This is a genomic window from Pseudomonas sp. REST10 (genome assembly GCF_029542605.1).
GTDB classification, from domain to species: Bacteria; Pseudomonadota; Gammaproteobacteria; order Pseudomonadales; family Pseudomonadaceae; genus Aquipseudomonas; species Aquipseudomonas khazarica.
In genome coordinates this window covers 4,256,899-4,366,926 of record NZ_CP035677.1, presented here as the reverse complement: position 1 = coordinate 4,366,926, position 110,028 = coordinate 4,256,899, and the positions used below count along the sequence as shown (strand labels likewise).

At 65.6% G+C, this 110,028-nt stretch carries 109 protein-coding genes (1 of these 109 only partly in view); 47 read left to right on the top strand and 62 right to left on the bottom strand.

What is annotated here, in order from left to right:
* Positions 1-85: 85 nt before the first annotated feature.
* The 3 genes from tolQ to EWH21_RS20575 are packed head-to-tail and all read left to right on the top strand — an operon-like array spanning position 86 to position 2,058.
* Entirely contained in the window at positions 86-802 is a 717-nt protein-coding gene (gene tolQ, locus EWH21_RS20585) for a protein TolQ (RefSeq protein WP_037051699.1), read from the top strand.
* A gap of 13 nt (positions 803-815) precedes the next feature.
* Positions 816-1,259, top strand: coding sequence for a protein TolR (gene tolR / locus EWH21_RS20580; RefSeq protein ID WP_047591128.1), 444 nt, complete (start codon positions 816-818; stop codon positions 1,257-1,259).
* Position 1,260: 1 nt separating this feature from the next.
* Entirely contained in the window at positions 1,261-2,058 is a 798-nt protein-coding gene (locus tag EWH21_RS20575) for an energy transducer TonB (RefSeq protein WP_277699206.1), read from the top strand.
* A 12-nt stretch (positions 2,059-2,070) separates the two neighbouring features.
* Here the strand turns inward: EWH21_RS20575 and EWH21_RS20570 are convergent, their stop codons facing one another.
* Both EWH21_RS20570 and EWH21_RS20565 read right to left on the bottom strand, forming a co-directional pair.
* Positions 2,071-2,805, bottom strand: coding sequence for a transporter substrate-binding domain-containing protein (locus EWH21_RS20570; protein WP_277699205.1), 735 nt, complete (start codon positions 2,803-2,805; stop codon positions 2,071-2,073).
* Positions 2,806-2,899: 94 nt separating this feature from the next.
* On the bottom strand, positions 2,900-3,988 hold the full coding sequence (locus tag EWH21_RS20565) for an endonuclease/exonuclease/phosphatase family protein (protein WP_152489602.1): 1,089 nt from the start codon (positions 3,986-3,988) through the stop codon (positions 2,900-2,902).
* A gap of 223 nt (positions 3,989-4,211) precedes the next feature.
* Between EWH21_RS20565 and EWH21_RS20560 the strand changes: the two genes are divergently transcribed.
* Both EWH21_RS20560 and EWH21_RS20555 read left to right on the top strand, forming a co-directional pair.
* A complete protein-coding gene (locus EWH21_RS20560) occupies positions 4,212-5,045 on the top strand; it encodes an SDR family oxidoreductase (RefSeq protein WP_037051716.1) in 834 nt (277 codons plus the stop codon).
* 10 nt (positions 5,046-5,055) lie between these two features.
* On the top strand, positions 5,056-5,802 hold the full coding sequence (locus tag EWH21_RS20555) for a transporter substrate-binding domain-containing protein (protein ID WP_152489601.1): 747 nt from the start codon (positions 5,056-5,058) through the stop codon (positions 5,800-5,802).
* Positions 5,803-5,814: 12 nt separating this feature from the next.
* On the opposite strand, the gene EWH21_RS20550 is transcribed toward EWH21_RS20555, so the two are convergent.
* The 3 genes from EWH21_RS20550 to EWH21_RS20540 form a co-directional block, all read right to left on the bottom strand.
* The gene (locus tag EWH21_RS20550; protein ID WP_150606577.1) at positions 5,815-6,249 is read right to left on the bottom strand and encodes a VOC family protein; all 435 of its coding nucleotides are present in this window, start codon (positions 6,247-6,249) and stop codon (positions 5,815-5,817) included.
* A gap of 30 nt (positions 6,250-6,279) precedes the next feature.
* Positions 6,280-6,948, bottom strand: coding sequence for a YciC family protein (locus EWH21_RS20545; RefSeq protein ID WP_277699204.1), 669 nt, complete (start codon positions 6,946-6,948; stop codon positions 6,280-6,282).
* A gap of 87 nt (positions 6,949-7,035) precedes the next feature.
* A complete protein-coding gene (locus EWH21_RS20540; RefSeq protein ID WP_277699203.1) occupies positions 7,036-7,521 on the bottom strand; it encodes a YbaK/EbsC family protein in 486 nt (161 codons plus the stop codon).
* 103 nt (positions 7,522-7,624) lie between these two features.
* On the opposite strand from EWH21_RS20540, the gene EWH21_RS20535 reads away from it, so the two are divergent.
* The 3 genes from EWH21_RS20535 (at position 7,625) to EWH21_RS20525 (ending at position 10,379) form a co-directional block, all read left to right on the top strand.
* On the top strand, positions 7,625-8,104 hold the full coding sequence (locus EWH21_RS20535; protein WP_037051733.1) for an NYN domain-containing protein: 480 nt from the start codon (positions 7,625-7,627) through the stop codon (positions 8,102-8,104).
* A gap of 9 nt (positions 8,105-8,113) precedes the next feature.
* Positions 8,114-8,716: a 3'-5' exonuclease gene (locus EWH21_RS20530; RefSeq protein WP_037051736.1), complete on the top strand. Its 603-nt coding sequence runs from the start codon at positions 8,114-8,116 to the stop codon at positions 8,714-8,716.
* 310 nt (positions 8,717-9,026) lie between these two features.
* Positions 9,027-10,379 carry a DEAD/DEAH box helicase gene (locus EWH21_RS20525; protein ID WP_277699202.1) on the top strand — a complete coding sequence of 451 codons (1,353 nt, stop codon included), beginning with the start codon at positions 9,027-9,029 and terminating at the stop codon, positions 10,377-10,379.
* A gap of 60 nt (positions 10,380-10,439) precedes the next feature.
* Here EWH21_RS20525 and EWH21_RS20520 read toward each other — a convergent pair whose 3' ends face one another.
* The 4 genes from EWH21_RS20520 to EWH21_RS20505 form a co-directional block, all read right to left on the bottom strand.
* A complete protein-coding gene (locus EWH21_RS20520) occupies positions 10,440-10,802 on the bottom strand; it encodes a VOC family protein (protein WP_277699201.1) in 363 nt (120 codons plus the stop codon).
* 76 nt (positions 10,803-10,878) lie between these two features.
* The gene (locus tag EWH21_RS20515; protein WP_037051742.1) at positions 10,879-11,328 is read right to left on the bottom strand and encodes a PAS domain-containing protein; all 450 of its coding nucleotides are present in this window, start codon (positions 11,326-11,328) and stop codon (positions 10,879-10,881) included.
* Positions 11,329-11,332: 4 nt separating this feature from the next.
* Positions 11,333-12,334, bottom strand: a complete 1,002-nt coding sequence (locus tag EWH21_RS20510) for a response regulator (protein ID WP_277699200.1) — start codon at positions 12,332-12,334, stop codon at positions 11,333-11,335.
* A 155-nt stretch (positions 12,335-12,489) separates the two neighbouring features.
* Positions 12,490-13,725, bottom strand: coding sequence for a TIGR03862 family flavoprotein (locus EWH21_RS20505; RefSeq protein WP_277699199.1), 1,236 nt, complete (start codon positions 13,723-13,725; stop codon positions 12,490-12,492).
* Between the two features lie 113 nt (positions 13,726-13,838).
* Here EWH21_RS20505 and EWH21_RS20500 point away from each other — a divergent pair, with 113 nt between their 5' ends.
* Positions 13,839-14,972 (top strand): aminotransferase class V-fold PLP-dependent enzyme, encoded by a 1,134-nt coding sequence (locus EWH21_RS20500; RefSeq protein ID WP_277699198.1) that lies wholly within the window; start codon positions 13,839-13,841, stop codon positions 14,970-14,972.
* 22 nt (positions 14,973-14,994) lie between these two features.
* Here EWH21_RS20500 and EWH21_RS20495 read toward each other — a convergent pair whose 3' ends face one another.
* From EWH21_RS20495 to EWH21_RS20485, 3 genes are all read right to left on the bottom strand, one after another.
* A complete protein-coding gene (locus tag EWH21_RS20495) occupies positions 14,995-15,819 on the bottom strand; it encodes a class I SAM-dependent methyltransferase (protein WP_277699197.1) in 825 nt (274 codons plus the stop codon).
* Between the two features lie 29 nt (positions 15,820-15,848).
* Positions 15,849-16,817 (bottom strand): histone deacetylase, encoded by a 969-nt coding sequence (locus EWH21_RS20490; protein ID WP_277700637.1) that lies wholly within the window; start codon positions 16,815-16,817, stop codon positions 15,849-15,851.
* Positions 16,818-16,937: 120 nt separating this feature from the next.
* Positions 16,938-18,020, bottom strand: coding sequence for an L-dopachrome tautomerase-related protein (locus EWH21_RS20485; protein WP_277699196.1), 1,083 nt, complete (start codon positions 18,018-18,020; stop codon positions 16,938-16,940).
* A 418-nt stretch (positions 18,021-18,438) separates the two neighbouring features.
* Here EWH21_RS20485 and EWH21_RS20480 point away from each other — a divergent pair, with 418 nt between their 5' ends.
* From EWH21_RS20480 to EWH21_RS20465, 4 genes are all read left to right on the top strand, one after another.
* Positions 18,439-18,999 carry a GNAT family N-acetyltransferase gene (locus tag EWH21_RS20480; protein ID WP_277699195.1) on the top strand — a complete coding sequence of 187 codons (561 nt, stop codon included), beginning with the start codon at positions 18,439-18,441 and terminating at the stop codon, positions 18,997-18,999.
* Positions 18,996-20,585: a SagB/ThcOx family dehydrogenase gene (locus tag EWH21_RS20475; protein ID WP_277699194.1), complete on the top strand. Its 1,590-nt coding sequence runs from the start codon at positions 18,996-18,998 to the stop codon at positions 20,583-20,585. The genes EWH21_RS20480 and EWH21_RS20475 overlap by 4 nt, the downstream gene beginning before the upstream one ends.
* Before the next feature lie 146 nt (positions 20,586-20,731).
* Entirely contained in the window at positions 20,732-21,601 is an 870-nt protein-coding gene (gene tesB, locus EWH21_RS20470) for an acyl-CoA thioesterase II (protein ID WP_047591382.1), read from the top strand.
* A gap of 16 nt (positions 21,602-21,617) precedes the next feature.
* Positions 21,618-22,211: an HAD family hydrolase gene (locus tag EWH21_RS20465; protein ID WP_037051763.1), complete on the top strand. Its 594-nt coding sequence runs from the start codon at positions 21,618-21,620 to the stop codon at positions 22,209-22,211.
* Between the two features lie 90 nt (positions 22,212-22,301).
* On the opposite strand, the gene adeC is transcribed toward EWH21_RS20465, so the two are convergent.
* From adeC to EWH21_RS20450, 3 genes are read right to left on the bottom strand one after another with little or no spacing between them, the layout of a single operon-like run.
* A complete protein-coding gene (adeC, locus tag EWH21_RS20460; RefSeq protein WP_037051767.1) occupies positions 22,302-23,723 on the bottom strand; it encodes an AdeC/AdeK/OprM family multidrug efflux complex outer membrane factor in 1,422 nt (473 codons plus the stop codon).
* Positions 23,720-26,860 carry an efflux RND transporter permease subunit gene (locus EWH21_RS20455; protein ID WP_152489592.1) on the bottom strand — a complete coding sequence of 1,047 codons (3,141 nt, stop codon included), beginning with the start codon at positions 26,858-26,860 and terminating at the stop codon, positions 23,720-23,722. Before EWH21_RS20455 ends, adeC begins: the two co-directional genes overlap by 4 nt.
* A gap of 15 nt (positions 26,861-26,875) precedes the next feature.
* A complete protein-coding gene (locus EWH21_RS20450) occupies positions 26,876-28,024 on the bottom strand; it encodes an efflux RND transporter periplasmic adaptor subunit (RefSeq protein ID WP_277699193.1) in 1,149 nt (382 codons plus the stop codon).
* 180 nt (positions 28,025-28,204) lie between these two features.
* Between EWH21_RS20450 and EWH21_RS20445 the strand changes: the two genes are divergently transcribed.
* A complete protein-coding gene (locus EWH21_RS20445) occupies positions 28,205-28,834 on the top strand; it encodes a TetR family transcriptional regulator (RefSeq protein WP_037051049.1) in 630 nt (209 codons plus the stop codon).
* A gap of 3 nt (positions 28,835-28,837) precedes the next feature.
* On the opposite strand, the gene EWH21_RS20440 is transcribed toward EWH21_RS20445, so the two are convergent.
* From EWH21_RS20440 to EWH21_RS20430, 3 genes are all read right to left on the bottom strand, one after another.
* The gene (locus tag EWH21_RS20440; RefSeq protein ID WP_037051060.1) at positions 28,838-29,020 is read right to left on the bottom strand and encodes a hypothetical protein; all 183 of its coding nucleotides are present in this window, start codon (positions 29,018-29,020) and stop codon (positions 28,838-28,840) included.
* Between the two features lie 155 nt (positions 29,021-29,175).
* The gene (locus tag EWH21_RS20435) at positions 29,176-30,192 is read right to left on the bottom strand and encodes a zinc-binding alcohol dehydrogenase family protein (RefSeq protein ID WP_152489590.1); all 1,017 of its coding nucleotides are present in this window, start codon (positions 30,190-30,192) and stop codon (positions 29,176-29,178) included.
* Positions 30,193-30,210: 18 nt separating this feature from the next.
* Positions 30,211-30,504 carry a putative quinol monooxygenase gene (locus EWH21_RS20430; protein WP_047591812.1) on the bottom strand — a complete coding sequence of 98 codons (294 nt, stop codon included), beginning with the start codon at positions 30,502-30,504 and terminating at the stop codon, positions 30,211-30,213.
* A 107-nt stretch (positions 30,505-30,611) separates the two neighbouring features.
* Here EWH21_RS20430 and EWH21_RS20425 point away from each other — a divergent pair, with 107 nt between their 5' ends.
* From EWH21_RS20425 to EWH21_RS20385, 9 genes are all read left to right on the top strand, one after another.
* Complete coding sequence (locus EWH21_RS20425) at positions 30,612-31,532, top strand: LysR family transcriptional regulator (RefSeq protein ID WP_277699192.1); 921 nt, start codon at positions 30,612-30,614, stop codon at positions 31,530-31,532.
* A gap of 106 nt (positions 31,533-31,638) precedes the next feature.
* A complete protein-coding gene (locus tag EWH21_RS20420; protein WP_277699191.1) occupies positions 31,639-32,022 on the top strand; it encodes a DUF2946 domain-containing protein in 384 nt (127 codons plus the stop codon).
* 81 nt (positions 32,023-32,103) lie between these two features.
* Complete coding sequence (locus EWH21_RS20415; protein ID WP_277699190.1) at positions 32,104-34,263, top strand: TonB-dependent receptor; 2,160 nt, start codon at positions 32,104-32,106, stop codon at positions 34,261-34,263.
* Between the two features lie 11 nt (positions 34,264-34,274).
* Positions 34,275-35,801 carry a PepSY domain-containing protein gene (locus tag EWH21_RS20410; RefSeq protein WP_277699189.1) on the top strand — a complete coding sequence of 509 codons (1,527 nt, stop codon included), beginning with the start codon at positions 34,275-34,277 and terminating at the stop codon, positions 35,799-35,801.
* Between the two features lie 34 nt (positions 35,802-35,835).
* Positions 35,836-36,330, top strand: coding sequence for a copper chaperone PCu(A)C (locus EWH21_RS20405; RefSeq protein WP_037051032.1), 495 nt, complete (start codon positions 35,836-35,838; stop codon positions 36,328-36,330).
* The gene (locus EWH21_RS20400; RefSeq protein WP_152489586.1) at positions 36,330-36,704 is read left to right on the top strand and encodes a DUF2946 domain-containing protein; all 375 of its coding nucleotides are present in this window, start codon (positions 36,330-36,332) and stop codon (positions 36,702-36,704) included. The genes EWH21_RS20405 and EWH21_RS20400 overlap by 1 nt, the downstream gene beginning before the upstream one ends.
* A gap of 64 nt (positions 36,705-36,768) precedes the next feature.
* On the top strand, positions 36,769-38,853 hold the full coding sequence (locus tag EWH21_RS20395) for a TonB-dependent copper receptor (RefSeq protein WP_277699188.1): 2,085 nt from the start codon (positions 36,769-36,771) through the stop codon (positions 38,851-38,853).
* Positions 38,854-38,940: 87 nt separating this feature from the next.
* Positions 38,941-39,870 carry a LysR substrate-binding domain-containing protein gene (locus tag EWH21_RS20390; RefSeq protein ID WP_277699187.1) on the top strand — a complete coding sequence of 310 codons (930 nt, stop codon included), beginning with the start codon at positions 38,941-38,943 and terminating at the stop codon, positions 39,868-39,870.
* A gap of 87 nt (positions 39,871-39,957) precedes the next feature.
* Positions 39,958-40,836: an alpha/beta hydrolase gene (locus EWH21_RS20385; RefSeq protein ID WP_152489584.1), complete on the top strand. Its 879-nt coding sequence runs from the start codon at positions 39,958-39,960 to the stop codon at positions 40,834-40,836.
* Positions 40,837-40,886: 50 nt separating this feature from the next.
* Here EWH21_RS20385 and leuD read toward each other — a convergent pair whose 3' ends face one another.
* Positions 40,887-41,495 carry a 3-isopropylmalate dehydratase small subunit gene (gene leuD / locus EWH21_RS20380; RefSeq protein ID WP_277699186.1) on the bottom strand — a complete coding sequence of 203 codons (609 nt, stop codon included), beginning with the start codon at positions 41,493-41,495 and terminating at the stop codon, positions 40,887-40,889.
* A gap of 14 nt (positions 41,496-41,509) precedes the next feature.
* Positions 41,510-42,919: a 3-isopropylmalate dehydratase large subunit gene (gene leuC, locus EWH21_RS20375; protein ID WP_047589377.1), complete on the bottom strand. Its 1,410-nt coding sequence runs from the start codon at positions 42,917-42,919 to the stop codon at positions 41,510-41,512.
* A gap of 203 nt (positions 42,920-43,122) precedes the next feature.
* On the opposite strand from leuC, the gene EWH21_RS20370 reads away from it, so the two are divergent.
* Together EWH21_RS20370 and EWH21_RS20365 are read left to right on the top strand one after the other, a co-directional pair.
* Positions 43,123-43,389: a PepSY domain-containing protein gene (locus tag EWH21_RS20370; RefSeq protein ID WP_037051020.1), complete on the top strand. Its 267-nt coding sequence runs from the start codon at positions 43,123-43,125 to the stop codon at positions 43,387-43,389.
* Entirely contained in the window at positions 43,389-43,925 is a 537-nt protein-coding gene (locus EWH21_RS20365; protein ID WP_152489582.1) for a cytochrome b/b6 domain-containing protein, read from the top strand. Before EWH21_RS20370 ends, EWH21_RS20365 begins: the two co-directional genes overlap by 1 nt.
* 65 nt (positions 43,926-43,990) lie before the next feature.
* On the opposite strand, the gene EWH21_RS20360 is transcribed toward EWH21_RS20365, so the two are convergent.
* The 5 genes from EWH21_RS20360 to EWH21_RS20340 form a co-directional block, all read right to left on the bottom strand.
* On the bottom strand, positions 43,991-44,938 hold the full coding sequence (locus EWH21_RS20360) for an adenosine deaminase (RefSeq protein WP_152489581.1): 948 nt from the start codon (positions 44,936-44,938) through the stop codon (positions 43,991-43,993).
* Between the two features lie 420 nt (positions 44,939-45,358).
* Positions 45,359-46,318, bottom strand: a complete 960-nt coding sequence (locus EWH21_RS20355; protein WP_152489580.1) for a 2-oxoglutarate and iron-dependent oxygenase domain-containing protein — start codon at positions 46,316-46,318, stop codon at positions 45,359-45,361.
* A 191-nt stretch (positions 46,319-46,509) separates the two neighbouring features.
* Positions 46,510-47,592, bottom strand: a complete 1,083-nt coding sequence (locus EWH21_RS20350) for a BMP family ABC transporter substrate-binding protein (RefSeq protein WP_047584278.1) — start codon at positions 47,590-47,592, stop codon at positions 46,510-46,512.
* A gap of 341 nt (positions 47,593-47,933) precedes the next feature.
* Positions 47,934-49,289, bottom strand: coding sequence for an 8-oxoguanine deaminase (locus tag EWH21_RS20345; RefSeq protein WP_047584279.1), 1,356 nt, complete (start codon positions 49,287-49,289; stop codon positions 47,934-47,936).
* A 133-nt stretch (positions 49,290-49,422) separates the two neighbouring features.
* Positions 49,423-49,773, bottom strand: a complete 351-nt coding sequence (locus EWH21_RS20340; protein WP_037051010.1) for a MerR family transcriptional regulator — start codon at positions 49,771-49,773, stop codon at positions 49,423-49,425.
* Between the two features lie 82 nt (positions 49,774-49,855).
* Between EWH21_RS20340 and EWH21_RS20335 the strand changes: the two genes are divergently transcribed.
* Positions 49,856-50,260 carry a hypothetical protein gene (locus EWH21_RS20335; protein WP_175252648.1) on the top strand — a complete coding sequence of 135 codons (405 nt, stop codon included), beginning with the start codon at positions 49,856-49,858 and terminating at the stop codon, positions 50,258-50,260.
* Positions 50,261-50,316: 56 nt separating this feature from the next.
* On the opposite strand, the gene EWH21_RS20330 is transcribed toward EWH21_RS20335, so the two are convergent.
* From EWH21_RS20330 to EWH21_RS20265, 14 genes are all read right to left on the bottom strand, one after another.
* Positions 50,317-50,766: a transposase gene (locus EWH21_RS20330; protein WP_277699185.1), complete on the bottom strand. Its 450-nt coding sequence runs from the start codon at positions 50,764-50,766 to the stop codon at positions 50,317-50,319.
* Positions 50,767-50,901: 135 nt separating this feature from the next.
* On the bottom strand, positions 50,902-51,828 hold the full coding sequence (locus EWH21_RS20325; RefSeq protein WP_037051002.1) for an ABC transporter permease: 927 nt from the start codon (positions 51,826-51,828) through the stop codon (positions 50,902-50,904).
* A gap of 108 nt (positions 51,829-51,936) precedes the next feature.
* Positions 51,937-53,040, bottom strand: a complete 1,104-nt coding sequence (locus EWH21_RS20320) for an ABC transporter permease (protein ID WP_152489577.1) — start codon at positions 53,038-53,040, stop codon at positions 51,937-51,939.
* A 10-nt stretch (positions 53,041-53,050) separates the two neighbouring features.
* A complete protein-coding gene (locus EWH21_RS20315) occupies positions 53,051-54,598 on the bottom strand; it encodes an ABC transporter ATP-binding protein (protein WP_277699184.1) in 1,548 nt (515 codons plus the stop codon).
* A 458-nt stretch (positions 54,599-55,056) separates the two neighbouring features.
* The gene (locus EWH21_RS20310) at positions 55,057-55,617 is read right to left on the bottom strand and encodes an MFS transporter permease (RefSeq protein ID WP_277699183.1); all 561 of its coding nucleotides are present in this window, start codon (positions 55,615-55,617) and stop codon (positions 55,057-55,059) included.
* Between the two features lie 179 nt (positions 55,618-55,796).
* Positions 55,797-56,483 carry an SDR family oxidoreductase gene (locus EWH21_RS20305; RefSeq protein ID WP_277699182.1) on the bottom strand — a complete coding sequence of 229 codons (687 nt, stop codon included), beginning with the start codon at positions 56,481-56,483 and terminating at the stop codon, positions 55,797-55,799.
* A gap of 45 nt (positions 56,484-56,528) precedes the next feature.
* On the bottom strand, positions 56,529-57,089 hold the full coding sequence (locus tag EWH21_RS20300; RefSeq protein ID WP_277699181.1) for a DUF922 domain-containing Zn-dependent protease: 561 nt from the start codon (positions 57,087-57,089) through the stop codon (positions 56,529-56,531).
* The gene (locus EWH21_RS20295) at positions 57,086-57,670 is read right to left on the bottom strand and encodes a YigZ family protein (RefSeq protein WP_277699180.1); all 585 of its coding nucleotides are present in this window, start codon (positions 57,668-57,670) and stop codon (positions 57,086-57,088) included. Before EWH21_RS20295 ends, EWH21_RS20300 begins: the two co-directional genes overlap by 4 nt.
* A gap of 71 nt (positions 57,671-57,741) precedes the next feature.
* Positions 57,742-59,625: a PhoX family phosphatase gene (locus tag EWH21_RS20290; RefSeq protein WP_277699179.1), complete on the bottom strand. Its 1,884-nt coding sequence runs from the start codon at positions 59,623-59,625 to the stop codon at positions 57,742-57,744.
* 60 nt (positions 59,626-59,685) lie between these two features.
* Positions 59,686-60,345: a TetR/AcrR family transcriptional regulator gene (locus tag EWH21_RS20285; RefSeq protein WP_037050989.1), complete on the bottom strand. Its 660-nt coding sequence runs from the start codon at positions 60,343-60,345 to the stop codon at positions 59,686-59,688.
* A gap of 174 nt (positions 60,346-60,519) precedes the next feature.
* A complete protein-coding gene (locus EWH21_RS20280) occupies positions 60,520-62,517 on the bottom strand; it encodes a methyl-accepting chemotaxis protein (RefSeq protein ID WP_277699178.1) in 1,998 nt (665 codons plus the stop codon).
* 168 nt (positions 62,518-62,685) lie between these two features.
* Positions 62,686-64,041 carry a nucleobase:cation symporter-2 family protein gene (locus EWH21_RS20275; protein WP_277699177.1) on the bottom strand — a complete coding sequence of 452 codons (1,356 nt, stop codon included), beginning with the start codon at positions 64,039-64,041 and terminating at the stop codon, positions 62,686-62,688.
* A gap of 68 nt (positions 64,042-64,109) precedes the next feature.
* The gene (locus EWH21_RS20270) at positions 64,110-64,892 is read right to left on the bottom strand and encodes an outer membrane protein OmpK (RefSeq protein WP_277700636.1); all 783 of its coding nucleotides are present in this window, start codon (positions 64,890-64,892) and stop codon (positions 64,110-64,112) included.
* A 266-nt stretch (positions 64,893-65,158) separates the two neighbouring features.
* Entirely contained in the window at positions 65,159-66,076 is a 918-nt protein-coding gene (locus EWH21_RS20265; RefSeq protein ID WP_037050983.1) for a LysR family transcriptional regulator, read from the bottom strand.
* A gap of 163 nt (positions 66,077-66,239) precedes the next feature.
* On the opposite strand from EWH21_RS20265, the gene EWH21_RS20260 reads away from it, so the two are divergent.
* Complete coding sequence (locus tag EWH21_RS20260; RefSeq protein WP_179554885.1) at positions 66,240-67,586, top strand: aspartate aminotransferase family protein; 1,347 nt, start codon at positions 66,240-66,242, stop codon at positions 67,584-67,586.
* A gap of 119 nt (positions 67,587-67,705) precedes the next feature.
* Positions 67,706-69,202 (top strand): CoA-acylating methylmalonate-semialdehyde dehydrogenase, encoded by a 1,497-nt coding sequence (locus tag EWH21_RS20255; protein ID WP_037050981.1) that lies wholly within the window; start codon positions 67,706-67,708, stop codon positions 69,200-69,202.
* 95 nt (positions 69,203-69,297) lie between these two features.
* Here EWH21_RS20255 and EWH21_RS20250 read toward each other — a convergent pair whose 3' ends face one another.
* From EWH21_RS20250 to EWH21_RS20205, 10 genes are all read right to left on the bottom strand, one after another.
* Positions 69,298-69,501 (bottom strand): hypothetical protein, encoded by a 204-nt coding sequence (locus EWH21_RS20250; RefSeq protein WP_172979181.1) that lies wholly within the window; start codon positions 69,499-69,501, stop codon positions 69,298-69,300.
* A gap of 366 nt (positions 69,502-69,867) precedes the next feature.
* Positions 69,868-71,379, bottom strand: a complete 1,512-nt coding sequence (locus tag EWH21_RS20245) for a SulP family inorganic anion transporter (protein ID WP_277699176.1) — start codon at positions 71,377-71,379, stop codon at positions 69,868-69,870.
* A 237-nt stretch (positions 71,380-71,616) separates the two neighbouring features.
* Complete coding sequence (locus EWH21_RS20240; RefSeq protein ID WP_277699175.1) at positions 71,617-72,183, bottom strand: YiiX/YebB-like N1pC/P60 family cysteine hydrolase; 567 nt, start codon at positions 72,181-72,183, stop codon at positions 71,617-71,619.
* Between the two features lie 50 nt (positions 72,184-72,233).
* Positions 72,234-72,635 carry a DUF4878 domain-containing protein gene (locus tag EWH21_RS20235; RefSeq protein ID WP_167494321.1) on the bottom strand — a complete coding sequence of 134 codons (402 nt, stop codon included), beginning with the start codon at positions 72,633-72,635 and terminating at the stop codon, positions 72,234-72,236.
* A gap of 126 nt (positions 72,636-72,761) precedes the next feature.
* Positions 72,762-72,998, bottom strand: coding sequence for a hypothetical protein (locus EWH21_RS20230; protein WP_277700635.1), 237 nt, complete (start codon positions 72,996-72,998; stop codon positions 72,762-72,764).
* Between the two features lie 358 nt (positions 72,999-73,356).
* Positions 73,357-74,061 (bottom strand): lipopolysaccharide kinase InaA family protein, encoded by a 705-nt coding sequence (locus EWH21_RS20225; protein WP_277699174.1) that lies wholly within the window; start codon positions 74,059-74,061, stop codon positions 73,357-73,359.
* Positions 74,062-74,281: 220 nt separating this feature from the next.
* Complete coding sequence (gene groL, locus EWH21_RS20220; RefSeq protein WP_037050971.1) at positions 74,282-75,928, bottom strand: chaperonin GroEL; 1,647 nt, start codon at positions 75,926-75,928, stop codon at positions 74,282-74,284.
* Positions 75,929-75,976: 48 nt separating this feature from the next.
* Complete coding sequence (locus EWH21_RS20215) at positions 75,977-76,270, bottom strand: co-chaperone GroES (protein WP_037050970.1); 294 nt, start codon at positions 76,268-76,270, stop codon at positions 75,977-75,979.
* A 324-nt stretch (positions 76,271-76,594) separates the two neighbouring features.
* Positions 76,595-77,044 carry an FxsA family protein gene (locus EWH21_RS20210; RefSeq protein WP_037050969.1) on the bottom strand — a complete coding sequence of 150 codons (450 nt, stop codon included), beginning with the start codon at positions 77,042-77,044 and terminating at the stop codon, positions 76,595-76,597.
* Between the two features lie 71 nt (positions 77,045-77,115).
* On the bottom strand, positions 77,116-77,844 hold the full coding sequence (locus EWH21_RS20205) for a DUF2470 domain-containing protein (RefSeq protein WP_179554879.1): 729 nt from the start codon (positions 77,842-77,844) through the stop codon (positions 77,116-77,118).
* A gap of 108 nt (positions 77,845-77,952) precedes the next feature.
* Here EWH21_RS20205 and EWH21_RS20200 point away from each other — a divergent pair, with 108 nt between their 5' ends.
* Positions 77,953-78,711 (top strand): SDR family oxidoreductase, encoded by a 759-nt coding sequence (locus EWH21_RS20200; RefSeq protein WP_037050966.1) that lies wholly within the window; start codon positions 77,953-77,955, stop codon positions 78,709-78,711.
* Between the two features lie 161 nt (positions 78,712-78,872).
* Here EWH21_RS20200 and EWH21_RS20195 read toward each other — a convergent pair whose 3' ends face one another.
* The gene (locus EWH21_RS20195) at positions 78,873-79,841 is read right to left on the bottom strand and encodes a polyprenyl synthetase family protein (protein ID WP_277699173.1); all 969 of its coding nucleotides are present in this window, start codon (positions 79,839-79,841) and stop codon (positions 78,873-78,875) included.
* A gap of 246 nt (positions 79,842-80,087) precedes the next feature.
* On the opposite strand from EWH21_RS20195, the gene rplU reads away from it, so the two are divergent.
* The 5 genes from rplU to EWH21_RS20170 all read left to right on the top strand — a co-directional run bounded on the left by rplU (position 80,088) and on the right by EWH21_RS20170 (position 83,735).
* Positions 80,088-80,399, top strand: a complete 312-nt coding sequence (gene rplU / locus EWH21_RS20190; RefSeq protein WP_037050963.1) for a 50S ribosomal protein L21 — start codon at positions 80,088-80,090, stop codon at positions 80,397-80,399.
* 37 nt (positions 80,400-80,436) lie between these two features.
* Positions 80,437-80,694 carry a 50S ribosomal protein L27 gene (gene rpmA / locus EWH21_RS20185; protein WP_031303584.1) on the top strand — a complete coding sequence of 86 codons (258 nt, stop codon included), beginning with the start codon at positions 80,437-80,439 and terminating at the stop codon, positions 80,692-80,694.
* Between the two features lie 140 nt (positions 80,695-80,834).
* Complete coding sequence (gene cgtA / locus EWH21_RS20180; RefSeq protein WP_037050962.1) at positions 80,835-82,055, top strand: Obg family GTPase CgtA; 1,221 nt, start codon at positions 80,835-80,837, stop codon at positions 82,053-82,055.
* Positions 82,056-82,136: 81 nt separating this feature from the next.
* On the top strand, positions 82,137-83,255 hold the full coding sequence (proB, locus tag EWH21_RS20175) for a glutamate 5-kinase (protein ID WP_037050961.1): 1,119 nt from the start codon (positions 82,137-82,139) through the stop codon (positions 83,253-83,255).
* 18 nt (positions 83,256-83,273) lie between these two features.
* Complete coding sequence (locus EWH21_RS20170) at positions 83,274-83,735, top strand: CreA family protein (RefSeq protein ID WP_277699172.1); 462 nt, start codon at positions 83,274-83,276, stop codon at positions 83,733-83,735.
* Between the two features lie 82 nt (positions 83,736-83,817).
* On the opposite strand, the gene mqo is transcribed toward EWH21_RS20170, so the two are convergent.
* Entirely contained in the window at positions 83,818-85,317 is a 1,500-nt protein-coding gene (gene mqo, locus EWH21_RS20165; protein WP_152489559.1) for a malate dehydrogenase (quinone), read from the bottom strand.
* A gap of 464 nt (positions 85,318-85,781) precedes the next feature.
* A complete protein-coding gene (locus EWH21_RS20160; protein WP_047587724.1) occupies positions 85,782-86,012 on the bottom strand; it encodes a hypothetical protein in 231 nt (76 codons plus the stop codon).
* A gap of 159 nt (positions 86,013-86,171) precedes the next feature.
* On the opposite strand from EWH21_RS20160, the gene EWH21_RS20155 reads away from it, so the two are divergent.
* On the top strand, positions 86,172-86,756 hold the full coding sequence (locus EWH21_RS20155) for a YajG family lipoprotein (RefSeq protein WP_037050950.1): 585 nt from the start codon (positions 86,172-86,174) through the stop codon (positions 86,754-86,756).
* A 60-nt stretch (positions 86,757-86,816) separates the two neighbouring features.
* Here the strand turns inward: EWH21_RS20155 and EWH21_RS20150 are convergent, their stop codons facing one another.
* Positions 86,817-87,023 carry a hypothetical protein gene (locus EWH21_RS20150; protein ID WP_037050948.1) on the bottom strand — a complete coding sequence of 69 codons (207 nt, stop codon included), beginning with the start codon at positions 87,021-87,023 and terminating at the stop codon, positions 86,817-86,819.
* Positions 87,024-87,295: 272 nt separating this feature from the next.
* Between EWH21_RS20150 and EWH21_RS20145 the strand changes: the two genes are divergently transcribed.
* On the top strand, positions 87,296-87,568 hold the full coding sequence (locus EWH21_RS20145) for a hypothetical protein (protein ID WP_277699171.1): 273 nt from the start codon (positions 87,296-87,298) through the stop codon (positions 87,566-87,568).
* A gap of 58 nt (positions 87,569-87,626) precedes the next feature.
* Here the strand turns inward: EWH21_RS20145 and EWH21_RS20140 are convergent, their stop codons facing one another.
* A complete protein-coding gene (locus EWH21_RS20140) occupies positions 87,627-88,790 on the bottom strand; it encodes a 1-acyl-sn-glycerol-3-phosphate acyltransferase (protein ID WP_277699170.1) in 1,164 nt (387 codons plus the stop codon).
* Between the two features lie 100 nt (positions 88,791-88,890).
* Here EWH21_RS20140 and EWH21_RS20135 point away from each other — a divergent pair, with 100 nt between their 5' ends.
* From EWH21_RS20135 to EWH21_RS20125, 3 genes are read left to right on the top strand one after another with little or no spacing between them, the layout of a single operon-like run.
* Positions 88,891-89,073 carry a CPXCG motif-containing cysteine-rich protein gene (locus EWH21_RS20135; protein ID WP_037050941.1) on the top strand — a complete coding sequence of 61 codons (183 nt, stop codon included), beginning with the start codon at positions 88,891-88,893 and terminating at the stop codon, positions 89,071-89,073.
* Positions 89,073-89,333, top strand: a complete 261-nt coding sequence (locus EWH21_RS20130) for a DUF2007 domain-containing protein (protein ID WP_037050940.1) — start codon at positions 89,073-89,075, stop codon at positions 89,331-89,333. The genes EWH21_RS20135 and EWH21_RS20130 overlap by 1 nt, the downstream gene beginning before the upstream one ends.
* Positions 89,334-89,360: 27 nt before the next feature.
* Positions 89,361-89,978 carry an SOS response-associated peptidase gene (locus EWH21_RS20125; RefSeq protein WP_210389689.1) on the top strand — a complete coding sequence of 206 codons (618 nt, stop codon included), beginning with the start codon at positions 89,361-89,363 and terminating at the stop codon, positions 89,976-89,978.
* A 44-nt stretch (positions 89,979-90,022) separates the two neighbouring features.
* Here EWH21_RS20125 and EWH21_RS20120 read toward each other — a convergent pair whose 3' ends face one another.
* Entirely contained in the window at positions 90,023-92,173 is a 2,151-nt protein-coding gene (locus tag EWH21_RS20120; RefSeq protein WP_277699169.1) for a methyl-accepting chemotaxis protein, read from the bottom strand.
* A 195-nt stretch (positions 92,174-92,368) separates the two neighbouring features.
* Between EWH21_RS20120 and EWH21_RS20115 the strand changes: the two genes are divergently transcribed.
* Positions 92,369-93,190, top strand: coding sequence for a M48 family metallopeptidase (locus EWH21_RS20115; RefSeq protein WP_277699168.1), 822 nt, complete (start codon positions 92,369-92,371; stop codon positions 93,188-93,190).
* Between the two features lie 39 nt (positions 93,191-93,229).
* Here the strand turns inward: EWH21_RS20115 and EWH21_RS20110 are convergent, their stop codons facing one another.
* The 4 genes from EWH21_RS20110 to EWH21_RS20095 all read right to left on the bottom strand — a co-directional run bounded on the left by EWH21_RS20110 (position 93,230) and on the right by EWH21_RS20095 (position 96,940).
* Positions 93,230-93,673 (bottom strand): ketosteroid isomerase-related protein, encoded by a 444-nt coding sequence (locus EWH21_RS20110; RefSeq protein ID WP_037051056.1) that lies wholly within the window; start codon positions 93,671-93,673, stop codon positions 93,230-93,232.
* 197 nt (positions 93,674-93,870) lie between these two features.
* Positions 93,871-94,452 (bottom strand): TMEM165/GDT1 family protein, encoded by a 582-nt coding sequence (locus EWH21_RS20105; RefSeq protein WP_277700634.1) that lies wholly within the window; start codon positions 94,450-94,452, stop codon positions 93,871-93,873.
* A gap of 249 nt (positions 94,453-94,701) precedes the next feature.
* Positions 94,702-95,697 carry a class I SAM-dependent methyltransferase gene (locus EWH21_RS20100; RefSeq protein WP_277699167.1) on the bottom strand — a complete coding sequence of 332 codons (996 nt, stop codon included), beginning with the start codon at positions 95,695-95,697 and terminating at the stop codon, positions 94,702-94,704.
* Positions 95,698-95,974: 277 nt separating this feature from the next.
* Positions 95,975-96,940: a 2-hydroxyacid dehydrogenase gene (locus tag EWH21_RS20095; RefSeq protein WP_277699166.1), complete on the bottom strand. Its 966-nt coding sequence runs from the start codon at positions 96,938-96,940 to the stop codon at positions 95,975-95,977.
* Between the two features lie 79 nt (positions 96,941-97,019).
* Here EWH21_RS20095 and EWH21_RS20090 point away from each other — a divergent pair, with 79 nt between their 5' ends.
* Entirely contained in the window at positions 97,020-97,649 is a 630-nt protein-coding gene (locus EWH21_RS20090; protein ID WP_037050923.1) for a LysE family transporter, read from the top strand.
* A gap of 45 nt (positions 97,650-97,694) precedes the next feature.
* On the opposite strand, the gene EWH21_RS20085 is transcribed toward EWH21_RS20090, so the two are convergent.
* Positions 97,695-98,870 carry an acetyl-CoA C-acyltransferase gene (locus tag EWH21_RS20085; protein ID WP_047588054.1) on the bottom strand — a complete coding sequence of 392 codons (1,176 nt, stop codon included), beginning with the start codon at positions 98,868-98,870 and terminating at the stop codon, positions 97,695-97,697.
* A 190-nt stretch (positions 98,871-99,060) separates the two neighbouring features.
* On the opposite strand from EWH21_RS20085, the gene EWH21_RS20080 reads away from it, so the two are divergent.
* The 4 genes from EWH21_RS20080 (at position 99,061) to EWH21_RS20065 (ending at position 107,102) form a co-directional block, all read left to right on the top strand.
* Positions 99,061-100,743, top strand: coding sequence for a fatty acid--CoA ligase (locus EWH21_RS20080; RefSeq protein WP_277699165.1), 1,683 nt, complete (start codon positions 99,061-99,063; stop codon positions 100,741-100,743).
* A gap of 217 nt (positions 100,744-100,960) precedes the next feature.
* Positions 100,961-102,823: a DUF1302 domain-containing protein gene (locus EWH21_RS20075; protein ID WP_152489551.1), complete on the top strand. Its 1,863-nt coding sequence runs from the start codon at positions 100,961-100,963 to the stop codon at positions 102,821-102,823.
* Positions 102,824-102,849: 26 nt separating this feature from the next.
* On the top strand, positions 102,850-104,223 hold the full coding sequence (locus EWH21_RS20070) for a DUF1329 domain-containing protein (protein ID WP_152489550.1): 1,374 nt from the start codon (positions 102,850-102,852) through the stop codon (positions 104,221-104,223).
* 140 nt (positions 104,224-104,363) lie between these two features.
* The gene (locus EWH21_RS20065; protein ID WP_277699164.1) at positions 104,364-107,102 is read left to right on the top strand and encodes a LuxR C-terminal-related transcriptional regulator; all 2,739 of its coding nucleotides are present in this window, start codon (positions 104,364-104,366) and stop codon (positions 107,100-107,102) included.
* Here EWH21_RS20065 and EWH21_RS20060 read toward each other — a convergent pair.
* Positions 107,091-107,951 (bottom strand): hypothetical protein, encoded by an 861-nt coding sequence (locus EWH21_RS20060; protein WP_277699163.1) that lies wholly within the window; start codon positions 107,949-107,951, stop codon positions 107,091-107,093. The two genes, EWH21_RS20065 and EWH21_RS20060, sit on opposite strands and share 12 nt — an antisense overlap.
* Before the next feature lie 81 nt (positions 107,952-108,032).
* Between EWH21_RS20060 and EWH21_RS20055 the strand changes: the two genes are divergently transcribed.
* Positions 108,033-108,698: a TetR/AcrR family transcriptional regulator gene (locus tag EWH21_RS20055; RefSeq protein WP_037050912.1), complete on the top strand. Its 666-nt coding sequence runs from the start codon at positions 108,033-108,035 to the stop codon at positions 108,696-108,698.
* Between the two features lie 86 nt (positions 108,699-108,784).
* On the top strand, positions 108,785-109,726 hold the full coding sequence (locus EWH21_RS20050; protein ID WP_277699162.1) for an alpha/beta hydrolase: 942 nt from the start codon (positions 108,785-108,787) through the stop codon (positions 109,724-109,726).
* Positions 109,727-109,797: 71 nt separating this feature from the next.
* On the opposite strand, the gene EWH21_RS20045 is transcribed toward EWH21_RS20050, so the two are convergent.
* Positions 109,798-110,028: the 3' portion of a metal-dependent hydrolase gene (locus EWH21_RS20045; protein WP_277699161.1), read on the bottom strand. 615 nt of this gene lie beyond the right edge of the window; the window shows 231 of its 846 coding nt (coding positions 616-846); its start codon lies off the right edge, out of view — the gene reads right to left on this strand; its stop codon occupies positions 109,798-109,800.

The following is a 110,028-nucleotide window of genomic DNA, read 5'->3' as shown; positions in this document are numbered from 1 at the left end:
GGCTGGCGTCACGCCTGTCATCCCGGTGTAACGCCAGTGTCTTGAAATGTGAGCCATGGGGCTCGAGCCATTGAAGGAAAGCATGATGCAAAACCAAGCCCATCTCGAACACATGACCGTCTGGGGGCTGGTCAGCGAGGCCAGTCTCGTCGTGCAGGCGGTGATGCTCTGCCTGGTGCTGGCCTCGCTGATCAGCTGGTACCTGATCGTCCAGCGTGGCGGTGTGCTGCGCCGCACCGAGGCGCTGGCGAAAGACTTCCTCAAGCGCTTTCGCAGCGATGAAACAGGCGCCCTGTACCGCGCAGGCGTGCAGCAGGAGCTGCCCGCCGATGCCGCCCTGCAGCGTATCTTCCTGGCGGGTTATCAGAGCTTCAGCCAGTTGCAGGCGCATGCCGGCAACAGCACGGAGACCGTGCTCGATGGCGTCGAGCGCAGCCTGGCGGTGGCGATTGCCGAGCAGGAGGAACGCCTGGAGAAGGGCCTGCCGTTCCTCGCCACGGTGGGGTCGGTGAGCCCCTACATCGGTCTGTTCGGCACCGTGTGGGGGATCATGAATTCCTTCCTCGGCCTGTCCCAGGTGCAGCAGGCCACGCTGTCGACGGTGGCGCCGGGCATTGCCGAAGCGCTGATCGCCACGGCCATCGGCCTGTTTGCGGCGATTCCGGCGGTGATGGCCTACAACCGCTTCTCGGCGCGCAGCCAGACCCTGATCGCGCGTTACTACGCCTTCGCCAACGAGCTGCAGGGCCGTCTGCACCGTCGCCTCAATGGCGTTGGTGCGGGCATGGCCGCTGCCGCTTGAGGAGGATGACGCGATGCTGGTTCGACCGACGCACAAGCATGGCCTGAAGGCCGAAATGAACGTGGTGCCCTATATCGACGTGATGCTGGTGCTGCTGGTGATCTTCATGGTGACCGCACCGATGCTGGTGCAGGGCGTGCAGATCGAACTGCCCAAGGTGGCGGCCGAAGCGCTGCCGGCACCGGGCGAGCAGCGCATCGTCACCCTGTCGGTGAAGGACGACGGCAGCTTCTACTGGAACCTGGGCAGCGAAGTGGATATCGAGTCGCAGACCGACAGTGCGCCGAGCAAGGAGGCGATGCGCGAGAAGATTGCCGCCATCGTCGCCGCCAACCCGCAGACCCAGGTCTACGTGCGCGCCGACCAGCATGCCGACTATGCGTCGGTGATCGCCGGCATCGCCGAGTTGCAGCGTGGCGGTGTCAGCCGCCTGGGCCTGATCACCGAGGCGCCCTGACATGAGCAGCCTGACCCTGGAAATGCCCGCGCCGCGTCTGGCCTGGCCGGCCTGGCGCGAGCATGGCCTCGCCATCGGTGTCGCCATCGCCCTGCATGCCGGCCTGGCCTATGTGCTGCTGCACCTGGCCCACCAGGCGCCGCTGCCGACACCGCTTGCCACGGTTCTCACCACCGAGCTGATCAGCCTGCCGGCCCCTGTGGTTCAACCGCCGGCGCCCGTCATCGCCGAACCGGCAGTGGCGCCGCCGCCGGCGGAAGCGCCGGTCGAGGCGCCAGCACCCGAACAGGCGGACCTGGCCTTCAAGAGGGCCGAGCAGGCGCGTGAGGAACAGGCGCTGCGCTTGCAGCGTGAACGTCAGCAGCGGCGTGCCGAGGCGCAGCGCCAGGAGCGTCTGGCGCGCGAAGAGGCGGAGCGTCAGGCGCAGCTGGAAGCACAGCAGTTGGCCGAGGCCCGCCGCCTCGAAGCCGAGCGCGTGGCGGCGGCGAATGCCGCAGCCGCTGCGGCGCGCGCCGAGGCGCAGGCGGCCAGCCGCCAGTACCTGCCCATCGCCAAGCAGGCGCCGGACTATCCGGCCAAGGCGCTGGAACGCAAGATCGAGGGTGAATGCACGGTGGCCTATACGGTGAACGCTGCCGGGCGCGTGGAAGACCCGCAGGTAATCGGCAATTGCCATCCGTTCTTCGTCAAACCGTCACTGGCCGCGGCCAGGACCTTTCGCTACCAACCGCGCGTGGTCAACGGTCAGGCGGTGGCGGTGGCCAACGTGAAGAACACCTTCAGCTACCGCATCGAATAGGGGCCGGGCGACTCAGGGCAGTTGCAGGTCTTCGCCGCTGGCCTGAAGGCGCTGGTAGGCATGGTCGAGCGCGTCGCGCAGTTGTACGGCATTCGCCGCGTGGCGGGAGACGATCAGCTTGAGCTGCAGGCGCTGCACCTCGATGAACGGCAGGTCGCCGATGCCGAGGCTGCGCCGGGCCTGCTCCACCGGCATCTGGTAGTCGAGCAGGAGGTCACCACGTCGGCGCAGCAGCATCTCAAGTGCCGCGGTGTGCCGCGAGGTGCGATGCAGGGTGATGTGCCGCGCCGGGTCTTGCAGCCACTGGTTGATGCCCTGCCAGTAGCTGTAGCCGGTGATCAGGATCACGCCACGGCCCTGCAGGTCGTCGGGCAGCCTGGGCGGCGCGGTGCCCGGGCGGTAGTACAGGTTGAGGGCGATCTGCCCGAGCAGGTAACGGCTCTCCAGGGTGTGTTCGGCCAGTTCGGGCTTGCCCGGGGCGCCGAACCAGAGCGCGATGCTGCCGTCGATCAGGCCGTTGTACAGGCGTGCGCCGGGGTAGGAGCGGAACTCCGCCTGGTAGCCGGCCTCGTCGAGCAGGCGCGCGGTCAGTTCGAGGCCGACGCCACTGGGGTGGCCCTGGTCGTCGGTGTAGGAGTAGGGAGGGAATTCGTAGTAGCCGACATGAATGCGTCGCTCGCTGCCGGCCGCACAGGCGACCGGCAACCACAGCAGGGCGATGAGTATCAGGCAGAAGCGTCTTGGCATCGAGGTGTCGCGGCTGTTTGCCGTCTTGTCATTCTTGGGGCGGTGCCGGTCGAGCATGGACAACAGGCAGTGGCATTGTCCAGCCCTGTCGTGCCTATTCCTGGCTGGGGATGAAGAAACGTCCGATCACCGGCAGGTGGTCGGAGATGGCCAGCGTGTCGTCCTGGCGCACCTGGCTGGCCAGCGGCGTCAGGCGCGGGCTGTAGAACAGGTAGTCGAGGGTGCGATCCGGGCCGCTGGCGGCGGGGTCGTTGGGATAGTGGGTGTACCACTGCGCCTGGTCCGCGCCGCTGGCCTGCAGCAGGCTGGGGATCATCGGGTAGCGCCTGGCCAGGTCCTGCAGCTCGCTGTCGGCGGCATACCAGCTGCGCTGGTCGTCGGGCAGGTGCTCGAACTGACCTGGCGGCAGCAGGTTGAGGTCGCCACCCAGGACCCATGGCTGGCCGGCCTGCTGCAGTTGGCGCAACAGGCCATCGGTCATCTCGACCTGGCGTTGCATGGTGTCCTCGCCCTGGGCGAAGGCATCGAAATGGGTGTTGATCGCCGCCAGCTCGCCGCCACCGCGGATCGGCAGGTAGCTGACCAGCAGGGCGCGCTTGAGCTGGAAGGGGCGGCTCAGCAGGTTACTGGCGAGCATTGGCAGTTGCAGGCGTTCGGCGCGGGCGATCTGGAAGCGGCTGAGGGTGCCCAGCTTCATGCCGACGCTGCCGAGAATGCGCGGGTGCGGCACGAAGGCGGACTTCCAGTAGAACGCCTGGCTGCTGCACGGGTAGAGGTCTGCCAGACGCGCCTGCAGCAGGGCCAGCTGGTCCTGGTAGTCGGTGGCCTTGGCGTTGTCGTGCAGCTCCTGCAGCAGCACGACGTCCGGTTGCTCATCGCGCAGGATGCGCACCACCTCGTCCAGCGTCCGCACCAGGTCGGCGCTGCTCGGGCGCTCGTCCGGGCCGTCGCCGCCAGGCAGGTCGTACCAGAACACGTGGCGCTTGCCGGCCAGGTACTGCACGTTCCAGGTCATGACCTTCAGCGCCTGCCCTGGCTGCAGCTGTGCCACCTGGCCCGTGCAGGACACGTCCGCCTCCTCGCGCGCAGCGGGGTTCCAGGCCAGGACATGGACCAGGGCCAGCAGAATGACGGGCAGCAGGGCGACGAGCAACAGCAGGCGAAGCGGGCGGGGCAGAGACATGGCGGCATGAGCGACTATGCTGGAAGGAGGCGAGGATACCCGAGTGCACCGGATCGGCCCAGGCATTGCTGGGCGATTGTCGAGTATCTGCCGAGTTCGCACGGTCGTTCGGCCCCAGGGACAGATGGCATGAGCTGCAGTAGCATGCGAAAGACTGTTGTGTGGGTCGCCCTGGCGAAGGGCGGCAGTTGATATCGGTGAGCGTGGATTCCGGGAGCCGCACATGTATCGCAAGGTGTTCGCCAACAAGGTTTTCGACCGCAAGGTGGTGCTGATCACCGGCGGTTGCGCCGGCATCGGCCGCGCCCTGGCCGTGCGCCTGGCGCAGGCTGGCGCGCGCCTGGTGATTCTCGACCTGCATCAGGCGGCGCTGGATGGCCTGGTGCAGCACCTGGCCGACCATCACAACGCCGAGGCGCTGGGCCTGGTGTGTGACGTCGCCGATGCCGATGCGGTGCAGCGTGCCGTGGCCCTGGCCTGCGAGCGCTTCGGTGGCATCGACGTGCTGGTCAACAATGCTGGCATCACCCACCGCAGCACGTTCGCCGAGACCAGCCTGGACGTATTCCAGCGGGTCATGGCGGTGAACTACTTCGGCGCGTTGCACTGTACCCAGGCCGCGCTGCCCAGCCTGATCGCCCGGCGCGGGCAGATCATCGTGCTCAGTTCGCTGTCGGGCATCGCGCCGTTGCTCTATCGCAGTGCCTACAACGCCAGCAAGCATGCCCTGCACGGCCTGTTCGAGACCCTGCGCTTCGAACTCAAGGGTTCGGGCGTCAACGTCATGCTGGTATGCCCGGGCTTCACCGCGACCGACCTGCGCAAGAACGCGCTGGTCGGTGACGGCTCGGTGGCGGCGCAGCCACCGCTGGCAATGGGCAAGGTCGCTTCGCCGCAGGATGTCGCCGAGGCCATTTATCACGGTGCGCTCAAGCGCCGGCGGCTGTTGGTACTGTCCAACGTCGACTGGCGGGCGCGGGTGCTGGCGCGTTTCTTCCCGCGGCTGTTCGAGCGTGTGCTGTTGCCACGGCTTTCCGGCTTGAAGCCGCGAAGCTAGGAGGTGTCCGATGCGTGCCTGGCTGCTGCTCATCCTGCTGCTGGCCTCTGTGGTGTGCCGGGCCGAAGAGCCCCGTCCGCTGCAGGTGATGACCGATCTCTGGCCGCCGTTTCGCATGCTCAAGGAGGATGGGCAGCTGCAGGGGCTGGATATCGATCTGCTCGACGAACTCTCACGTCGCACCGGACTGCGCTTCGAGGTACATCGCGCGCCCTGGGCGAGGGGCCTGGCGGCGCTCGAACAGGGCACGGCGGACATGATGACCGGCCTGGCCAGAACGCCGGAGCGCGAACGCTACATCCAGTACCTGGATGCGCCTTACTACGCCTGCTCGCCGCGCTTCTACGCCAGCCCGGCGCTGGCCATGCGCCTCAGGGACTATGCGGCGCTGCACGAGCTGCGCATCGGCTACGTGCTGGAGTCGGTGTACTTTCAGCCATTCGACGATGACCAGGGGCTGAAGAAGGTCGGGGTCAGCAATGAAAGCCAGTTGCTGGGGATGCTGACCCGTGGCCGTATCGACGCATTGGTCGGTACCGACTGCCAGGTCGACTATGCGCTGCTCGACCCCAGGTTGGCCGGCCGCATCGTCAAGGCTGCCTATCAGCCCGAGGCGCGTACCGAACTCTACATCGGCTTCTCGCGCAAGCGCCTGGAGCGCATGCCGCAGCTGGCGGCTGCGCTCGAGAGCCTGTTGCGCGAGGGGTGGGTCGCCAATGCCGCCCTGCGCTATCAGCCGGTGGTCGCGCACCAGTAGCAGGGCATGCCGTCAGCCGTGCTCGTGCTGCGCGCCGCTCGCCAGCATCAGCGCCATGTCCCAGAAGGCCGCCTCGATCTTGTGGCCGTCGAGATCCCTGACGAAACAACCGTAGTACGGCTCGCCATAGTCCGGGCGTGGCCCGGGCTGGCCTTCGTCGCGACCACCGGCCTCCAGCGCCGCCTGATGAAAGGCGTGCACCGAGGCCTTGTCCGGGGCGACGAAGCCGAAGTGGCTGCCGTTGCCGAGCGTGGCCGGCTGGCCGTTGATCGGTGTCTGCACCCAGAACTCCGGGTATTCGCGCCCGAAGGCCACCGCCCCCGGATGGCGCATGATCTCGCGGCAGCCCAGGGTCGCCAGCACCTTGGCGTAGAAGGCGCTGGCGGCGTCGAAGTCGTTGGTACCGATGGAAATGTGGGACAGGATGCTCGGGTTGCTGTCGCTCATGGCGTGCTCCTCTTGGGCAAAGCAGCAAGCCTAGTCGTTGTTCTGCGATGCTGCCGGTTGCCTGGGTTCGAGCAGCATGAACAGGCGAAACAGCACCACGATGGCGAACAGCTGGAGGAAGCCGTTGCCTGCCTGGTGCAGCACCCAGAGCAGGGTGTCGGCCTGGCTCGGCTGCGTCCACCAGTCGAGCAGCCACAGCGGGAGCAGGACGTTGGCCAGGCAGGCGAATACCGGCCAGAAGCGCCCCTCGGTCATGCTGAAACTGCTCTGCAGGGCGCGCAATGGCGGCTCCTGGCGCAGCACCAGGATCAGCTCGGAGAAGGCCAGGCGCATCATGATCCAGATGCCCGGCACGATGAACAGCGACAGGCCGAGCATGATCGCCAGCGTGCTCAGGCCGGTCATCAGGGCGAAGCTCGGCCAGAGCTGCAGGCCGGCGGCGAACAGCTGGGCGTTGCCCGGCGTCTGCCCGTTGCTGCGTGCATGCAGGAAGAGGATCAGCGGCGCGGCATACAGCGGATAGAAGAGGATACCGAGCAGGACTCCGTAGGCCGGGTTGGCGTCTTCGCCGAGCTGCGCGGCCAGCACGGCCTGGGCGATGGCCTCGAGCACCAGCAGGGGCAGGGTCAGCCGGGCGATGGGCGCCAGGTTGTGGCTGGAGAAGAACCAGGCATCGCGGAGGACGGAAAGTGGATTCATCGGCAGGCTACCAGATGTAGGGGGCTGTTGAGGTTGCATCGCGAGCCGCGTTCGGCCGCGTCACGCCGGCGCTTGGCCGCAGAGGATTCAAGGGTACTCCAGTTGCGCATTGGGCAGCGCGGCGAGCAGACGCGGCAGCTCGCTGCCTGGCACCTCCAGGGTCAGCTCGGGCGGGCCGGGCGAGTACAGCAGAAAGTCGCAGGCGAGCACGGCGCGGTCGATCAGCAGGGTGATGCCGGCGTCGTGGCCGAACGGGCAGGCACACATCGGCACGCAGCCGGTGAGCGCGGTCAGTTCCTCGTCGCTGGCGATACGCGGGCGGCTGCCGAGCAGCGCCTTGAGCCGTGCCCAGTCGGCACGCGCCCCTTCGACGCTGACCAGCATGGCATGCCGCTGACTGGCGACGCGCAGGAACAGGCTCTTGCTCTCCACCCCGCGCAGCGCGAAACGCTGGCGCACGGCGTGGGCGGTGGGGTAGTCGAGAACGGCTTCGTGCTCGACCAGGCGATGAGCAATGTCCAGGCGTCGCAGCAGGTCGAGGTTGCGTTGGCAGAGGTTTTCTAGCGGTGTCATGCGTCAAGGATAGGGGCAGGAGCGGTGCTCCGGCCAGTCCCCGGCGCGTCGGGCGGTCGGCTCTGGCATACTGGCGCCTTCGTTGCCCGTACGAGGACTCCCGGTGAAGAAGATCGCCGTATTCGCCGATGTGCAGAACCTCTATTACACGGTGCGCCAGGTGTACGGCTGCCATTTCGACTACAGCGTGCTGTGGGCCGAGGTCAGCCGCCGTGGCGTGATCGTCGAGGCCTATGCCTATGCCATCGACCGTGGCGATGCCAAGCAGCAGCAGTTTCAGCAGATCCTGCGCAAGCTCGGTTTCACCGTGAAGCTCAAGCCCTACATCCAGCGCAGCGACGGCTCGGCCAAGGGCGACTGGGACGTGGGCATCACCATCGATGTGCTCGACGCCGCCTCGCGGGTCGACGAAGTGGTCCTGGCCTCGGGGGACGGCGACTTCGACCTGCTGCTCGAACGCGTGCGCAGCCAGGGCGTCGCTGCCATCGCCTTCGGTGTCCCGGGGCTGACCGCGCAATCGCTGATCCGAGCGGCCAGCCTGTACGTGCCCATCGAGGGCGATCTGTTGTTGCGCAATCACTGAGGTCTCACGTTGGAATCCATTGCTGTCATCGACTTCGAAACCACCGGGGTTTCACCTGCCCAGGCGCGTGCCACCGAGATCGGCGTGGCGATCATCGAGGACGGGCGCATCGTCGACCGCTATCAGAGCCTGATGTACAGCGGCGCCTGGGTGCCGCCCTTCATCGAGCAGCTCACCGGCATCAGCAATGCCATGCTGCGCCAGGCGCCGCCTTCCGAGCAGGTGATGAACGAGGTGGCCGACTTCATCGGCGAGCGGCCGCTGCTGGCGCACAACGCGGCCTTCGACCAGAAGTTCTGGGATGCCGAACTGGCCCGCGTGAGCCGGCGGCGCGCGCAGCCGTTCGCCTGTTCGCTGCTGCTCTCGCGGCGCCTGCTGCCGGAGGCGCCGAGCCACAAGCTGGGCAACCTCAACAGCTGGGCCGGCCTACCGGATACCGGACGTGCCCACCGGGCCCTGGCCGATGCCGAGATGGCCGCCAACCTGACCCTGCACCTGTTCGATCTGCTGCGTGACCGGCATGGCCGGCACCAGGCCGATCATGCCTTCCTCTGCCAGCTGCAGAGCCTGTCGGCAGCCAAGGTGCGCACGCTGCTGGCGACTGCCAGCTGAGCTTGCCTCGTATCTGCAGGAGGCCCTGGCTTCATTGCTGAGTGCTACGCCGAAGGCTGAAGCCGCCCTTGCGGGGTGGTAGCCCGGATGCAATCCGGGGCGACGGCGGCCATGCCGCGGATTTCATCCGGGCTACGTGAGGTCATACCCTCTGCATCCATGCGTGCCGTCACGGCGAGCGGACGCCCTTGCCACTGCCTGCGGCGCGGCTGGGCGCTGCAACGGCGAGCTTTTTCATGGCGGAGAGCGCTCCCCGGGTGGGGGACAGGGTAAACTGCGCGCCTGTTCCCATTGCCTCGCTGGTTGCCCCATGACCTTCGCCTCCCTCGGTTTGATCGAGCCGCTGCTGCGTACCCTCACCGAACTCGACTACCAGACCCCGACGCCGGTGCAGAGCCAGGCCATTCCCGCCGTGCTCAAGGGGCGCGACCTGATGGCGGCGGCGCAGACCGGCACCGGCAAGACCGCCGGCTTCGCCCTGCCGTTGCTGCAGCGCCTGACCCTGGAGGGCCCGCAGGTGGCCAGCAACTCGGTGCGCGCACTGGTGCTGACGCCGACCCGCGAGCTGGCCGAGCAGGTGCTGCAGAGCTTCCAGGCCTACGGCCAGCATCTGCCGCTGAGCAGCTATGCGGTGTACGGCGGGGTCAGCATCAACCCGCAGATGATGAAGCTGCGCAAGGGCGTCGATGTGCTGGTGGCCACGCCGGGTCGACTGCTCGACCTGTACCGGCAGAACGCGCTGAAATTCACCCAGTTGCAGACCCTGGTGCTGGATGAGGCCGACCGCATGCTCGACCTCGGCTTCGCCCGCGAGCTGGACGAGCTGTTCAGCGCGCTGCCGAGGAAGCGCCAGACCCTGCTGTTCTCCGCCACCTTCTCCGACGCCATCCGGCAGATGGCCGGCGAGCTGCTGCGCGACCCGCTGTCGGTGGAAGTCAGCCCGCGCAACGCGGCGGCCAAGAGCGTCAAGCAGTGGCTGATCCCGGTGGACAAGAAGCGCAAGAGCGAGCTGTTCCTGCACCTGCTCGAGCAGAAGCGCTGGGGCCAGGTGCTGGTGTTCGCCAAGACCCGCAAGGGGGTCGATCAGCTGGAGCAGGAGCTGCTGGCCATGGGCGTGGCGGCCGACTCGATCCATGGCGACAAGCCGCAACCGAGCCGCCTGCGCGCACTGGAGCGCTTCAAGGCCGGCGAGGTGCAGATTCTGGTGGCCACCGACGTGGCTGCACGGGGGCTGGATATCGATGACCTGCCGCTGGTGGTCAACCTCGACCTGCCGATCAACGCCGAGGATTACGTGCACCGCATCGGCCGTACCGGCCGCGCCGGCAGCAGCGGCGAAGCCATTTCCCTGGTCTGCGCCGACGAAGTGGAGCTGCTCGCCGCCATCGAACGGCTGATCCGCCAGGTGCTGCCGCGTCGCGAGGAGGCGGATTTCATCCCCGACCACCGGGTGCCGCAGACCACCATCGACGGCCAGGTGCTGAAGAAGCCGAAGAAGCCCAAGCAGAAGCTGGTCCCGGGTGCGGGCGGCGCGGCCAAGAGCGGCGGCAAGGGCAATATCCACCTCGGCCGCTGGTTCGAGGAGGAGGACGCCAAGCCGAAGGCCAAGGCCGTGCGCAAGGTGCCTAGCTTCGGCAGCAAGCCCAAAGGCGGCAAGAAGTAGCGCTCGACGTAGCCCGGACGAAATCCGCGAGACGCGCTCGCGGCCAAAGCGCAATGGTGCTCAGATGTTCTGGCCGATGCGCCAGAGTACGCCGCTGGGGTCGAAGAGCATGAACTCGCGGATGCCCCAGGGCTGGTCCTGCGGCGCAATCAGTCGCGTGTCGAAACACGTGTCCAGGCGCGCGGCCTGGATCTGCTGCCACCAGGCATCGACGTCCTCCACCAGCAGGTGCATGACGAAATTCTCCGCCTGCTCCTTCACGTAGAAGTTCTGCAGCAGGAAGGCACAGTGGTCGCCATGGCTGAAGTAGGCCATCTGCTCGTCCGACCAGGCCAGCCGAAAGCCCAGGGCCTGGTAGAAGTCCAGGCTGAGGGCGAAGTCCCGTGCCGGGACGAAGGTCTTCAGTTCGACGCTGCGTAGCATGCCAGTCTCTTCGCGTGGGTGAGGGGCGGGCGAGGCGAAGCCTGTGCGCCGCTGGCGGGCCAGGCCCGGCTGCATTCTACCCGGGCTGGGCAGGGCTGGCTTGCGCCTGGGCCGCTACGGCCGCTGCGGTCATGTCGTAGATCACCAGGCACACATGCTCCACCGGCTGTCCGGCCAACGGCAGCACCGTGACGTTCTGGTACATGAAGTCGGCCTGGCCGGTGATCGGCTGGTAGCTCTTGAAGCGCATCAGGTAGGGGCGTTGCTGCCACAGGCTGAAGGCGCGGGTGCCGAGCTGCACCACGCTTTCCACCTTGCGTTCCAGCCAGGCGCGGTCGATGTCGGGGAACAGCTCGAACAGCGAGCGCCCCTGCACCTGGTCCGGCCCCAGCCCGGAGTGGTTCTCCATGAAGGCGTTCCACACCTCCACATGGTACTGGCGGTCGAGCACCACCACGCCGACATCGATGCACTGCACGATGTCGAGCAGCCAGTGAACTTCCTTGATATCGATCTGCGCAGGCATCGCTTCACTCCATCAGGTAGCCGATCTTGCCGGTCAGGCGTTTGATCGAGTCTTCGGTGAACAACAGCAGCAGGTCGAAATGGATGGCATGGCCCTCCAGGCTGTAGCTGATTTCCACGGCCAGGGTCTTGCGCCAGCGCTGGCGGTTGATCTGGATGAGCTGGTCGAGGCTGGCGTGCTGGCCGAGCAGTTGCGGATGGCCCTGGGAGAAACGCAGGTCGAGCTGTTCGGCGATGCCGGCGAGGCAGGCACCGGTCAGGATGCTGGCCAGGTCCAGCAGCATCTCCGAGGTCTGCGCTTCGTTTTCCGGCTGCCAGCCGAGCAGGCGCGCCATGTCGTCCACTTCCGAATCATGGAACAGCAGCAGCGCCTCGCCGGCGATCGCTTCGCCGATGAAGCCCTGGCAGATGGCGCTGAAGCGTTCGCCGCGCTGGGCGTCGAGCAGGGTCATGTGCAGTTCGCTGACCTCGAAGATGTTCACCTGCGGCACCGGCAACTGCACGAACACCCCGAGCACCTTGGCCAGCAGGGCGGCGGCGCGGCCCATGGCGACGTTGCTCACTTCGCGCAGGGCGTCGCGGAAGCTGACTTTCAGCTCCGACAGGGCCGCCGCCTGGGCCTGCGCCGTCGCACTGCCCCGAGGGTCGAACAGGCCCAGCTCGATCAGCGTCTGGCGCAGGATCTCGGGGTCGGCGGGCTTCTTGATGAAGGCCAGGGCGCCCAGCTCGCGGACGCGGCGCAGGGCCTCTTCCTGCACATCGCCGGACACCACGATGACCTGGCTGGTCAGGCCTTCGGCCCGCAGCGCCGCCAGCGTCTGGTAGCCATCGAGCACGGGCATGGTCAGGTCGAGCAGCATGACCTGTCCCTGGCCCTGACGGATCAGCGCCAGGGCTTCCTCGCCATTGGCGGCCTGGCTGAGGGTGACCGGCCATTCCGCCGGCAGGGCGCGGATCAGCTGCTTGCGCGCCATGTTGGAGTCGTCGCAGACCAGCAAAGGGATCACGGCGGGGGATTACCTGTGTGGGGAGCGCTGACACTCAGCATAGACGCATGCCGTTGCGCATGCCCCGGCATTGCCAGCTTGACGGGCGAATTCGTTCGCCGGCGTGCGTAGGGCGGGTGCAACCCGCCGCCCGGCAGGGCAGGCTTGCACCTGCCCTAGGGTTTCAGCCAGTTCAGCAGGCCGTGCGCGGCCACCCGGCCGCTGGCGAAGCAGGCGGTGAGCAGGTAGCCGCCGGTGGGGGCTTCCCAGTCGAGCATTTCACCGGCGCAGAACACGCCAGGCAGGGCCTTGAGCATCAGACCGGCGTCCAGTGCCTCGAACGGCACGCCACCGGCGCTGCTGATCGCCTCGTCCAGCGGCCGGGTGCGCAGCAGGGTGATCGGCAACGCCTTGATCCAGGGCGCCAGCGCAGCGGGCTCCGCGAAGGCTGCGGCGGGCGCCAGCTCACGCAGCAGCGCGGCCTTGACGCCATCCAGCCCGGCCTGGCGGTGCAGGTGCTTGGCCATGGAATGCTTGCCGCGGGGCTTGCCCAGCGCCTGTTGCAGCCTGGCCAGGGGCATCTGCGGCAGCAGGTCGAGGTGGACCACGGCCTGGCCGTCGGTTTCGATGGCGCGGCGGATCGCGGCGGAGAAGGCATACACCAGGCTGCCCTCGATGCCACCATCGGTGAGCACGAACTCACCGATGCGCGCGTCTTCGCCAGTCAGGCCGAGGGCAACATTCTTCAGTGGCGCGCCGGCGAAGCGGGTCCGCAGGTGCTCGCTCCAGGCCGCGACCTCGAAACCGCAATTGCTCGGCTTGAGTGCCGCCACCTCGATGCCGCGCGCCTGCAGCAGGTGGGCCCAGGCGCCGTCGGAACCCAGGCGTGCCCAGCTGCCGCCGCCGAGGGCGAGCAGGCAGGCAGCGGCGGCCAGCGCGCGCTCGCCATCCGCTCCGGCTATGCGCAGGCTGCCATCATCGTTCCAGCCCAGCCAGCGGCTGCGCGTATGGATGCTCACGCCCAGCTCGCGCAGGCGACGCAGCCAGGCGCGCAGCAGCGGCGCCGCCTTCATGTCGCTGGGGAATACGCGGCCGGAGGTGCCGACGAAGGTGTCGATGCCCAGGCCGTGAATCCACTCGCGCAGGGCGTCGGCGTCGAAGTCGGCGAGCAGCGTCGCGACCTCGGCCTGGCGCTCGCCGTAACGGTCGATGAAGGCGTCCCTGGGCTCGGAATGGGTGATGTTCATTCCACCGACGCCGGCCAGGAGGAACTTGCGCCCCACCGAGGGCATGGCGTCGAACAGCTCCACGCGTACGCCGCCCTGGGCCAGCACTTCGGCGGCCATCAGCCCGGCAGGGCCGCCGCCGATGATGGCGACGTGGTGAGCGGTGGGGGCAATGGCGGTGGTCATGGCACAAGGACGATCGGCAGGTGGCTGCGCATTCTACCCGAGAGCTCCCCGGCCTTGTCATTTGCCCGGGCTTAGGGCAGGTTCTGCTCGAACCTTTTCGGCTGGAGTCCGTTATGTCCCATATCTGCCCCGACATCGATCCCGATGGCCTGATCGAATATTCGGTGGTCTACACCGACCGCTCGCTGAATCACATGTCGCAGTCGTTCCAGGGCGTGATGCGCGACATCTCCAGCACCCTCAAGCAGGTCTACAACGCGCATGCGGTAGCGGTGGTGCCCGGCAGTGGCACCTTCGGCATGGAGGCCGTGGCGCGACAGCTGGCGACGGAGCAGAAGTGCCTGGTGCTGCGCAATGGCTGGTTCAGCTACCGCTGGACGCAGATCTTCGACATGGGCCGCATTCCCGCCGAGGCGCTGGTGCTCAAGGCGCGCCCGGTTACCGACGGCCCGCAGGCCGCCTTCGCCCCGGCGCCGCTGGACGAGGTGCTGGCGACCATCGCCGCGGAGAAACCGCAGGTGGTGTTCGCCCCGCACGTGGAAACCTCCTCGGGGATGATCCTGCCGGACGACTACCTGCGCGCGGTGAGTGACGCCGTGCACGCCGTCGGCGGCCTGTTCGTGCTCGACTGCATCGCCTCCGGCACCCTCTGGGTGGACATGCAGGCCTGTGGCATCGACGTGCTGATCAGCGCCCCGCAGAAGGGCTGGAGCGCGTCGCCGTGCTGCGCCCTGGTGATGCTCAGCGAGGCCGCCCAGGCGCGCGTCGAGGCCACCCAGAGCACGAGTTTCGCCTGCGACCTGAAGAAGTGGCTGCAGATCATGCAGGCCTACGAGCAGGGTGGCCACGCCTACCACGCCACCATGCCCAGCGACGCCCTGGCGCGTTTTCGTGATGCCATGCTGGAGGCCAAGGCCATCGGTTTCGCCAGCGTGCGCGAGCAGCAACAGGCACTCGGTGACCGCGTGCGCGCCATGCTCGCCGGGCGTGGTTTCAAGAGTGTCGCGGCCAAGGGCTTCGAGGCGCCCGGTGTGGTGGTCTGCTACACCGACGATGCGCAGATCAAGAACGGCGCCAAGTTCGCTGCCGTCGGCCTGCAGATCGCCGCGGGCGTGCCGCTGCAATGCGACGAGCCGGCGGACTTCCAGACCTTCCGCCTGGGCCTGTTCGGGCTGGACAAGCTGGGCAACGTCGAGCGCAGCGTGGCAACCCTGGAACAGGCGCTGGACAAGGTGCTGGCGCCCTGAAGCACGCGGGAGGACAGCGCGCTCAGGGGCGCTTCACCGCCTGCAGCGTGTAGCTCAGCGGCAGGCGCTCCGGCCGCGTCTGCAGGCGCCACTCACCGTCAGCGCCGCGCACCATCTGCCCTGGCAGCGCCTCCCAGGGCACACTGTCGTGCTCTTGCAGTGCGCTCAGCAGCATGCCGTGGCGCAGCAGGGCCGAGATGATCTCGCCCAGGCCGTGGTTCCACTCGTGGGTCACGGTCGCCGTCAGCGGCGCCGTGGTCTGCACATAGGTCTGCGCGTCGTCCCAGACCAGCGGTTCGCGGTGTTCGAAGTACGGATGGACGATGCGCAACTCACCTTCGCAGGTCTCGTCGAGGCTCAGCAGAACGGGGTGCGCCTCGCGCAGGAAGAGTCGCCCACCCGGCTTGAGCAGCGCGGCCACGTTGGCGGCCCAGTCGTCGATGCGTGGCAGCCAGTTGAGCGCGCCGATGCCCGTGTAGACCAGGTCGTAGCGCTGCTCGCCGAGCACCTGCGCAGCGTCGTAGACCGGGGCCTCGACGAAGCGGATAGGTTGGTTGCAGGCACTGGCCAGCTGCCGCGCCTGCGCCAGCGACGCATCGGAAAAGTCCAGGCCGGTAAGCTCGGCGCCCAGGCGCGCCAGTGACAGGGTGTCGGTGCCGATGTGGCATTGCAGGTGAACCGCCTGCAGCCCGCTGATATCGCCGAGGCGAGGACGGTCGAAGCGCACCACGTCGGACAGGTGCTCGGCCGTGTCGATGAACTGCTGCGCCTGGTACTCGGGGGAGGCCGCATGCAGGGCGGCGCGGTCGTTCCAGTTGGCCTTGTTCAGCGCGAATGAATCTTCCATGAGGTGTTCTCCTTGAGGGCAACGGCGGATTATGCCGATGCCATGGCCGAATCGATAGCGCTGTTCGCGTTTGTCGCTCCGCCCAGCCCGCGCGCGGCCCACACGCGCGCCGCGCTGTGGTGGAGGACGCCATGGCGGCGGGCGAGGGCGGGCAGGTCCTTCGAGTAGCCGCCGCCGATCACCCCCAGCACCGGGATGTCACGGCCCAGGCAATGATCCAGCACGGCTTCGTCACGGGCTGCCAGGCCGGCGTCGGTGAGTTGCAGGTAGCCCAGGGCGTCGTCCTTGTGCACGTCGACACCGGCGTCGTAGAGCACCAGGTCCGGCTGGTAGATCGGCAGCAGGTAGTTGAGCGTGTCGTCGACCACCTTGAGGTAGTCGGCGTCGCCCATGCCGCGTGGCAGGGGGATGTCCCAGTCGCTGCGTGCCTTGCGTGCCGGGAAGTTCTGCTCGCAGTGCAGGGACACGGTGATCGCCTCCGGCTCGTCTTCCAGCAGGCGCGCGGTGCCGTCGCCCTGATGCACGTCGCAGTCGAAGATCAGCACCCGCTGCACGCGTCCTGCCGCGAGCAGGTAGCGGGCGATCACCGCCAGGTCGTTGAAGATGCAGAAGCCCGAGGGGAAGTCGTAGTGCGCGTGGTGCGTGCCACCGGCCAGGTGGCAGGCCAGGCCATGCCGCAGTGCCAGTTCGGCGGTCAGCAGCGAGCCGCCCACGGCGCGCACGGTACGCCGCGCCAGGGCGTCGCTCCAGGGCAGGCCGAGGCGGCGCTGATCCTCCGGCGCCAGCTCGCCGGCCATGTAGCGGGCGATGTAGTCCGGGCAGTGCACCAGGGCCAGGATCTCCGCCGGGCACAGCTCGGGGCGCAGCAGCTCGGCATCCGTGGTCAGGCCGCTGGCGACCAGGTGATCGCGCAGCAGGCGGAATTTTTCCATGGGGAAGCGGTGCCCGGCCGGGAAGGGCGGGCTGTAGTCCTCGTGGTAGACCAGCGGCAGCGGCATACGCTCAGTGCTCATCGAATCGATGGCATATGGTCGCAGCCAATCGAGGTAATCGCCATGCTCCTGTTCGACAGCGGCTGCGGATGAGCGCTGCCAGGGCGTGGATGATTCGGCGGCGGCTTATTTCCCCGGCCACACGCGCATCACGCGATACGGCGGTTTGCCGCTATCGCTGCCCCCGGTGAAGGCCGGGGTTCTGTACAGCTGATTGACCGAGATGTACAGCCAGCCGTCGTGACCTACATGCACGCTGTCCGGCCAGTCCAGTCGCGCGTCGCGCACCAGTGGCTCGAGCGTGCCATCGCTATCGAGCAGGTCGATGCCATTGTCGTTGAGGTTGGTGAAGAAATGCTGGCCCTTGGCGTCGGTGGCGGCGCCATCGGAAACGGGCTTGGCTCCGACGCGCTGGATGGCCGCCGCGATCTGCTCGTCGCTGGCACCGTCACGCAGCAGCTCGCTGGGCAGCGAGTACCAGGTCTTGCCGTTCATGGCGCCGAAGTACAGGGTGGCGTGGTCGGCCGACAGGGTGATCGGGTTGACCGCCACGTTGGCGGGCTTGCCCTGGAACTGGATCGGCACGCCGCCGATGACCATCCTGGCGTCGGGCTCGGCCTGCAGCGCGGCATGGCCGCTGAAGCGCCGCGCCTTGCCGCTGCTGATTTCGACGGCGATCAGGCCGGGGTTGGCGATGTCCGCCAGGTAGATCCAGCCAGCGTCGTCGTCGACGGCCAGGTCCTGGATGAAGCTGCCTTTGGGGGCGACATCGGCGGGCAGTTCGATGCGATACAGCTCGCTGCCCGTGGCGACATCGAAGCCCCACAGACGTGTCTTGCCCAGGTTCAGGCCCATGTCCGTTATCCACAGGCGGTTCTTGCCATCGATGGCGATGCCCAGCGGCGTATCGATCTGCGCATCGTTGGCAGCGGCGGTGCCGCGTTGCAGCGTGCTGCTGGGCCAGGGCTTGTAGCTGTCGCGGCCGGTGATTTCGATCAGTTGAGCGGCAGCCGGCGCGCCCAGGGGATGGACCGTGGCAAACACCCGGTCGTCTGCGCTGGGGGCGACGTTGCCGGGGCGGATCGGCAGTTCGGCGACCACTTCCAGATCGCCGACCTGGGCGGCAAGGGCCGAGTTGACGAAGGCTATGGAAAGCGCCAGCAGGGAGGCGCTGGCGGCCCGGCGGATGGGGCGAGAAAGAGAGGTCATTACAGGTTTCCTGTTGTGCGCTGGGACTGGCGAATGCGCTACACGAGCGTTATCCGTCGTTGCGGCTGCCCCGCTGATCGATGGCGACGAATGTGCGCCCTGAAGCCGGCAGGCAGTGAGGCTCAGTCTGGCTTTATCGGCAAAGGCGAAAAAGACGGGGCGCGTTGAACCTCTTTCAATCTGCGCGAGAAAGTCGTCACGCCACGCAGAACCGCATCACCACGACATGCAGCACGTGCGGCGGCCGCAGGCGAGGGACTGCGCTGGAGACTGTCCGCGACGCTGCCGCCCGGCGATCGTGGCGGCGGCATTTCTTCATGGGCAGACAATGCCTGGCGCGAAGGGCGTGATCCAGGCGGCATACAATGAGAGTTCAGCGAGTCGACGCTATCTGCTCGCCGCCAATCGAGAAACTGTCATGCCCCTGATCGAAACCGCTACCGAACGCCTGTTGCTGCGCGCCTGGCGCGACAGTGACCTGCCGGCGCTGGCCGCGCTCAATGCCGATGCCGAGGTGATGCGCCATTTCCCTTCGCCGCTGGATGCCGAGCAGAGCGCCCAGATGCTGGTGCGCATGCGTGAGCACCTCGATGAGCATGGGTTCGGCTTCTGGGCGCTGCAGCGGCGTGACAGCGGGGAGCTGATCGGAGTCACCGGCCTGGCGCAGGTCAGCTTCGCCGCGCCGTTCGTGCCGGCCGTCGAGATCGGCTGGCGCCTGGCGCGGGTGCACTGGCGCCAGGGCTATGCCCGCGAGGCGGCCTGTGCCGCGCTGGCCGTGGCCTTCGAACAGCTCGGGCTGGACCAGGTGGTGAGCTTTACCGTACCGGCCAATCTGCCGTCGCAGGCGGTGATGCGCTCGATCGGCATGCGGCGTGACGAGGACGGGGACTTCCTCCATCCGAAGCTGCCGGATGGCCACCCGCTGCAGCCCCATGTGCTCTATCGCATCCGCCGTGCGCAGTGGGAGGCGCAGCGATGAACGATGTGCTCGCCTATCACCAGCTCAGCAAGCATGCCCCGGAGCGTTTCGCACCCGGTCCGGGACAGCTGGACTGGGCCAGCCAGCCGGCGCCGTTTCGCCGCTATGACGGTGCCCGGCTGATCGCGCTGTACCACCGTCCGCTGGAGGAGAGCCCGGCGTACGACCTGGCATTCGCCGGCGTACAGGCGCCGCCCGCGCCGCTGGATCGCGCCAGCGTCTCGCAGCTGCTGTACGACAGCCTGGCCATTTCCGCCTGGAAGGAGGCCGGCGGCAATCGCTGGGCGCTGCGGGTCAACCCCTCATCCGGCAACCTGCACCCGACCGAGGCCTACCTGCTGCTGCCGGCCGGTGCCGTCGAGGCGCACGCTGTGCTGGCACATTACGCGCCCGATCAGCACGCGCTGGAGGTGCGCAGCGAGCTGCCAGCGCCGGTTGCCGAGCAACTGGCCGGCAGCCTGCCGGCAGGCGGCTTGCTCCTCGGCCTGAGCAGCATCGCCTGGCGCGAGGCCTGGAAGTATGGCGAGCGCGCCTATCGCTACTGCCAGCATGATCTCGGCCATGCCCTGGCCGCGCTGGCCATCGCCGCCAGCGTGCAGGGCTGGCAGGTGCGCCTGCTGCATGGCGTGGCCGAAGCGCGCCTGGATGCGCTGCTGGGGCTGGATGACGAAGGCTTTCACGAGGCCGAGCACGGCGATTTCCTGCTGTGGATCGGCCCGGCGCAGACGCGGGAGTTCGTCCTGCCCGAGGCCTTGCTGAGCGCGCTGGCGCACCTGCAGCGTTGTGGCACGCCCAATCGCCTGTCACGCGACTACCGCCACTGGCCCGAATTGCAGCGGGTACAGGGACTCTGCCGGGCACCGGCGCGTCCGCGCGCCTCGTGGAGTTCGGCGCCGGCCAGTGTGCATGGCGAGAATCCGGGGTTGCCTCTGCGGCCGATCCTGCACCGTCGGCGCAGTGCGCAGAGCATGGATGGGCGCAGCGGCATCCAGGCCGGGTTGCTGCTGGTCTGGCTGCGCCGCCTGATGCCTGCGCAATCGCCGGTGCCGTTCGCCGTGACCGGCGAGCCGAGCGAGGTCGACCTGCTGCTGTTCGTTCATCGCGTGCAGGGGCTGGCTCCCGGTCTGTACTGGCTGGATCGCAGCGGCAGCGGGGTGCAGCCGCTGCGCGAGGACTACCTGTGGCAGCGGGTCGATGACGAACTGCCGCTGTACCGCCTGCTCGAAGGCGACGCCCGTGGCCTGGCGGGCTTTCTCAGTTGCGGCCAGGACATCGCAGCCGACGGCTGCGTGGCCTTGGCCATGCTGGCGCGGGTGGAGCGCGCCGTTGCCAATGGCAACTGGCGTTATCCCAGGCTCTACTGGGAATGTGGTCTGATCGGCCAGTTGCTCTATCTGGAGGCCGAGGCGGCGGGGCTTTCCGGGACGGGGATTGGCTGCTATTTCGACGACGCTCTTCGCGAATTGCTCGGAGATGCCGACAACGGCTGGCAAAGCCTTTACCATTTCACCCTCGGCCGCGCCGTGTGGGACGAACGCCTGACGTCCCTGCCGGCCTATTCTCAACCGCGACTAGCAGACCATTGAAGAACCTGGGCAAGACAAGGCAGAAACGGCTGAAAAGCGCAGTTTGGTTGGACTGAACGAGCATTTTCTGGGTGTTTTCAACGCCGTATTGCCAACGCAGGTAGTTTTGCAACGATCCGTAACCCCCCTGCATGAGGAGACACTCCATGACCCAGGTGCTCGACGATCTGGTCGCGCTGCTCAGCCTGGAGCAGATCGAGGAAAACCTGTTCCGTGGCCGCAGCCAGGACCTGGGATTCCGCCAGCTGTTCGGTGGCCAGGTGCTCGGCCAGTGCATTTCCGCTGCCAGCCAGACGGTCGAGGAAGCGCGCCACGTGCATTCCATGCACGGCTATTTCCTGCGCCCCGGGGATGCTAGCCTGCCGGTGGTCTACCAGGTCGAACGCACCCGTGACGGCGGCAGTTTCAGCACCCGGCGCGTGGTGGCGGTGCAGAAGGGCAAGCCGATCTTCTTCTGCAGTGCCTCCTTCCAGTACGACGAGGAAGGTTTTCACCACCAGAGCCAGATGCCCGATGTGCCGGGCCCGGAAGACCTGAAGTCGGAGACCGAACTGGCGCGCATGGTGGCCTCGATGATTCCCGAGCGCCTGCGTGAACGGGCGATCAGCGACAAGCCCATCGAGATTCGCCCGGTCACCCTGATCAACCCCTTTGCCCCGCAGCCCTGCGAACCGGTCAAGTACGTATGGTTCCGCGCCGCTGGCGAGTTGCCGGCCGACCCGCAGTTGCACAAGTACCTGCTGTCCTACGCCAGCGACTTCAACCTGCTCACCACGTCCATGCAGCCCCACGGCGTGTCGGTGTTCCAGAAGTTCATGCAGGTGGCCAGCCTCGACCATTCGCTGTGGTTCCATCGCGACCTGCGCATGGACGACTGGCTGCTGTACGCCATGGACAGCCCCTGGGCCGGCAATGCGCGCGGTTTCTCCCGCGCCAGCATCTACAACCGCCAGGGCGAGCTGGTGGCCTCGGCCGCGCAGGAAGGCCTGACCCGCGTGCGCGAGGACTGGAAATGAGCCAGGAGATCCGCTCGTGAAGGCGCTGCGCGAGGCCCGCTACTGGGTATTCGACATGGACGGCACCCTGACCCTGGCGGTGCATGATTTCCCGGCGATCAAGCGGGCGCTGGGCATTCCCGAGGAGGACGACATCCTCCATCACCTGGCGGCCCTGCCGGCGGACGAGGCGGCGGCCAAGCATGCCTGGCTGCTCGAGCACGAGCGTGAGCTGGCCGTGGCGTCACGACCGGCGCCGGGTGCCATCGAACTGGTGCGTGAGTTGAGCGAGCGGGGTTGCCAGCTGGGCATCCTCACCCGCAATGCCCATGAACTGGCCTTGCTGACGCTGCAGGCCATCGGTCTCGATGACTGCTTTGCCAGGGCGGACATTCTCGGCCGTGACGAAGCCCCGCCCAAGCCGCACCCGGGTGGCCTGCTGCACCTGGCGCAGCGCTGGGCCGTGGCCGCGCAGGAACTGGTGATGGTGGGGGATTACCGCTTCGACCTGGAGTGCGCCCAGGCTGCAGGTGCTCGCGGTGTGCTGGTCAACCTGCCGGACAACCCCTGGCCGGAGCTGACCGAGCTGCATGCGCAGGATTGCGCGCAGCTGCTGGCGCAGTTGCGCTGAGCCCCGAGCGCTTCGGCAAAAAAACGCCCCCGCAAAGACTGCGGGGGCGGCGCGTTGGATAAGGTCGTCCTTGATGCGGGTGACGCGCGATCAATCTTGTGCGGCGGGGCTCCAGCCACCACCCAGGGCCTTGTACAGCTCCACTTCGCTGCTCAGCTGGGCCAGGCGGTCACCGATCAGCTGCTGGCGCACGGCGAACAGCTGGCGCTGGGCGTCGAGCAGGGTCAGGTAGCTGTCCACACCGGTGCGGTAGCGACGTTCGGCCAGTTCGTAGTAGGTCTCGGTGGTTTCCAGCAAGGCACGCTGGGCGTCCAGTTGCTGGCGGTAGGTGGTCCGCGCCGCCAGGCGGTCGGCGACCTCCTGGAAGGCCACCTGGATGGCTTTCTCGTACTGCGCGACGCTGATGTCGCTCTGCAGCTCGGCGTAGTCGAGGTTGGCGCGCAGACGGCCGGCGTTGAAGATCGGCAGGCTGATCTGCGGCTGGAACAGCCAGGTGCCCGAACCACCGTCGAACAGGCCGGACAGCTGGCTGCTGGCCGTGCCGGCGTTGGCGGTCAGGCTGATGCTCGGGAAGAACGCAGCACGCGCCGCGCCGATGTTGGCGTTGGCGGCCTTGAGCTGGTACTCGGCCTGCAGCAGGTCGGGGCGACGCTGCAGCAGGTCGGCAGGCAGGCCCGCTGGCACCTGCTCCAGCAGATCGGCGTCCAGCGCCAGCCCTTGTGGCAGCTCTTCAGGCAGACCGGTGCCGAGCAACTGGGTCAGGGCGTTGCGGTCCTGGGCGACCAGGCGCTGGTACTGCGCCAGGCTGACGCGGGCGCTGTCCACCGCGCTGCGTGCCTGGCTCAGGGCCAGGGCGTCGGCGACACCGACGTCGAAGCTGCGCTGCGTCAGGCGGTAGCTGTCTTCGTAGGTCTTCAGGGTGTCCTGGGTCAGTTGCAGCAGGGCCTGGTCGGCCTGCCACTGCAGGTAGGCGGTGGCGACGCTGGCGACCAGGCTGATCTGCGTGCTGCGCGCGGCCTGCTCGGTGGCCAGGTACTGCTGCAGGGCCTGCTCGCTGAGGCTGCGGATACGCCCGAAGAAGTCCAGTTCCCAGGCATTGACGCCCAGTGTCGCGCTGTACTGCCCGGAGGTGCGGGCCTCGCCGGTCTGGCTCAGGTCACCCGGCAGGCGCTGGCGCGTGCCGCTGCCGTCGGCGGACACCGAGGGCAGCAGGTCGGCGCGCTGGATGCGATACAGCGCGCGGTAGGCTTCGACGTTCAGCGCCGCGACACGCAGGTCACGATTGTTCTCCAGTGCCAGTTGCACCAGCCGCTGCAGGGCCGGGTCACGGAAGAACTCGCGCCATTGCAGGTCGGCGGCGGCGCGGCTGCCTTCGCTGGCCGCGCTGCCGTAGGCCTCGCCCTGCGGCCAGTCGGCCGCGACCGGGGCGTCCGGGCGCTCATAGTCGGGAATCAGGCTGCAGCCACTGAGCAGGGCAGTGGCGACGGCCAGGGACAACAGGGACTGCCTCATTGCAGTACCTCCTTCTCGTTGTTATCGGCCGGCTGCTTTTTCTTCTCGAACAGCGAGCAGACCACGACGTAGAACAGCGGAATCCAGAAGATCGCCAGCACCAGGGCACTGATCATCCCGCCGATCACCCCGGTACCGATGGCGTGCTTGCTGCCGGCACCGGCGCCACTGGCGATGGCCAGCGGCAGACAGCCGAGGATGAACGCCAGCGAGGTCATCACGATCGGGCGCAGACGCATCCGGCAGGCTTCGATGGCCGCCTCGGCGAGGCCCATGCCCTGCTCGTACTGCGCCTTGGCGAACTCGACGATGAGGATCGCGTTACGCGCCGACAGACCGATGGTGGTGAGCAGGCCGACCTTGAAGAACACGTCGTTGGACAGGTCGCGCAGCTCGGTGAACAGCAGCGCACCGATGATCCCCAGCGGCACCACCAGCATCACCGAGAACGGGATCGACCAGCTCTCGTACAGCGCGGCCAGGCAGAGGAACACCACGATCGCCGAAATCACGAACAGCGCGGTGGTCTGCGAACCGGCCAGGCGCTCCTCGTAGGACAGGCCGGTCCAGGCGAAGCCGACACCCTCCGGCAGTTGCGAGGCGATTTCCTCGACCGCAGCCATGGCGTCACCGGTGCTGTAGCCGGGGGCCGGCGCACCGAGGATCTCCACTGCGGAAACACCGTTGTAGCGCGCCAGCTTGGGCGGGCCGTAGGTCCACTCGCCACTGGCGAATGCGCTGAACGGCACCATCTGTCCCTGATCGTTGCGCACGTACCACTTCTTCAGGTCTTCCGGGCTCATGCGCGACTCGGCGGTGCCCTGCAGGTACACCTTCTTCACGCGACCGCGGTCGATGAAGTCGTTGACGTAGCTGGCGCCCCAGGCAATCGACAGGGTGCTGTTGATGTCCGCCAGCGACAGACCCAGCGCGCTGGCGCGTTCGTCGTCGATCAGCAGCTGGTACTGCGGCTCGTCACGCAGGCCGTTGGCCCGCACGCTGCTGAGCACCGGATGCTTGCTGGCCAGCTGGATGAACTTGTCGCGGGCCTGGTTGAGCACTTCGTGACCGACGCCCGCCTGGTCCTGAAGGAACAGGTTGAAGCCGGTGGCGTTACCCATCTCCATCACCGCCGGAGGGGCGAAGGCGAACACCAGGGCATCGCGGAAGCTGAAGAAGTGCATCTGCGCGCGATGCGCCAGGGCGGCGACGCCATTCTCAGCACCGGGACGTTCGCCCCAGGGCTTGAGCATGATGAAGGCCATACCCGAGCTCTGGCCACGGCCAGCGAAGTTGAAGCCGGTCACGGTGAACACCGATTTGACCACGGCGTCTTCGTCCTCGAGCAGGTACTTGCGCATGTCATCGACCACCACCTGGGTGCGCTCGGCACTGGAACCGGCCGGGGTCTGCACCTGGGCGAACAGCACGCCCTGGTCTTCTTCCGGAAGGAAGGCGGTGGGGATGCGCGAGAACATCCACGCCATGATGGCGACGATCACCAGATACAGCAGCAGGTACGGCAGCTTGCGCTTGAGCATCGCCGCCACGCCGCGCTGGTAGGTCTCGGTGCCGCGCTCGAAGGTGCGGTTGAACCAGCCGAAGAAGCCGCCCTTGGCCTCGTGGTGATCACCGTCGATGGGCTTGAGCAGGGTGGCGCACAGCGCCGGGGTGAAGATCAGCGCCACCAGCACCGACAGGGTCATGGCCGAGACGATGGTGATGGAGAACTGACGGTAGATCACCCCGGTGGAGCCGCCGAAGAAGGCCATCGGCAGGAACACCGCCGACAGTACCAGGGCAATACCGACCAGCGCGCCCTGGATCTGCCCCATGGATTTGCGCGTGGCTTCCCTGGGGGACAGGCCGTCCTCGCGCATCACCCGCTCGACGTTTTCCACCACCACGATGGCGTCGTCCACCAGCAGGCCGATGGCCAGGACCATGGCGAACATGGTCAGGGTGTTGATCGAGAAGCCGAATGCCGCCAGCACGCCGAAGGTGCCCAGCAGGACCACCGGCACCGCCATGGTCGGGATGATCGTCGCCCGCAGGTTCTGCAGGAACAGGAACATCACCAGGAACACCAGCACGATGGCTTCGAACAGGGTCTGCACGACCCCCTCGATGGAGGCCGAGATCACCGGCGTGGTGTCGTAGGGGAACACCACTTCCATGCCGGCCGGGAAGAACGGCTTGAGGTTGTCGATGGTCTCGCGCACTGCCTTGGCGGTATCCAGGGCGTTGGCGCCGGTGGCCAGACGAATGGCCAGACCGGAGGCCGGCTTGCCGTTGAACTGGGCGTTGATGGCGTAGTTCTCGCCGCCCAGCTCGACCTTGGCCACGTCACCCAGGCGTACCTGGGAACCGTCGCGCTCGACCTTGAGAAGGATCTTGCGGAACTCGTCCGGGGTCTGCAGACGGGTCTTGCCGATGATGGTGGCGTTCAGCTGAGTTCCGGGAGCCGCTGGCAGGCCGCCGAGCTGGCCGGAGGAAATCTGCACGTTCTGCGCCTGGATGGCGCTGCGCACGTCGGTCGGTGTCAGCTGGAAGCTGTTGAGCTTGGCCGGGTCGAGCCAGATACGCATGGCGTACTGGGCACCGAACACCTGGAAGTCGCCGACGCCCTTGGTCCGCGAGATCGGGTCCTGCAGGTTGGAAACGATGTAGTTCGACAGGTCTTCGCGGGTCATGCTGTCGTTGTTCGAAACCACCCCGATGACCATCAGGAAGTTACGTACCGACTTGGTCACCCGGATACCTTGCTGCTGCACTTCCTGTGGCAGCATCGGCGTGGCCAGCTGCAGCTTGTTCTGCACCTGAACCTGGGCGATGTCCGGGTCGACCCCCTGTTCGAAGGTCACGATGATTTCCATGCTGCCGTCGGAGTTGCTCGACGAGCTGACATAGCGCAAACCATCCAGGCCGTTGAGCTGCTGCTCGATGACCTGCACCACGGTGTCCTGCACGGTCTGCGCCGAGGCACCCGGGTAGCTGACGGCGATCGACACCGCAGGCGGCGCGATGCTCGGGTACTGGTTGATCGGCAGCTTGAGGATGGACAGGCCACCGGCGAGCATGATCACCAGGGCGATCACCCAGGCGAAGATGGGCCGGTCGATGAAGAATTTGGACATTCAGTAGTTCTCCGTTCAGCCCTGGCCGTTGCCTGGCTTGGCATCGTCTGCCTTCTGTTCGGTCTTGACGTTGCCCGCCGGCACGGCCTTGACCTCGACGCCAGGCTGCACGAACTGCAGGCCCTCGGTGATCAGACGGTCGCCTTCGTCGAGGCCATCCTCGACCAACCAGGCGCTGCCGACGGTGCGGCTGGCCTTGAGTACGCGCTGCTCGACCTTGTTCTCGGCGTTGACCACCAGGGCGGTCGGTTCGCCGCGCTGGTTACGGGTGATGCCTTGCTGCGGAGCGAGAATCGCCTGCTGCTTGACGCCCGCCAGCAGTTCGGCGTGCACGAACATGCCCGGCAGCAGCAGATGGTCGGGGTTGGGGAACACCGCACGCAGGGTCACCGAGCCGGTGCCTTCGTCGACGGCCACTTCGGAAAACTCCAGGGTGCCTTCGTGGGCGTAGTGGCTGCCGTCTTCCAGCACCAGCTGCACCTTGGCCGAGTTGTCGCCGGCTTTCTGCAGGCGGCCCGCGGCGAGGTCGGCGCGCAGGGCGAGCAGGTCCTTGCTCGACTGGGTGACGTCGACGTAGATCGGGTCGAGTTGCTGGATGGTGGCCATGGCCATGGTCTGGCCGCTGGTGACCAGCGCGCCTTCGGTCACGCCGGAACGGCCGATGCGGCCGCTGATCGGTGCCAGTACCTTGGTGTAGCGCAGGTCGATGCGTGCCTGTTCCAGCGCGGCGTCGGCCTGCAGGCCGGCGGCGCGAGCCTCGTCATAGGCCTGCTGGCTGACGGCCTTGTCGGCGACCAGCAGCTTGTAGCGATCGGCCAGCGACTTGGCGGAAATCTGCGTGGCCTGGGCGCTCTTGTACGCGGCCTCGTACATGGCCGGGTCGATCTGGTACAGCTGCTGGCCGGCCTTGACTTCACTGCCTTCGGTGAACAGGCGTTTCTGGATGATGCCGTTGACCTGCGGGCGGACTTCGGCGATGCGATAGGCCGAGGTGCGGCCCGGCACTTCGGTGGTCAGCGCAAATGGTTGGGGTTGCAGGGTAACCACACCGACCTGAGGGGCTTGCTGAGCTTGTGGTGCGCTGTCTTCCTGACAGCCGGTGAGGCTGAGCAGAGCCAAAGCGACGGCGGAAACCAAGGCGGCGAAGGCTGGCTTCGTGTGCATCTGAAGAAACCTCGTTTTAATTGAAATCAGTACCCGGAGGGCAAAGAGGGGCGAAGGCAAGGGGGTAGGCCGAGAATATACTTACATACGTGAATGTTTGTAAATGCCTAAACCTGCCTGCATACTCTCGTTTGTCCTCCCTGAGTCGGGGGTAATGGCAACAGAAATGCAGGTAGACAGATGGCCAGAAGAACCAAAGAGGAAGCGCAGGCGACACGCGTCCAGATACTCGACGCGGCCGAGCGGGTGTTCCATGCCCAGGGCGTTTCCCGTGCGTCCCTGGCGGAGGTGGCCAAGGAGGCTGGAGTCAGTCGTGGCGCCATCTACTGGCACTTCGAGAACAAGATAGACCTGTTTCAGGCCATGCTCGAGCGCCTGCGTCTACCGCTCGAGGAATTGGCTCGCGCCACCGAGAGCGAGGACGAACCGGACCCCCTCGGATGCATGCGCGAACTGCTGATAAAGGCCCTTACCCGCCTGGCCGAGGATGAGCAGACACGCCGTGCCCATGACATCCTGCGTTACAAATGCGAGTACACCGGAGAGCTGGTCGACCTGCGCGAACGCCTGCAGGCGCTCAGCATCGAGTGCGACCAGCGCATCGCCAAGGCCCTGAGCAATGCCGTGAACAAGGGCCAGCTACCGGAAGACCTGGACTGCGAACGTGCGGCCGTTTGCCTGCATGCCTATATGGAAGGCATCGAGGCCAACTGGCTGCTGGTTCCCAACTTCGACTTGGTCGTGCAGGCCCCTGCGCTGATCGACACGCTGATGCACATGCTGCTCAGCCCGGCCCTGCGGCGCAGCTGAGGCTCAGCTCGCCTGGCGGTATGCGGGCAGGTCCGGCAATTTGTGCGGTGCGCGCAGCCGGGCTTCCAGCTTGGCGACGAACTGGCGTGCTTCCTCTTCACTGCGAAAACTCACGCAATGCTGGTCCAGGCGTACCTGCCAGAGGCAGGCGCCACCTTGAGCGTGCGGTTGAACGAGAATGTTCATGCTGACCATCTCCTGAGCTGAGGCTTGTGGCAGGAGAGGTCATGCTAGTCCCATCACATGACTGTTTGCTGACGTGGATCAAGGCTTGGCCGTGCCCGGCTGAATAACCGCTGCCCGGTCGCGCGAGGCGCACCGGGGCGGTTGTCTGGCGTCGCTCAGAAACCTTCGAGGACGATTTTGCCCCTGGCCTTGCCACTCTCCAGCAGGGCATGGGCGCGGCGCAGGTTGGCGGCGTCGATGCGGCCGAAGTGCTCGCCCAGGGTGGTGCGCAGCACGCCACTGTCGACCAGGCTGGACACGCGCTCCAGCAGGCGGTGCTGCTCGATCATGTCCTCGGTCTGGTACAGCGAGCGGGTGAACATCAGCTCCCAGTGCAGCGACAGGCTCTTGCGCTTGAGCTTCATCACGTCCAGCGGCTGCACGGGGTCGTCGATCAGCGCCAGGCGGCCCTGGGGCTCCAGCGCCTCGATCAGTTGCTCGTAGTGCTGCTCGGTCTGGGTCAGGCTGGCGACGTGGGTCACCTGGCCGACGCCGATGCGCGCCAGTTCCTCGCTCAGCGGCTTGCTGTGGTCGATCACGTGGTGGGCTCCCAGTTCGCGCACCCAGGCCTGGGTCTGCGCGCGCGATGCGGTGCCGATCACGGTCAGGCCGGTCAGGCGGCGAGCCAGCTGGGTGAGGATCGAGCCGACGCCTCCGGCGGCACCGACGATCAGCAGGGTCTGGTTCTGGTTGGCCGAGCCTTCGCTGATCTGCAGGCGTTCGAACAGCAGTTCCCAGGCGGTGATCGCGGTCAGCGGCAGGGCCGCCGCGTCGGCGAAGGACAGGCTGCTGGGCATATGACCGACGATGCGCTCGTCGACCACATGCAGCTCGCTGTTGGCGCCGGCCCGGTCGATGGCGCCAGCGTAGAACACCCGGTCGCCCGGCTGGAACAGGCTGACCTCGCTGCCCACGGCCTTGACCACGCCGCTGGCGTCCCAGCCGAGCACCCTGGCGGCGCCGTCCGCCGGCGTGACGCCCTGACGGATCTTGGTGTCGACCGGGTTGACCGAAATGGCGCGGACCTCGACCAGCAGGTCGCGCGGGCCGGGTACCGGCTCGGCCAGTTGCACGTCCTGCAGGGCTTCGGGGTGTTCGGCGGGGAGGGGTTGGTAGTAGGCGACGGCTTTCATGAGGGGCCTCTCGGTGGTTCAGGCAAGACGCTGCAGGGGCAGCAGCTCGATGCTGGCGAGCCGTGCAGCGAAGGTCTGGGTGAAATGCTGGAAGTGCGGCGCATTGCGGTGCAGCTCGAGGGCGGCGTCGTCGCGCCATTGTTCGAGCATCACGAACTGCTGCGGGTTGGCCGGGTTGGCGTGCAGCTCATAGCGTTGGCAGCCGGCTTCGGCGTTGCTGGCGACGACCAGTGCCTGCAGGCCGGCGGCTACGGCTTCGGCGTGGCCCGGCAGGCTGTTGATCGTGGCGATGAGGGTGACTGGGGTAGGCATCGGGGCGCTCCGTTGGCGGTACAGGTGCATGCTCGTTTATTGGTGTGGCGAGAAAAAGAAGCTGCTAGTAGAGTCTCTTTCATTATTTTTTTGAAAGTTGGGCTGCCATGCTGCGTCTCGATGATCTGCACCTGTTCGTTCGCACTGCCGAGACCGGCAGCCTGTCCGCCGCCGCCCGTGTGCTGGACGTATCGCCGGCGGTCGCCAGCGCCGCGCTGAAACGCCTGGAGCAGCAACTGCAGGTGCGCCTGCTGGCGCGCTCCACACGCAGCCTGCGCCTGACGCCCGAGGGCGAGCTGTACCTGGTGCATGCGCGCCTGGCGCTGCAGAGCCTGGAGGAGGGGCGCCAGCAACTGGCCGGCAGCCAGGAGGGCATTCGCGGTGTGCTGCAGCTGTCGGCGCCGTCCGACCTCGGGCGCAACACGTTGCTGCCCTGGCTCGACGAGTTCCAGGGCGAGCACCCGCAGCTGCAACTGCGTCTGCTGCTGGCCGACCGCGTCGCCGACCTGTTTCGCGAGCCCGTGGACATTGCACTGCGCTATGGTGCGCCGGAAGACTCCAGCCTGGTGGCGCTGCCCGTGGCCCCCGACAACCGCCGGGTGCTCTGCGCCTCACCGGCCTATCTGGCCTGTCACGGGGCGCCACGGACGGTGGAGGAGCTGCATCAGCACAACTGCCTGCTGTACATGCTGCACGGCCGTGTGCACGACCGCTGGCGCTTTCACGACGGCAAGCGCGAAAGCGTCCTGCACGTCAGCGGCGACCGGGTCTGCGACGATGCCGATGTCACCCGCCGCTGGGCCATTGCCGGGCAGGGCGTGGTGTACAAGTCCTGGCTGGACGTCGCCGAGGATGTGCGCGAGGGCCGGCTGCAGGTGTTGCTGCCAGGCTGGCTCGGCGAGGCGACGCCGCTGTATCTCGTGTGTGCCCATCGCGCACAGCTGAGCAAGGCCGTGCACCTGCTGCGCGAGTTCGTGCAGTTGCGTTGCCGGCGGTTGCTGGACGCGGCACCCTGGCAAGCGTGTTGAGAACGCGCGCGATAGTCGCGGCGGCCTCTGCTAGACTCCCGCAGCAAATGCCTGCGGCAACGCACCGCAGTGTCGTGCTGACATCCTCTGTTTAGAGTCGCGCCCCATGAAACTGGCTCGCAAAGACCGCTCACTGACCGCCTGGGTGCTGTACTTCAGCATTCTGTTCGGTGCGTTCGTCTGCGCGATCAGTCACGGTCAGATGGCCGGCATGCAGCTCAGTGGCCTGGATGGCCAGTATTGCTCCTTCGATGGCAACTTCGGTGCGGGCGCCGACCTCGACGGCTCCGGCATCGTCCCGCCGAACCCCGCGACCGGCACGGGCTGTGCACTGAGCAGCCTGTTCACGGCGATCATTCTCGCCGCCTTCTTCGGCTTGCTGGGGCTGCTCGCCAGCGACCGCGCAAGGCCGCTGCTGACACTGCACATCCCCCGCACCATCCGCTACCTCTGGCCATCGGCCAACCCCCGCGCCTCACCCCTTTCCTGATCCGCGCCACTCCTGCGTTGCATGCGCTGCGGCCTTGTCTGGCCGGCGCTGTCGTTCTGGTTTTCAGGAAAACAACAGGCTATGTCCAAGTCGTTCTCCCGCGCATCGAGCGCGGTATTGTTGTGCACGTGTTCCCCCATGCTGTGGGCCGAGCAGGCCGTCACGCTCCCCGACACCGAGGTCCGTGCCGCCGCCGCGCCCGCCTCGGCGCTTTCCCTCGACGTAACGGCCGAGAGTGCCTCGCGTCTCGGCCTCACACCGCGGGAGACGCCGGCTTCGGTCAGCGTGGTGACCCGCGAGCAGATCGAGCGGCGCGGCGCCGAGAACACGCAGCAGATGCTCATGGGCGTGCCGGGTGTGGTTGCTGCGGCTCCACCTGGCTTCGCGGGGGCGGTTTCCTGGCGTGGCTTCACCGGAAGCCAGGTGACGCAGATGTTCAATGGCATCACCGTGCAGTACGACGCGATTGCCGCGCGTCCCGTGGATGGCTGGATCTATGAGCGTGTCGAGGCCGTGGGTGGTGCGTCCGGCTTTCTCAATGGCGCTGGCGCGGTGGGTGGCTCGCTCAACTACGTGACCAAGCTGGCCAGCCGTGACGAAGCCTTCAGCGAGGGGCGAATCCGCTATGGCTCGTTCGACAGCAACGAGCTGGCCTACGGCTTCAATCAGCCGCTGGGCGACTACAACCACGTGCGTCTGGATGTCAGTCGCAGCGCCAGCAACGGCTACGTCGACCGGGAACAGCGCGAGGCCTGGACCAGTGCGTTCTCGCTGCTGACGGATTTCACCGAGCAGCTGTCTCACACCCTGGCGCTGGAATACCAGGAGGAGAAAGTCGACAGCCCGTACTGGGGCAGCCCGGTGCTGAAGGGGCGCACGGGCGATCTCAAGGTGGACGAGAGTCGGCGTTTCGAGAACTACAACGTGGAGGACGGGCGCTACGAGCAACGCGTGCGCTGGTTGCGCTCCATGACCGAGTACCGCTTCAGCGACGCGACCCGCGTGCTCAATACGCTGTACCACTACAACGCCCTGCGTGAGTACCGCAACCTCGAGACTTACGCCTATACCGATGCCAGCAACAGCCAGGTGCAGCGCAGCAATGCCCTGCTGCAACGTCATGATCAGGAGCTCAACGGCAACCGCCTGGAACTGCGCCATCAGCACGGGCTGTTCGGGCTGTCGAGCGAATGGGCGGTGGGTGTCGACTACAGCCACAATGTGCAGACGCGCTACCCCCGCTCGGTGTCCGGCCCCTTCGGCGTGGTCGATGCCGAGCACTTCACTCCGGGGAATTTCTTCGACCTGCCGGGGATGAGCCCCGGTTATGCCCGGCAGCGCACCAATCAGGTCGATACCTGGGCACTGTTCGTCGAGAACCGCCTGCAACTGACGGAGCGCCTGTCGCTGCTCACCGGGCTGCGTCACGACCGCATCGATCTGGAGGTCACCAACCACCAGGCCGCCACGGCGAGCAACCCGGCGTTCTTCTCCCGCGAATACGAGCCGACCACCGGGCGAGTGGGCTTGATCTACGCGCTCACCCCGGCGGCCAACGTCTACGTGCAATACAGCACGGCGGCCGACCCGCCCGCTGGCATCCTGACCACGGCGAGCCTCAGCCAGGTGCAGGATTTCGACCTGACCAAAGGGCGGCAGCTGGAGGTGGGCAGCAAGTTCGACTTTCTCGCCGGACGAGGGTCGGCAACGCTGGCGGCCTACCGGATCGAGCGGGAGAACCTGGCCACGCGCGACCCCGCGAACCCCGGGCAGACACTGGCCGTCGGCAAGCAGTCGACCCTCGGGCTGGAAATCGCCGCGGCGCTGCGGGTCACCCCGCGCCTGCTGGCCGAGGCCAACCTGGCCTGGCTCGATGCCCAGTACGACGCGTTCAACGAGAACGTCGCCGGCCAGTCGGTATCACGCAAGGGCAATACGCCGACCAACGTGCCGGACCAGGTGGCCAACCTGTGGCTGACCTATGACCTGGCGCCACGCTGGCAGGTCGGTGTCGACAGCCGCCACGTCGCCTCCGTGTATGCCGATGCAGCGAATCAGTTGAAGGCGCCTGCCTATACCTTGTACGGCGCCTTCGTCAGCTATCGGGTCGACGCCGACAGCCGCCTGACGCTGCGCGCGCGCAACCTCACCGATGAGGTGTACGCCAGCTGGGCCAGCAGCGACATGCTGTTCCTCGGGGCGCCGCGCTCGTTCGAGCTGGCCTTGCAGTCGCGGTTCTGACGAGAGCAGCTATGAAACGCTACCTCTACCTGTGGCATCGCTGGCTGGGTATCGGTCTGTGCCTGCTGATGGCGCTGTGGTTCGTCTCCGGGCTGGTGATGATGTACGTGGGCTATCCCAAGCTGACCCCGCGCGAGCACCTGGCGCAGCTGCCGGCGTTGTCCGCCGAGGACTGCTGCGTGCCCCTGGCACAGGTGCTGGCAGCCGCCGATGAACGGCAGGCACCGGCGGCCGTGCGCCTGACCACCGTCGCTGGCCAGCCCCGCTACCTGCTGCGCTATGGCCAGCGCGTGCTGGCTGTCGATGCGCGCAGCGGCCAGCGCCTGGCTGGCGTCGACGAACAGGCTGCACGGGCTGCGGCGCGGCAGTTCGCCCCCGGACGTGGCGCCTCCTACCAGGGGCTGGTGGACGAGGACGCCTGGACCCACTCCCGTGCGCTGGATGCGGACCGTCCATTGCATCGTGTCGAACTGGACGATGGCACGCTGCTCTACGTTTCCAGCCACAGCGGTGAGGTGGTGCGTGATGCGACGGCCAGCGAGCGCAGCTGGAATTGGCTGGGTGCCTGGCTGCACTGGCTGTATCCGCTGCGTGGCGGGACGCTGGATCGCTGGTGGGGCGACATCGTCATCTACCTGTCGCTGGCAGCCACGCTGATGACCCTGTTGGGCATCGTCGTGGGCCTGCTGCGCTGGCGTTTCGCCAAGCCCTATCGCAGTGGCGCACGCAGCCCCTATCGGGGGCTGGCCCGCTGGCACCATATCGGCGGCCTGGCGTTCGGCGCGCTGGTGCTGACCTGGATATTCAGTGGCCTGATGTCCATGAACCCCTGGCGCCTGTTCACGACGCCCACGCCGCTCGACATGGCCGCTTACCAGGGCGCGGAGCTGCGTGCCGAGGCGTTCCCGCTACCTGCGCAGCAGGCCATCGTGCGCCTGCGCGAGGCGGGGCTGAACGCACGTGAGCTGCACTTGCGTCTGGTCGGTGGGCGCGCCTATATGCAGGGTGTCGATGCCAGTGGCGCCACGGCGCTGCTGCCGGCGGATGGCGACGGCACGCTGCTGCACGGCCTGACGGACGCGGAACTGCTGCGCGCCGCGCAGGCGATCCGCCCGCAGGACCGGTTGCAGGTCGAGCGCCTGAACGCCTACGACTTCTACTACTACGCCCGCGCTGAGCACAGCATGCTCGGTCATCTGGAGCGACCGTTGCCGGTCCTGCGGATACGTTTCGACGACCCGGCACAGACCTGGCTGCACCTCGATCCGCGCACGGGGTCGGTAGTGGGCCGGCTCGACGCAGGTCAGCGCACGTCGCGCTGGTTGTTCGCCCTGTTGCACAGCTGGGACTGGTTGCCGCTGTTGCAGAACCGGCCGCTGTGGGATGGCTGGATGTGGCTGGCTAGCCTGGGCGGCCTGCTCATCTGTCTCAGCGGCACGCTGCTGGGCTGGCGTCGCCTGCGTCGTCTTCCGCGACCGTCGCCGAGCAGGGCTCGGCCTGCGCGCAGCGCTGGCCGCCGTGACACGTTGTACCCTTGACCCATGATTCGATTTCAAACCCGGAGGTAATACCATGACCCTGAAGAAAACCCTGCTCGGCCTGACGCTGTTGCTGCCGGCGCTGTTCGCTCAAGCTCACGAGTACGAGGTCGGCCAACTGCATATCGACCACCCCTGGTCGCGCGAAATGCCGCCGGTGGCACCGACCGCCGCGGCGTACTTCGTGGTGCACAACAAGGGCAGCGAAGCCGACCGCCTGATCCGCGTCAGCACCCCGGTCGCCGGCAAGGCCGAGCTGCATGAACACCTGCATGCCGATGGCGTGATGAAGATGCAGCAGGTGCAGGACGTGGCCATCCCCGCCGGTGGCGAGGTGAAGTTCGAGCCCATGGGCTACCACGTCATGCTGTTCAACCTGCAGCAGCAGGCCAAGGATGGTGAACGCTTCCCGCTGACCCTGACCTTCGAGAAGGCCGGCGATGTCGAAGTCGAAGTCGCGGTGCAGAAGGATGCACCGGCCGCCCATGACCACGCTGCGGGTCATGGCGAAGGCGAACACCAGCACTGATGCTGTTCACGGCACGCAGACGAAACCTCGCCGCCCGGCTCGGGCTGCTGGCGTTCGTCCTCATCGTTCTGGCGCCCGTGGCGTCGCAACTGCGTGCCGAGCCGGCCGACTGGCGCTGGCTGAACGAACTCGCCTGTCATGACGGAGCCGGCAGCGCGCCGGCGACCGTCGAGGCTCATCGGCCCGTCCTGCAGGCCGATGCCTGTGGCTACTGTTCGCTGTTCTCGCACTGCCCGGTGCTGGCCGATGGCGCCTGGCCGCTGCTCGGGCGATTGCCGCTGGCGCAACCGGCCACCGTCAAGTGGCCGGCTCCGCCACGGGCCAGTGCGCACTTCCCTGATGCGTTGTCACGCGCGCCGCCGATGCCGATCTGAGGTCATCCATTGGCTATCGAGACCCTTGCCGGGTCTCTTCGCAAACCGACTTTCAGGTATCCGCATGTCCGCTTCCTTCGTTCCGGGCGCCGCTTCCGTGCGCGTTCGTTTTCCCCTGTCCGCCCTGGCCATCGCCTGTGGCCTGTGTTCCATCGCTGCCGCTCATGCCGAGGAGGCTGTGCATGAACTGCCGCCCAGCGTGATCACGGCGATCCAGCAAAGCTCGCCTCTGACCGTGGTGGCCGATCCCAAGGACCCGCGCCAGCCGGTGCCGGCCAGCGATGCCGCCGACTATCTCAAGACCATTCCCGGTTTCTCCGCCATCCGCAGCGGCGGCAGCAACAGTGATCCGGTGCTGCGCGGGCTGTTCGGTTCGCGTCTGCTGCTGCTCACCGACGGTGGGCAGATGATCGGAGCCTGTCCGGGGCGGATGGATGCACCCAGTTCCTACATCGCGCCGGAAACCTTCGACCTGCTGACCGTGACCAAGGGCCCGCAGACCGTGATCTGGGGCCCCGGTGCATCGGCGGGCGTGGTGCGTTTCGACCGTGAACCGGAGCGTTTCGGCGAGCTGGGCGCGCGCCTGCATGCCAGCGTGCTGGCCGGCTCCAACGGTCGTTTCGACCAGGCGCTCGACGGCGCCGTCGGTGGCGCACAGGGCTACCTGCGGTTCACCGGCAACCGCTCGCATTCGGACGATTACGACAACGGCAATGGCGACACCATCCCCTCGCGCTGGGACAAGTGGAACGGCGATGTGGCACTGGGCTGGACGCCGGATGACGACAGCCTGATCGAACTCACTGCCGGGCGTGGCGATGGCGAGGCGCGCTACGCCGGGCGTGGCATGGATGGCACCCAGTTCAAGCGCGAAAGCCTCGGCCTGCGTATCGAACGCAGCAACCTCGGTGACGTGCTGGATAAGGTGGAGGCCAAGGTCTACTACAACTATGCCGACCACATCATGGACAACTTTCGCCTGCGCGTGCCGGACCCGAGCAGCATGATGGCCATGCCGATGGCCTCGCAGGTCGACCGCCGCACCCTCGGTGCGCGCCTGGCCGCCACCTGGCGCTGGGACGAGCTCGAGCTGATCACCGGTGTCGACGCCCAGCGCAGCGAGCACCGCGCGCGTCGTTCCAGCTACAGCATGATGAGCGGCTACACCGATGCCGATCGCTACCCGTGGAACAAGGATGCGCTGATGCACAACTACGGCGTGTTCGCGGAGGCCACCTGGAATCTGGCCGAGCGTGATCGGCTGATCTCCGGCGCCCGCCTCGACCGCGCCTCGGCGAAGGATTTCCGCCAGCGCTTCAGCAGCATGATGGGCATGAGCACGGCCAACCCGACGGCGGGGGAGACCCGGGCCGACACCCTGCCCAGCGGCTTCGTGCGGTACGAGCATGACCTGGCCGGTTCACCGACCACCGTCTATGCCGGCATCGGCCACGTGCAGCGGTTCCCCGATTACTGGGAACTGTTCTCCGCCGGGCTCAATGGTCCGGCCGGTGCGGACAACGCCTTCGATGGCATCAAGCCGGAGAAGACCACCCAGCTGGATGTCGGCATCCAGTACCAGAACGACGCGCTGCAAGCCTGGGCTTCGGCCTATGCCGGGCAGGTTCGCGACTACATCCTGTTCGACTACCGGGGCATGAACACCCGTGCCGACAATGTCGATGCACGCATCATGGGTGGCGAGCTGGGCGTGGCCTACAGCTTCGCGAGCAACTGGAAGGCTGACGCGACCCTGGCCTATGCCTGGGGCAAGAACAGCAGTGACGACGAGGCGCTGCCGCAGATGCCGCCGCTGGAGGCGCGCCTGGGACTGAGCTACCAGCGCGACGACTGGAGCGTCGGCGCACTGTGGCGCGTGGTCGATGGCCAGGGGCGCATCGCCGAGGGGCGGGGCAATGTGGTGGGGCAGGACCTCGACGAGAGCGCCGGCTTCGGCGTGTTCTCGCTCAACGGCGCCTATCGCCTGACCTCCGAGGTCAAGCTCAGTGCCGGCGTCGACAACCTGTTCGACAAGCGCTACGCCGAGCACCTCAACCTGGCTGGCAACGCCGGATTCGGCTTCCCCGGCGACACCCGTATCGACGAGCCGGGGCGTACCTTCTGGGCCAAGGTCGATTACGACTTCTGAGTTGCTCGTACGGCGGCGGCCGGATGGGGTTACCCTCGCTGCCTGGCCGCCGTATCCTGCCACTTTGTCCTGCCGTGGATAGGCTGCATGAGTGGCGCACGAGACGCTTTCCCTTTGCCGGAGGACCTGCGGGTCTTCCTCACCGTCATTCGCAAGAAGAGCTTCGCGGCTGCGGCCGAGGAGCTCGGCTTGTCGCCCGCATACGTCAGCAAGCGCATCCAGATCCTCGAAACCACCCTCGGCACCCGCCTGCTGCATCGCACCACCCGGCGCGTTGCGCTGACCGAGGATGGCGAGCGTACCCAGCGCTGGGCGCTGCGCATCCTCGCCGATGTGGACGAGTTGTTCGATGAGCTGTCCGTGGCCCGGCAGACGCCGCGAGGGCTGTTGCGCATCAGCAGCAGCCTCGGCTTTGGCCGCAGTCACCTGGCGCCGGCGCTGGCGCGACTGGTCGAGCTCTACCCCGAGTTGAACGTTCGCCTCGAACTGTTCGACCGGGTGGTGGACATCGTCGCCGAGGGCATCGACCTGGAGATCCTAGTCGGTGACGACCTGCCGGGGCAGTGCATTGGACGACGCCTGGCGGACAACGGCCGCATGTTGTGCGCCTCTCCGGCGTACCTGCAGCGCCGGGGCTGTCCGCAGGAACTGGAGGATCTGCAGTCCCACGACTGTCTGGTGATCAAGGAGCGCGACTATCCATTCGGCATCTGGCACCTGGAGCGGCATGGGCAGGCGCATTCGGTGCGGGTCGACGGGCCGCTGTCCTCCAACAGTGGTGAGGTGGTGCTGGCCTGGGCCCTGGCCGATCGCGGCATCATGCTGCGCTCGCAGTGGGAAGTGCAGCCGCTGCTGGCCAGTGGCGCACTGGTGCAGGTGTTGCCGGAGTACCGTCAGAGCGCCAATGTCTGGGCCGTGTATCCGACCCGCTTGGCCCATTCGGCCAGGTTGCGTGCCTGCGTGGAGTTTCTCGAGCAGTACCTGGCTGCGCTGCCGGTATTTGGCCACGATTCATGAAGGGCGCCGCCACGCTTTGCACCTTAGTGGCCCGAGCCGTGCGGCCTAGCATGTAGGCTCCCCAGTTCAGTTAAGGAGACTCGCCTCATGTTCGCGTCCTTCGAGACAGGCCAGTGCCAGGTCAATGGCATACGCATCCACTATCGCAAAGGGGGCAGCGGGCAGGCGTTGTTGCTGCTGCATGGTCATCCCCAGACTCACGCGATGTGGCACAAGGTAGCCGAACCGCTGGCCAGGCACTTCACGGTGGTGGCAGCGGACCTGCGTGGCTATGGCGACAGCGCGAAGCCGGCCGGTGGCGAACGGCACGAAGCCTACAGCAAGCGGCAGATGGCGCTGGACATGCTGGAGCTGATGAAGGCGCTCGGTTTCTCTCGCTTCGATGTCCTGGCACATGATCGCGGCGCACGCGTCGCTCATCGCCTGGCACAGGATCATCCCGAGGCGGTGAAGCATCTGATCACGCTGGATATCGCCCCGACGCTGGCGATGTACGAACAGACCAGCGAGGCGTTCGCGCGTGCCTACTGGCACTGGTTCTTCCTGATCCGCCCGGCGCCGTTGCCGGAAACCCTGATCGAAGCCAACCCGGAACTGTACCTGCGCAGCGTGATGGGCGCGCGTAGCGCCGGGATGAAACCCTTCACCGACGAGGCGCTGGCCGAGTATCTGCGTTGCCTGAGCCTGCCGGGGACTGCCCATGGTCTGTGCGAGGACTACCGCGCCAGTGCTGGCATCGACCTGGAACATGATCGCGCCGATGTGCAGGCCGGGCGCAAGCTGAGTGTGCCGCTGCTGGCCTTGTGGGGCGCGGAAGGCACCGTTGGCCGCTGCTTCGACCCGTTGCAGGAGTGGCGCCGGGTCGCGGCGGACGTCCATGGCAAGGCGCTGCCCTGCGGGCACTACATCGCCGAAGAAGTGCCGCAGGTGCTGCTCGAGGAAGTGCTGGCGTTTCTCTATTCCTGACCTGCCCCCCTACGACGCGAGCGTCGTAGGGTCCTGCCCCTGGCTTGCGCTCAGGCCAGCCAGGGATTTGCCTGCAGATGATCGCGTTCGAACTGACGAATCCGTTCGGCGCGCTGCAGGGTGCTGCCAATGGCGTCCAGGCCCAGCAGCAAGGCCTGCTTGCGCAGCGGGTCGATGTCGAACGCGAGGGCTCGGCCATCGCCGAGCGCGATGGTCTGGCTGGCCAGGTCGATGTCGAGGTGGTTGTGCTCGGCCTGGCTGACCCGGCGGCTCAGTTCGTTCACCTGCAGCACCGGCAGGCTGATGGTCAGCACGCCGTTGCGCTGGCAGTTGTCATGGAAGATGCCGGCGAAGCTGCTGCCGATCAGGGCGCGAATCCCCAGTTGCCTGAGCCCCCACACGGCATGCTCGCGGCTGGAGCCACAGCCGAAGTTCGGCCCCACGACCAGGAAGCAGGCGCCTTGCCACTGCGGATGGTTGAGGATGAATGCCGGATTGGGGTTGCCATCGGCAAGGAAACGCAGGTCGAAGAACAGACCGCGATCCAGGCCGCTGCGGTCGATGCCCTTGAGGAACTGCTTGGGCATGATCACGTCGGTGTCGATGTTGGCTGCTGGCAGCGCAGCGGCCTTGCCGCTGACGAGAGTGAAGGCTTGCATGCGAACCTCGCAGGTCAGAGTGAACGGATATCGGTCAGGTGTCCGGCAATCGCAGCAGCTGCGACCATGGCCGGACTCATCAGGTGGGTGCGGGCTCCCGCTCCCTGGCGTCCCTCGAAATTGCGGTTGGTGCTGGACGCACAGCGTGCGCCTGCTGGCAGCACGTCGTCGTTCATCGCCAGGCACATGGAGCAGCCGGACTGCCGCCACTCGAAGCCGGCTTCGATGAATTGCCTGGCCAGGCCTTCGGCTTCGGCCTGCTCGCGTACGGCGGTGGAGCCAGGAACGATCATCGCGCGTACATGGCTGGCGACCTGGCGCCTGCCGATCACCTCGGCGACCTGGCGGAGGTCCTCGATGCGCGCGTTGGTGCAGGAGCCGATGAACGCATGGTCGATGCGGATGCCCTGCAGCGCCTGCCCGGCTTGCAGTCCCATGTAATCGAGGGCGCGTTGCATGTCCTGGCGCAGGATGGGGTCCGTCTGCTCGCTTGGCGCCGGTATGCGGCCGTCGATGGCGAGTGCCTGATCCGGGCTGGTGCCCCAGGTGACCATGGGCTGTAGCTGCGATGCGTCGATGTGGACTTCACGGTCGAACTGCGCGCCAGGGTCGCTCTGCAACTGGCGCCAGTGGCTCAGTGCCTGTTGCCAGCGTTCGCCCTTGGGGGCCATCGGCCTGTTCGCCAGATAATCGAAGACCTTCTGGTCCGGTGCCATGAACGCGCCGCGCGCACCTGCTTCGACGGCCATGTTGCACACTGTCATGCGTGCCTCGACGCTCAGGGCATCGATGGCCTCGCCGCAGAACTCCACGGCATAGCCGGTGGCACCGGAGGCGCCGATTCGCGCGATCAGCGCCATGATGATGTCCTTGGAGACCACACCGGGTCGCAGTTTGCCGTCGACGCGGACGCGCATGCTCCGCAGGCGTTTGTAGACCAGGGTCTGCGAGGCCAGCAGATGTTCGATCTGCGACGTGCCGATGCCGAAGCCGAAAGCACCGAGGGCGCCGTAGGTGGTGGTGTGGCTGTCGCCGGCGGCGACCACCATGCCGGGCAGGATGAAGCCCTGCTCGGGGGCCACCACATGTTCGATGCCCTGGCGGCGGTCGAGAAGGTCGAACAGTTCGATGGCGAAGTCGCGGCAGTTCTCCGCCAGATAGGCAACCTGGCGCGCGCCACCGGCGTCGGCGATCTCGCTCGTGCGGCTGGCTGCGGTCGGGTTGACGTGATCGACCACGGCCAGGTGCGCGCCGGGGCGCCAGACGGGCCGGCCCGACTCGCGCAGCCCGCTGAATGCCTGCGGGCTGGTGTACTCGTTGAGCACCTGGCGGTCGATGTACAGCAGCACATGCCCGGCATCATCCAGGGTACAGACGGTGTGGGAGTCGATGTGTTTGTCGTACAGGGTTCTTGGCTGGCTCATGGTCACGGCTCGTGTTGTGGAAGAAGGGGCGAGCGCCCAGGCCAAGAATTGGCCGAGGGGCGTTCGTCATCAACCGCCTCGCCGTGGAGCCAGCCTCCACGAATCGTGTGCACAGCCCGCTGCGCGCTAATACAGCCTTAAGGTTCAGGCGTGATAGTGCCTCCCCGCAGCAAACAACTTTCCACTGCTTCGAGGACGACACGATGAACCAGATGTTTCTGCTTTCCCTGCTGCTGGCCGCCCCGGCAAGCTTCGCCGCCACGCAATGCACCAACGTTGACCAGGCGCAGTGGCAGGACCAGGACAAGTTCCAGAGCGAGCTGAAGGCCGAGGGCTACCAGATCAAGAAATTCAAGGTCACCAGCGGCAACTGCTACGAGATCTATGGCTTCGACAAGGCCGGCAAGAAGGTCGAAATCTACTTCGACCCGGTCAGCGGCAAGCCGGTCAAGAGCAACGTGGAAGGCTGATGAACCGCGCGACCGTACGCCTGTGGGACCCGGTGGTGCGCCTGTTCCACTGGTCCCTGGCCGGCGCGTTCCTGGCCAACTACTTCTTCACCGAGGAAGGCGAGAACTGGCACCGCTGGTTCGGTTACTACGCCGTGGCCTGGCTGGTGATCCGTCTGGTGTGGGGCTTCGTCGGTACGCCGGCGGCGCGCTGGGCGGATTTCTGGCCAACCCCTGCGCGTCTGGGCGAGCACCTGCGGGCGCTGCTGTCCGGGCGAGCGTATCACCGCCTGGGGCATTCGCCGCTGGGGGCGCTGGTGATGATCCTGATGATGGCGCTAATGCTCGGCCTGGGTGTGACCGGCTTTCTGATGGAGGAGGTCGACTACTTCTGGGGCGCCGACCTGCCGCTGGAAATCCACGAATTCTGTGCCAATGCCCTGATGGCACTGGTTGGATTGCATGTCGCCGCTGCGCTGTTCGAGAGCTACCGCTTGCGCGACAACCTGCCGTTGTCGATGGTGACCGGCAGGCGCCGCAAGCTGGACGAGCACTGAACCTATGGTCGCGGCTAAAGCCCCTCCCACGGTTGTGGGAAGGGCTTCAGCGGCGACGCTCTTGCTCAGGCCAGGCGCGCGTCGAGGCTGTTCTGCGCCAGGCGCCGGGCCTGCGCTTCGGTCATGCCCAGGTGTTCATGCAGGGCGGCGAAGTTCTCGCCGACATAGCCGCCGAAATAGGCGGGATCATCCGAGTTGACCGTCACCTTCACGCCGCGCTCGAGCATCTCCAGGATGTTGTGCTGGCTCATGTGCTCGAACACGCACAGCTTGATGTTGGACAGCGGGCAGACGGTCAGCGGGATCTGCTCGTCGATGATACGCTGCATCAGGCGTTCGTCCTCGATGGCGCGTACGCCGTGGTCGATTCGCTTGATCTTGAGCAGGTCCAGCGCCTCCCAGATGTACTCGGGCGGCCCTTCCTCGCCGGCATGTGCCACCGCATGCAGGCCCTCGCTGCGTGCCTTGGCGAACACCCGCTCGAACAGGCGCGGCGGGAAGCCTTTTTCCGAACTGTCGAGGCCGACGCCGATGAAGGCGTCGCGGAACGGCATCGCCTGTTCCAGGGTCTTGAACGCCTCGTCCTCGGGCAGGTGGCGCAGGAAACTGAGGATCAGGCCGTGGCTGATGCCCAGTTGCTGCTCGCCGTCGCGCAGCGCCTGCTGGATGCCGCGCAACACCACTTCGAAGGGAATGCCCCGGTCGGTGTGGGTCTGCGGATCGAAGAAGGGTTCGACGTGGATGACGTTCTGCGCCTTGCAGCGTTGCAGGTAGGCCCAGGTCAGGTCGTAGAAGTCCTGCTCGGTACGCAGGACGTTGGCGCCGGCGTAATACAGATCGAGAAACTCCTGCAGGTTGTTGAACGCGTAGGCCGCACGCAGGGCCTCGACATCGCTCCAGGGCAGGGCGATCTGGTTGCGTTCGGCCAGGGCGAACAGCAGTTCCGGCTCCAGCGAGCCCTCCAGGTGCAGGTGCAGTTCGGCCTTGGGCAGGGCATTGAGCCATTCGGGCATGGTCGGATCTCGTGGTCAGGCTTGAGGTAGTCGTAAAGTTTAACCGCAGGGACAGGAATTTGCTGCGTGGAGGGCCGGGCGGCGATCCGCTTTAGCCGCGACAGACCGACCGCCGGCTGTCGCGGCTAAAGCCCCTCCCACAGGCCATCCATACGCAGGGTGGGCATCGCTCAGCATGTCCACCGATGCGCAGGTTCCGCTGCCGAAGCGGTGGATGAGAAGAGCGTCATCCACCCTACGCAGCCATGCCGCCAGAGGATCTGTTCGCGGGCGCCGAGCCGGTAGCCATCGCGAATGAATTCGCTTTGCAGGTCATCCACTCGTAGGGTGGACATCGCTCTGCATGTCCACCGATGCGCAGGTTCCGCTGCCGCAGCGGTGGATGAGAAGAGCGTCATCCACCCAGCGAGGCAAGCAGCCCTATGCCTCTTCCCTCCGGTAGGCGTAGGTATCGGCGAAGCGCGACAGCAGGTATTCGGCGCTGGTCACCGGCGAATACCTGGGCGGGTTGTCCGCGCTGGAGCAGTTCGGCAGGCAGTCGATCAGTGTGTCGGGATGCGGTTCGGCGAAGAACGGCATGGAGTAGCGGTCCACTCCCAGCGGGCTGATCACGCGATGTGGCGTGGAGGTGTAACGGTCGTTGCTCCAGCGCGCCATCATGTCGCCGATGTTGACCACGAAGCTGCCGGCGATCGGCGGGGCGTCGATCCACTCGCCATCGCGTGCGCGGACCTGCAGGCCGCCGGCATCGTCCTGGTAGAGCAGGGTGATGCAGCCGTAGTCGGTGTGCGCGCCGGCACCTTGCTGATCGGCACTGGTGGCGGTGTGGCGCGGTGGGTAGTGGATCATGCGCAGTACGCTGATCGGCTCGTGGAAACGCGCATCGAAGAAGTCCCGGTCGATGTCCAGGGCCATGGCCATGGCGCGCAGCAGGGTTCTGGCCAGGTCCTGCATGTCCTCGTAGTGCTGTTCCAGCAGTGCGGCCCAGCCCGGCAGATCCGGGTGGCGGTTCGGCCCGCGCAGCGGTTTGCCGGCCAGCACCTCGGGGTGGTCGGCAGGCATGTGGAAGCCCATGTCGAAGGTTTCCTTCAGGTCGCTCGGCTGGTTCGGGTCGAGCTGTTCCGTGGCGATCGCGCCGTAGCCACGGTGATGAGCGGTCTGGGTGATGTCGATCCTGAGTTTCTCTTCGGCAGGCAGGGCAAAGAAGGTCTTCGCCGCGCTCAGCAGGGCGTCGATGCGCGCGCCGCCGATGGGGTGGCCGACGATGTAGAAGAAGCCCCGGTCGCGGCAGGCGCGGTCGATGGCCTCGGCCACGGCGGGCCAGGCGGAGGCGTCGTCGCTGTACAGGGGGGCGATATCGATGATGGGCAGGCTGTTCATAAAAGCTCCGGGGAGTTGCTGCGAGTCTTCTCGTACCCAGGGCAGCGAAAAAGGACCTCGTACGAGATCCCCTGGATGCGGTTCTGCCGAGGATCGGCAGGGACGGCATCGGTGGTGGTCGAGTCGTCGTGGCTGAGGTGTCTGCCTCGGCCGCGATGCCTGCGGCGGGTGCCGCAGGCCGTGGCGAGTGCTTACTTGGGCAGTTCGGCCTTCACGTTTTCCACGTAGTAGTTCATCGACGCCAGCTCGGCGTTGCTCGCACTCACGCCTTCGGCGATGCGCACCGCGCCGCTCTGGTCCTTGATCGGGCCGGTGAAGGGGTGGAACGCGCCGCTGCGGATGTCGGCGATGATCTGCTCGGCTTCGCTCTTCACGTCGGCCGGCACCAGGTCACTGATAGGAAGCTCGATGGTGTCCTCGGCCAGGCCGCCCCAGAAGTCCTGGGGCTGCCAGGTGCCGTCGATCACCGCCTGGGCGGATTTCACGTAGTGCGGGCCCCAGTCGTTGACGATGGAGGTGAGCACGGCCTTGGGTCCGAAGTGAGCCATGTCCGAGGCGTAGCCCACGGAGTAGACGCCACGGCGCTCGGCGGTCTGGATCGGCGCCGGGCTGTCGGTGTGCTGGAACAGCACGTCCACGCCCTGATCGATCAGCGCGTTGGCGGCATCGGATTCCTTGCCCGGATCGAACCAGGTGTTGACCCACACCACCTTGATCTCGGTGCCCGGGTTGTACTTGTCCAGGGCCAGCTGGATGGCGTTGATGTCGCGGATCACCTCGGGAATCGGGAAGGAGGCGATATAGCCGACCTTCTTGGTCTTGGTCATCTTCGCCGCGAGGAAGCCGCCGACGTAGCGGCCTTCATAGGAGCGCGACAGGTAGGTGCCGACGTTCTTGTCCTGCTTGTAGCCGGTGGCATGTTCGAAGGTCACCTTGGGGAATTGCTTGGCCACCTTGATCGTCGGGTTCATGTAGCCGAAGGAGGTGGTGAAGATCAGGTCGAAGCCACCCTTGGCCATGTTGCGAATCACGCGCTCGGCGTCGGCGCCTTCCGGTACGTTCTCGACGAAGCTGGTGGTGACCTTGTCGCCGAGTTCCTTGATCAGCATCTGCCGGCCCTGCTCGTGCTGATAGGTCCAGCCATGGTCGCCGATAGGGCCGATGTAGACGAAGCCGACCTTCAGTGGATCGGCGGCGGAGGCACTGAGCATGGCGCCAAAGCCGAGGGCGGCGACGAGGGTGCGCAGCAGCGGTTTCTTGCTCTTCTCGAACATGGTGGGTGGAGCTCCAGTCTTGGTATTGGGATGGCCGTTGGTTGGCTGATCCCATGACTGCAAAAAGCTGACCAACAGGACAAATAGCGGAGGTGGTGGCGTTTCCCCTGCGCGCCTGGCCCGACGCCGGAGCCGTATTGGTGCGTGGCAGGCGTGCATGTCGTGTTGTGGTGCGTCGCGCCAGCCTCGCATGGCGGACACGATGGTCGTGGCTAACGCCCCTCCCACAGGGTGGCGCTGTTCTTGTGGGAGGGGCCGCGTGGGAGGGGCTTCAGCCGCGACTGGCCCCATGGCCTGAGGGCCGGGTATCGCTGGCTGCGGCCCCGCCTGTGAAGACGACGTCAGCCGGCGATCAGCTCGCGCGCCGCCTGGCGGTGGTCGGCGATCAGTTGTGCCACGTCCAGGCCTTCGATCTGCCCGTCGACAACCCGCCAGGTGCCGCCGATCATCATCCGGTCGGCGCGGTCGGCGCCGCACAGCAGCAGGGCGGAGAGCGGGTCATGGCTGCCGGAGAAGCGCAGCTCGTCGAGCTTGAACAGCGCCAGGTCGGCCTGCTTGCCCACTGCCAGTTCGCCGATGTCGCTGCGTCCCAGCAGTTGCGCCGAACCCTTGCTGGCCCAGCCGAGCACGCGCTGCGGGGTGATCTGCTCGGCCCCGTAGCGCAGGCGCTGGATATACAGCGCCTGGCGCGCTTCGAGGATCATGTTCGAGGCATCGTTGGAGGCCGAGCCGTCGACGCCCAGGCCCAGCGGCGCGCCGGCGGCCTCCAGTTCCACGCTGGGGCAGATGCCCGAGGCCAGGCGCATGTTGGAGCTGGGGCAATGGCAGATACCGGTGCCGGCGGCGCCGAGGCGGGCGATCTCGTCCGGGTTGAAGTGGATGCCATGGGCCAGCCAGGTGCGCGGGCCGAGCCAGCCGACGCTGTCCAGGTAGTCCACGGTGCGCAGGCCGAAGCGCTGCAGGCAGAAGTCTTCCTCGTCGAGGGTTTCCGCCAGGTGGGTGTGCAGGCGCACGTCCAGCTCATCGGCGAGCTGGGCGCTCTGGCGCATGATGTCCTGGGTCACCGAGAAGGGCGAGCAGGGCGCCAGGGCGATCTGGATCTGCGCGCCATCGCCGCGCTCGTGGTACTGGCCGATCAGGCGCTGGCTGTCCGCCAGGATCACCTCGCCCTGCTGTACCGTCTGCTGCGGCGGCAGGCCGCCATCGGCCTCGCCCAGGCTCATCGAACCACGGGTGAGCATGGCGCGCATGCCCAGCTCGCGCACGGCTTCGACCTGCACGTCGATGGCGTTCTCCAGGCCACCGGGGAACAGGTAGTGGTGATCGGCCGCCGTGCTGCAGCCCGACAGCAGCAGTTCGGCCAGGGCCACCTTGCTGGCCAGGGCGAGCTTCTCCGGGGTGAGGCGTGCCCACACCGGGTAGAGCGTCTTCAGCCAGGGAAACAGCGGCTGGTTGACCACCGGCGCCCAGGCGCGGGTGAGGGTCTGGTAGAAGTGATGGTGGGTGTTGACCAGGCCGGGCAGCACGACGTGCTCGCGCGCATCGAACACCTGCTGGCAGGGTGCTGCGGGCTGCTGGCCGGCGCCGAGCAGTTCGACGATGCGACCGTTTTCGACCACCAGGCCGCCACTGGCGTCCAGGTCGTTGGCGGTGAAGATGGCGAGGGGAGTCTTGATCCAGATACGGGTAGCAGCCATTGAGTGGCTCCTCTGAGGTTGATTTCAGGTAAGCCAGCTCAGTGTTGACCCTGTCTGCTGATCCAGGTGCGTCGCGCGCGACGTGCGGCGACGATAGCTGACTTTCGGGTCAGCATGCAATGCGTCCCGCCTGTCAGCGGCGCAACGGGCAGGTGGTGGCCAGGCGCTGCTGGAGCTCGCCGCGCAGGTGCTGCAACTCCTCGATGCGCTGCTCGATCAGCGCCAGCTTGTCCTGCAGCAGCCGGGTGACGGCCTGGTCCGGGTCGCTGGCCTGCCACAGCTCGCCGATATGGCTGCCGATCTCGCCGAGGCTGAATCCCAGGCGCTGGGCAGTGCGGATATAGGTGACCAGCTGCGCCGTCTCGGCCGGGTAGTCGCGGTAACCGTTGTCATTGCGGCGTGCGGCGATCAGCCCGCGCTGTTCGTAGAAACGCAGCGTGTCACGGCTCACTTCACAGGCTGCGGCCAATTCTCCGATACGCATGCTCGGCACTCGGTGGGGGTTGACCTTGGAGCATACTCCAGGCTTTAGCCTGAGTGCTCCCTGAATGATTGGAGCATTACCCATGTGGACGCCCGAAAACTATCGCCGGCTGGTACGCGCCGGTGGCTGGTACGACCTGCTGGTGACCGCCGCCTTCGTCACGCCCTGGAGCTTCATGGCCCTGCACGGCCTGCTGCAGACCCTGCATCAGGGGCTTGGCCTGCCTGGCGCGCTGCCGCCGTTCGAGCCGATGCACCTGTTGCTGGCCAACCTCATGGGCTCGATCGTCTGCGTCTGGTCGGTGCTGCGTATCCGTGACCCGCAGGCGGTATTCGGCCGCTACGACGGGGCGGGGCGCGTGCTGTTCTCCACCTGGCAGATCTACGCGCTGGTGCACGGCGCTACACCACTGATCGCGATCTTCCTGTTCTTCGAGCTGGCCTGGGCGGTGGCACAGCTGTGGCCGGTCAGGTCGCAGCAGGCCTGATGCCACGGATTGGCACTGCTCTTGTGGGAGGGGCTTCAGCCGCGACCCTCCGAAGCTCAGAGCCACACCGAATCCCATAGCGGGTAGTCGCCCACTCGGTCGACCAGGCCTGCCCGCAATGGATTGGCGACGATGTAACGCGCGGCCGGCAGAATGTCTTCCTCACGGCGCAGCGCTCGATCATGGAAGCCATCCTGCCAAAGCTTTCCCTGTTGGCCGGACAGTGCATTGACGCGCTTGGCGCTGCGTCCCTTGATGCGGCGCATCAAATCGCTGAGTGAGCCCTGCTTCAACAGGATCAGCCAGTGCAGGTGATCGGGCATGAGGACCCAGGCCAGAGAGTCGGCGAGGCCATCTTGCTGAGCGGCTCTCAGCTCGGCAACGACGAGCCGACCAACAGTGAGGTCCGAGAATAGCGTCTTGCGGTTCTCGGTCGTGGCGGTGAGTAGATAGATGCGCTGGGTTTCCGAGACCCGGCCGTTGCGCAAACGGGCTGAGTGGGGCATTCCTTTGCCTCCTGTTCAGGGTGTGACAAAGGTATACCTGAAAACCTCTGGTCGCGGCTGAAGCCCCTCCCACGAAGCCGCTTCCAGACGTAACACTGATCGTGCAGGAGCGGCTTCAGCCGCGATTCATCGGTTTCAATGCCCCGGCTGCCAGGGCTGGCCCAGCGATACCGGTGCGTACAGCCGGGTCTTGATCGCATCGCGCGAGAGCAGCACCAGCACCACGATGGTGGCGACGTAGGGCAGCATGGCCAGCAGGTTGGAGGGGATCGACAGGCCGATGCCCTGTGCCACCAGGTGGAGGATGCTGGCCAGGCCGAACAGGTAGGCGCCGAGCAGTACGCGCAGTACCCGCCAGCTGGCGAACACCACCAGCGCCAGGGCGATCCAGCCACGGCCGGCGGTCATGTTCTCCGCCCACATCGGCGTGTAGGCCAACGACAGGTAGCCGCCCGCCAGGCCGGCCATGGCGCCGCCGAACAGTACCGCCAGGGTGCGCACGCGCAGCACCGGCAGGCCCATGGCACTGGCGGCGTCCGGGTTTTCGCCGACAGCCTGGATGATCAGGCCGATGCGGCTTTTCAGCAGCACCCAGGTGACCAGGGCGAAGAGGGCGAACGACAGGTAGATCAGCACGTCCTGGGCGAACAGCATGCGCCCGACCAGCGGAATGTCCGCCAGCAGCGGAATGACGATGGGCTCGAAACCGGACAGCGGCTTGCCGACCCAGGCGGCGCCGACGAAGGTGGACAGACCGACACCGAAGATGGTCAGCGCCAGGCCGGTGGCTACCTGGTTGGCGTTGAAGCCCAGCGCCACGGCGGCGAACAGCAGTGACAGCAGCATGCCGGCGGCGATCGCCAGCAGTACACCGAGCCACAGGCTGCCGGTGCTCAGCGCGACGATGAAACCGATCACCGCGCCGAACAGCATCATGCCTTCCTGGCCGAGGTTGAGCACGCCGCTCTTCTCGCACACCAGCTCGCCGAGGGCCACCAGCAGCAGCGGCGTGCCGGTGCGCACCATGGCGTAGAAGATATTGGTCAACAGATCGAGATCCATGGGGATTTCCTTTGCGTATAACTTTTGTCGGAGCGAGGGGGACGCCCAGTTCTTGCTCGCGATCAGTGTCGCCTGGGATCGCGAGCAAGCTCGCTCCTACAGGTATTGTCAGGCCATCGCCTCGGCGTTGTTTTTTGCGTCGCGCTTCGCCCATTTCCACTTCAGCCGTGGTCGGTAGAGGATCAACACGTCGCAGGCCAGCAGGTAGAACAGCATCATCCCCTGGAACAGCTGGGTGATCGCCTGCGGCAGGTTGAGGTTCATCTGCGCGTTCTCGCCGCCCAGGTAGAGCAGCGCCATCAGCAGGCTGGCGACGACGATGCCGAGTGGGTTGAGGCGACCGAGAAAGGCCACGGTGATCGCTGCATAGCCGTAGCCGGGGGAAACCTGCGGCACCAGTTGGCCAATGGGGCCGGCCACTTCACCGACGCCAGCCACACCGGCCAGCGCGCCACTGACCAGCAGGGCGAACCACACCAGACGCTTCTCGCGAAAGCCGACGAAGCCGGCGGCGCGGCTGTCGAGGCCGAGCACCTTGATCTGGAAACCGAGAAAGCTCCTGTGCAGCAGCACCCACACCGCCACCAGGGCCAGCAGCGCCAGGTACAGGCCGCCGTGCAGGCGGCCGTCCTCGCTGAGCAGCGGCAGGCGGCTGGCATCGCCGAACATGGCCGACTCGGGAAAGTTGAACCCGGCCGGGTCCTTCAGCGGGCCGTGGACGAAGAACAGCAGCAGGTTCAACGCGATGTAGTTGAGCATGATGCTGGTGAGGATCTCGTTGGCGTTGAACTGCGTGCGCAGCCACGCGGTGAGCCCGGCCCAGGCCGCGCCGGCGCAGGTGCCGGCGAGCACCACCCAGGCCAGGGCCCAGCGGCTGTCCCAGTCGATCAATTGCAGGGCCATGGCGCTGCCGGCCAGTGCGCCCATCAGCAGTTGGCCTTCGGCGCCGATGTTCCAGATACGGGCCTGATAGGCCACGGCCAGGCCGAGGGCGCAGAGCAGGATCGGCAGCGCCTTGACCAGCAACTCGGACACGCCATACCAGTCGCTGAGCGGGGCGATCAGCAGGGTGTGCAGGGTCTCCAGCGGGTCATGCCCGAGCAGGGTGAACAGCAGCACGCCGCTGAGCAGGGTCAGCACGGCGGCGAGCAGGGGCGACAGCCAGAGCATGAGGCGCGACGCCTGGCCGCGGGGTTCCAGGGATAACAGCATGACGGCTCCGTCAGCAGGCCGCGGCAGCGGCGGGTTGATCGAATTCACCGGCCATCCAGCGGCCGACTTCCACGGTACTGACCTGCGCGGTTTCGCTCAGCGGCGACAGGCGCCCGCTGCACAGCGCACCGATGCGGTCGCTGATCTGGAACAGCTCGTCGAGGTCTTCGGAGATCACCAGGATCGCCGCGCCGGCATCGCGCAGGGCGATCAGCGCGCGATGGATAGCGGCGGCGGCGCCGACGTCCACGCCCCAGGTCGGGTGCGCGGCGATCAGCAGCCTGGGCTGTTGCAGGATTTCCCGGCCAAGGATGAACTTCTGCAGGTTGCCGCCGGACAGGCTGCGCGCGGCCGTGTCGGCATCCGGGGTCTTCACCGCGAAGCGGCGGATGATCTCCTCGGCCAGTGCACGCACCTTGCCCCGCTGCACCAGGCCGGCCTTGACCAGACCCTGGCCGAAGACGGTGAGCAGCGCGTTGTCGACCAGGCTCATTTCCGGCACCGCGCCGTGGCCGAGGCGTTCGGCGGGAACGAAGGCCTGGCCCAGCTGGCGCCGTGCGTCCGGGTACAGGTTGGCCACAGGCGCCGCATCGAGGCTGATGCGTTCGCGCTCGGCACGGGGCAGGCGGCTTTCACCGCTGAGCAGGGCAAGCAGCTCATCCTGGCCATTGCCAGCCACCCCGGCGATACCGACGATCTCGCCGCAGCGTACCTCCAGGCGAATGTTCTGCAGCGAGCAGCCGAACGGGTCGGGGTTGTGCCAGCTGAGGTCATCCACGCGCAGGCGTGGCGGGCCGCCGCTGACTTTCGGGTAGCTGCTCTCCAGGCCCTCGGCATCGCCGACCATCAGCCGCGCCAGTTGCAGATCGCTGCACTCGGCCGGCACGCAATGACCGGATACGCGCCCACCGCGCAGTACCGTGGCGCTCTGGCACAGCGCGCGCACCTCGCCGAGCTTGTGGCTGATGAAGAGGATGCTGCAGCCTTCGGCGGCCAGGCGGCGCAAGGTGACGAACAGCTCGTCGGCCTCCTGTGGGGTGAGCACCGACGTCGGCTCATCGAGGATCAGCAGCTTGATGTCCTGCATCAGGCAGCGGACGATTTCCACCCGCTGGCGCTCGCCAATGGACAGGCTGTGTACCAGGCGCGTCGGTTCCAGCGCCATGCCGTAGCGCTGCGATACCTCGCGAATCCTTGGCTCCAGCTGCTTCGGCGTACCGGCGCCCGCGCCCATCGCCAGGGCGATGTTCTCGGCCACGCTCAGGGTCTCGAACAGCGAGAAGTGCTGGAACACCATGCCGATGCCCAGGCGGCGCGCCATGGCCGGGTCGCGCATGGTCAAGGCTTCACCCTGCCAGCGGATCTCGCCGCTGCTGGGCTGGGTGACGCCGTAGATGATCTTCATCAGGGTGCTCTTGCCAGCACCATTCTCGCCGAGCAGGGCGCGTATCTCGCCGGGGGCGATGCTCAGGTCGACACGATCGTTGGCCAGGCAGCCGGGGTACTGCTTGCTGATGGACGTCAGCTGCAGACGCGGGAAATCGGGTGAGGCGGACATGGAAAGCGCTCATGGAAGTAACTGAGCGGGGCTAAAGCAAAAACTTGGCCAGAGAGTCAGAAAAGCCTGGCAGGGGGCTTGCCGCCTGGAGTGGCGGATGTTCATGCCCGGCATTGGTGCGCGCCGATCCGCCGTGGGCATCCCGCGCACCGTATTTGCGCGTACCTCGGCAGGCGCCACGATGACCTGTCACGAATCCGTGGGACAGGCCTTGGCCGCGACTGCGACTTGCTGGCAGTCTGGGTGCATGTCCGGCATCTACCCTCGCTCAGGAAACTGGCGCCTGTACATGAAGGCCAGGGCCCTGTTCGAGGGGGTGTTTGCCGCGTTCTTCGGTTGCGCCGCGTTCAAGCTGCTGGTCAGCGAGATCAGGGCGTAGGGTGGATAGCGCGAAGCCTGTCCACCCAGGGGCGGGTTCGGTGCGAGCATGACGCTGCCCGACCTGCAACGGTTCGAGTTCAGAGAAAAACGCCAACCAGTACGAGCATCCAGAGCAGAGCGCCGGGGATGATGAACAGCAGGTTGTAGCCGCTGATTCGGGCGTTGCTCTTCCCGGTGTCATCGCCGCTGGCCTGGTTGGCGTGCTGCTGGATCTGCGCCAGGGGAAGGGCGGGCACCGCCACGCAGCCGATCAACAGCAGCAGGTCGAGAACACCGTTCTGCATCTCCACGCGGAACAAGCCATTGTTGGCCACGGCCAGGGCGACGTAGAGCCAGGCGGTGCCCGAGTAATCCCACGACGCCAGGCCCTGGCGCTGCTTGTGTTCACTGATCAGACGGCACAGCGAGTGGGTGAAAAATATCTGGAAGATCGAGCGTGCCGCCGGCGCGATCTTCCTGGGCAGCATCGCGGCGCGTTGGCTGTCCCACTGCTTGTAGAACCAGTAGATGGCGTACAGGCCGAAGGTGGCGAAATACAGCAGATGGAGCTTGTCCCTGGAGGTGACGAAGAAGGCGCTACGGGAAGGGGATTGTTCGTCCAGCAGTGCGGTTTTCGGGGGCTGATACAGGTTGTCCATTTACCTAGATCCAGATCGTGGTTGGGGAGGCTCGCATCCTGCGAGTGTGTTCAAGGCCGGTAAGGTACAACGATCACGCGCCCCGGGTTGTGCGCTCGGGCGCGAAAGTGCTTCGGTCGGCTAAAAGACCGGGGCGGGCAGGCGTTGCCCGCCCCTGATGCTGCACGCGCGAAGGGGGGTTACCAGGGCAGCGGGTTGCCCTCGTAGTCCTGGTAGCGCAGCCCGGCCTGGCCGACGGCGGCGCTGACCTGCGCGACCATGCCCTTGCAACTGCTGGCGATATCCAGCGGGGCATCGGCGCCGCCCATGTCGGTGCGCACCCAGCCCGGATGCATCAGCAGGACCCCGAGGCCGGGGTTGTCCTGGGTCCGCACGAAGCACTGCGCAAGGTGGTTGAGCGCAGCCTTGCTGGCGCCGTACAGCGGCATGCCGAGACCGGCACCGGCCTCGATGCTGCCGAGGATCGAGCTCATCAGCACGATCAGCCCGTGCCCGCTGGCCAGGTTCGCCAGCAGGCGCTCGGCCACGCGCAGCGGGGCGACGGCGTTGGTCAGGAACAGCTGGCCCATTTCCTCGGCGCTGGCCTGTGCGGTGCTGTGGTGCGACGGGCCGGCGACCCCGGCGTTGACGAAGATGACGTCGAACTGCTGACCGCTCAGGCGCTGGGCCAGCTGTTCGAGGCTGGCCGGGTCGGTCATCTCCAGCTGCTCCACACGCACGCCGGGCAGTGCCTGCAGCGGCGCCTGCTGTGCGGCGCTGCGCACGGTGGCGGTAACGGCCCAGCCCTGGGCGACGAATTCACTGGCCAGGCCGAGGCCGAGGCCGCGTGAGGCTCCGATGATCAGGATGGATCGGGGCGCGGTCATATCAGGCTCCATGAGGGATGAGAGGGACGGCTCAGCATAGCGCAGTTACTCCGCCAGCCAGGCACCCTGGCTGCGACCATGGTCGGTGTCGCGGTCGTAGCCACGCTCCCGTTCGACATGCCGTTGCAGCACGGCATTGGCGCGCTGGTTGGCGTGCCGTTGCAGCTCGCTGCAGCTGGGGGACTCAGCCGTGGCCAGCAGCACGGCATCGATGTCGGCGGCGGCCGCCTGACCGATGCGGTAGTGCCCCAGCTCATGTTCGCGCAGCGCCTGCAGGTACTGCGCGAAGCGCTGGCGTTGCCGGGCGTCGCCACCGCCGAGGCGCGGCAGGGTCACCTGTGCGCTCAGCCGGGTGCGGCTCAGGGTCAGGCGGCAGCGTCCGTCGCGCGCCTCCTGCCACCAGTAGTTCCACGTCACGCCCCAGCGCGTGTAGGCATGGTAGACCTGCCCGTTCTGGCGAATCGTCGAGGCCTGGCTGAGTGCCTGGCGCAAGGACTCGCCGGTGGCGATGGTCACGTCGTAGTACTGGTACTGCAGCTGTTCTTCCACCTGCGCCTGTGCGCTCAGGCTCATGCCCAGCAGCAGGAGCGGACGCAGGCGCTTCATGGTTTGTGCAACTGCTCGCGGCCACGGCTGATGTCGGCCAGCAGGCGGGCCAGGGCGTCCTGGCGTTCGGCCGGCACGGCCAGTTGCAGGCGCGCACCACTGGCATCGTACTCTTCGCTGGCGAGCAGGGCGTCGAACTCGCCCAGGCGTGCCTTGAACAGCGGCAGCTCGGCGAACAGCAGGTGACAGCTGAGCGCCAGGCGTGTCACCAGTTCCTCGCGCTCGCCCAGCTGCAGGCATCTGGCTGCGCTGCCGCCATAGGCCCGTGCGAGGCCACCGGTGCCGAGCTGGATACCGCCGTACCAGCGAATCACCAGCACGGCCACCTGGTCGCAGTCCTGTCCTTCGATTGCGGCGAGGATTGGCCGGCCAGCGGTGCCGCCGGGTTCGCCGTCATCGTTGAAGCGGTACTGGTTGCCGACCTTCCACGCCCAGCAGTTGTGCGAGGCGGCCAGGTCACTGTGGCGGTCGATGAAGGCCTGGGCCTCGGCGGCGCTGGCGACCGGCGCCGCGAGCGCGAGAAAGCGGCTCTTGCGGATCTCCTCGCGGTATTCGCTGGGGCCGAGCAGGGTACTGGGCATATCGGTTGGCCGGACAATGAAAAACGCCCGCCAGTATAAGCCTGGCGGGCGTCATGCTGCGCGACGTGGCGTCAGGCGCCGATCACGCCGCCGTCCTCGCGGCGGATCACCACCACCGTGGAGCGTGGGCGCATGCCGTCGCGGTGGTCCGGGAAGCTCGACTGGCCATCCTCGCCGGGATGCTGCACGCCGACGAACAGGGCGCGCTGGTCCGGGGCGAAGGCCACGCCGGTGATCTCGCAGCCGCGCGGGCCGACCAGGAAGCGGCGGATCTCGCCGCTGAGCGGGTCGGCGCAGAGCATCTGGTTGTTGCCCATGCCGGCGAAGTCACCCGCGTCGCTGTAGTTGCCGTCGGTCTGGATCCACAGCCGGCCGTCCTTGTCGAAGGCCAGGCCATCGGGGCTGTTGAACATGTTGTCGGCATTGACGTTGGCCGAGCCGGCGTTGGCGCTGCCGGGATGTGCCTGCGGATTGCCGGCGACCACGAACAGGTCCCACTCGAAACGCTCGGCGGCCGCATCGCCATCGGCTTCGCGCCAGCGCAGGATCTGCCCGTAGACGTTGTTGGCGCGTGGGTTGGCCGCGTCCACCGGCTGGCCTTCCGTGCCGCGCTGGACGTTGTTGGTCAGGGTGCAGTAGACCTGGCCGTCTTTCGGGCTGACGGCGATCCATTCCGGGCGGTCCATGCGCGTGGCGCCGACCTGGCTGCCGGCGGCACGGGCGCGGATCAGCACGTCGCCATGGTCACTGAAGCCGTTCTCGCGGGTCAGGCCGTTGTGACCGAAGGCCAGCTTGAGCCACTGGCCGCTGCCGCGCTGCTCGCCTTCCTGGCCGCCGAGACGTGCGACATAAAGGTCGCCGTGGTCCAGCAGGTGGCGGTTGGCGGCAGGGTCTTCGGCCTTGAAGCGATCACGGCTGACGAACTTGTAGATGAACTCGCCGCGCTCGTCGTCGCCCATGTACACCACCACATGGCCGTCGCGGCTGGTGGTGATTGCGGCGTTCTCGTGCTTGAAGCGGCCCAGCGCGGTGCGCTTGATCGGCCTGGATTGCGGATCGAACGGATCGATCTCGGTGACCCAGCCGTGGCGGTTCACTTCGTTGGGATGACGGCTGATGTCGAAGCGCTCGTCGTACAGGTGCCAGCGGTTGTCGCTGGCGCCTTCGAGCTTGACGCTGTAGCGCTTCTGCGCGGGCGTCAGGGCCAGCGTGGCGTCGCTGCTGCCGAAGCAGTCGGTGAAGTTCTCCTCGCAGGTCAGGTAGGTGCCCCACGGGGTCATGCCGCTGGAGCAGTTCTGGAAGGTGCCGTGCGGGGCGATACCCGCCGGGTCGGCTGCGGTCTTCAGCAGGTCGTGGCCACGCGCCGGGCCCGCGAACTCCATCGGCAGGTTGGCGTGGATACGGCGGTTGTAGGGCGAGCCCTGGACGAACTGCCAGGCGCCGGCGGCGTCACGACGCACCTCGATGATGGTGACGCCCACGGCCGCCTGGGCCTTGCGCACGTCCGCCAGCGACTGCGGCGGTTTGCCGTGCTGCAGCAGGTACTGGTAGTTGCAGTATTCGTTGTTGATAGCCATCAGCGCGCGGTCGCTGTCGCCTGGCCAGGGGAAGAAGCTCATGCCGTCGTTGTTCTCGCCGAACTGACCGAGCTGCTCGGCGGCGCTGTGGCTGCCGTCACCGCGGTAGGCGGCGGAGCCGTCATGCAGCGGCTGGCCCCAGCTGATCAGCGGATCGAAGCGATAGCCGGCCGGCAGGGTGATGGTGTCGGCACGGGTGGCGGCCAGGTTGGCGAAGCCGAACGTCGAGTTGGCTTCGGCGATGCCGGCAGCCAGGGCGCTGCGGCCCAGCGGGCTGCCGGCGAGAAACAGTGCGGCGCCGGCCAGGGCGCCGGTGCCGATGAAGCGACGGCGGCTGATCGCCAGGCGCTGCAGGTCGGTCGATTCGTTGTCGTGCATGTTTGGCCACTCTTCGTCAGTTGGTGGCCGGCAGACTAGAGCGGGTTTGTGACGACGAGGTTACCGTGGCGTGGCTTGCAGGCCGCAGCCCTTGAGGATGATCTGCACCAGCTGGTCCGAGGCTTCCTCGAAGTCCTGCTTGGTCAGGCGCGAGCACTGCTTCACCCGGCAGATCTGCGAGGCGAAGTCGGCATAGTGCTGGGTGCTGCTCCAGAGCAGGAAAATCAGGTTGATCGGCTCGACCGGGTCCATCTTGCCGGCGGCGATCCAGGCTTCGAACACGGCGGCGCGGCCACGGAACCACTCCAGGTAGTTCTGGTTGAAGTACTGCGACAGGCAGTCGCCGCCGCTGATGACTTCCATGGCGAAGATGCGCGAGGCCTTCGGGTGGCGGCGGGAGAACTCCATCTTGGCGCGGATGTAGCGATCCAGGGCCTCGGCCGGGTCGTCGTCCACGGTCAGGTGGTTGAAGGTGCTGTCCCACAGTTCGAGGATGTTGCTCAGCACCGCCAGGTACAGGCCCAGCTTGTTGCTGAAGTAGTAGTGCAGGTTGGCCTTGGGCAGGCCGACGTTCTGCGCGATGGTGTTCATGCTGGTGCCCTTGAAGCCATGGCGGGCGAACTCTTCCTCGGCGGCTTTGATGATGGCTTCTTCGTTCTTCTGGCGGATGCGCCCGGCGGGTTTGCCGTTACTGCTATGGGCGGGGACTTCGAAGGTCATGGGCAATTCCGAACTGAATCAGGGAGCGGAGCGATTGCACTGATACCCCAGCGCTGGCTGGGTGACAAGCTCCATGGCCAGAAAAGTTGCCTGCAGCGCCCCGGTCCGCCATGCGCTGCACGGAGAGGGTGCGCCGCGCACCAGAATGGCGCGGCGCGTGGCGTCGACGAGCGGTCATACCCTGAAGTTGGCGATCAGCCCGTGCAGGTCACGGGTCATGCCGGTCAGCTCGCCGCTGACCTGTACGGTGCTCTGCGCTTCCTGCGCGTTGCTCTCGCTGAGGTATTTGATCTCCAGGGTGTTCTGTTCCACGCCCTGGACCACGGCGGCCTGCTGTTCGGCAGCCGAGGCGATCTGCACGTTGTGGTCGATGATCTGCCCCATGCTGTCGGTGATGGCCTCGAAGATGCTCGCCGTCAGGGTCACCTGCTCGACACTCTGCGCCGCGCTCTGGTGGCTGCCGCGAATGATCTTCACTGCGCTGCCGACCTGTTGGCGCAGGCGTTCGATGGTCTGGTCGATCTCGCCGGTCAGCTCGCGCGAGCGGATGGCCAGGCTGCGCACCTCGTCGGCGACCACCGCGAAACCGCGCCCCTGTTCGCCGGCCCGGGCGGCCTCGATGGCCGCGTTGAGGGCCAGCAGGTTGGTCTGCTCGGCGACGCTCTTGATCAGGTCGACGGCCTTGGCGATCTCGCTGCTTTCCTTCTCCACGGCGGTGATGGCGCCGATGGAGTCGTCCATTTCGCTGAACAGCTGGTTGATGCGCGACACGGCGTGATCCACCTGCACGCGGCCCTCGCGGCACTTGTCGCCGGCACTGTTGGCTTTCTCGGCCGTGACGTGAGAGTTCTGGCTGACCTCCTGGACGTTGCTCACCAGCTGGCTCATCGAGGTGGCGATGAGCTCGAGCTCGCCTGCCTGGCGCTGGACGCTGAGCTGGCTGGTGGAGGCGCTGTCGCTGACGTTCTGCGCCTTGCCCAGGGTGCTCTCGGAGAACTGCGAGACCTGCGCGATCAGTTGGCTCATGCGGGCCTGCATGTCGTTGAAGTCCTGGGCCAGGTCGCCCAGCTCGTCGCGTGCGGCGGTCTCGACGCGGGTGCGCAGGTCACCTTCGGCCATGCGCCGTGTGGCGCTGCTGAGCGTGGCAATGGCGCCATGCACGGATAGATAGAAGCCGACGAACAGGTAGACCAGCAGGGCCACGGCCAGCGACAGGCACAGGGCCCAGAGCAGCAGTGCACGGAGATTGGCATCGGCGCGTGCCTGCAACAGCGTCGCCGTTTCCTCCAGCAGCAGCCCGGCGGCCTGGTCCAGGCTGGCGACATGGGGCGCGTAGGCCGCGTAGCGTTGCAGCCAGTGCTCGACGGCGTTCTGGTCGAAGTAGCCGCTCTGCGTGTAGGTGTCGACGATCTCGCGCTTGTACAGCGCGGCCGCCTCGCGCGCCGCGTCGCTCATCAGTTGCCGGGCCTGGGCGTTGCCCTTGCCCTCGACGCCATCGGCGTAGCGCTGCAGGGTGCCGACCTGATTGCTGATGGCCGCGCGTGACGACGACTCGAGAAACCCGTACGCGGTCATGTAGCCGGCGAAGGTGCGGGTCTGGTTGAGCACTTCGTACAGCGGCAGCAGCTGGTTGAGCAACAGGTCGACGTTGCGGTAGATGCGTGGATCGCTGTCCTGGCTCAGCTTCGACAGCGCGGCAATCTCACGCATGTTGGCACTCAGCGCGTGTACCGGGCTGACATGCTCGATCATCTGCGAGCTCAGGCCCTGTACCGATAGCTTCTTGTCCAGGCTGTAGCCGGGGTCGCTCTCGGCGAGCTGCATGGCGCTGAACTGGCCACCGTCCAGCCAGGCGTTGAGCGTGCCGATGGCGCTGACCAGGTCCTGGCTGCGGCGCTCGATTTCCTGCCTGGCGTCGTCCTTGTTACGGGCATAGCCGATCACGTGCAGGCCGGCCTGGCCCAGGGCCTGGCGATAGACCGGCAGGTAGTGCTCCAGGGTGAGCAGGCCCTGCAGCTCGTGGCGCGACTGTTCGAGGTTCGCGTTGACGTCCAGCAGCTTGCTCAGCGAAAGCCAGCAGTAGGGCAGCATGAACAGGGTAAGGATCAGCAGGAATTTGTGGGCGTAGCGGGCGCGGTTCATCAACGCCAGAACCGGTTTGAAGAAGAACATCATGACCCCTTGCGGTGGAAGACGTGGCGACATCGGCACGGAACTGCCCGGGATAGAGCAGTTCGTGCGCTGCCATCTGGCGAATTGCCAGCAAGAATCCTGCCGTCATCAAACCGGCGACGGCTGCTTGGCGTTCGGCTGCCGTCGCCGCTGTTGCGTCTGCGTGCGTCATTCCTGTGTCTGAGGCGCTTCCAGTGGCAGCAGCAGGTTCATCAGGATCGCCGTCAGGCCACCACTGGTGATCGCCGAGCCGAACACGTTCTGCACCAGCTTGGGCATCTGGCTCAGCAGGTCCGGCTGGCTCGACACGCCGAGGCCGATGCCGAAGCTGGTGGCCATGATCAGCAGGCTGCGGCGGTCCAGCGGGGCTTGCGCGAGGATGCGGATACCGGCTGCGGCGACGGTGCCGAACATCACCAGCGTGGCGCCACCCAGCACCGGCTTGGGAATCTGCTGGAGGATCGCGCCAAGCACGGGGAACAGACCCAGCACGATGAGCAGCGCGCCGATGTAGTAGCCGACGTGCCGGCTGGCGACGCCGGAGAGCTGGATGACCCCGTTGTTCTGGCTGAAGGTGGTGTTGGGAAAGGTGTTGAACACGGCGGCGATCAGCGAGCTGACGCCATCGCCGAACACGCCACCCTTGATGCGTTGCAGGTACTGCGGGCCCTTGATCGGCTGGCGCGAGATCATGCAGTTGGCGGTCAGGTCGCCGGTGGTCTCGATGGCCGTGATCAGGTAGATCAGCGCGACCGGAATGAAGGCCATCCAGTCGAAGTCGAAGCCGTAGCGGAAGGGCAGCGGCAGGCTGACCAGGGGCAGTGCCGGCAGCGCCTTGGGCACCAGCACGCCGGTGAACCAGGCGGCCAGCGAACCGATCAGCAGGCCGATGATGATCGCCGACAGGCGCAGCCAGGGATTGCTCAGGCGGTTGAGGACAATGATGGTCAGCAGCACCAGGGCGCCGAGGGCCAGGTTGATTGGCGCGCCGAAGTTCTCCGCCTTCACGCCGCCGCCGACGTCGGTGATGCCGACCTTGATCAGGCTGATGCCGATGATGGTGATGACGATGCCGGTGACCAGTGGCGTGACGATGCGCTGCAGGCGGCCGATGAAGCGGCTCAGCACCATCTCGATGAAGGCGCCGAAGAAACACACGCCGAAGATCATCGCGAGAATCTCGTCCGGGCTGCCGCCGCGCGCCTTGACCATCAGGCCGGCGGCCAGCACGGCGCTGAGAAAGGCGAAGCTGGTGCCCTGCACGCAGATCATCCCGGCGCCGATGCCGAAGGGGCGGCGGGCCTGGATCAGGGTGCCGACACCGGACACCATCAGGCCCATGCTGATCAGGTAGGGCAGTTGTTCGTGCAGGCCGAGTACGCCGCCGATGATCAGCGTCGGCGTGACGATGCCGACGAAGCAGGCCAGGACATGCTGCAGCGCGGCGAAGAAGGCCGGCAGGGGCGCGGGGCGGTCGTCCAGGGCGTAGATCAGGTCGGACGAAGAGGGCGATTCAGTGGTCATGAGCGTTCTCGCGGCGAGTCGGAATCAGGCGGCAGGAACCGACCCACGATGCGGGTCGGTGAGGCGCATCAGAAGTGAACTTTCAGCAGCAGGCTGGCGGTGTTCTGCGTGGTGGTGAAGGCGGCGCTGTCCTGGATGCCGAACTTGTCCTTCCAGTAGCTGTACTCCACGCCGACATAGACCTGCTTGTCGCCCCAGTCCATGGCCTTGCCCAGGTCGTACTTGATCTGCGGGTTGATGTGGTAGTTGCTGTGGTAGCTGGCGTCGTTGTCCACCACCCAGTCGATGTAGCCGTCGATGAGCAGGTCCGACTTGCCCAGCGGCAGGGTGTAGGACCAGGCCGGGGTCACCTGCCAGACGCCACTGCCATCCGGCTTGCCATCGCCGTTGCGGTCGACGCGGTCGCCATCGGGCTGGCGGTAGTAGAAGTTGAGCTTGAAGAAGTTGAAGCCCGGAACATCCAGGTCGAAGCCGGGGCCGAGCAGGTAGGCTTCGGTCTCGTCCTCGCCGAATTCGTAGGTGGCCGCCAGCAGCACGTCCTTGACCGGGCCGAACGACAGATCCTTGCCCAGCAGTTTGCCGAACGACAGGCGTGGGCTGAACTCGCCATAGAAGCTGCGTGTATCCCCCGCACCGTTCTCCGCGCCGTTGAAGAACTTCTGGTCGACGAACAGGAACAGGTCGCCCCAGTTCCAGCCGCTGGCATGTTCGAAGGTGAGCGTCTGCTGAATGGCCGGCTCTACCTTGAAGTTCTTGCCGTACAGGTAGGTGAGGCTGTTGTTCTGCCACAGCAGCGGGCTATCGGCGTGTGCCTGGGTGGTCAGCAGCAGGCCGCAGGCGGTGAGCATCATGGTGCGACTGGCGTTCATCTTGGCTCCTGAGGATCATCGTTATTCTTTTTTCCTGTCCATCTGGTCAGGCGAGCGCCCTGTTGCAAAAAGCTGTCCAACTGATCAGCTTGCTGGTGAATTGTGTGCAGTGTTGCGGAAAGCCTTGTCCCATCAACTGCATACGAATATTCCTGACTTGGTATTCAGTTTTCGATTCTGCGGCCGAGCGCGTACGCGCCCCGCGATGGGGCGTGCTGCACTCAAGTGGAGCTTAGGGCAGGCGTGGCTCAGCTGCTGGCCAGGGCTTCGAGAAAGCTCTCCAGCACCAGGTGCGCGCGGCGGCCTTTGCGCGTGACCGCCGCCAGGTTGATGTCGTAGAAGCGACTGTCGGGCTTGAGCGCACGTAGCCGGCCCTGTTGCACCCAGGCCTGGGCATAGTGGTCGGGCAGGTAGCCGATATAGCGCCCGGTGAGGATGAGAAAGGCCATGCCCTCGCGGTCCGAGGCGCTGGCCGTGCAGTTCAGGGCCTGGTAGTGGCTCTGTACCTCGGGGGGCACGCGGAAGGTCGGGGCGATGGCCTCCTGGGTGTTGAGCCGCTGGTCTTCGAGCTGCTGGTCGTCGACGTAGAACAACGGGTGGCCGACCGCGCAGTAGAGCAGCGAGCGCTCGTCGTACAGCGGCTGGTACTCTAGGCCGGAGAGGGCACTGACCTGTGGCACCACGCCGATGTGCAGGCGCCCGTCGAGCACGCCCTGTTCCACCTCCGAGGGCGGCGTCATGCGGATGTGGATGCGCACGTCCGGCCCCTGCACCTTGAGGCGCGCCAGGGCGTGGGTGATGCGCATGTGCGAGATGGTCACCAGGTTGTCGGTCAGGCCGATGTTCAGTTCACCCCGCAGATGCCGGTGCAGGCCGTTGACCTCGGTGCGAAAGCTCTCCAGCGCGGCGAGCAGCTGCAAGGTGCTCTGGTACACCTCGCGGCCTTCCTCGGTCAGGGCGAAGCCGGCGCGGCCGCGCTGGCACAGGCGCAGGCCCAGGCGCTGCTCGAGGTCGCTCATCTGCTGGCTGATGGCCGAGCGGCCGATGCCCAGGGCACTTTCCGCAGCGGAAAAGCCGCCGCATTCCACCACGCTGCGAAACAGTTTGAGCAGGCGAATTTCAAAGTCGCTGACCTGGGCCAGCGGATCGGGACGACGACTGCTCATATGTTTAGTGGGCCTTGAACTGAAGTTGCAAAGAGTGTTGTTTTACTGACTCTATGCTCATGGCACATTCACTGGCAACTACCCTGCAGGAGCCGGCTCGTCGGCGCTGATCGCCCGCAAGCGGACTCCTGCGTTCAATTGCCTGCCGAGTGAGGCTACGCCGATGAACATGCCGCAGACCGAAACCCCGTCCCTGGCCAGCCAGCTCAAGCTGGATGCTCACTGGATGCCGTTTTCCGCCAACCGCAACTTCCAGCGTGACCCGCGCCTGATCGTCGGTGCCGAGGGCAGCTGGCTGGTCGACGACCAGGGGCGCAAGGTGTACGACAGCCTGTCCGGCCTGTGGACCTGCGGCGCCGGTCACTCGCGCAAGGAAATCCAGGAGGCCGTGGCCAAGCAGCTCGGCACCCTCGACTACTCCCCGGGCTTCCAGTACGGCCATCCGCTGTCGTTCAAGCTGGCCGAGCAGGTCGCCGACCTGATGCCGGGCGACCTCAATCACGTGTTCTTCACCGGCTCGGGCTCCGAGTGTGCCGACACCGCGGTGAAGATGGCCAAGGCCTACTGGCGTCTGAAAGGCCAGGCGAGCAAGACCCGCTTCATCGGTCGTGCCCGTGGCTACCACGGCGTCAACATCGCCGGTACCGCACTGGGCGGCATCGGTGGCAACCGCAAGATGTACGGCCAACTGATGGACGCCGACCACCTGCCGCACACCCTGCAGCCGGGCATGGCCTTCACCCGTGGCATGGCCGAAACCGGCGGTGTCGAGCTGGCCAACGAACTGCTCAAGCTGATCGAACTGCACGACGCGTCCAACATCGCGGCGGTGATCGTCGAGCCGATGTCCGGCTCGGCCGGTGCCATCGTGCCGCCGGTCGGCTACCTGCAGCGTCTGCGCGAGATCTGCACGCAGCACAACATCCTGCTGATCTTCGACGAAGTGATCACCGGTTTCGGCCGCATGGGCAAGTGGAGCGGTGCGGAGTTCTTCGGCGTCACCCCGGACCTGATGAACGTCGCCAAGCAGATCACCAACGGCGCCATCCCGCTGGGCGCGGTGATCGCCTCCAGCGAGATCTACAACACCTTCATGCAGCAGCCGTCGCCGGAGCACATGATCGAGTTCACCCACGGCTACACCTACTCGGCGCATCCGGTCGCCTGTGCGGCCGGTCTGGCCACCCTGGACCTGCTCAAGCGCGAGAACCTGATCCAGCAGTCCGCCGAGCTGGCGCCGAAGTTCGAAGCGGCCCTGCATGGCCTGAAAGGAACCAAGCACATCATCGACATCCGCAACTGCGGCCTGGCCGGCGCCCTGCAGATCGCACCGCGTGACGGCGATGCGGTGATCCGCCCGTTCGAGGCCGGCATGGCCCTGTGGAAAGCCGGTTTCTACGTACGCTTCGGTGGCGATACCCTGCAGTTCGGCCCGACTTTCAACGCCAAGATGGAAGACCTCGACCGCGTGTTCAACGCCGTCGGCGACGTGCTGAACCAGCTGGACTAAGCGAATACCGACAACCGCAGGGTGGATGACGCCTTTTTCATCCACCAGTTTCCGAATCTGCCACGGTGGATGAGAAGAGCATCATCCACCCTACACAAGATTTCTACTGAGGAGTCCCCATGAGCCATATCCCTCACCTGATCAACGGCGAGCGCGTTGCCGGCAACGGTCGCAGTGCCCCGGTGTTCAACCCCTCCACTGGCGATTCCACCAGCCAGGTCGGCCTGGCCGATCGCGCCACCATGCAACTGGCCATCGATGCGGCCAAGGCCGCCTATCCGGCCTGGCGCAACACGCCGCCGGCCAAGCGCGCGCAGATCATGTTCCGCTTCAAGCAACTGCTGGAGCAGAACGAGCAACAGATCGCCGCGCTGATCAGCGCCGAGCACGGCAAGACCATCGAAGACGCCGTAGGTGAGCTCAAGCGCGGCATCGAGAACGTCGAGTTCGCCTGCGCCGCCCCGGAAATCCTCAAGGGCGAATACAGCCGTAACGTTGGCCCGAACATCGACGCCTGGACCGACCTGCAGCCCGTCGGCGTGGTCGCGGGCATCACCCCGTTCAACTTCCCGGCCATGGTGCCGTTGTGGATGTACCCGCTGGCCATCGTCTGCGGCAACTGCTTCATCCTCAAGCCGTCCGAGCGCGACCCGAGTTCCACCCTGTTCATCGCCGAGCTGCTGAACCAGGCCGGCCTGCCCAAGGGCGTGCTCAACGTGGTCAACGGTGACAAGGATGCCGTCGACGCGCTGATCGAGGCCCCCGAGGTCAAGGCCCTGAGCTTCGTCGGCTCGACCCCGATCGCCGAGTACATCTACAGCGAAGGCACCAAGCGCGGCAAGCGCGTGCAGGCCCTCGGCGGTGCCAAGAACCACGCCGTGCTGATGCCCGATGCCGACCTCGACAACGCCGTCAGCGCACTGATGGGCGCGGCCTACGGCTCCTGTGGCGAGCGCTGCATGGCCATCTCGGTGGCGGTGTGCGTGGGCGACCAGATCGCCGACGCGCTGGTCGACAAGATCGTCCCGCAGATCCAGGCGCTGAAGATCGGTGCCGGCACCTCCTGCGGCCTGGACATGGGCCCGCTGGTCACTGCGGCTGCGCGTGACAAGGTCAAGGGCTATATCGATGCGGGCGTCGAGCAGGGCGCCAAGCTGGTGGTCGATGGCCGTGATCTGGTGGTCGCGGGCAACGAGAATGGCTACTTCGTCGGTGGCACCCTGTTCGACAAGGTGACTCCGGAGATGACCATCTACACCGACGAAATCTTCGGTCCGGTGCTGTGCATCGTCCGCGTCGGCAGCCTGGAAGAAGCCATGCAACTGATCAACGATCACGAGTACGGCAACGGCACCTGCATCTTCACCCGTGACGGTGAAGCCGCGCGTCTGTTCTGCGACGAAATCGAAGTGGGCATGGTCGGCGTCAACGTGCCGCTGCCGGTGCCGGTGAGCTACCACAGCTTCGGCGGCTGGAAGCGTTCGCTGTTCGGCGACCTGCACGCCTATGGTCCGGACGGTGTGCGCTTCTACACCCGCAAGAAGGCCATCACCCAGCGCTGGCCGGCGCGCAAGAGCCATGAGGCTGCGCAGTTCGCCTTTCCCAGCAATGGCTGAGTGAGCATCGGGCGATAAACAGAAAGGCCGGTCTTGTGACCGGCCTTTCTGTTTCCGGGTATCGCGTGACTGCCTCGCGCGCAGCGAGGCAGCATTCACTGCGCCTGGTCGATGGCCTGTTCCAGGCGCTGGTTGTTCAGCGCATTGGCCTGATCGATCTGCTGCTTGAGCTGCTCCATCTGCTGCTGCGCCTGCTTGGCCTGCTCTGCCTGCAGCGTGGCCGTGGTGGCTGTTTCGCCGGCGCCACAGCCGCCGAGGCAGAGCAGCAGGGCCAGGGAGCAGAAAAGAGGCAGACGCATGATGAAGTCCTCGGGCGAGCGGGTGGATGGCGACAGCTTGGCGCATTTTAACCGTCTTGTATGTGCCGGCCGCCGCAAACCATACCCACTGCCCCGTCGCAGGCTCCTGCAGGAGCGGCTTCAGCTACAGCAGAGTGGACACCATCAGTTCCCTCTGCGGGTGAGGAGGCTGCACGCGGAACCCGCGAGGGTGGACGAGCTTGGCGTTGCCCACTCTGCTCACTGCCCGCTTGGGGGCTTGCTGGCCATGGTGCGTCCTGGCTGGGCTATGTGCCGACCTTACTGCGAATGAAGGCATCGCACCATAGTCCATCCGCGCATCCATTGACCTGGCTCACCCGAGGGCACGAGTGAGCCACGGAGCGATCAGGCCAGCGCCGTGCGCTGCCGGCCCTCGACCCGGCGTTTCAGTGCCGCCCCTTCGACGATCTCCAGCCCGCCGCCCTGGGCGCGGGCGGAGCGGTCCCAGTCTTGCAGCAGCTCCATGCAGGCGTGGTCGATGTAGCTGACGCGCGCCAGGTTCAGGTGCAGGCGGGTGCCGGGTTCGACACGGGCGAGGTGTTCGGCCAGTTGGGGAACGCGGAGGAAGGTGGCGGCGCCGCGCATGCGCAGTTCTGCCTCGCCGGGGGCGGTTTCGACGAGCCGTATGCGCAGCCGGGAGGCGCTCCACAGCAGCTTGGCCAGGGTCAGGGCAAAGCCCAGCAGTACGCCGCTCAGCAGGTCGGTGAAGACGATGCACAGCGCCGTGGCGGCGTAGATGATTACCGGGATGCGTCCGTACTGGCCGAGGTTGCGCATGGCCCTGGGGTCGACCAGCTTGCAGCCGGTGTACACCAGTACCGCGCCGAGGCTGGCCACCGGGATGCTCTGCAGCAGGCCGGGGAGGAGGGCGACCAGGGCCAGCAGCCAGGCCCCGTGGAGGATGGTCGAGGCGCGGCTGCGGGCGCCGGCCTGGACGTTGGCCGAGCTGCGTACGATCACCCCGGTCATCGGCAAGGCACCGACAGCGCCGCAGAGTATGTTGCCGATGCCCTGGGCGGACAGTTCGCGGTTGAAGCGGGCGCGCGGGCCATCGTGCATGCGGTCTACGGCTGCGGCGGAGAGCAGGGTCTCGGCGCTGGCGATGAAGGCCATCGCCAGGGCGGCGATCAGCAGCTGCGGATCGGCCAGGCTGGCCAGCCCTTGCGGAGTAATCCAGTCGATGGCATCGCCGAGGTTGGCTGGCAGTTCCACGCGTTTGACCGGCAAGGCCAGCCACAGGCTGACCAGTGTGGCGAGGGTCACGCCGACCAGGGCGCCGGGCAGAAAACGCAGGGATGCGGGGCGGTAGCGCTCCCATAGCCCCATGCTGGCGAGGGTGCCGAGGCCGACTGCACCGGCGATCATTGCGTTGCCACCGAGCAGGCTAAGTGCATCGCCCAGGGCGTCGGGGAAGGCCAGCAGGTTGTCCAGGCCGGAGGCCCTGGGCGCGGCGTCGATCATCACGTGCACCTGCGACAGCACGATGAGGATGCCGATACCGGCGAGCATGCCGTAGACCACGGCGGGGGCCGTTACACGAAACCAGCCGCCCAGGCGCAACGAGCCGGCGACCAGCTGGATCAGGCCGGCGAGCAGCAGTACCGGGCCGAGCGCGGCCATGCCCTGGGTGCGCACCAGCTCGAACACCAGTACGGCGAGCCCCGCCGCCGGGCCACTGACCTGCAGCGGCGCGCCCGCGAGAAAACCGACCACCAGGCCGCCGATGATGCCAGTGATCAGGCCCTTGGCCGGCGGCATGCCGGAGGCGATGGCGATGCCCATGCACAGCGGCAGGGCGACGAGAAAGACCACCACGGATGCCAGTGCGTCCCGTGGCAGTGCGCGAAGTGCGTTCATCGGGCGTCCTCCTTGCCCGTGTCGCGGGTAGGGCTGGCCATGTCCGTGTCATCGATGGCGCGGGCCACTGGGCGTGGCGTCCGGTTGGCGGGGGTGGTGCGGAGCATGCGGACCTCTCCTGGTCTGGCGTGACTGGATCGCTCGTTGCGAGCAAGGACGTGACCTTTCGGTCACGCTTCGGCCAGACGATAGGGAGGCTGACTTAAGTGAAGCTGAATGGCACCGTCCGAAGTGCCATTACTCGACGATCGAGTAGCGATATAGCCAGGTAATGCCGGGATATTCGGCGAATGCGCGAGGGAACAGATATTCGCCATGAAACACCGGCAGGTCCAGCTGTTGCCACTGCGGATCGAACCCGGGGTGCTGCATGCGGATCGCATCGGCGAGCAGGGTGGTGCAGTAGCGATGCGCCAGGTTGCGTGGCTCCAGCAGGAACGGCTGGCCGACCTCGTCACGCACGGCGGCGCTGACCTGCAGGCGTTGCTCGGCATCGAGAAAGTCCGGCCTGGCGATGGCGAAGGCGCGCGCGTGGCGTGGGTCGACGAACTCGGTCAGCGGGCTGAGCAGGACCTGGTCGGGGCGTTCGGGATCGTCATCGGTGGTGGCGTGCGCCACCAGCGCCTGGGGCGAGGTGCTCACGATCATGCCGATGTGCGAGTAGTCGCCACCGCCGACCTGCTGGATCAGGCGGCTTTCGCGCGACGGGCCGAGGCGAAACACCCAGTCGCCGTTCTGCACGGGCGGCAGGCTGCGTTCTGGGGCGCTGACGGAGGGTTGTGGCTGGAGGCTGGCCAGCGCCACGGTGGCGCCGGCCAGCAGCAGGCTCAGGCACAGCCCGAGACGCAGGCGGCTCAGATCTTGATCTTCCAGTCGCCGTCGACCTTGTTCAGGCGCAGTCGCTCGGTCTTGGGTTTGGCATCGCTGTTGTTGAAGTGAACGATGGCCTCGATGCGGGCCTGGCTGTCGTCGTTCGACAGGGTTGGCGCCTGCACCTCGATGCGATCCAGGCCACCCTGGCTTTCGGTGTACTTCTCGGTGCGGGCCAGCTGGGCGCTGAGCTTGCCGCGAACCAGCGCGACTTCTTCGTCGCCGGTGCCTTCAGGAACGTCGATGTACTCGAACAGTGCGTCGACGTCGTTGCCGTAGGCCGCCTGCAGGAAGGCTTCGGCAATGCCTTCGGGGGTGTTGTTCGGGCCGCCGCAGCCAGTGAGCAGCAATGTAGCGGCGAGTGCGTAGATCCAGCGCTTGAGCATGGTGACTTCCTTGTGAGTCGCTTCCGTTGGGGCGGCGATGATAGCCCCAGGCTCAGGCTGGATCAGTGATGCAGCGAACATTTGCACAAGCGGGTGCGCGGGTCTCCCGGTAACGGGGTGATGGGGCTATTGTTCGCCTTTCATCGCGCCGCTCAGGCCGAACATCAATACCAGCAGGTTGGCATCCGGGTTCACGGCAGGTTGCACGTGCTTGCGCAATGGGGCAGTGGGGCAGGGGGCCTGGGCCGTGCAGTCGTGCGCGTCCAGTACGCGCGGACCGGGCTCCTGCCAGGCAGCGGCAGCGATCGCCGTTACGCTGAGGGCGAGGCCAAGGAACAAACCTCGAGCTACTTCTAATTTCATTTTGCTAACCCCTTGATAGCGCTGCCAAACGCTGTTCGCTAAACCTAGATCACCCACCGCCTCGTTGCCGATCTGCACGACGAGCGGTCATTGCGTATGGCTGGCACCCTCCAAGGGCTGAGCTGAGACATGCTCCGCCGCGGATGGTTCAATCCTGTGCTGGGTAACGCTTGGGCGTAACCTTTGGTGCCCGTACTGGGCACCTGTAACAGCCGGCCCTGGCAGTTGGCGTCTTGGCGATGCCTGTCGCTACCTGGCGCAAAGGTGCGAGGTAGAGCCACGTCCTGGTGGGGGGAGTTGCGGGTGAAGCGGGTTGCAGCCAAAGCGAGGCTGCCGGCACGGGCCGGCAGCCGGATGGTTACGCAAGAGGTGTGCCGAGACCTCGTGCGCCCTCGGCGAAGATCTCACGGTAGCCGCTCAGCACCAGCTGCCAGTCCGCATCGGACCAGGGGCTGTGGCGGCGCAGTTGCGGCAGGTCGTGCTGGGCGGCCTGGACTCGCGTCAGGCGGCGACGGCTCTTTTCCAGGTCCAGCAGGGCGACCTGCGGCGTTTCGCCGTCGATACGGACGAAGATGTGCTTGGCGTACAGGCAACCGTGCTGCCAGCGCCCCAGGTGCATGCGCGCCAGGGTTGCACCAACAAGTTGCAGCAGCTGAGCATGCACGGCCTCGCCGCAGGCCTCGCGGCCGCCATTCTCGTACCACACTTCGATGTTCTCGAAGCCTTCCAGCTCTTCGGTCACCAGCAGGCCGCACCAGCCTTGCTGGGCGTCGTAGTTGATGCCGCAGTAGATCATCTTCGGCACCAGCACGCCCAGGGCGGGTAGTGCCTGCAGGGCTCTGCGCTCGCGCAGTACGGTAGGACGTCCCTGCGGATACAGCAGGCTGCGGTAGATGTGGCCCACCTGCTTCTTGGCGTAGAGCACGCCGCTCTGATCCAGCAGGCGCTGTACGCCACTCTCTCCACCGCGCCGAACGTTGGGTTCTTCTACCCAGTCACCGTTTTTCTGCCACCAGTGTTGAAAGGCCTGCTGGGAAGGTTCAGTCGTGCTGCATAGAGGCATGTTGTTCTTCTTCTGTTGGAGGTTTGCGCAGCGTCCGCCTCGTGAACGGTTACTACGTCGTTCAGGGTTGTAACGAAACATAAGCAAACAGCGTTCCCAGGTCCACGATAAATGACCCTATGTCGCATTTTCGTCTTAGAACGACGGGGGAGCTTTTTTCGGGCAATAAAAAACCCCGCGACTGGCGCGGGGTTCCTGGTACAGCTGGGGGCCGGTTGGCTTACATCATGCCGCCCATGCCACCCATGCCGCCCATGCCACCCATGTCAGGCATGGCCGGGGCCTTGTCGTCAGCCGATTCGGCGACCATGGCTTCGGTGGTGATCATCAGGCCGCCGATGGACGCAGCAGCCTGCAGCGCCGAACGGGTGACCTTGGCCGGGTCGAGAATACCCATCTCGATCATGTCGCCGTAGGTGTCGGTCGCGGCGTTGAAGCCGAAGTTGCCCGAACCCTGCTTGACCTTGTCGACCACGACGCTCGGCTCGCCACCGGCGTTGGAAACGATCTGACGCAGCGGTGCTTCGACAGCGCGACGCAGCAGAGCGATACCGACGTTCTGGTCTTCGTTGTCGCCTTTCAGACCTTCGATGGCCAGCAGAGCGCGCACCAGGGCAACGCCACCGCCAGGCACCACGCCTTCTTCCACTGCAGCGCGGGTGGCGTGCAGGGCGTCTTCAACGCGGGCTTTCTTCTCTTTCATCTCGACTTCGGTGGCAGCGCCAACCTTGATCACGGCAACACCGCCAGCCAGTTTGGCCAGACGCTCTTGCAGCTTCTCTTTGTCGTAGTCGGAAGAGGTTTCTTCGACCTGCTTGCGGATCTGCGCAACGCGGGCTTCGATGTCGACCTGAGCACCAGCACCGTCGATGATGGTGGTGTTGTCCTTGTTCAGGACTACGCGCTTGGCGTTACCCAGGTGCTCCAGAGTGGCGCCTTCCAGGGACAGGCCGACTTCTTCGGAGATCACGGTGCCGCCGGTCAGGATGGCGATGTCCTGCAGCATGGCCTTGCGGCGGTCGCCGAAGCCCGGAGCCTTGACGGCAGCAACCTTGACGATGCCGCGCATGTTGTTGACCACCAGAGTGGCCAGGGCTTCGCCTTCCACGTCTTCGGCAACGATCAGCAGCGGACGGCCAGCCTTGGCAACGGCTTCCAGAACCGGCAGCAGTTCGCGGATGTTGCTGATCTTCTTGTCGACCAGCAGCAGCAGCGGGCTTTCCAGCTCGGCAACCATGGTGTCCGGCTTGTTGATGAAGTAGGGAGACAGGTAGCCACGGTCGAACTGCATGCCTTCCACGACGGACAGTTCGTTTTCCAGGCCCGAGCCTTCTTCAACGGTGATGACGCCTTCTTTGCCGACCTTGTCCATGGCTTCGGCGATGATGTCACCGATGGAGTTGTCGGAGTTGGCGGAGATGGTGCCTACCTGGGCGATGGCCTTGGAGTCGGTGCACGGCTTGGCCAGGTCTTTCAGCTGAGCAACGATGGCCGCGGTGGCCTTGTCGATGCCGCGCTTCAGGTCCATCGGGTTCATGCCAGCAGCGACGGACTTCAGGCCTTCGTTGACGATGGCTTGAGCCAGAACGGTAGCGGTGGTGGTGCCGTCACCGGCAGCGTCGTTGGCCTTGGACGCAACGTCCTTGACCAGCTGGGCGCCCATGTTCTCGAAGGCGTCCTTCAGTTCGATTTCCTTGGCAACCGAAACACCGTCTTTGGTGATGGTCGGGGCGCCGAAGGATTTGGCCAGAACCACGTTACGACCTTTCGGGCCGAGGGTGGCTTTGACGGCGTCGGCCAGTACGTTGACGCCAACGAGCATTTTCTTGCGGGCGGAATCGCCAAACTTGACTTCTTTAGCAGCCATCTTGATCAGTCCTCAAATTCTTGAAGGTTAAACGGAGATTCGTCGGAATCAGGCTTCGACGACAGCGAGGATTTCGCTCTCGCCCATCACCAGCAGGTCTTCGCCGTCGACTTTGACGGTGTTGCTGCCGGAGTAAGGGCCGAATACCACCTTGTCACCGACCTTGACGGCCAGCGGACGGACTTCGCCGTTATCCAGAACCTTGCCGGTACCGACGGCAACGACTTCACCCTGGTTCGGCTTCTCGGCGGCCGAGCCCGGCAGCACGATGCCGCCTGCGGTTTTGGTCTCTTCTTCGCTGCGACGGATCACGACGCGGTCATGCAGAGGACGAAGCTTCATTGTCGATCTCTCCTAACAATTGAATGGCCAACTTGCCGACTCTTGTCTGGTCGGCGGGTTTGTAAAATCCGGCGGGGCCGGGTGCGGCGCGCTGTGCGCACCGCGAAAGTCGGACTGCCTCGTAGGGCAGGCACCTTGCGGTGACTGCTACATGTGGGCGGGCGGAGACATTTCAAGGGGAGGTGGAGAATTTTTTTGCGTGCGCGGTCGGCGTTATTTGGGTAAGACCGAGGATTGGCGGCCGATGCGCTTGTCGCAGCAGCCTGCTGCGCTCAACAGCAGGTCTGCCGGGGGATCGCTGCAGGCGAGTGCCTGTGGCGTGAATCAGTCGCGGCGTTCGTATTCGCCTTCGAGCACATTGGGGTGCGTCTTGCCGGCGCGGGCGGCGGCATCGTCGAAGAACGCGCGTTGGCGCAGGGCCTGCTCCTCGGCGCGGCGACGGATCTTGCCGACCAGCAGGCGGCGGGTGAAGGGAAGCAGGCAGAGCACGCCGAAGATATCGCTGATGAAGCCCGGCAGCAGCAGCAGGCCACCGCCGACCGCGATCAGCAGGCCTTCGAGCATTTCCTGCTCGGGCATCTCGCCGCGGGCCAGCTTCTCACGGGCGCGCCAGGCCGTGGCGACACCGGCCACGCGGAGCAGGACGCTGCCAAGAATGGCGGTCCCGATCACCAGCAGGACCGTCGGCAGCACGCCGATGGCACCGCCGACCTTGATCAGGACGGCCAGCTCGATGATCGGGAACAGCAGGAACAGAAACAGAAACGCACGCATGATCGGAGAATCCTTGGCGGAAGCGAACTTCCAGTAGGGAGTAAGTATGGGGCTTTGGCCTGAATTCAAGCTTAAGCGACGCCAGGCTCGGGCCATTTGTCGGCGCGGGCCAGCGCCACCAGGGCTGCGCGCACCTGTCCGGGGTTGTTGCAGGATGTTGGGAAGGGCAGCCAGTGCAGGCTCTGGCCGATGCGCAGGTGGAAACCTTCGCTGTCGACACCGGCCATCTGCGCCGGTTCATGCTGCGGCAGCTCGGCCATTTCGACGTAGTGGGCAATGGCCGTGGCATGGTCCTCGTTCATGTGCTCGACCATGCTCGTTTCACTGCCGTCCGTCGTGAAGGGGTTGGCCAGTGCGACCTGGTCGAGCCAGTGAATGGCGCCAAAACCGCCAATGAAGCGCCAGCGCACCGGCTCCAGCCGCCAGAAATCGAAGTCATGCGCCCGATGGTAGTCGCGCGACTGGGGGAAAAAGCGGTAATAACGCTGGGCGGCTGCCTCTATTTCGTCTTCGTCATGCAACTGTCGTGCTTCGGCGAGCAAAGTAAGGCGACCGACCGCCTGCACATCCTCTGCGCCGCGCTCGCCGACCAATAGCGAGCACTTGGCGTCCTGCCCGAGGTTATGGGTGTGCTGGGCGATGCGGCTGATCAGGATCAGTGGCCGGCCCTCGGCGTCCAGGCAGTAGGGCACTACCGATCCGAAAGGGAAGCCCGGCATGGCCTTGGAGTGGGTGCTGAGCACGCCACGGTATTCCTTGAGCAGCAATTCTCGTGCATGCTTGCCGGCTTTCACGCTCACCTTATGACTCCTCGCAAAGAATCCGTCATCAACGGACAGACGCCCTAGCATAGCGCTTCAAGGGCATCAGCGGGGTCGGTAAATGCTGCACCTTGAGGGGATAAAGCGATGCAACTGAAAGACAAAGTCATCATCATCACTGGCGGTTGCCAGGGACTGGGCCGCGCCATGGGTGAGTACCTGGCGGCCAGGGGCGCCAAGCTGGCGCTGGTCGATCTGAACCAGGAAAAGCTCGACGAAGCCGTGGCGGCCTGCAAGGCGGCCGGTGGCGATGCGCGTGCCTACCTGTGCAACGTCGCCGATGAAGAGCAGGTCACCCATATGGTCGCCCAGGTCGCCGACGACTTCGGCGCCATCAATGGCCTGGTCAACAATGCCGGCATCCTGCGCGATGGTCTGACCATCCGTGTGAAGGATGGCGAAATGACCAAGATGAGCCTGGCGCAGTGGCAGGCAGTGATCGACGTCAACCTGACCGGCGTGTTCCTCTGCACCCGCGAAGTGGCGGCGAAGATGATCGAGCTGAAGAACGAGGGTGCGATCGTCAACATCTCCTCGATCTCCCGTGCCGGCAACATGGGCCAGGCCAACTACTCTGCCGCCAAGGCCGGTGTCGCTGCCGATACCGTGGTCTGGGCCAAGGAACTGGCACGCTACGGCATTCGTGTCGCCGGCGTGGCGCCGGGCTTCATCGAAACCGAGATGACCGGCAGCATGAAGCCGGAAGCCCTGGAGAAGATGACGGCGGGCATCCCGCTCAAGCGCATGGGCAAACCGGCCGAGATCGCCCACTCGGTGGCCTATATCCTGGAGAACGATTACTACACCGGTCGTATCCTGGAGCTGGACGGCGGCCTGCGTCTGTAATTCGCGCCGCGATAACGAAAACGCCCCGACTGGTTCGGGGCGTTTTCGTTTGCGCCTGTGCGGCGCCTGGATCCTGTAGCCCGGATGCAATCCGGGGAATGGCCATATGGCAGAGAGCCCCGGATTGCATCCGGGCTACGGCCGATTAGGGTGCGATATGGTCAGTGGGTGCGCGCGACGGCGAAGCGGCTCAGCTCGATCAGGGCATCGCGGTATTCACCCTGCGGCAGGACTTCCAGGCAGGCGATGGCGCGCTCGGCGTAGTCGCGCGCGAGCCTGGCGGTATAGTCCAGGGCGCCGGCAGCTTCCACGGCGGCGCGGATGCTCTCCAGGTCCTCGATACCGCCCTTCTGGATCGCACGGCGTACCAGGGCAGCCTGCTCTTCGGTGCCTTCGCGCATGCTGTAGATCAGCGGCAGGGTCGGCTTGCCCTCGGCCAGGTCGTCACCGACGTTCTTGCCCAGGCTGGCGGCGTCGCCCTTGTAGTCGAGCAGGTCGTCGACCAGCTGGAAGGCGATGCCCAGGTGATCACCGAAGGTGCGCAGGGCCTCGCGCTGCGTCTCGTCGGCGTCGGCCAGGGCGGCTGCGGCATGGGTGGAGGCCTCGAAGAGCATCGCGGTCTTGCCGCGGATGACCTCCATGTAGGTCTCTTCCGTGGTGCTGGCGTCACGCACCTTGGACAGCTGCAGCACTTCACCCTCGGCGATCACGCGGGTGGCGTGGGAGAGGATCTTCATCACCGGCATGGAGCCGAGTTCGACCATCATTTCGAAGGAACGGGAATAAAGGAAGTCGCCCACCAGCACGCTTGGCGCGTTGCCCCACTGGGCGTTGGCGGTGCTGCGGCCACGGCGCATGTCGGACATGTCGACGACGTCGTCATGCAGCAGTGTCGCGGTGTGCAGGAATTCGATGGTCGCGGCCAGCAGGCGCAGGTCGTCGGCCTGGTAACCCAGCGCACGACCGCTGAGCAGGACCAGCAGCGGGCGCAGGCGTTTGCCACCGGCAGAGATGATATAGTCGCCGATCTTTTCCACCAGCGGCACGCGAGAAACCACCTGTTGGCGGATGATGCCGTCGACGGCGGTGAAATCGTCCACCACCACGCGGTAGAAAGCCTGGGGTTGCATCGACAAAGGGCGCTCCTTCTAAACTGCGCGGCATGCTAGGTGGCAGGGTAGGGGCTGTCAAGGCAAGCACTTGCGGCCCTTGCGCAGCGTTCGGCGCTTGCGTACAATCGCGCACCCTGAACTTCCCCCTGGGCATTTCCCTGCCTTACGCAATTGCAAGGGTGTCACTTCCGGCCCCGAGCAGCCATGCCAGCCAATAACGACTTTTCTAAAGCGCTGGGTGAGCAGGATCAACGGAGATTTACCATGTACGCAGTAATTGTTACTGGTGGCAAGCAATACAAAGTCACCGAAGGCGAATTCCTCAAGATCGAGAAACTCGAGCTCGCTACTGGCGACGCCGTGACTTTCGATCGCGTTCTGCTGATCGGCAATGGCGACGACGTTAAAATCGGCGCCCCGGTCGTAGACGGTGCCAAAGTGGTTGCCGAAGTCGTTTCGCAAGGCCGTCACGACAAAGTGCGCATCATCAAGTTCCGCCGTCGTAAGCACCACATGAAGCGTCAGGGCCACCGTCAGTGGTTCACTGAGATCAAAATCACCGGTATCCAGGCCTGATTCGTCGGCCCCGATCCCTTTATAGGAGTATTGACTCATGGCACACAAAAAAGCTGGCGGTTCTACCCGTAACGGCCGCGATTCCGAAAGTAAACGCCTTGGCGTGAAAATGTACGGTGGCCAGGTCATCAAGGCCGGCAACATCATCGTGCGTCAGCGCGGCACCCAGTTCCACCCCGGTTTCGGCGTGGGCATCGGCAAGGACCACACCCTCTTCGCTAAAGTCGAAGGCGTGGTCAAGTTCGAAGTGAAGGGCGCTTTCGGCCGTCGCTACGTGAGCGTTGTTCAGGCCTAATCGCCTACGCGCTGGAAAAGCCCTGTCCGTAGGACGGGGCTTTTTTGTTTGTGTATCTTTGGTGCGCTTGCCCAATCCGCTAGTTCTGGATGATTTGGCAAGCGTTCCCCCAGCCCGCAGATGAAGCGGGAGGCAGACTGATGAAATTCGTCGACGAAGTATCGATATTTGTAAAAGCCGGTGACGGCGGTAACGGCATGATGAGCTTCCGCCGCGAGAAGTTCATCGAGAAGGGTGGCCCCAACGGGGGTGACGGTGGTGACGGTGGCTCGGTATTCCTGCAGGCCGACGAGAACCTCAACACCCTGATCGATTACCGCTACACGCGCAAATTCCACGCCCAGAACGGCGAGAAGGGTGGCAGCACCGACTGCACCGGCGCCAAGGGCGAGGACCTGATCCTGCCGGTGCCGGTCGGCACCACGGTGATCGACGTGGCGACGCAGGAAGTGATCGGCGACCTGGTCAAGGCAGGCCAGCGTCTGATGGTCGCTCAGGGTGGCTGGCATGGCCTGGGCAACACGCGCTTCAAATCCAGCACCAACCGTGCGCCGCGTCAGACCACACCGGGCAAGCCGGGCGATTCGCGCGATCTCAAGCTGGAGCTGAAGGTCCTCGCGGACGTCGGCCTGCTGGGCCTGCCCAATGCCGGCAAGAGTACCTTCATCCGCGCCGTTTCCGCCGCGAAGCCGAAGGTCGCCGACTATCCCTTCACCACCCTGGTGCCGAACCTGGGGGTGGTTAGTGTCGACCGTTTCAAGAGCTTCGTCGTCGCCGATATTCCGGGGCTGATCGAAGGCGCGTCGGAAGGCGCCGGCCTGGGTATTCGCTTCCTCAAGCACCTGGCGCGTACCCGCCTGCTGCTGCACCTGGTGGACATGGCGCCGCTGGACGAGAGCGATCCGGCCGAGGCGGCGCAGGTGATCATCGACGAACTGGGCCGCTTCAGCCCGGCGCTGGCCGAGCGTGACCGCTGGCTGGTGCTGAACAAGATGGACCAGATCCCGGAAGAAGAGCGCGAAGCGCGCAAGGCCGACATCGTCGCCCGCCTCAACTGGCAGGGCCCGGTCTACGTGGTTTCCGCCATCAGCCGCGACGGCACCGAGCGCATCAGTCGCGACATCATGCATTACCTGGAAGTGCGCGGTGAGCGCATCGCCGAGGACCCGGTGTTCGCCGAAGAAGTGGCCGAGCTGGATCAGCGCATCGAGGACGAGGCGCGTGCCCGTCTGCAGGCGCTGGATGACCAGCGTGCGCTGCGCAAGGCTGGGGTACGCAGCGTCGATGATATCGACGAAGACGATGACTTCTTCGACGATGAAGACGACGACGGCCCGGAAATCATCTACGTCCGGGATTAAGCAAATTTTCCAACGCCGCTTAATTGCGGCGTTTTTGTAGGTGGGCTGGAACCCATCGTGTCTGACTAAGGCTGGAAGATCATGCGTGACAAGGTGACCGGCGCGAAGCGCTGGGTGGTGAAGATCGGCAGTGCGTTGCTGACCGCCGACGGGCGTGGCCTGGATCGTGCGGCCATGGCGGTATGGGTCAAGCAGATGGTCGCGCTGCGTGAGCAGGGCGTGGAACTGGTGCTGGTGTCTTCCGGCGCCGTGGCTGCCGGCATGAGCCGCCTGGGCTGGACCAGCCGACCGAGTGCGATGCACGAGCTGCAGGCCGCCGCCGCCATCGGCCAGATGGCGCTGGTGCAGGCCTGGGAGTCGAGCTTTGCCGAGCACAACCGACGCACCGCGCAGATCCTGCTGACCCACGACGATCTTTCCGACCGCAAGCGCTACCTCAACGCACGCAGCACCCTGCGTACGCTGGTGGGCCTGGACGTGGTGCCGGTGATCAACGAGAACGACACGGTGGTCACCGACGAGATCCGCTTCGGCGACAACGACACCCTGGCCGCGCTGGTGGCCAACCTGGTGGAGGCCGATCTGCTGGTGATCCTCACCGACCGCGACGGCATGTACAACGCCGATCCCCGTCACAACCCCGATGCCGAGCTGATTTCCGAAGCGCGTGCCGACGACCCGGCGCTGGACGCCGTGGCCGGTGGCGTGGGCGGCGCGCTGGGGCGTGGAGGCATGCAGACCAAGCTGCGTGCCTCGCGCCTGGCGGCACGCTCCGGCGCGCATACCGTGATCGTCGGTGGCGCCATCGAGCAGGTACTGGCCCGTCTGCAGGCTGGCGAGCGCCTGGGCACCCTGCTGGCCCCCGAGCGCGGCCTGCTGGCGGCACGCAAGCAGTGGCTGGCCGGGCATCTGCAGACACGCGGTACCCTGGTGCTCGATGCCGGCGCGGTCAAGGCGCTCAAGCAGGACCACAAGAGCCTGCTGCCCGTGGGTGTGAAGGCGGTGCAGGGGAGTTTCCGCCGCGGTGAGATGGTGGTCTGCGTGGCACCTGATGGTCGCGAGATTGCCCGTGGTCTGGTCAACTACAGCGCGCTGGAGGCGCAGAAGATCATTGGCCAGCCCACCGACGCCATCGAAAAGCTGCTGGGTTACGTCGATGAACCCGAGTTGGTGCACCGGGACAACCTGATCCTGGTCTAGTGAAAGAGGGAGCGAGGCATGCGTCTGTTCAAGGGAATTGCGTTGAGTGTCATGTTGCTGCCGGGGCTGGCACTGGCCGAGACCATCGGCGAGGTGTCCACGGTGTTCAAGTGGCTCGGCCCGAACGACAAGATCGTCGTCGAGGCGTTCGATGATCCCAAGGTGGAGGGCGTGACCTGCTACCTGTCTCGGGCCAAGACCGGCGGCGTGAAGGGCGGGCTCGGACTGGCCGAGGACCGTGCCGAGGCGTCCCTGGCCTGCCGTCAGGTCGGACCGATCACCTTCAAGGGCAAGCTCGAGGACGGCGAGGAGGTGTTCAAGGAGCGCACCTCGCTGGTGTTCAAGACCATGCAGGTGGTGCGTTTCTTCGATAAGCAGCGCAATACCCTGGTGTACCTGGTCTACAGCGACCGGGTGATCGAGGGCAGCCCGCAGAATGCGGTGACCGCCATCCCGATCCTGCCCTGGGGCAAGCCCTGAGGGATCGCACCGGCACTGCACCGATACGTTGCCGCAAGCCATGAAAAAACCGCCCCGAGGGGCGGTTTTTTTGTCGGACGGATCAGGCGCTGGGCTGGTCCAGCTGCAGGCGCTGATTCGACTGCGTCTGCACTTCACGGTAGCGCTCGGCGTCCTTGGCCAGGACGTCGGCCATGGCCGGGAAGATCTCGTCCAGCTTGCTGCGCCATTCGGCGCTGTCGGCCTGCTCGGGGAAGCAGCGACGGATCAGGTCGAGCATGATCGACACGGTCACCGAGGCGCCCGGGGAGGCGCCGAGCAGGGCGGCGATGGTGCCGTCCTCTGCTGCCACCAGCTCGGTGCCGAACTGCAGGATGCCGCCGTTCTTGGCGTCCTTCTTGATGATCTGCACGCGCTGGCCGGCCACTTCCAGGCGCCAGTCCTCGGGCTTGGCTTCCGGGTAGAAACCACGCAGGGTCTCCAGGCGCTGCGCCTCGGACTGCATCACTTCCTTGATCAGGTAGCGGGTCAGGTCCATGTTGTCGCGCGCCACCGCCAGCATCGGGCCGATGTTGTTGGGGCGTACCGACAGCGGCAGGTCGAGGAACGAACCGTGCTTGAGGAACTTGGTGGTGAAGCCGGCGTACGGGCCGAACAGCAGGGATTTCTTGCCGTCCACCACGCGGGTGTCCAGGTGCGGCACGGACATGGGCGGCGAGCCCACGGCGGCCTGGCTGTAGACCTTGGCCTGGTGCTGCTTGACGATCTCGGGGTTGTCGCAGCGCAGCCACTGGCCGCTGACCGGGAAGCCGCCGAAGCCTTTGCCTTCGGGAATGCCGGAGAGTTGCAGCAGCGGGAGTGCACCACCACCGGCACCGAGGAAGACGAACTTGCTCTTGAGCTTGCGCGTGGCGCCCGAACGGGTGTCCTTGATGTCCACCAGCCAGCCTTCGCCGTCACGCTGGAGGTCGGTGACCTTCTGGTTGCAGGTGACCGTGGCGTTCGGCTGCGTGGTCAGGTAGCCGAGCATCTGTTCGGTGACCGCACCGAAGTTGACGTCGGTACCGGCCTGCACGCGAGTCATCGCCAGCGGCTCGTTGCTGTCACGGCCGGGGATCAGCAGCGGCGCCCATTCGGCGATGGTGGCGCGGTCCTCGGTGTACTCCATGTCGGTGAAGGCATGATGCTGGCGCAGCGCCTCGAAGCGCTTCTTGAGGAAGGCCTTGCCGGTATCGCCGCGCACGAAGCTCATGTGCGGGACAGGATTGATGAACGTCTTCGGCGACTGGATCGCGCCCTTGCCGATCAGGTAGGCCCAGAACTGCTTGGACTCCTCGAACTGGGCATTGATGCTCACCGACTTCTTGATGTCGATGCTGCCGTCTGCGCCTTCCGGGGTGTAGTTCAGTTCGCACAGTGCGGCATGGCCGGTACCGGCGTTGTTCCAGGGGTTGGAGCTTTCCACTGCGCCAGACTCGCGCAGCTCTACCACTTCCAGCGTGATGCCGGGGTTGAGTTCCTTGAGCAGCACGCCCAGGGTCGCGCTCATGATGCCGGCACCCACCAGCACCACATCTACGCTTTGGTAATCGTTATGCGCCATTAACCTCTCTCCAGGAAAATCTGCACCAGATGGACGGCCATGCGGCCTTTCAGGGCGATACCGACAGACTCAGACGTAAGGCCATGCCGTTCGGCGGGGAGGGTCAAGGCTGGGAATTGCGGACGCAAAACTGTTCATCTGTTCGCCACACTCTTGTGAAGTTTGTAAAAACCGTTCTTTTCACGCTCTTTTGGAGCTGTGAACCTCAAAAGCTCGACTGCCTCGGCGCGCTTTTGCCCGTGCACGTCATGCAATGCATGGCTGCCATCGGCTCTGCATATGGGCGAAAAGCGGCTGGCCGGATACGGCAGCTCGAAGTGGGCGACTCTCTGGGGCGGGGCGATGACGTTGCATCGGCGAGGTCGTGCGGCCCGATCAGGAGACGTCCTTATAATCGGGGCGCGATTATAACGGTGAATGAGGGGAAATTGATCGGTCTTGCGTGACTTTTATTCTTCCGCCGGTCAGGCCGCCAACGGGCGGGCCGCTCGCGTATGGCTGACGACCGGCATGACCCTGGCGCCGGCAGGCAGGGGGGCGCCCAGCCACGAGGCGTTGGGTTCACTGACTTCCACCCAGCCGGGTTGGCTCGGGTGGTCCTGCACCTGTCGCAGCGCACGGCAGCAGCCCTGGGCATCGAGCAGGGCGAAGTGGCGCATCGGGCGGGAACGGCCGAACAGGCGGTGCAAAAGCATGGCGAAGGCTCCAGCGTGGTGACTGCAGCCTTTATGCCCTGAGGCGGTGACAGCCTGATGACAGGAACCCCGGCGCCGCCGCTCGGGTCTCAGTACTGTTGGCCTCTGGCCGCGCTGAGTATACTGCTGGCCACTTTTACCTCACTCGGAGAGATGAGCATGCTGCACCGTGCGTTGATCGCCTTGCTTGCTGCCACCAGCCTGACGCTGGCGGGTTGCGCCCTCAGCCCTCAGCAACTCACCCCGCAACCCAAGCTCACCAGCTCGCTGACCCCGGTGGGTCAGGGCCAGCCGGTGGTCGTGCGCGTGGTCGATGGTCGGTCCTCGCCGGTACTGGGCACGCGTGGTGGCCTGTACCCGGAAACCAGCGCCATCAGCGTCAGCGGCGAGAACCTGCTGCCCAAGCTGCAGGCCGAGGCCGAGGCGGCGGTGCGCCTGCTTGGTTTCACCCCGTCCGCCAACGCCTACAACGCGCCGCAGCTGACCATCACCCTGGCGGACCTGAAGTACCAGTCGCCGAAGGAAGGCATGTACGTGACCGAGGCAGACATCTCCGCCTCCATCCGTGCCGATGTGCAAGGCGGCAGCCGTCGCTACACCGGCCGTTATGGCGCTTCGCTGAACCAGCGCTTCGGCACCGCGCCGAACCAGCAGACCAACACCAAGCTGGTCGGCGATGTGCTCAGCGATGCGCTGACGCGGGCCTTCAAGGACCCGACCATCGGCCAGGTGCTGCTGCAGTAAGCACGGCCCCTGCAACGAAAACGCCCCGCATTGCGGGGCGTTTTCATTTGTCCTGGGCGTTCATGCCGCCTGGTCGTAAAGCTCCGGCAGGCTCATGCCGGTACGATTGTCGATGTCCGGCAGGTCGTAATGCTCGTGACCGCCAAGGGCGCAGTAAACCAGCCAGTGCTGGTCCTGTACGTTGAAGGAAAGTTCGTCGACCACGGCATCCACTTCATCCAGCGAGTCGATCAGATAATCGCGATCCAGCGGTTGGGGATTGAGCATGACAGGTCCTCCTAGGACGTGGGGTAGTCTCCAAGAACAGCTGTGACTGTTTGGTCATCTTGAGAGATACAAACCTTAGGCCAGGCGGATGACAGTTTTCAGACGATTTCGGGATAGCACGCTGCGTTCGTCGGAAACGAACCTTATAAAAGCGCGAGTTCAGTACACTGCGCGACGATTTTGATTGGCTGGAATGCGCCCGTGCTCAGCCGCGAATCCCCATTCTGGTGCGGTGGCGGGGTTGCTGCACCATGCTGAACTCGAGGTGTTGCATGTCGCTGCAGGTGTTGTGGTCGCTGTTTCTCGCTCATCCGGCCGGGGCGGTGAATTCGCTGGCGTTGTTCTTCGCCGTAGCGGGCGCCTGGTTGTGCCTGGTGACGCGTGTGCGTGAGCAGCGTGGGCTGGCGCGTGTGCTCGCCGACGGCGAGCTGGATGTCCAGGATCAGGATGAGCGCACACTGCGCATCAACCGCTTCTTCTATCGCTTCGGGGCAGCCTGCCTGGGCTCGGCCGTGCTGCTGTCCTGGTTCAGCACGCGCCTCTGAGGGACATGCGATAGACGCGAACGGCAGCCATCGGGCTGCCGTTTGCATTTCTGCAGGCCTAGAGCGGCAGGCCGGCCTTGATCCGGTACTGGTTCCGCACCGGGTTGGCGTATTGCAGGATGAGGTAGGGTTTTTCCTCCTCGCTGCAGCCGGCAAGGCGCCTGTTCCACTCGGCTTCGGCCTTGGCCAGGTCGGCGCTGGCAAACAGCTCGCTGGCTGACGGCACGTTCAGCTCGGCTTCGCGGCCTTCCCACATGGCGTATGCCAGATAGTGCACCGGGAACAGGCGGTACTGGCCGAGGATGTGGCGGTCCAGCGCCTGGGCCAGTTGCTTGGTATCCTCCAGGCCGCCGACCGGCGGGCCGAAGTGCAGGTGCACCCGCCCCTTGTACCCGGTGATGCCCAGCGCGATGCTGCTGTCATCCTCGCCGGGGGCCTTGGTGTAGCTGCCGGTGGCTGCTCGAATGCTCAGCTCGCGGGCCTTGGCCTGGTCGCAGGGGTCGTACTCGTAGCTGATCGAGACCGGGATCAGGTTGAGCGAGTCGATCACCTCGGCGAACGGCTCGTCCTTGCGGCTCATGTGGAACATCTTGAGGATCGCCGAATCGGTGCGGTCGTCACCGTCCTTGGCGCGCCCCTCGGCCTGGGCTATCCAGATCGACTCGCCATCCTCGCGGATCGAGTGGTTGATGTAGGCCGAGAGCAGTTGATACGCCGCCAGCTTCTCGCGGCGTCCGCTGATCGAGCGGTGCACGATGAAGCTCTTGTTCAGGCGCATCAGATCGCTGATGAAGGGCCGTTGCAGCAGGTTGTCACCGATGGCGATACGTGGCGTCTGCAGGCCAGCATGGTAGACGGCGTAGTTGACGAACGCCGGGTCCATGACGATGTCGCGATGGTTGGCCAGGTACAGGTAGGGCTTGCCGGACTGCAGGTGCTCCAGGCCGGAGTAGCTGATACCGTCGCTGGCATGTTCAATGGTGCGATCGATGTAGGGTTCGATCTTCTCCTGAAGCCTGGCCACCGAGTCGACGCTGGCGAATTCGCTGCGCAGGCGCGCGGCGATCAGCGGCTTGAGCAGCCAGCCGAGTGGACCGGCCAATCGCGGAAAGCGAAAGCGGGTGAGGGTGCCGAGAAACGCCGGGTCGGCGAGCAGGCGCGCCAGTACGGGGCGCACTTCTGTGTCGGCATAAGGTCGGATGGCATCGAATGCGCCCATCATGCTCTCTTGATCTAGAACGACTAAGGTTAAAAGCGACAGCCTGTCTGGCAGGCTCAGCAATAGACCGGTGATTATACCGCCAAGTCACAAGGAGGCCGCGATGCTGGAAACCGAGGCCTATATCTGCCCCTATTGCGGGGAGCCGGTGGAAGCCGTGCTCGACCTGTCGGCGGGGGACCAGTCCTATATCGAGGATTGTCCGGTGTGCTGTCGGCCCATCGAGTTCGAGCTGCGCACCGATGGCGAAGACTGGCAGCTGGATGTGCGGGGAGAAAACGACTGATGCAGCGAATCTACGAACCGGAGAACATGCTGGAAGGCCAGTTGCTGGTGGACATGCTGGCCAGCGAAGGCATCGGTGCGCATCTGCAGGGGCAGCACCTGGTGGGGGCGGTGGGTGAGCTGCCGGCGTGCGGTCTGCTCGGGCTGATGGTCGGCAACGAGGACGCCGAGCAGGCGCGGGCGCTGATCGCCGAGTACAATGCGGCGCAACCCGTGCCCGGTGACGAACCGGAGTCTTTCCAGGGCGAATTGTTGTGCTGAGTCGCCCGTTGCCTGTCGAGCCGTTTCATGTGTGGACGTTATGCCCTGTTTCGCTGGTCGCCCGCTTTCGCGGCGCTACCAGGTTTTCCCGCTGACCAGCAGCCGCACTGGAACTTCGCGCCAAACGCTCAGGTGCTGCTGATGCATGCCGGCGAGGGCGGCCGGGTGCTGGCGCCGGCGCGTTGGGGGCTGACGCCGGCCTGGCTCAAGGACCTGTCGAAGACGCCGGCGCATGCGCGGGCCGAAACCCTGACCGAGCAACCGATGTTCCGCGAGCCCTTTCGTCAGCGTCGCGGCCTGTTGCCGGCCAATGGCTTCTTCGAGTGGCGTGGTGCGGCGCGCAAGCGCCCGTACTGGATGACCAACGGCGAGCCGCTGATGTACTTCGCGGCGCTGTGGGAAATCTACCCGGTGGGCGGGCACGAGTACCTGAGCGTGGCGCTGGTGACCCAGGCCGCAGCCTCGTTGCGGCGCCCGCTGATTCTCGATGAACACGAGCAGGCCCTGTGGTTGAGCGACGAGGCCTCGCCCGAGCAGTTGGCCGCGCTGCTGGCCAAATCCCCTGTGGCGCTGCGAGAGCGTCCGCTGGCGACGCTGGTCAACGATCCGCAGCTGGATGCACCGGAGTGCCTGACGCCAGCCTGAGGTGCCGCCTCGGCAGGGGCACGCGCCCCTGCCGATAATCGCAACTACACCCTGAACTGATTGATCAGGCGGCGCTGTTGCTCGGCCAGCTTGGTCAGCTGGGCGCTGGCCTGGCTGGCTTCGTCTGCCCCACCGGCGACTTCGTTGGCGACCTGACCGATATTGGTGACGTTGCGGTTGATGTCCTCGGCGACGGCGCTCTGCTCTTCGGCGGCGCTGGCGATCTGAGTGTTCATGTCGTTGATCACCGAGACCGCCTGGGTGATGTCTTCCAGCGAGCTGGCCGCCTGGTTGGCGTGTTCCACGCTGTCGTCGGTCTTGCTCTGGCTCTGCTCCATCACCTTGACCACTTCGCGGGTGCCGTGCTGCAGCTGCTGGATCATGGTCTGGATTTCTTCGGTGGCCTGCTGGGTCTTCTGCGCCAGGTTGCGCACCTCATCGGCGACCACGGCGAAGCCGCGACCTTGCTCACCTGCGCGGGCGGCCTCGATGGCGGCGTTGAGCGCGAGAAGGTTGGTCTGTTCGGCAATGCCACGGATAGCGACCAGGATGGCGTTGATGTTCTCGCTGTCCTTGGCCAGGTTCTGCACCACGCCCACGGCGCGACCGATTTCGCTGGCCAGCGCGGCGATGGCGGCCGAGGTTTCCTGCACGACCTGCTTGCCCTGGTTGGCCGCGCGGTCGGCATGGTTGGCCGCTTCGGCGGCGTGGGTGGCATTGCGTGCGACGTCCTGCGCGGTGGCGGTCATCTCGTGCACGGCGGTAGCCACGAGCTCGATTTCGGCGAGCTGCTTCTGCACACCCTGGTTGGTGCGGATGGCGATATCGGCGGTGTGCTCGGAGGAGTCGCTGACCTGCTGCACCGAGGTCACCACGGAGGCGATCATCGCCTGCAGCTTGGTCAGGAAGGCATTGAAGCCCTGGGCGATCTGGCCGAGTTCGTCGGTACGCTCCACCTGCAGGCGTACCGTCAGGTCGCCGTCGCCCTTGGCCATGTCGTCCAGCATGCCAACCATCTGCCGCAGCGGGCGGGCAATGCCGTAGCCCACGAACCAGATAACCAGCAAACCGAGGCCGGCGATCAGCAGGCCCACCAGAGTCATGCCCAGGGTGTCGCTGTCGCGCTGGCTCGCCAGGTCGTCCTGCAGTTGATAGAGGTCGGCCATGACCGCTTTCAGCGGCAGCACCACCATCATCACCCAGCGCGCATCGCTCTGGCCGATGTTGAAACTGAGGAACAGCTCGATATGGCTGTGGTCCGGGTCGTCCTTGGCGTCGATGGCGTAGAGCGGCTGACCGGGTTGCAGTTTGCCCAGGTTGCTGACCTCGTTGGCATCGAGCAGCGCGGTGGCCGGTTCGCCGAGTTTGTCCGGCGCTCTGGTCGAGGCGACCAGACGGCCGTTGCTGGCGATCAGTGCCATGTCCCCGGCGCCGTCATAGAGCTGCGAGTCGGCCTTGACCAGCAGTTCCTGAATGAAGTTGACCGCCAGGTCGGCACCGGCGATTCCGCGAAACTCGCCATTGACCAGGATCGGCGAGGTGAACGAGGCAAGCATGGTCATCTTGCCGCCCACGTCGTAGGGGGCCGGATCGATCACGCAGGGACGCTTGCGCTCCTTGGGGCAGAGGTAGTACTCGCCGGCTCGCACGCCGGTGGGCAGGAGTTCTTCGCTCTCGGTCGAGCCGATGGCATCGACGCCGAGGCTGCCGTCGGCGTTGCGGTACCACCAGGGCAGGAAGCGTCCGCTGCCGTCGTAGCCGTTCTCCTTGCTGCCGGCGTAGAGGTCGTCGCTGGCATCGAAGGCGTTCGGTTCCCAGCCGATGTAGCTGCCCAGCAGCTTCGGATTGGCGGCAGTGGTCTCATGCACCAGGCTGGCCAGCTCCTCGCGGCTGATGCTGAGCAGGGGGCTGCCATTGCTGTCGGTCATGCCAAGCATGGCGTTGACCCGCGCCAGGTCGGCGGTGATCTGCAAGGGCACTTCCAGTTCACGCTGAATCTCACTGACCTGCGCTTGCGCCAAGGCGCCAAGGCGCTGTTCGATGACGCGTTCGAGCAGGGTCTGGGTGCGCTGCTGGACCAGCGTCTGGGTCCGGTCACCGGCGAACAGGGCATAGAGCACCAGGGCCACGACGACCGCCAGCACGCTGGTACCGGCCAGAAAGGCGACGGAAAACTGGATCGACTTGAACTTCATGAGAGCTCCCGAACGCAATGTGCGGCTGTCACGTTGTATCGGCCGTGACAGGGCAAAACCTTAGTGACCTGGCATGATCCTTTGCGTCAGTGCTGCATTCAGCAAAGATTGCCCTTGGCCATCACGCAAGTGCGGCGGTTGCCCGAGTATCCGGGGCGGCCTAGCATAAGCGGCCCCATGCAAGGAGATGGCTCGATGAGCAAGATTCTTCACCTGAGTGGCCTGGCAGCCGCGTTGCTGATTTCCGCTTGCCAGGCGGTCAATACCACCAGCGCGGGTGCCGTCGGCGTCGAGCGCAAGCAATACATGTTCAGCATGCTGTCAGCTGATGAAGTCAATCAGATGTATGCGCAGTCCTATCAGCAGACGCTGAGCGAAGCTTCGAGCAAGGGCGCGCTGGACAAGAGCAGCGCCAATGCCCGGCGCCTGCAGACCATCGCCAACCGCCTGATTCCGCAAGCGCCGCGTTTCCGCCCGGATGCGGCCAACTGGCAGTGGGAGGTCAATCTGATCAAGAGCCCCGAGCTCAACGCCAACTGCGGGCCGGGCGGCAAGATCATCTTCTACAGCGGCATCATCGAGCAGCTCAAGCTGAGCGACGACGAGATCGCCGCGATCATGGGCCACGAGATGGCGCATGCACTGCGCGAGCACAGCCGCGAAGCCATGTCCAAGGCCTACGGTATCGAACTGGCCAAGCAGGGCGCCGGTGCTCTGCTGGGGCTGGGGGAAAGCAGTCTGGCGATGGCCGATACGGTGGTGCAGTACAGCCTCACCCTGCCCAACAGTCGGGGCAACGAGAACGAGGCCGACCTGATCGGACTGGAGCTGGCTGCCCGTGCGGGCTATGACCCGAATGCCGCTATCAGCCTGTGGCAGAAGATGGCGGCTGCCGGCGGTGGTGCGCCCCCCGAGTTCATGAGCACGCACCCGTCGTCCAGTAGCCGTATCGCGTCGCTGCAGGCGGCCATTCCCAAGGTGATGCCGCTGTACGAACAGGCCCGGGCCAAGCGCTGACAGGGCTTCTGCGGCGTGCATGGCACGCCGCGGGTCTTCTCAGGGGAGGGCTTTTTCGGCGAAGGAGCGGGTCTGCAGGCCCAGTTGGGAGCGGAAGCTTTCCATGTCGAACATGGTGCAGATTTCCTGGATTTCGTTGCCCGGGCTCAGGGTCCAGAACGCCATGGCCGAGATGCTCAGTACCTTGTCGCTGGGCGGGTAGCCCAGTGCCGGTTTCTGGATGGTACCGATCAGCGTGCTCCAGGTCACCACCTTGCAGCCCTCGGCGATGCACTCCTCGATGACCACCTGCAGGTCCGGCATGGCGTGGCGAATGTCCTGCACCATCTGGATGAAGCCGGCGCTGTCGAGCGGATGACCGACGAACGAACTCTTGTAGAGAAAGTCGCGCGAGTGCAGTTGCTCGGCCAGCGCCAGGCGGCCTCTGTTCCAGACCAGGTCGATGTGCTGGCACACCACCTTCTTGCGATCATCCAATGACATGTTGCCCTCCCGGCTGCTGGCGCCGCAGGCCGCTGAACAGGTGACCGGGGCGCCCATGGCGGCTCCGCACCTGGCGTGCGCCGGTCGCGCACGGGTTCAGCGGCCTGCTGTTTTACGTGACGTGGTGCGCACTTTAGCAGCAGGCCAGGGGGCGATGGGATTGGCCGAAATGCCGGTTCGCTGGCGTCATGGAAGCGTCAGATCAGCCCGCTGAACTTCAGGGCCTGGTAGCCGGCATAGATGGCCAGGGCGGCGAACGCGCAGGCGGCCAGGCGACGGATGAGCGTCAGCGGCAGGCGCTCAGCGGCGAAGTTGCCGGCCAGCACCACGGGCACGTTGGCCAGCAGCATGCCCAGGGTCGTGCCGGCGACCACCAGGATGAAGTGCGGATATTGTGCCGCCAGCATCACCGTGGCGACCTGGGTCTTGTCCCCCATTTCGGCGAGGAAGAAGGCGATCAGGGTGGTGAGGAAGGGGCCGTATTTCTTCAGGCCGGACTCTTCGTCGTCGTCCAGCTTGTCCGGAACCAGCGTCCAGGCCGCCACCGCGACGAAGCTCGCAGCAAGGATCCAGCTCAGGGTTGCCGGGGAGAAGAAGCTGGCTACCCAGTTGCCGATGGCGCCCGCCGCGAAGTGATTGGCCAGGGTGGCGACGACGATGCCCCAGATGATCGGCCAGGGTTTGCGAAAGCGTGCCGCCAGCAGCAAGGCGAGCAGCTGCGTCTTGTCGCCGATCTCGGCGAGGGCAACGATCAGGGTGGGTACGAACAGGGATTCCAGCATCAGGTTTCCTAAAGGGGCGGGTCAACACGGCTTATGACACGAACGACCTTCCCGCCCCGGGTGAGGTTGTACGTGTCATAGGTCTTGTCAAACCGCAGGTCTGTCTGAGCAGACCTTGGGTCGCATGCGCCATGCTCTGCGGAGCAAGTGTGTTGACGCATACCGAGCGAGCAGGGCGCTCGCGGGAGACTACTCCCCTAGGACGGGCGCCATTGTGCCCGCGCGCCGCGTTCGAAGCAACTCCGTTCAGCGGCGTGCGCTGTAGATGCGGAAACCATCGGCCTCGGCCAGGGTGCGGCAGGGACCGAGGTGGCGCTCGATCAACGGCGGATACTTGAGAAAACTGTTGGCGACCAGGCGCAGCTCTCCACCCTTGACGAGGTGACGGCCGGCCTGGACCAGCAGGTTCTCGCTGGCCTGGTAGTCGGTGTGCACGCCCTGGTGGAAAGGCGGGTTGCTGATGATGGCGCTCAGTGCCTCGGGGGCGGACTCGATCCCGCTGCCGGCAATGACCTCGGCCTCGAGACCGTTGTGCGCCAACGTCAGCCGGCTGCTGGCCAGGGCGAAGGCGTCGACGTCGAGCAGGGTCACCTGGCTCGATGGGTAACGGCGCTTGAGTGCGGCGCCCAGCACGCCAGCGCCACAACCGAAGTCCAGCAGATGGCCGCTGGGCAGGTCCTGCAGGTGCTCCAGCAGCAGGGCGCTGCCGCGGTCGAGGCGACCGTGGGCGAAGACCCCCGGCAGGGTGACGATCTCCAGGGTGCCGTCGCTCAGTTGCAACGGGTAACGCTGTGCCAGCGCCTGCAGGTCCGGCTGCTGTGGCGCCTGTTCGACAGTGGCGCACCACAGCTGGCAGTGACGGGCGCTGTCGAGCTTGCGCGGCTTGCCGAAGACGGCCAGCTGTTTCGCGGCGCGCTCGATGCCGCCGCGTTTCTCTCCCACCAGGTACAGCGGTTTGCCTGCCAGGCGTGCGGCCAGGGCCTGCAGCAGGTAGTCCGCGAGCTCTCGCGACTTCGGCAGGAACAGCACCGCGGCGCAGTAGTCACCCGCCGGCATCTGCGTGTCGAACTGGCTGCGCCCCGGAAAGCGTGCCGCGAGCAGCGCCTGGTCACCGGCGTGCCAGTTCCAGCCACGGGCCTGCGGCAGTGCGCCGAGCAGGTCATCGGCCGGCAGGCCTGCCAGCAGTACCTGGCCATCGAACAGCTCGGCCTGGCGCAGGAGAACTTCGCTTCGCGGATCCATGGGGGCACCTGCCTGAAAAAGCTGCGCAGCTTACCAGTTCGTTGAAAAACTACCTACGTTGGTACTGCTGCGTTGAAATCAGCCTCATAGCCAGAGGCCGAACCGGCATCAGCGCAGCCCGGAAGGGGCGAACGAAGCGCGCCCAATGCTCCTCACTCTCTACGTTCGCCCTTCGGGCCAGCCCGTGGCGGCTAATCCGCTGCGCTGTGTTTCGGCCGCTTTTGCGGGGCTGCCATGGGCCTTGTCTTGTCGTCTCGCCCGCTCTTTCAGCGGCCTGTTATCCGACGACTCGCAGCGGCGCACCGGCGAAGAAGCCGGCGGCGTTCTCCACCACCTGGGCGACGATGCGCTGGCGTGCTTCCTGGCTGCCCCAGGCGCTGTGCGGGGTGATGATCAGGCGGGGAATGTCCGTGGCCAGCAGCGGGTTGCCATCCTTCGGCGGTTCCTGCAGCAGGACGTCGGTCGCCGCGCCGCCCAGGTGGCCGCGCCGCAGTGTGTCGGCCAGTGCCTGTTCATCCACCAGGCCGCCGCGTGCGGTGTTGACCAGGAAGGCGCGTGGTTTCATCAGCGCCAGTTCGGCTGCGCCGATCAGGTTGCGTGTCTGTTCGTTGAGGGGGCAGTGCAGGGTCAGTGCATCGACCTGCGGCAGCAGTTCGTGCAGCGGCAGGCGGTCGGCGCGCGGAGGACGACCGGGCAGTTGGCCGAGTACCACACGCATGCCGAAGGCTTCGGCCAGGCGGGCGACCGCGCCCCCCAGTTCGCCGTGGCCAAGCATGCCCAGGGTCTTGCCTTCGAGTTCGACGATGGGGTGATCCAGCAGGCAGAACTGGCTGGCCTGCTGCCAGCGACCTGCTGCGATATCGCGCTGGTAGTCGGGCAGGCGCGTGGCCAGTGCCAGGAGCAGCATCAGCGTGTGCTGGGCCACCGAGGGGGTGCCGTAGCCCTGGCAGTTGCAGACGGTCACGCCATGGGCCTTGGCGGCGCTCAGGTCGATGTTGTTGGTACCGGTGGCGGTGACCAGGACCAGTCGCAGATCTGGGCAGGCGTCGAATGTGGCGGCGTTCAGCGGCACCTTGTTGCTGATGGCGACCTGTGCACCTTGCAGGCGTTCGGCGACCTGCTCCGGCGCCGTATGGGCGTGCAGGGTCAGCTCGGCGAAGGCCTGTTGCATCGGCTGCATGTCGAGGTCGCCGAGGTCGAGGGAAGCATGGTCGAGGAAGACGGCGCGTGGGCTGTTGCTCATCAGCTGTACCTTTTCGCAGGAGGGTCGCAAGAGTAGATTGGCGAGCCTACCAGACCTTCATCACCGATGCGGAGCCGCCATGTACTGGAGTGAATTTCTCACCGTCGCCCTGATCCACCTGCTGGCGGTGGCCAGCCCGGGCCCCGATTTCGCCATCGTGGTGCGCGAGAGCGTCGGCTATGGTCGCCGTGCCGGGCTGTTCACGGCATTTGGCGTGGGCACCGGCATTCTGGTGCACGTGACTTATTCGCTGCTCGGCATCGGCCTGATCGTGTCGCAGTCCATCGTTCTGTTCAACGCGCTGAAGTGGCTGGCGGCGGCCTACCTGCTGTATATCGGGGTCAAGGCTCTGCGTGCCCGCCCGGCTGAACCGGGTAGTGCCGAACTGAACCTGGCCGCCGGCGAGCGCAGCGGGCGCGGTGCGTTCGTCACCGGCTTCGTCACCAACGGGCTCAACCCCAAGGCGACGCTGTTCTTCCTCTCGCTGTTCACCGTGGTGATCAACCCGCATACCCCGATCGCCGTGCAGGCGGGCTATGGCCTCTACCTGGCGCTGGCGACGGCGTTCTGGTTCTGCCTGGTGGCCTGGCTGTTCAGTCAGCAGCGTGTGCGCGCGGGGTTCGCGCGCATGGGCCACTGGTTCGATCGACTGATGGGCGCGGTGCTGGTCGGTATCGGCGTGAAGCTGGCGTTCACCGAGATGCGCTGAACGAAAAAGCCCCGCAAGAGCGGGGCTTTTTCTTGAGGGGCGGGGTTACAGCAGTTCGATGGCGACGGCTGTGGCCTCGCCGCCGCCGATGCACAACGAGGCGACGCCACGCTTGCCGCCCTTCGCCTGCAGGGCGTTGATCAGGGTGAGGATGATGCGCGAGCCGGTCGAGCCGACGGGGTGTCCCTGGGCGCAGGCACCGCCGAAGACGTTGACCTTGGCGTGATCCAGGCCGTGTTCGCGCATCGCCAGCATGGTCACCATGGCGAAGGCTTCGTTGATCTCGAACAGATCGATTTCGTCCTTGTTCCAGCCGGTCTTCTTCAGCAGGTTGCTCATCGCACCGATAGGGGCCAGGGTGAACTCGCTCGGGTCCTGGCTCTGGGTGGCGTGGGCCACGACCCTGGCCAGCGGCTTGAGGCCGCGTCTGGCCGCTTCTTCGGCAGTCATCAGCAGCAGCGCGCTGGCGCCGTCGGAGATCGAGCTGGCGTTGGCCGCGGTGATGGTGCCGTCCTTCTTGAAGGCGGGCTTCAGCGCGGGGATCTTGTCCAGGTTGGCGGTCAGCGGCTGTTCGTCGTCTTTCACGATCACCTCGCCTTTGCGCGAGGTCACGGTGACCGGCACGATCTCGTTCGCCAGCGAACCGTCGTGGATCGCGGCCTGGGCACGGCGCAGCGATTCGATGGCGTAGGCGTCCATCTCCTCGCGGGTGATGCCGTACTGATCTGCGGTCTCCTGGGCGAAGGAACCCATCAGGCGGCCGGTACGGGCGTCCTCCAGGCCATCGAGGAACATGTGATCCTTGATCTCGCCATGGCCCATGCGCAGGCCGGTGCGGGCCTTCTCCAGGACGTACGGCGCGTTGGACATGCTCTCCATGCCACCGGCGATCATCACCTGGTTGCTGCCGGCCTTCAGCGAGTCGAACGCCATCATCACGGCCTTCATGCCCGAGCCGCACAGCTTGTTGATGGTGGTGCAGCCGGTGGCCGCCGGCAGACCGGCATTGAGCGACGCCTGGCGCGCCGGACCCTGCTTGAGACCGGCAGGCAGGACGCAACCCATGATCACTTCCTGCACGTCGGCCGCCTCGATCCCGGCGCGCTTGACCGCTTCGCGAATGGCGGCCGCGCCCAGGTCGACGGCTGCTACGCTGGCCAGGCTGCCTTGGAAACCGCCCATTGGGGTGCGGGCGCCGCTGACGATGACGATATCGGACATGGTGTTACCTCGAACGAAGATGGGGCTTGGTAAAGTCTGTTTTGATACGTTTGCGTGGCGTAGATTCTAACTCGTGACCAGGATTCAAAATAGGGTCACGCGGCAAATCATTCTTTGGGCTGATTTCCCTGTACAGGCACCGCTCTAGAGTCGCTGCATACCAAACCCTAGCGTGCCTCAAGGTGACTTCATGCTGCAGACTCGACTGATCCCTCCCGCTGAAAACGCTCACGCCTATCCGCTGCTGATCAAGCGTCTGCTGTTGTCCGGCAGCCGCTACGAGAAAACCCGCGAGATCGTCTATCGCGACAAGCTGCGCTACAGCTACGCGACCTTCAACGAGCGGGTCGCGCGTCTGGCCAACGTGCTCAGCGAGGCAGGGGTCAAGCCTGGTGACACCGTGGCGGTGATGGACTGGGACAGCCACCGCTACCTGGAGTGCATGTTCGCCATTCCCATGCTCGGCGCGGTGCTGCACACCATCAATATCCGTCTGTCGCCGGACCAGATCCTCTACACCATGAACCATGCCGAAGACCGCTTCGTGCTGGTCAACAGCGAATTCGTCGCCCTCTACAACGGCATTGCCGGGCAGCTGACTACCGTCGAGAAGACCTTGCTGCTGACCGATGGCGATGAGCGCAGTGCCGAGCTGCCAGGGCTCGTCGGCGAGTACGAAAGCCTGCTGTCCGCCGCCAGCCCCCGCTACGACTTCGCCGACTTCGACGAGAACTCGGTGGCCACGACCTTCTACACCACCGGCACCACCGGCAACCCCAAGGGGGTGTACTTCACCCACCGCCAACTGGTGCTGCACACCCTGTCCATGGCCGCCACCATGGGTGGTCTGGACAGCATCCGCCTGCTGGGCAATGACGACGTCTACATGCCGATCACGCCGATGTTCCACGTGCATGCCTGGGGTGTGCCCTACGTGGCAACCATGCTCGGGGTCAAGCAGGTGTACCCCGGCCGCTACGAGCCGGACATGCTCTGCCGCCTGATCAAGGAGGAGAAGGTCAGCTTCTCCCACTGCGTGCCGACCATCCTGCAGATGGTGCTGGGCGCACCGGGGGCGCAAGGGCATGACTTCGGTGGCATGAAGATGATCATCGGAGGCAGTGCGCTCAACCGTTCGCTGTACGAGGCGGCCAAGGCGCGCGGCATCCAGCTGACGGCCGCCTATGGCATGTCGGAGACCTGCCCGCTGATCTCTTGCGCCTACCTCAACGAGGAGCTGCGTGCGGGCAGCGAGGACGAGCGCACGGCGTACCGCATCAAGGCCGGTATCCCGGTACCGCTGGTGGAAGCCGCGATCATGGACGATGAGGGCAAGCTGTTGCCGAGCGACGGCGAGGCGCAGGGTGAGCTGGTGCTGCGTGCTCCGTGGCTGACCCAGGGCTACTTCCGCGAGCCGGAGAAAGGCGAGGAGCTCTGGGCCCAGGGCTGGCTGCACACGGGGGATGTGGCGACCATCGACGGCATGGGCTTCATCGAGATTCGCGACCGCATCAAGGACGTGATCAAGACCGGTGGCGAGTGGATTTCCTCGCTCGAGCTGGAAGACCTGATCAGCCGTCACGCTGCCGTGCGCGAAGTGGCGGTGGTGGGTGTACCCGATCCGCAGTGGGGCGAGCGGCCGTTCGCCCTGCTGGTGGTGCGTGACGGCGAGGCGCTGGATGCCAAGGGGCTGAAGGAGCACCTCAAGCCTTTCGTCGAGCAGGGGCACATCAACAAGTGGGCCATTCCTTCGCAGATCGCCCTTGTTACCGAAATTCCCAAGACCAGCGTCGGCAAACTGGACAAGAAGCGTATTCGCGTCGAAATCGCCCAGTGGCAGGAGGCAGGCAGCGCATTTCTCTCCACGCTGTGAGTGGCGCACTGGCTGGGCGGTGAAAGTGACCGCTCGGTCAAACAAGCGTTTGGCTTGCTAATTGCTGTTTCGCGTCCATGCTTGGCTAGGCGCAGGACGTGAAACCTGCGAGCCAGAGTGCCTGGGGACTGCAAATCACACTTTCGAGGGATCAAGCAGTAGTACCCGCTGGCTATAGTCCAAGCATCCATAACAAAAAACACATGGAGTAGCGTCGATGACAACAAGAACAAAACCCTACTGGCGTTTGGCGAAACTTCCGCTGGCCGTCAGCCTCGCTTCCACCCTTGCCGCTCCGGCATTCGGCGTCACTTTCAATATCGGTGAGATCGAAGGTCAGTTCGATTCGTCGCTGTCTGTGGGTGCCAGCTGGTCGGTCTCCAAGGCTGACAAGAACCTGATTGGCAAGAACAACGGGGGCGATGGGCTTTCGCAGACTTCGGATGATGCTCACCTGAATTTCAAGCGTGGCGAGACGTTCTCCAAGATATTCAAGGGTATTCATGACCTCGAGCTGAAGTACGGAGATACTGGCGTATTCGTTCGGGGCAAGTACTGGTACGACTTCGAACTGAAGGACGAGAGCCGCCTGTTCAAGGATATCGACGACAGCAACCGGAAGACCGCCGCACAGGCTTCGGGCGCCGAGATACTCGATGCATTCGTCTATCACAACTACTCTATCGGGAGTCAGCCTGGCTCGGTGCGCCTGGGTAAACAAGTCGTCAGCTGGGGTGAAAGCACCTTCATCCAGAACAGTATCAACGCCATCAACCCTATCGATGCTGCAGCGTTCCGCCGGCCAGGGGCGGAAATCAAGGAAGGCCTGATTCCGGTCAACATGTTCTATGTGGCTCAGAGCCTGACTGACAACCTCTCGATGGAGGCCTTCTATCAGCTGGAGTGGGACCAGACGGTCATCGACAACTGCGGCACGTTCTTCGCCCAGGCAGATGTCGCTGCCGATGGTTGTGATAACAACCTGGCCGTTCTGACCAATCCAGGCGCAGCGACTCTGGGGTTCCTGAACTCGACCTTTGGCGCCGTTCCGGGCTACAAGCCCATCACCGGAACCAGCGAGGGGATCATCGTGCCGCGTAGTGGTGACCGGGATGCCCGAGACAGTGGCCAGTGGGGCATGGCGTTCCGCTATTTCCTCGAGCCTCTGGATACCGAATTCGGTGCCTATTTCATCAACTATCACAGTCGCACGCCTATCTTCAGTGCGACGGCTGCGCCGACCAGCGTCTATGCAGTTGCTCCAGGGGCCGGTACTGCGGCACCGCTGCTTATCGCTGCGAACTCAAGCTATTTCATGGAGTATCCGGAGGATATTCGTCTTTACGGGCTGAGCTTCTCTACCACGCTGCCTACCGGTACTGCATGGTCGGGTGAGTTGAGCTATCGACCGAATGCGCCGGTGCAGATCAACACCACCGATATTCTCTACGGTGGCGTGAAATTGCTGGGCGGAACATTTGCCAATGCCTCGCTGGCAAATGGTGCTCGCGGTCAGGATCTCCACGGCTACAACCGTAAGGAAATCACCCAGTTCCAGACCACCTTCACCCATTTCTTCGATCAAGTCATGGGCGCTTCGCGTCTGACGTTGGTGGGTGAGATCGGGGTGGTTCACATCGGTGGTCTGGAAAGCAGCGACAAGGTTCGTTACGGCCGTGATCCGGTGTACGGACCAGGCCCCTTGCCTGCGACTGGCAGCTTTGAAACATGCTCGCAGATTCTCAACGGAAACTCGGGCAAGAACGTGCGTCGTTATTGTGAGGACGATGGCTTCGCTACCAGCACCTCCTGGGGCTATCGCGCTCGGGCAATCTGGGACTATCCGAATGCCTTCGCGGGTGTGAACCTGCGTCCCAGTGTCGCCTGGTCGCATGATGTCGAAGGCTATGGCCCCAACGGCATGTTCACCGAAGGAGCCAAGGCGGTGAGTCTCGGCCTCAACGCCGAGTACCAGAACACCTATACCGCTGACCTTTCGTACACCAGTTTCTTTGACGGCAAGTACAACACCGCCGTTGACCGTGACTTCGTCGCGCTCAGCTTCGGCGTGAACTTCTAAGCGGCCAGGAATTTCGAGGAATGAAGATGCAAACGAAAACAACAAAAAAACTGTGGCAAAGCGGCATCCTGACCCTGTCTCTGCTGGCCACCAGCGTGATGGCGGCGGTGTCGCCGGACGAAGCGGCGAAGCTGGGTAACACGCTGACCCCGGTTGGTGCCGAGATGGCCGGCAATGCCGATGGCTCGATTCCGGCCTGGACTGGCGGTCTGCCGGCCAATGCCGGCACCGTCGACGGCAAGGGCTTCCTGTCCGACCCGTTCGCCAACGAGCAGCCGCTGTTCACCATCACCGCGCAGAACGTCGACCAGTACAAGGACAAGCTGACGCCTGGCCAGTTGGCCATGTTCAAGCGCTACCCCGACAGCTACAAGATGCCGGTCTACCCGAGCCACCGTTCGGCGAGCCTGCCGCCAGCGGTGATCGAGGCGGCCAAGCAGAATGCGGTCAACACCAAGATGGTCGAGGGTGGCAACGGCCTGGAGAACTTCCAGACCGCCAACCCCTTCCCGATTCCGCAGAACGGCCTGGAAGCGATCTGGAACCACATCACCCGCTACCGCGGTGGCAGCGTGCGCCGTCTGGTCACTCAGGCGACTCCGCAGGCCAACGGTTCCTACTCGCTGGTCTACTTCCAGGACGAGTTCACCTTCCGTGATGCGCTGACCGACTTCGACCCGAGCAAGGAAAGCAACGTCCTGTTCTACTTCAAGCAGCGCGTGACCGCTCCGTCGCGCCTGGCGGGTAACGTGCTGCTGGTGCACGAAACCCTCAACCAGGTTAAGGAGCCGCGTCTGGCGTGGCTGTACAACGCCGGTCAGCGTCGTGTGCGTCGTGCCCCGCAGGTGTCCTACGATGGTCCGGGTACTGCGGCTGACGGCCTGCGTACCTCCGACAACTTCGACATGTACAACGGCGCGCCGGACCGTTACGACTGGAAGCTCGAAGGCAAGAAGGAGATCTACATCCCCTACAACGCCTACAAGCTGGACTCGCCGAGCCTGAAGTACGAGGACATCATCAAGGCTGGCCACATCAACCAGGACCTGACTCGCTACGAGCTGCACCGCGTATGGCATGTGACCGCGACCCTCAAGCAGGGTGAGCGCCACATCTATGCCAAGCGCGACTTCTACCTCGACGAGGATACCTGGCAAGCGGCGCTGATCGACCACTACGACGGTCGTGGCACCCTGTGGCGAGTGGCCGAGGCGCATGCCCAGTACTACTACGACAAGCAAGTGCCGTGGTACACGCTGGAAGCGCTGTATGACCTGCTGTCCGGTCGCTACCTGGCCCTGGGTATGAAGAACGAGGAGAAACAGGCCTACGACTTCAACTACAAGGCCTCCAGCAGCGACTACACGCCGGCGGCCCTGCGCCAGGCGGGCGTTCGCTGACAGTTGCACGCACCACGAAAAAGCCGGCCTTGTGCCGGCTTTTTCGTTACGGACTGTAGCAAGCGCTTCTAAAGGCCACTGCAAGTCGCTAGGCTGAGCTCAGATCGAGCCCCAGACAGAAGACTTCCAAGAATCGGCCGATGACAGACCTTTCCCGCTCCCCAGCCTTCCCCTATGCACCGGCTACGCCGGCGGAGGCGCGTTTCTATCGGCCACCGCTGCCGGCCGGGCACATGCCCAGGCCCAGGTTGTGCGAGCGCCTCGAGGAAGGGCTGCAAGGGCGCCTGCTGCTGGTCAGCGCGCCTGCCGGCTTTGGCAAGAGCTCGCTGGCGATCGAATTCTGCGAACGCCTGCCGAATCACTGGCGCAGCCTCTGGCTGGGCCTGAGCGAGCGGGATCGTGATCCCGGGCGCTTCCTCGAACGGTTGTTGCAAGGCCTGCAGCAGTCGTACCTGGGCCTGGGCGAGGACGCCCTTGGCCTGCTGAAAATGCGTCAGCGCCATCAGCCCTTCGCCTTCGAACAGTGGCTCGACGGCCTGCTCGATGAGCTGACTCGGCAACTGGACGATGGCCAGCCGCTGCTGCTGGTGCTGGACGATTACCACCTGGCGCAAGGGCCGGTTCTCGATCGCTGCCTGCAGTTCTTCCTCAATCACCTGCCGCCCGGTGTGCTGCTGCTGGTCACCAGTCGTCAGCGACCCGACTGGCACCTGGCGCGCCTGCGCCTGTCGCGGCAGTTGCTCGAACTCAACGAGCAGGATCTGCGCCTCACCGCCGCGGAGCTGGATGCATTGCTGGCGAGCCAGGGCACGCGCCTGGAACGGCAGCAGGTCGCCGGTATCCTGCAGCGCAGCGAGGGCTGGATCGCCGGCCTGCGCCTCTGGCTGCTGGCCTCCGAGGAGCTGGGGGCGGGAGCCTGTCTGCAGCTGCACGGCGGTGAGGGGCTGATCCGCGAATACCTGCTCGAAGAGGTGATCGAGCGCCAGCCCGCCGAGGTGCAGCAGTTCCTTTACGAGACCGCGTGCCTCGAGCGCTTCTGCGCCGATCTGTGCGATGCGGTGCGTGACAGCCACGACAGCGCTGCGATCATCCGCCAGTTGCAGGCCAATCAGGTGTTCCTGGTGCCGCTCGACGAGCAGGGCAACTGGTTTCGCTACCACCACTTGTTCTCCGACCTGCTCAATGCGCGTGCTGCGGATGGCTCGAATGCTTCGCGTGGCGGTGCGCATCTGCGTGCCTGTCGCTGGTTCGCCGCGCAGGGCATGCTGGACTCTGCCATCGAGCAGGCCCTGGTGGCCGGTCAGGCCGATGTGGCGGCCAGCCTGGTGCAGAACCTCTCGGAAGAGAAGATGCTCGCCGAGCAGAACGTCGCCATGCTGCTGCGCTGGAAAACCAACCTGCCGGACGACCTGCTGGCCAGTACCCCACGGCTGATCATGCTCTATGGCTGGGCCCTGGCGCTGGCCTGTCAGCTGGATGCGGCGCAGGAGTTGCTCGAGCAGCTCGGGCGATTCCTGCCCGCTGCCGATGCGGCCAGCCAGTGCAGCCTGCTGGCGCAGTGGCAGGCCCTCGATGGGGTGATCGCCCGTGGCCGTGGCGATGGGGCACGGGCCGAGCGGCAGTGCAGCGAAGCCCTGGCCTGTCTGCCTGGCGAACGCTACGGTCCGCATTTCCTGTGCCTGTCGGCGCTGTCCAACCTGGCCATGGTGCATGGCGACCTGTGGCGTGCGCGGGGGCTGAATCGCGATGCGCTGGAGCTGGCGCAGCGTATCGGCAACCCGTTGTTCGAGGCCCTCGCGCATTACGAGCGTGCCCGCGTACTGCAGGCCCGTGGTGAGGTGTTGCGAGCGCAGGACGAAGTGCACCAGGGCTTGCTGCTGGTGCAGCGGCTGCCGACCCAGCGCAGCTATTCCGTGCGTGCGCGGCTGACCCTGTACGAGGGCTATCTGCTCAGCCTGCGTCTGGATGCCCGGGCGGCCGAGCATCTGCGTGCGGGCATCGCCGAGGCCCGTGCCTGTCGCGATGTCGGCGTGCTGATCGGCTATTGCGTGCTGGCCTGCCTGGAAGGGCGCGAGGAACGTCCTGCCGAGGCATTTGCCCTGCTCGGCGAGGCCGAGCGTCTGATGCATGTCTGGGATGTGCCTGCGATCTACTACCTGGCGATGATCACGCTGATCAAGTGCGAGCTGTGGCTGCGTCAGGGGCAGGTCGAACTGGCCGCAGCCTGGCTGCCGCAGCTGGCGGAAACCTACGGCGATCAGGGGCGGGCGTTGGCGCCGGAGTTCCACCCGCAACTCGCCATGCACATCGACCTGCAGCACGCCGCGCTGGAGCGTCTGCAGGGCGCCGTGGACAACGCCGAGCGGCGCTTGCGAGCGTTGCCGCAGCGTGCCCAGGGGCTGGGCGGGCAACTGGTTGGCCTGATGGCGCAGGCGCAGCTGGCGCAACTGTTGAAGCAGACCGGGCGTGAGCGCGAGGCGCAGCAACAGCTCGATAGCTGCCTGGATGCCGCTCAGGGCGGGGCGTTGCTGCCGTTCGTCGAGCTACTGCAGCATCAGCCGCACTGGTTGCGCGAGCGCTTGCAGGCGCGTCCGTCCAGCCCGCTGCGTGACGAGCTGCTGGCCCAGTTGCCGGTGGCGGCGCAGTTCGTCGTCGAGCCCGAGCTGGAACAGGAGCCGTTGGCGGAAAAGCTCAGCAGCCGCGAGCTGGCCGTGCTGCAGCTGATCGCGCGTGGTTGCTCGAACCAGGAAATCAGCGAGCGGCTGTTCATCTCCCTGCACACCGTCAAGACGCACGCCCGCCACATCAACAGCAAGCTCGGGGTCGAGCGGCGTACCCAGGCGGTCGCCCGCGCCAAGGGCCTTGGCCTACTGCACTGAGTCCGGCGCCGACAGGTCCAGGCTGGGCGCCTTCTTCGCCGGTTTTGCCGGTTGCGCCAGCTGGGTCTGCACGTCCTGGTGGATCATCCGCAGGACCGGTAGCAAGGTGCTCATGTCCTGCCGCACCTGCGGGTAGCGATGCCCGCTGGCCAGGCCTTCGAGGCGGGCCAGCAGTTGTGCCTGCACCTCGACCGGCAGATGCACGAACAGCTCGGGTAGCTGCTGGCTCAGCTCGGCGCTGTACAGCAACAGCTCGTCGCGGCCGAAGGCCTGGGTCAGCTCCAGGTAGTCCAGGGCGCTGCCGCTGAGCATGGCCGCTGCGGCCTTGGTTTCCTGCAGGCCCTGCAGGCGCACCGGGTTGCTTTGCTCGCCTTGCGACAGGGTCATCCAGAACTCGGTGGTGAGGGTGAAGAGAATGGCCTGCTGGCGCAGCGAGTAGGTCATCAGCCCCAGCGCTTCGGCGGCATAGGGTTGTTGCCGAGCGCGGAAGTCGAAGTACAGGCGCATCAGCTCCTTGAGTTCGAACAGCACCTCGCGTGCCTCGTTCTGGCGCAGCTCCAGGGGCGCGTAGATGTTCAGTTGCGGGCGAAAATTCTCCGGGGAAACCATGCGCTGGTAGATCGGCCCGGTGAATTCGCCACTGCGACGCGGCAAGGCATTGGCCTGCGTCCCGTCGATCTTCTCCAGCGCCTCGCGCAGTTGTCGGTAGTCGCCACTGCGCCAGGGGGTGTGGATATCCGGTATGCGCTGGCCGAGGTAGAACAGCTCGGCCGCCGTAACCGGCGACAACCAGACCAGCAAAAGGATGGCCAGCGGCCAGGACAGGCGACGTGCTAGGGTCGGGGACACATTCGATTTCCGCGGTTGAAGGCGGCTCCAGAGTACTCAGCTGGCGCGGTCACGTCACCCGCGCCTTGGTTGGGACGGGGCATGGACGAGTTGGCCGGGCACGGTGCGATACGGGCGGTATTCGAGGACCTGGGCGGTTACGGCGCGCTAGCCTCGCAACAGGGCGAAGGCGGCGAGGGGCCGCTGGTCGGCCATCTGCAGCGTACCAACATCCAGCTGGCGGCCATCGGTGTGTTCGCCCGCAAGGGGGTGGAGCAGGCGACGGTCAACGACCTGCTGGACGCTGCGCAGGTGTCGCGTCGAACCTTCTACAAGTACTTCGCCAACAAGGCACAGGTGCTCGAAGGTATCTACCAGACTTCGGTGCAGCTGTTGCTCGCGCGTTTTCGCGAGATGCAGCAGGTCGCCGGGAGCCCGCAGGAGTGGTTGCGGGCGATGGTCGGGCGCTTCTTCGACTATCACCTGGCGGTCGGGCCGATCATTCGCCTGATGCAGGAGGAAGCCTTGCGTGCGCAGTCACCGCTGGCGGTCCATCGCCAGCGAGCGCACCAGGAGATGCTGCGGCTGCTGGTCGAGCGTCTGGAGCCCGAGCTCGCACCGCGCGATCCGCTGGTTTACCAGGCGCTGATCTGGGCGCTCGAGGCGGCCTCCCTCGACCTGCTCGGACGCAACGCCAGCCGCGTGGAGATCGAGCAGGCCAAGACCGTCCTGGGGGACTTGCTGATCGCGTCGCTGTGCCCATGCTGAGCGGGAACAGTCCCAAGGTTGGGCACTAACGCAGCGCGACTCATGCTCTGATGCACGTTACCTACAACAAGATCGAGGTACCGTGCATGACCGCCAACAGCCTGTCCCTGCAACCGCCGCTCGCTGCCGGTTTCGCCCGCCTGGGCTTCGGCGCCTTGCCCCTGGAACGCCTCAAGGAGCGTTACGGCAATGCGCAGCAGGGCTCACGCTACATCGAACTCGACGGCTTCAACATCCATTACCGGGACGAGGGCAGTCGTGGCAAACCGGCGCTGGTGATGATCCATGGCGTGGTCGCCTCGCTGCACACCTGGGACGCCTGGGTGCAGGCATTCGCGCCCGACTACCGCATCATCCGCTTCGACGTGCCGGGCTTCGGTCTGACCGGGCCCGCGCGTGATGGCCGCTACTCGGCCGAGCGCATGATCCACGTGCTCGGTCTGTTGCTCGATTACCTGCAGGTGGAGAAGGCCGATATCGTCGGCAACTCCCTGGGCGGCTACATCGCCTGGAACTTCGCCCTGGCCCAGCCGCAGCGTGTGGGCAAGCTGGTGCTCATCGATCCGGCCGGCTACCCCATGCGCAAGGTGCCCTGGATGATTGCCGCCGCGGCGTTGCCTGGCGCCACCCTGGCCATGCCGATGTGGATGCCGCGCGCGCTGATCGCCCAAGGCATCAAGGAGGTCTATGGCGAGCCGGGGCGTATCAAGCCCGGTGTGGTCGACCGCTACTACGACCTGTCACGCAGGCCGGGCAATCGCCGCGGCATGATGGATATCTTCCGTGTGCTGCTGAAGGTCAACAAGGAGGAGCTGCACGCGACGCCCGAGCGGGTCGCGCAGATCCAGGCACCGACCTTGCTGATGTGGGGCGAACGCGACCGCTGGATTTCGCCCCGCCACGTGCCGCTGTGGCAGCGTGATCTGCCGGGGATCGAGGTCAAGGTCTATGCCGGCGTCGGGCATATCCCCATGGAGGAAATCCCCGAGCAGAGCGCCGCCGATGCCATGAGGTTCCTCAAGGGCTGAGCGCGCACTGGACATGAAAAAGCCCGGCCAGAGCCGGGCTTTTTCATACTTCGCCTGGCTGCGGCAGCGCCTCAGGCGGCGCTGGCCTGGACCTGCGGGCTGCCGTCGAACTCTTCGCGGGTGGCGTGCAGCAGGTCGAGATTGTCATGCTCCCAGGGGTGGAAACCGTCCTTGAAGAAGTCCAGATAGGTGCCGATCAACGGGCGGAAAACACCTTCCTTGCCCCACATCCAGCGGATGCCGTCGCGCCATACGCGCCAGTTCCACAGCAGGCCGTCGACCTTGAGCATGTGCGCCAGACC

Excerpts from the sequence above, each read along its gene's own strand:
- EWH21_RS20215 (WP_037050970.1), bottom strand. The coding sequence starts at position 76,270 with ATGAAGCTTCGTCCTCTGCATGACCGCGTCGTGATCCGTCGCAGCGAA.
- EWH21_RS20345 (WP_047584279.1), bottom strand. The coding sequence starts at position 49,289 with ATGGCTGCTACCCGTATCTGGATCAAGACTCCCCTCGCCATCTTCACC.
- EWH21_RS20325 (WP_037051002.1), bottom strand. The coding sequence starts at position 51,828 with ATGGATCTCGATCTGTTGACCAATATCTTCTACGCCATGGTGCGCACC.
- EWH21_RS20450 (WP_277699193.1), bottom strand. The coding sequence starts at position 28,024 with ATGCACACGAAGCCAGCCTTCGCCGCCTTGGTTTCCGCCGTCGCTTTG.
- tesB (WP_047591382.1), top strand. The coding sequence starts at position 20,732 with ATGACCCAGGTGCTCGACGATCTGGTCGCGCTGCTCAGCCTGGAGCAG.
- EWH21_RS20245 (WP_277699176.1), bottom strand. The coding sequence starts at position 71,379 with ATGAACGCACTTCGCGCACTGCCACGGGACGCACTGGCATCCGTGGTG.
- EWH21_RS20365 (WP_152489582.1), top strand. The coding sequence starts at position 43,389 with ATGAACCGCGCGACCGTACGCCTGTGGGACCCGGTGGTGCGCCTGTTC.
- EWH21_RS20115 (WP_277699168.1), top strand. The coding sequence starts at position 92,369 with ATGAGCAAGATTCTTCACCTGAGTGGCCTGGCAGCCGCGTTGCTGATT.
- EWH21_RS20135 (WP_037050941.1), top strand. The coding sequence starts at position 88,891 with ATGCTGGAAACCGAGGCCTATATCTGCCCCTATTGCGGGGAGCCGGTG.
- EWH21_RS20095 (WP_277699166.1), bottom strand. The coding sequence starts at position 96,940 with ATGAGCAACAGCCCACGCGCCGTCTTCCTCGACCATGCTTCCCTCGAC.
- EWH21_RS20565 (WP_152489602.1), bottom strand. The coding sequence starts at position 3,988 with ATGTCTCTGCCCCGCCCGCTTCGCCTGCTGTTGCTCGTCGCCCTGCTG.
- leuD (WP_277699186.1), bottom strand. The coding sequence starts at position 41,495 with ATGCAAGCCTTCACTCTCGTCAGCGGCAAGGCCGCTGCGCTGCCAGCA.
- EWH21_RS20265 (WP_037050983.1), bottom strand. The coding sequence starts at position 66,076 with ATGAGCAGTCGTCGTCCCGATCCGCTGGCCCAGGTCAGCGACTTTGAA.
- EWH21_RS20310 (WP_277699183.1), bottom strand. The coding sequence starts at position 55,617 with ATGGACAACCTGTATCAGCCCCCGAAAACCGCACTGCTGGACGAACAA.
- EWH21_RS20080 (WP_277699165.1), top strand. The coding sequence starts at position 99,061 with ATGCTGCAGACTCGACTGATCCCTCCCGCTGAAAACGCTCACGCCTAT.
- EWH21_RS20570 (WP_277699205.1), bottom strand. The coding sequence starts at position 2,805 with ATGCCAAGACGCTTCTGCCTGATACTCATCGCCCTGCTGTGGTTGCCG.
- EWH21_RS20420 (WP_277699191.1), top strand. The coding sequence starts at position 31,639 with ATGAAACTGGCTCGCAAAGACCGCTCACTGACCGCCTGGGTGCTGTAC.
- EWH21_RS20525 (WP_277699202.1), top strand. The coding sequence starts at position 9,027 with ATGACCTTCGCCTCCCTCGGTTTGATCGAGCCGCTGCTGCGTACCCTC.
- EWH21_RS20360 (WP_152489581.1), bottom strand. The coding sequence starts at position 44,938 with ATGCCCGAATGGCTCAATGCCCTGCCCAAGGCCGAACTGCACCTGCAC.
- EWH21_RS20250 (WP_172979181.1), bottom strand. The coding sequence starts at position 69,501 with ATGCGTCTGCCTCTTTTCTGCTCCCTGGCCCTGCTGCTCTGCCTCGGC.
- EWH21_RS20425 (WP_277699192.1), top strand. The coding sequence starts at position 30,612 with ATGCTGCGTCTCGATGATCTGCACCTGTTCGTTCGCACTGCCGAGACC.
- EWH21_RS20290 (WP_277699179.1), bottom strand. The coding sequence starts at position 59,625 with ATGCACGACAACGAATCGACCGACCTGCAGCGCCTGGCGATCAGCCGC.
- EWH21_RS20410 (WP_277699189.1), top strand. The coding sequence starts at position 34,275 with ATGAAACGCTACCTCTACCTGTGGCATCGCTGGCTGGGTATCGGTCTG.
- EWH21_RS20090 (WP_037050923.1), top strand. The coding sequence starts at position 97,020 with ATGTACTGGAGTGAATTTCTCACCGTCGCCCTGATCCACCTGCTGGCG.
- EWH21_RS20340 (WP_037051010.1), bottom strand. The coding sequence starts at position 49,773 with ATGCGTATCGGAGAATTGGCCGCAGCCTGTGAAGTGAGCCGTGACACG.
- EWH21_RS20405 (WP_037051032.1), top strand. The coding sequence starts at position 35,836 with ATGACCCTGAAGAAAACCCTGCTCGGCCTGACGCTGTTGCTGCCGGCG.
- EWH21_RS20440 (WP_037051060.1), bottom strand. The coding sequence starts at position 29,020 with ATGAACATTCTCGTTCAACCGCACGCTCAAGGTGGCGCCTGCCTCTGG.
- EWH21_RS20295 (WP_277699180.1), bottom strand. The coding sequence starts at position 57,670 with ATGCCCAGTACCCTGCTCGGCCCCAGCGAATACCGCGAGGAGATCCGC.
- EWH21_RS20550 (WP_150606577.1), bottom strand. The coding sequence starts at position 6,249 with ATGAGCGACAGCAACCCGAGCATCCTGTCCCACATTTCCATCGGTACC.
- EWH21_RS20085 (WP_047588054.1), bottom strand. The coding sequence starts at position 98,870 with ATGTCCGATATCGTCATCGTCAGCGGCGCCCGCACCCCAATGGGCGGT.
- EWH21_RS20160 (WP_047587724.1), bottom strand. The coding sequence starts at position 86,012 with ATGCTTTTGCACCGCCTGTTCGGCCGTTCCCGCCCGATGCGCCACTTC.
- EWH21_RS20545 (WP_277699204.1), bottom strand. The coding sequence starts at position 6,948 with ATGAATCCACTTTCCGTCCTCCGCGATGCCTGGTTCTTCTCCAGCCAC.
- EWH21_RS20540 (WP_277699203.1), bottom strand. The coding sequence starts at position 7,521 with ATGACACCGCTAGAAAACCTCTGCCAACGCAACCTCGACCTGCTGCGA.
- EWH21_RS20395 (WP_277699188.1), top strand. The coding sequence starts at position 36,769 with ATGTCCGCTTCCTTCGTTCCGGGCGCCGCTTCCGTGCGCGTTCGTTTT.
- EWH21_RS20370 (WP_037051020.1), top strand. The coding sequence starts at position 43,123 with ATGAACCAGATGTTTCTGCTTTCCCTGCTGCTGGCCGCCCCGGCAAGC.
- EWH21_RS20125 (WP_210389689.1), top strand. The coding sequence starts at position 89,361 with ATGTGTGGACGTTATGCCCTGTTTCGCTGGTCGCCCGCTTTCGCGGCG.
- EWH21_RS20490 (WP_277700637.1), bottom strand. The coding sequence starts at position 16,817 with ATGCCGCTGCCGCTGGTCTACCACGAGGACTACAGCCCGCCCTTCCCG.
- EWH21_RS20145 (WP_277699171.1), top strand. The coding sequence starts at position 87,296 with ATGTCGCTGCAGGTGTTGTGGTCGCTGTTTCTCGCTCATCCGGCCGGG.
- EWH21_RS20575 (WP_277699206.1), top strand. The coding sequence starts at position 1,261 with ATGAGCAGCCTGACCCTGGAAATGCCCGCGCCGCGTCTGGCCTGGCCG.
- EWH21_RS20210 (WP_037050969.1), bottom strand. The coding sequence starts at position 77,044 with ATGCGTGCGTTTCTGTTTCTGTTCCTGCTGTTCCCGATCATCGAGCTG.
- EWH21_RS20520 (WP_277699201.1), bottom strand. The coding sequence starts at position 10,802 with ATGCTACGCAGCGTCGAACTGAAGACCTTCGTCCCGGCACGGGACTTC.
- EWH21_RS20195 (WP_277699173.1), bottom strand. The coding sequence starts at position 79,841 with ATGCAACCCCAGGCTTTCTACCGCGTGGTGGTGGACGATTTCACCGCC.
- EWH21_RS20335 (WP_175252648.1), top strand. The coding sequence starts at position 49,856 with ATGTGGACGCCCGAAAACTATCGCCGGCTGGTACGCGCCGGTGGCTGG.
- EWH21_RS20230 (WP_277700635.1), bottom strand. The coding sequence starts at position 72,998 with ATGAAATTAGAAGTAGCTCGAGGTTTGTTCCTTGGCCTCGCCCTCAGC.
- EWH21_RS20100 (WP_277699167.1), bottom strand. The coding sequence starts at position 95,697 with ATGGATCCGCGAAGCGAAGTTCTCCTGCGCCAGGCCGAGCTGTTCGAT.
- EWH21_RS20415 (WP_277699190.1), top strand. The coding sequence starts at position 32,104 with ATGTCCAAGTCGTTCTCCCGCGCATCGAGCGCGGTATTGTTGTGCACG.
- EWH21_RS20455 (WP_152489592.1), bottom strand. The coding sequence starts at position 26,860 with ATGTCCAAATTCTTCATCGACCGGCCCATCTTCGCCTGGGTGATCGCC.
- EWH21_RS20120 (WP_277699169.1), bottom strand. The coding sequence starts at position 92,173 with ATGAAGTTCAAGTCGATCCAGTTTTCCGTCGCCTTTCTGGCCGGTACC.
- EWH21_RS20065 (WP_277699164.1), top strand. The coding sequence starts at position 104,364 with ATGACAGACCTTTCCCGCTCCCCAGCCTTCCCCTATGCACCGGCTACG.
- EWH21_RS20055 (WP_037050912.1), top strand. The coding sequence starts at position 108,033 with ATGGACGAGTTGGCCGGGCACGGTGCGATACGGGCGGTATTCGAGGAC.
- EWH21_RS20225 (WP_277699174.1), bottom strand. The coding sequence starts at position 74,061 with ATGCCTCTATGCAGCACGACTGAACCTTCCCAGCAGGCCTTTCAACAC.
- EWH21_RS20070 (WP_152489550.1), top strand. The coding sequence starts at position 102,850 with ATGCAAACGAAAACAACAAAAAAACTGTGGCAAAGCGGCATCCTGACC.
- EWH21_RS20560 (WP_037051716.1), top strand. The coding sequence starts at position 4,212 with ATGTATCGCAAGGTGTTCGCCAACAAGGTTTTCGACCGCAAGGTGGTG.
- EWH21_RS20355 (WP_152489580.1), bottom strand. The coding sequence starts at position 46,318 with ATGAACAGCCTGCCCATCATCGATATCGCCCCCCTGTACAGCGACGAC.
- tolQ (WP_037051699.1), top strand. The coding sequence starts at position 86 with ATGCAAAACCAAGCCCATCTCGAACACATGACCGTCTGGGGGCTGGTC.
- EWH21_RS20350 (WP_047584278.1), bottom strand. The coding sequence starts at position 47,592 with ATGTTCGAGAAGAGCAAGAAACCGCTGCTGCGCACCCTCGTCGCCGCC.
- EWH21_RS20485 (WP_277699196.1), bottom strand. The coding sequence starts at position 18,020 with ATGACCTCTCTTTCTCGCCCCATCCGCCGGGCCGCCAGCGCCTCCCTG.
- EWH21_RS20330 (WP_277699185.1), bottom strand. The coding sequence starts at position 50,766 with ATGCCCCACTCAGCCCGTTTGCGCAACGGCCGGGTCTCGGAAACCCAG.
- proB (WP_037050961.1), top strand. The coding sequence starts at position 82,137 with ATGCGTGACAAGGTGACCGGCGCGAAGCGCTGGGTGGTGAAGATCGGC.
- EWH21_RS20255 (WP_037050981.1), top strand. The coding sequence starts at position 67,706 with ATGAGCCATATCCCTCACCTGATCAACGGCGAGCGCGTTGCCGGCAAC.
- EWH21_RS20280 (WP_277699178.1), bottom strand. The coding sequence starts at position 62,517 with ATGTTCTTCTTCAAACCGGTTCTGGCGTTGATGAACCGCGCCCGCTAC.
- EWH21_RS20400 (WP_152489586.1), top strand. The coding sequence starts at position 36,330 with ATGCTGTTCACGGCACGCAGACGAAACCTCGCCGCCCGGCTCGGGCTG.
- EWH21_RS20305 (WP_277699182.1), bottom strand. The coding sequence starts at position 56,483 with ATGACCGCGCCCCGATCCATCCTGATCATCGGAGCCTCACGCGGCCTC.
- EWH21_RS20170 (WP_277699172.1), top strand. The coding sequence starts at position 83,274 with ATGCGTCTGTTCAAGGGAATTGCGTTGAGTGTCATGTTGCTGCCGGGG.
- EWH21_RS20285 (WP_037050989.1), bottom strand. The coding sequence starts at position 60,345 with ATGACCTTCGAAGTCCCCGCCCATAGCAGTAACGGCAAACCCGCCGGG.
- EWH21_RS20275 (WP_277699177.1), bottom strand. The coding sequence starts at position 64,041 with ATGACCACTGAATCGCCCTCTTCGTCCGACCTGATCTACGCCCTGGAC.
- EWH21_RS20430 (WP_047591812.1), bottom strand. The coding sequence starts at position 30,504 with ATGCCTACCCCAGTCACCCTCATCGCCACGATCAACAGCCTGCCGGGC.
- EWH21_RS20075 (WP_152489551.1), top strand. The coding sequence starts at position 100,961 with ATGACAACAAGAACAAAACCCTACTGGCGTTTGGCGAAACTTCCGCTG.
- EWH21_RS20515 (WP_037051742.1), bottom strand. The coding sequence starts at position 11,328 with ATGCCTGCGCAGATCGATATCAAGGAAGTTCACTGGCTGCTCGACATC.
- cgtA (WP_037050962.1), top strand. The coding sequence starts at position 80,835 with ATGAAATTCGTCGACGAAGTATCGATATTTGTAAAAGCCGGTGACGGC.
- EWH21_RS20110 (WP_037051056.1), bottom strand. The coding sequence starts at position 93,673 with ATGTCATTGGATGATCGCAAGAAGGTGGTGTGCCAGCACATCGACCTG.
- EWH21_RS20200 (WP_037050966.1), top strand. The coding sequence starts at position 77,953 with ATGCAACTGAAAGACAAAGTCATCATCATCACTGGCGGTTGCCAGGGA.
- EWH21_RS20140 (WP_277699170.1), bottom strand. The coding sequence starts at position 88,790 with ATGATGGGCGCATTCGATGCCATCCGACCTTATGCCGACACAGAAGTG.
- EWH21_RS20480 (WP_277699195.1), top strand. The coding sequence starts at position 18,439 with ATGCCCCTGATCGAAACCGCTACCGAACGCCTGTTGCTGCGCGCCTGG.
- EWH21_RS20260 (WP_179554885.1), top strand. The coding sequence starts at position 66,240 with ATGAACATGCCGCAGACCGAAACCCCGTCCCTGGCCAGCCAGCTCAAG.
- groL (WP_037050971.1), bottom strand. The coding sequence starts at position 75,928 with ATGGCTGCTAAAGAAGTCAAGTTTGGCGATTCCGCCCGCAAGAAAATG.
- EWH21_RS20475 (WP_277699194.1), top strand. The coding sequence starts at position 18,996 with ATGAACGATGTGCTCGCCTATCACCAGCTCAGCAAGCATGCCCCGGAG.
- EWH21_RS20130 (WP_037050940.1), top strand. The coding sequence starts at position 89,073 with ATGCAGCGAATCTACGAACCGGAGAACATGCTGGAAGGCCAGTTGCTG.
- EWH21_RS20235 (WP_167494321.1), bottom strand. The coding sequence starts at position 72,635 with ATGCTCAAGCGCTGGATCTACGCACTCGCCGCTACATTGCTGCTCACT.
- EWH21_RS20555 (WP_152489601.1), top strand. The coding sequence starts at position 5,056 with ATGCGTGCCTGGCTGCTGCTCATCCTGCTGCTGGCCTCTGTGGTGTGC.
- rplU (WP_037050963.1), top strand. The coding sequence starts at position 80,088 with ATGTACGCAGTAATTGTTACTGGTGGCAAGCAATACAAAGTCACCGAA.
- EWH21_RS20050 (WP_277699162.1), top strand. The coding sequence starts at position 108,785 with ATGACCGCCAACAGCCTGTCCCTGCAACCGCCGCTCGCTGCCGGTTTC.
- rpmA (WP_031303584.1), top strand. The coding sequence starts at position 80,437 with ATGGCACACAAAAAAGCTGGCGGTTCTACCCGTAACGGCCGCGATTCC.
- EWH21_RS20505 (WP_277699199.1), bottom strand. The coding sequence starts at position 13,725 with ATGACCACCGCCATTGCCCCCACCGCTCACCACGTCGCCATCATCGGC.
- tolR (WP_047591128.1), top strand. The coding sequence starts at position 816 with ATGCTGGTTCGACCGACGCACAAGCATGGCCTGAAGGCCGAAATGAAC.
- EWH21_RS20150 (WP_037050948.1), bottom strand. The coding sequence starts at position 87,023 with ATGCTCAATCCCCAACCGCTGGATCGCGATTATCTGATCGACTCGCTG.
- EWH21_RS20155 (WP_037050950.1), top strand. The coding sequence starts at position 86,172 with ATGCTGCACCGTGCGTTGATCGCCTTGCTTGCTGCCACCAGCCTGACG.
- EWH21_RS20435 (WP_152489590.1), bottom strand. The coding sequence starts at position 30,192 with ATGAAAGCCGTCGCCTACTACCAACCCCTCCCCGCCGAACACCCCGAA.
- EWH21_RS20300 (WP_277699181.1), bottom strand. The coding sequence starts at position 57,089 with ATGAAGCGCCTGCGTCCGCTCCTGCTGCTGGGCATGAGCCTGAGCGCA.
- leuC (WP_047589377.1), bottom strand. The coding sequence starts at position 42,919 with ATGAGCCAGCCAAGAACCCTGTACGACAAACACATCGACTCCCACACC.
- adeC (WP_037051767.1), bottom strand. The coding sequence starts at position 23,723 with ATGAGGCAGTCCCTGTTGTCCCTGGCCGTCGCCACTGCCCTGCTCAGT.
- EWH21_RS20270 (WP_277700636.1), bottom strand. The coding sequence starts at position 64,892 with ATGATGCTCACCGCCTGCGGCCTGCTGCTGACCACCCAGGCACACGCC.
- EWH21_RS20500 (WP_277699198.1), top strand. The coding sequence starts at position 13,839 with ATGTCCCATATCTGCCCCGACATCGATCCCGATGGCCTGATCGAATAT.
- EWH21_RS20320 (WP_152489577.1), bottom strand. The coding sequence starts at position 53,040 with ATGCTGTTATCCCTGGAACCCCGCGGCCAGGCGTCGCGCCTCATGCTC.
- EWH21_RS20445 (WP_037051049.1), top strand. The coding sequence starts at position 28,205 with ATGGCCAGAAGAACCAAAGAGGAAGCGCAGGCGACACGCGTCCAGATA.
- EWH21_RS20495 (WP_277699197.1), bottom strand. The coding sequence starts at position 15,819 with ATGGAAGATTCATTCGCGCTGAACAAGGCCAACTGGAACGACCGCGCC.
- EWH21_RS20385 (WP_152489584.1), top strand. The coding sequence starts at position 39,958 with ATGTTCGCGTCCTTCGAGACAGGCCAGTGCCAGGTCAATGGCATACGC.
- mqo (WP_152489559.1), bottom strand. The coding sequence starts at position 85,317 with ATGGCGCATAACGATTACCAAAGCGTAGATGTGGTGCTGGTGGGTGCC.
- EWH21_RS20315 (WP_277699184.1), bottom strand. The coding sequence starts at position 54,598 with ATGTCCGCCTCACCCGATTTCCCGCGTCTGCAGCTGACGTCCATCAGC.
- EWH21_RS20390 (WP_277699187.1), top strand. The coding sequence starts at position 38,941 with ATGAGTGGCGCACGAGACGCTTTCCCTTTGCCGGAGGACCTGCGGGTC.